This window comes from Kitasatospora sp. NPDC004289, from assembly GCF_053602875.1.
The window spans coordinates 225,248-329,093 of sequence record NZ_JBSGEL010000001.1 but is presented as its reverse complement, the minus strand read 5'-3'; the positions used below and the strand labels follow the sequence as shown (position 1 = coordinate 329,093).

Genomic DNA, 103,846 nt, shown 5'->3' with positions numbered 1-103,846 from the left:
AAGACCCGCTCCGGCAAGATCATGCGCCGCCTGCTCCGCGACATCGCCGAAGGCCGCGAGGTCGGCGACACCACCACCCTCGCCGACGCCTCCGTGATGAACACCATCCAGTCGCAGCTCCCGGCCAACGACCAGGGCTGATCGCCGCGACAACGGGCTGACGCTCCGCCAGGCCCGCACCCCCGACGGAGGGGACGGTCCTGGTGGTGCCCGTGGCACCGGGCACCACCAGGACCACCCACACCACCAGGACCACCCACACCACCAGGACCGCCCGCAGTACCAGGACCGCCCGGACGACCAGGCCCCGGCCGACCAAGGCGGCCAGGGCGGCCGCACGACCAGGACCGGCCCTCGGTCCCGACGGAGCCCCCGCTACCCCGCCGCCAGACGGCGCAGCGTCCCGTAGGCGGTCTGGGTGAAGCGCCGCCGCAACCCCGGGAGGGTGCTGGCCATCGCCACCAGCCCCACCTGGGCCACCGGGTTGAAGCCCGCGAAGACCGCCGAGGGCGCCCCGCTCCCGGCGCTGTCGCCGCGCCCGACCCGGCCGCGGGCAGAGCCGGTCGAGCCCGAGTGGTACAGCAACTCGCCGTCCTCCACCGGCCGCTGGTTCCACGTCAGGGCGATCCGCACCCCGCCCCTCCCCCCGCTGCCCCTACGCCGCTCCACCCGCGGCAGCCGGACGTCCCGCAGGGCCGAGCGCAGCGCCGCCGCCGCACCGCCCCGCTCCGGGATCGGCACCGCGTCCACCGCCAGGTGGGCCTGGAGGTAGCGCAGCATGTCGTCCGCCGTCGAGCTGAGGGCGGCGGCCCCGGGCAGGGCGGGCAGTCGGAAGGAGGAGACCCGACGCCCGCGCCGGTAGCCGGAGGACGGCTCGCGGTCCTCCGCGCAGGAGGTGTCGACCAGACCGAGCGGGCCGCAGACCCGGCCCGCCAGCAGCTCCTCGTAGCGCAGGCCGGCCGCGTTCTCCAGGGCCAGGCCGAGCAGCCCGCAGCCGAGGCTGGAGTAGCGGTATTGCGCACCCGGCATGCCGCGCACGGGCGTTCGGGGCAGCGCACGGAGCAGGTGCGGGCGGCTGAAGCTCGCGTACGGGTCGGTGAACCAGCGCGGCACGGCCGCCGGGGTCAGGCCGACCGGCAGTCGGGGCAGCCCGGAGGTGTGGGTGGCCAGGTGGAGCAGGGTGATCGGGCGCTCCTGCGGGTAGCCAGGGAGCGCGTCGGCCGGGAGGTAGCGGTCGATCGGGTCCTCGTAGCGGACCTCGCCCCGGGCCACCATCTCGGCGAGGAGCAGTCCGGTGAAGGTCTTGGTGACGGAGCCGAGGGCAAAGCGGGTGTCGGCGCGGACGGGACGGGAGCCGGAGCGGTCGGCGTAACCCCGGCAGACCACCGTCCGTTCGCCGCCCCGGATGACGGCGACGGCGATTCCGCCGCCCGGCGCCGCACCGCTGAAGAGCGGTCGGAGCAGCTGGGCGAGTTCGGGGGAGAGCGGCGAGGTGGGCGGCGGCGCGGACGGGGCGGGTATGGGAGAGGGTTGCTGACTGACCATCACGTGCTCCCGGAGGGACGAGCTGGCGCCCCTGCTGGGCGGCACACTGCCCTGACCATAGGAACGCCCCGGGAGCGTCGCACGACGCTGCGGCCATTCGAGCGAGCGCACGTCCAGCGCACGGCGAGCGCGCCCCGAGTGGTGCCCTTGCGTTGCCCCGGCGGTGCCCGGGAACGGTGCCACGGCAGTCGGAGCGCACTCCGAGTGCACGAGCGGAAGGCGGTGGCGTTCATAAAATAGGCAAACCGGACGCCGCCTCTGGGTTCCCGAACCGAGCCCGATAAGCTGTCAAAAACACAACAAGAACTCCGAGGCGCGCCGGGAAGTCTGGTCGGCACCACACCACCCGTGTGTCCACGCCCGTGGCCACACCCCGCCGCCCCGCCCTGGAGGTCCGCCACCGTGGCCACGCCGCCGCCCACCCCGACCCGCCGTCAGCTCCTCGGCAGGCTCTCGCTCCCCGAGCGGACGTACATCGCCGACGCCCTGCGCACCGAGACCGTGGGCGGAGTCCTCCTCCTGTTGGCCGCGACCGCCGCGCTCATCTGGGCCAACGTCTGGCCGGACGCCTACGAGAGCGTCAAGGAGTTCACGGTCGGGCCGTCCGCGCCGCTCCACCTCGACCTCTCCCTCGACGCCTGGGCCAAGGACGGCCTGCTGACGATCTTCTTCTTCGTGGCCGGGATCGAGTTGAAGCGCGAGTTCGTGGCCGGTGAGCTGCGCAATCCCGCGGCCGCCGCACTGCCGGTGGTGGCGGCCGCCTGCGGCGTCGCGCTGCCCGCGGTCGTCTACACGCTGGCCAACGCGGGGCCCGGCGGTCACCCGGCCGGCTGGGCGATCCCGACCGCGACCGACATCGCCTTCGCGCTCGGCGTGCTGGCGGTGGTGGGCAGTCACCTCCCGTCCGCGCTGCGGGCGTTCCTGCTCACCCTGGCCGTGGTGGACGACCTGATCGCCATCCTGATCATCGCGGTGTTCTACAGCTCGGGCATCAAGTTCTGGGCGCTCGGGCTCTCCTTCGCCGGGCTGGTGCTGTTCTGGTTCCTGCACCGCCGCGGAGTCCACGGCTGGTACCTGTTCGTGCCGCTGGGCGTGGCGATCTGGGCACTGATGCACGAGAGCGGGGTGCACGCCACGGTGGCCGGTGTGGCGATGGGCCTGATCCTGCGCTGCCACCGGGAGGAGGGCGAGAAGGTCTCCCCCGGCGAGCACATCGAGCACCTGGTGCGGCCGCTGTCGGCCGGTTTCGCGGTGCCGGTGTTCGCCCTCTTCGCCGCCGGTGTGACGGTGTCCGGCAGTGCACTCGAGGAAGTGTTCACCCAGGCAACGCCGCTCGGCATCGTGCTCGGGCTGCTGATCGGCAAGACCGTCGGCATCTTCGGCGGCACCTGGCTGGCCGCCCGCTTCACCCGGGCCGAACTGAACCCGCAACTCAAGTGGGCCGACCTGTTCGCGGTCTCGGTGCTGGCCGGGATCGGCTTCACCGTCTCGCTGCTGATCAGCGAGCTGGCCTTCCCCGGCGACCCGGAGCTGGCCGACCGGGCCAAGGCCGCCGTGCTGATGGGTTCGCTGCTCTGCGCGCTGATCGCCACCGTACTGCTGAAGCTCCGCAACCGGCACTACCGCGCGCTCTGCGAGGAGGAGGACCGGGACTCCGACGGCGACGGCATCCCGGACGTCTACCAGCAGCAGGCGACCTGACGCCGAGCCACCTGACGACCCGTCGAACCCTCACGAGTGACACGCCGTCGCCCCCGGGGTGCCCCGGAGTGGTGCCGGACTGGCCGGTAGAGGCATGATTCAGAGCTGTCGGTACCGAACGCCGAGGACCGCAGCCCAAGCCGAAGGAGACCCGCTGATGCCCGCAGGAACCGCAGACCCCATCGGCGACGGACGGGCGCCCTACGAGGGCGAGCGTTCGGTGGGCCAGCTCTTCGCCGCGGCCACCGCCGACCTCTCCGCCCTGGTGCACGACGAGATCGCGCTCGCCAAGGCCGAGATCCGCCAGGACGTGAAGCGCGGTGTCTCCGGCGGCGTCTCGCTGATCGTCGCGGGCGTGGTGGCGCTGGCCGCCGTGCCGATGCTGAGCGCCGCCGCCGCGTACGGCCTGCACGCGCTGGGGCTCTCGCTCGGCTGGTCCTTCCTGATCGTGGCCGGCGCCTACCTGCTGCTGGCCGTGCTGCTCGGCCTGCTGGCGCTGCGCTCGTTCAAGCGGATCGAGAAGCCGCGCCGCACCATCGAGGGCGCGCAGAAGACCGCCGACGTGCTGAAGAACGCCCGGCCGCGCCCGGCCACCCAGGAGGAGATCGACCGGGGCCTCGGCCGCATCCGCTGAGCCTCCGTCAGAGGGCCCGAGCGGCGGGCGGACGGCCTGAGCGGACGACCCGAGCACGGGACCCGGGCCGAGGCCGCGAGCCGAGGCCGCGAACTGACGACCGCGAGCAGGGGCACCCGCCAGCCACCCGCCGTCCGCTACCCGGAAGCCGGCCGGACCGAGTGCCGGGCGGCCGATCCGCCGTCGGGTGTGACAGGCTCTCGGTATGTCGCTGACCGCCAACAGGCCGACCCCCGGAACGAGAGCCGTCGAGATCGCCGAGACCCCCTGGGAGCTGCGTTCGGCCGGGCCGTGGTCCCACCGCGACCTGGCGGCGAACGGCGCCCGGTTCCACATCGCCGAGGTCGGCGAGGGCCCACTGGTGCTGCTGGTGCACGGCTGGCCCGAGTACTGGTGGGCCTGGCGGCACCAGTTGACCGCGCTGGCCGAGGCCGGGTTCCGGGCGGTGGCGCTGGACCTGCGCGGGGTCGGCGGCAGCGACCGCACCCCGCGCGGCTACGACCCCGGCAACCTGGCGCTCGACATCACCGGCGTGATCCGCTCCCTGGGCGAGCGTCAGGCCCACCTGGTCGGCCACGCGATGGGCGGTTCGCTGGCCTGGGTGGCGGCCGTGATGCGGCCCTCGGTGATCCGCAGCCTGACCGTGGTCTCCGCCGCGCACCCGCGCCACCTGCGCCGTGCGCTGCTGACGGACCGTCGGCAGATGGCCGCCTTCGACCACGTCCTGAGCTTCCAGCGCCCCTGGGTGCCCGAGCGCAAGCTGGTGGCGGACGACGGCGCCCTGGTGGGCGAGTACCTGAACGCCTGGACAGGCCCCAACCAGCTGGGCCCCGACGCCCTGCACGCCTACCGGCAAGCCATCCAGATCCCCAGCACGGCGCACTGCTCGATCGAGCCGTACCGCTGGCTGCTGCGCTCGATGGCCCGCCCGGACGGCATCCAGTTCGCCCGCCGGATGAAGCGTCCGATCACCGCGCCGACCCTGCACGTCCAGGGCGCGGCCGACCCGGTGCTGCTCTCCCACACCGCGCTGGGCGCCGGGGAGTACGTCGAGGCGCCGTACCGGTGGCGGCTGCTGCCGGGGGTCGGGCACTACCCGCACGAGGAGGTGCCGGAGCAGTTCTCGGCGGAGCTGGTCTCCTGGGTGCGCGAGCACCAGCCCTGACGGGCCCTGCCCTCCGGCCCTGACGGCCCCGAGGTCCAGCCTCGAGATCCCGCCCCGACGCCCCGACCTGACAACGGTCCTGACGGAGCAGCGGGCCTCCGTCCGGAGGTCGACGGAGCCCGCAGACCGTCCTGACGGAGTCTCATATCGGCAGACTCATATGACAATCGCATAGGCCAGGCGACCATCCGGTAGCGATTAGCCCGCCCGGAGCGCGGGCATCCATCCGGTATGACCTGGATGCCCGATCGCGAAGCTGTCACGCGCCGACGCCGCCGTGCCGACAGCCCGCAGTACCCCTACCCCGAGACCCAAGCCGTCGACTGGCCGCGCGAGTACGACGACCACAGCCGGATCGGCCGTCAGCGCCAGGCCGGCGACGAGCACCCGTTGGGCATCCCGCGCATCCTCGGGCGGCGCGCCCGCTGGGTCGGGGCGCGCCTGCGCCGCGAGGGCTAGTTCGGAGGAGGCGCTAGCTGAGGACCGTCGGCGAGACGGCGGTGAACCAGAGCAGCACGAAGGTGGCCACCGACATGATCGGCACCAGCACCTTGGTCTCCACGGCGTTGCCGCTGCGCTTGATCAGCACCGTCTCGTAGCGCTCCTTGTGCGGCCAGAGCAGCGGCGCGCCCTTCTTGGTGAGGCAGTCGCCCAGCAGGTGGGCCAGCGTGCCGAGGGCCACCGCGTACGGGAGCCAGCCGGGGGCGCTGGGCAGCCAGGTGTCCATGCCGGCGGTGCCGAGCACGGAGAGACCGACGATGGTGATCCACATCGTCGGACCGTCGCCGGGCGGGTGCAGCCGCAGGGCCCGGATGGCCAGGGCGAGCAGGAAGAACGTCGTGCCCAGGGTGAAGTTGCGGCCCAGGTAGGTGATGCCCGCCCAGGTGCCCCCGCCCATCAGGGCGACGAAGAGCAGCGAGTGGGTGGCGTGCCGGTGTCCGCCGGAGGCCCAGGCCACGAAGCGGCAGAGCAGCCGGGAGACCGGGCCGAGGAAGTTGGCGATGGTGCCGTCGTGGTGGTCGAGGTCCGGCAGCAGCGCCGCTCCGGCCGCCAGGACGGTGCCCATCAGGACGTCGGCGGGCGCCAGGTGGACGTCGAACAGCACCGGCGCCAGGAACGGTGCGGTGCCCGCGTACAGCATCGCCCCGCTGACCGCGTGCGAGTGACCCATCATGGCCGGTCGTCCTCCGTCGTCCCAGCTCGCTGACTCGTCGTCGGCTCGTCCGCCCCGCACGGCAGTTGAGCCGAACGGGTGAGCTCGGGGCGACGCTACCAGCCACGGCCCACAGAACGGCGGAGGTCGGGAACGCGATCGGACGCGCCCCGACCGACCCGGGCCCCAGGAAGCCGAGGGACCGGAGGGGCCAGAGGGAACAGAGGGAACAGAGGGGCCGTCAGAGCGCGCAGCCCTCGGTGTCCACCCGCCCGGTCGCGGAGGCGCCCGCCACCGCCTCGCCCTGCACCTCGGCGGCGGTGAGCACGTACCCGGTGTCCGAACTGTCCAGCGACTTGGCGAACACCACGCCGAAGACCTTGCCCTCCGGGCTCAACAGCGGTCCACCGCTGTTGCCCTGACGGACCAGCGAGCGGATCGAGTAGATGTCCCGGACCACCTGACCGCGGTGGTAGATGTCCGAGCCGGTGGCCTTGATCCGGCCGCGGATGCGGGCGGGCTGGACGTTGAAGGCACCGTTCTCCGGGAAGCCGGCCACGATCGCGCTGTCGTTGCTCTTCGCCTCGTCGGCGAACTCCAGCGCCGGTGCGTCCAGCTTGGGGACGTCCAGCACCGCGATGTCGCGCTGCCAGTCGTAGCGGACCACGGTGGCGTCGTAGAGCTTGCCGGTGCCGCCGACCTGCACGGTCGGCTCGTCGACGCCGCCGACCACGTGGGCGTTGGTCATCACCCGGTGCGGGGCGAAGACGAAACCGGTGCCCTCCAGGGTCTTGCCGCAGGCGGTGGCGGTGCCGACCACCTTCACCAGGCTCTGCCGCGCCCGGGTCACCACCGGGCTGGCCGCGAGCGCCGGATCGGGCGGGCTGACCTCGGTGATCTGCTCCCGCTCGAAGGGGTTGAAGACCTGGGGGAAGCCGTTCCTGGCCAGTGCGTGGGTGAAGTCGCGGAACCAGTTCGGCGCGGAGGCGGGCAGCGTCGCCTGTACCCCGCCGAGCACCTGCGAACTGCGGACCTGCTTGGAGACCGTCGGCATCGAGGTGCCCGCCAGGGCCGATCCGATCAGCCAGGCCACCAGCAGCATCGAGATCACGTTGACCACGGAGCCGCCGATCGCGTCCAGGGTGCGGGCCGGGCGGCGGCCGATGTGGCCGCGCAGCTTCCACCCGAAGTGCGTGGTGACCGCCTGGCCGACCGCCGCGAAGACGATCACCACCAGCACCGCCACCACCGAGGCCACCGTGCCGGGGTCCAGGTGGCGCAGCAGCAGCGGCAGCAACTGGACGGCGATCAGACCGCCGCCCAGGAAACCGAGCACCGACAGCACGCCGACCACGAAGCCCTGCCGGTAGCCGGTGACGGCGAAACCCAGCGCGGCGACGATCAGCAGAAGATCCAGGACGTTCACCCGGCTACCCTCCCACGGGTCGCCGCTCGAATGGCCGAAGGCCCGGACAAAGCCGGACCCCGACGCCGCAGAACCACCGATCCCGATCGGGATCCCGGCCGAGCACCAGGCTGGGCCCCCGGCCGAGCAGCAGGCCGAGCCGCTGGCCGAACCCCCGGACACGGCCCCGGCCGGCCGTGACCCGCCGTCAGAGGCTCAGCGTGCGGGAGGCGTCCCACTCCCGCTCCAGACCGCTGTAGTGCAGCACCCGGTCGATCACCCCGGCCGTGAACCCCCAGACCAGCCGCCCCGCCACCTCGAAGGCCGGGCCGACGTGCCCGGAGGGGTGGCGCAGCCTGGCCCGGTTGGCCGGGTCGGTCAGTTCGGTGATCGGCACCCGGAACACCGCACCGGTCTCGGCCAGGTCCACCGGGGCGACCGGCGTCTCGCGCCGCCACCACCCCAGCACCGGCGTCACCACGAAGCCGCTCACCGGGATGTAGAGCGCGGGCAGGGTGGCGAAGACCTGCACCCCGCTCGGGTCCAGCCCGGTCTCCTCCTCCGCCTCGCGCAGCGCGGCCGCCACCGGGCCGTCGCCCTGCGGATCGCCGTCCTCCGGGTCCAGCGCGCCGCCAGGGAAGGAGGGCTGGCCGGCGTGCGAGCGCAGTGCCCGGGCCCGCTCGATCAGCAGCAGGTCGGGACCGGACGGACCGTCACCGAACAGCACCAGCACCGCCGACGCGCGACCGCCCTCGGCCGGCGGCAGGAAGCGGCTCAGCTGCTCCGGCCGGACGGTCTCCGCCGCCTCGCGCACGGGCACCAGCCACTCCGGCAGCCCGTCCCGCTCCACCCGCACCATCTGACGACCGGTCACTCCGCCTCAGCCTCCCCCACGGACACCCACCCCGCCGGACGGGCGGGTTCGCCAGGGTAGTCGGCCGGGGGCCTCAGCCGCTGTCCCGGCTGGCCGCCCTTCTCGTACTTCAGCAACTTCGCGGCCTTCTCCGGATCGATCTCGCCGACCCCGTACGAGGGGCAGAGCGCGGTGATCGGGCAGGCCCCGCAGGCCGGGCGGCGGGCGTGGCAGATCCGGCGGCCGTGGAAGACCACCCGGTGCGAGAGCATCGTCCACTCCGACTTGGGGAAGATCTCCGCCACGGTGGCCTCGACCTTCACCGGGTCCTCGTCCTCGGTCCAGCCGAACCGCCGGGCCAGCCGCCCGAAGTGGGTGTCCACGGTGATGCCGGGGACGCCGAAGACGTTGCCCAGCACCACGTTGGCGGTCTTGCGGCCGACGCCCGGCAACGTCACCAGGTCCTCCAGCCGGCCCGGCACCTCGCCGCCGAAGTCGTCCCGCAGCGCGATCGACAGCCCGATCAGGGACTTGGCCTTGGACCGGAAGAAGCCCGTCGGCCGGATGACCTCCTCCAGCTCCTCCGGCACCGCCGCCGCCATGTCCTCCGGCGTCGGGTACTTCGCGAACAGCGCCGGAGTGGTCTGATTCACCCTCAGGTCGGTGGTCTGCGCCGACAGCACCGTCGCCACCAACAGCTCGAAGGGGTTCTCGAAGTCCAGCTCCGGGTGCGCGTACGGGTACACCTCCGCCAACGCCCGGTTGATCCTCCGCGCCCGCCGCACCATCCCCAGGTGCGTCTCCGGCTTCCCCGGCTTCGCGGCCGCCCGCTTCACAGCCGCCCGCTTCACGGCCGGCTTCGGCTCCGCCGTCTTCCCGGCCTTGCTCTCAGTCATGCTCCGCAGGCTACGCCGGGCGGGCCGCCTCGGGGGCCGGCTCGGGCTCGACCGACCCCTACGGGGCCGGCAACCACCCGCGAGCACGGCGCCGGGGGTCAGCCTGCCCGGCACCATGTACTCCGTCACCACGTGGGCCGCGCACGCCCTGGCCGAGAACGTCCGGCTCCTGGTGGCCGGGGACGGCAGCGGCATCGGCGTCGGCGTCACCCTCGTCGCCCCGGGCGTGGTGGACACCCCCTTCCGGAACGAGCACGGCGGCATCCCCGTGCTGGCACCCGTGCTGACGGCAGCCCGCCGAGGAGCGCCGGGCCCGCACCGGCAAGTACGTCCCATCGGCACCGGCGCGGCGCTAGCCTCGGCCGGGGGGAGAGTCCGGCGCCGAGGGGGACACCGTGGGGGCAGCTCAGGAACGGGCCGCGCTGTACGAGCGCGAGGCGGAGACGAGGGCCGCGGAGGAGGCGGTCCGGGCGCTCTGCGACCCCACCGGGGCGGCCGGGATCGGCGGGCTGCTGCTCTACGGCGGGCCGGCCGGGGTCGGCAAGACGGCGCTGGTCACCGAGGTCCGCCGGCTGGCGAAGCGGGCGGGCTGCACGGTGCTGTTCGCCCGGGGCGGCGAGCGCCGTCGCAACGAACCCTTCCACGTGGTGCGGCAGTTGCTGCAGCCCGCGCTGTCCGGGCTGGGCGAGGGCGGGCAGCGGCAGGTCACCGGCCACTGGCACGAGGTGGTCGGCCCCGCCGTCGGCCTGCTGCCGCCCGTCGGGGCGCCCGACCCGCAGGGCGTCCGCGACGGCCTGGACTTCGTCCTGGTCCAACTCGCCCGGCTGCTGGAGCCGTTGGTGGTGGTCGTGGACGACCTGCACTGGGCCGATCCGGAGTCGCTCGGCTGGCTGGCCGCCTTCGCGGGGCGGGCCCGGGAGCTCCCGGTGCTGCTGGTGGCCGCCTGCCGCGACCGGTCCGAGGAACTGCCCGACCGGACCCCGGACCTGCTGCGGGGCATCCGGGAGAGCGCCGACCGGCTGCACGAACTGCGCCCGTTGCGGCCGGACTCGGTGGCCGGCCTGGTCCGCGACTCGCTCGGGGAGCAGGCGGACGAGGCCTTCTGCCGTCAGGTCTGGGCGGTCACCGGTGGCAACCCGTTCGCGACCGAGGCGCTGCTGCGCGAGGTGCACGAGCAGGGGCTGGCCCCGGTCGCCGGCAGCGCCGGGCAGCTGCGCGAACTCGCCTCGGACACCCTGGGCCTGACGCCGGACCACTGGCTGTCCAGGCTCGGGCCGAGCACCCTCCGGTTCGCCTGGGCGGCCGCGCTGCTCGGCACCGGGATCCGCCCGGACCTCGCGGCGGCCATCTCCGCCCAGGGGCCGGACACCGCCGCCGACTCGGTCCGTGAGCTGCGCCGGCAGCGCGTGCTGACCAGCACGGCCGACGGGCGGCTGGAGTTCGTCCACCCGCTGATCGCCACCTCGGTCTACCGGTCCATTCCGCCCGCCGTCCGCACCGGCATGCACGGCGTCGCCGCCACCGCGATCGAGAACGCGGGCCTGGGCCTGCTCGCCGCCTCCCGTCACCTGCTGGAGACGCAGCCCGACGGCGACCCGGAGACGGTGCACCGCCTGCGCCGGGCCGCCGCCGAACACCTGGCCACCGGCGCCCCCGAGGCGGCGCAGCGCTGCCTCCGACGGGCGATGAGCGAGCCGCCGGACGGGACGGAGCGCGCCGCGGTGCTGTACGAGCTCGGCTGTTCGGCGCTGCTGACCGACCCGGCCACCACCGTGAACCAGCTCCGGCTGGCCCTGGACGAGGAGCCGGGGCTCACCGCCGCGCTCCGGGTGGACGCGACCTTCCGGCTGGCCCAGGCACTGGCCCACAGCAACCGGCTGCGCGAGGCCGCCGCGGCCTGCGCCGAGGAGGCCGACCGGACCGCCCCCGGACCGGGGCGCGGGCGGCTGGAGGTGGCGGCGCTGATGTTCGCGGCGTTCCAGGCCGAGGAGGTGGACGGGCCCGACCGCTTCCGGCGCTTGGAGGAGTACGCCCGGAGCCACGCCCGGGCCGACGGGACGGACCCGGCCGTCTCGGTGCTGCGCTGCTGGGAGCTGGTCCTCCGGGGCGGCGACGCCACCCGGGCGGTCGCGCTCGCGGAGTGGGTCCTGGAGGACGGCCGGCTCCCCTCCGAACTCGGCTGGACCAACACCACCTGGGGCTTCGAACTCCCCGGTGTGCTCGGCATCGCCTACCTCTACGCGGACCGGGCGGACCGGGCCCGGGCCCTGTTCGACGAGGCGGTGCTGGCCTACCAGGTGGCCGGCTGGAGCGGTGGGCACCTGGGGTTCGCGCTGTTCCTGACCGGCCTGCTGCACTTCCGCTGCGGCGACCTCGCCGAGGCCGAGCAGCTGCTGCGGCGCTCGCTGCGGATCGCCGAGCGGATCGCGCCGGGCATCCCGCTGCAGTGGTTCGCCGTCGGGGTGCTGGCCGACACGCTGCTCGCCCGGGGCCGGCCCGAGGAGGCCTGGAACCTCGCGCGGCGGTACGCCTTCGAGCCGCCGTTCCCCACGGTGATGGTGCTGCCCGACGCCCCGACCCTGTACGGCCGGCTGCTGCTCGCCCGGGGCGACGCCGCCGCGGCCGCCGAAGCGCTGACCCGGGCCGGGGCGGCCCTGGACGCCCGTGGCTGGCGCAATCCGGTCTGGGCTCCCTGGACCGGCCACCTGGCCCTCGCCCTGCTTCCCCAGGACCCGGACCGGGCAAGGGAGTTGGCCGCGGAGTCGGTGCGCCGCGCCGAGGAGTTCGGCCCCGGCGCGGCGGTGGGCAGCGCCCTGCGGCTGGCCGCCGCGGTGCACGACGCGCCGCGCGCGCTGCCCCTCCTGGAGGAGGCGGTCCGGCGGCTGGAGCACTCCCCCGCCCGCTACGAGCACGCCCTCGCCCTGGTCGACCTCGGCACGGCGCTGGCCCGGGCCGGCCGCCCGGCCGAGGCCCGGCCCCGCTTCGAGGAGGGGCTGGCGCTGGCCCGGCGCTGCGGGGCCGACGGCCTGGCCGACCGGGCACACGCCGCACTGTCGGACCCGGCCCGCTGATCCGGCCCGCTGGCCTCGCCCGCTGACCGGGCCCGCTGACCTCGCCCGCTGACCAGGGCCGCGGCCCGTCGGAGCGCTCGGGTAGCGTCGGCGGTCGACCGATCAGCAGGTAGACAGCGGCGACGGGGGGACCGGATGGCGGTCATGGCGGAGGTCGAGCAGGAGCTCGAAGGGTACCGGCGGGAGCTCACGGGCTACTGCTACCGGATGCTGGGGTCGGCCTTCGAGGCCGAGGACGCCGTGCAGGAGACGATGATCCGCGCCTGGCGCGGCCACCGGGGCTTCGAGGGCCGGGCCGCGCTGCGCACCTGGCTGTACCGGATCGCCACCAACGTCTGCCTGGACGCCCTGAAGGGCCGTCAGAAGCGGGCCCGGCCGATGGACCTCACCGGCCCGGTGCCGGTCTCCGAGGCCTACGGGACCCAGCTGCCCGAGGTCACCTGGATCGGTCCGGTGCCGGACGCCTGGGTGCTGGCCGGGGACCCGGCCGAACTGGCCGCCCAGCGCGAGTCGGTCCGGCTGGCGTTCGTCGCGGCGCTCCAGCGGCTGGCCCCCCGGCAGCGCGCGGTGCTGATCCTGCGCGAGGTGGTGGGCTGGTCGGCGGCCGAGGTGGCGGAGCTGCTGGAGACCACCGTGGCCTCGGTCAACAGCGCGATGCAGCGCGCCCGTTCGGCCCTGGCCGCGCAGCCGGGGGCGGACGCCGAGCCGGCCAGGCCGCTCGACCCCGGCCAGAGCGAGCTGCTGGAGAAGTTCGTCTCCGCCTTCGAGAGCTTCGACCTGGACCGGCTGGCCGCCCTGCTGCACGAGGACGTGGTCCTCTCCATGCCGCCGTTCGAGATGTGGCTCCGCGGCCTGGACCAGTACCTGCTCTGGCTGCACGGCCCGGGCGGCGGCTGCCGCGGCTCCCGCCTGCTCCCGGTCTCCGCCAACGGCGCCCCGGCCTTCGCCCAGTACCGCCCCGACCCGGCCGGTGGCTTCCTGCCCTGGGCGCTCCAGGTGCTGGACGTCCGGGACGGCCGGATCACCGGGCTGAACAACTTCCTGGACACCGACGCGCTGTTCCCGCTCTTCGGCCTGCCGCCCCGCCTGGACGACTGACCGGCCGTCACACTTCCGCGCTCCCGTCCGTCGGTGTGGTGAGAGACCCCGACAGAGACGAGGAACCCGTCATGACCGCACAGTCGATCTCCCGGATGCCCGACCCCGGCCGGTTCGTCCCCGAGCTGGCCGAGGTCAGCGCCGCCCTCTTCAAGGCCACGGGCAACCGCTCGGTGCCCCGGACCACGATCAACCTGGTGCACCTGAGGGCCGGTCAGATCGTCCACAACACCTACCTGACCACCCTCAACACCGGCTTCCTCCGCAAGGCCGGCGAGACCGAGGAGCGCATCACCGCCGTCTCCTCCTGGCAGGACGCGCGCTGCTTCACCCCGGCCGAGCGCGCCGCCCTGGCCCTGGTGGAGGCGACCCTGCAGCCCGCCCCGCCCGGGCGCGAGCGGGTCACCGACGAGCTGTACGCCGAGGTGGCCGCGCACCACGACGAGAAGGCGATGGCCACCCTGACCATCGCGATCGGCCAGATCAACTTCTTCGTCGCGCTGGCCGTCATCGGCAAGCCGCAGCCGGTCACCTCGCTGGCCGGGCAGCAGTGGGACTGAACCCGGGAAAGAACCTCCCCCGGGACCGATGAGTCCGGCCGGGGTCGGCGGTCCACCCCTACGAGAGGCTCACCCGGAGCCCCACGGAGCAGGGAGTACGACATGACCGACCTCGGCGAGCTCACCATCGACCGCGTCTTCCGGGCCGACCGCGCGGACGTCTTCCACGCCTACGTCACCCCGGAGCGGTTCGTGGACTTCTGGGGCCCGGAGGGCACCCACGTCCCGCTGGAGAGCGTCACCATCGAGCCGTTCGCGGGCGGGCGGTTCGAGAGCACCATGGTGGTCGACGGGACGGACCGGAGCTTCCCGCTCGACGCCGTCTTCGAGACCGTCACCGAGCCGGAGCTGCTGGTCTTCCGGGTCCGGGGGACCACGATGCGCAGCGCGATCCACCTCACCGACCTGGGCGACGGCCGCACGGCCGTCCGGCTGCACCAGACCGAGGTGCCGCCGCAGTACCTCGGCCCGCAGGCCGAGGCCGGCCTGAACTCCTCGCTCGACCGCCTGGCCGCCCACCTGGCGGGCTGAAGGGTCCGGCGCCACCGCTGCGGCGTACGGGTGAACGAACCCTCACGGCGGTAGCCGACCGGCCGTGATGAGTACAAATGGCCCCGTACCGTACCCCCGGCCAGCACCCCTCCTCATATGATCGGAGCGACATGCGTCATCCTTGGTGATGCAAGTCATGACCGGATGCACCATCCACCACCAGCAGGAGGAAGCACGTGGACGACGTTCTGCGGCGTGCCGCGCTGTTCGCGGCTCTCGATGACGAGCAGGCCGGCGAGCTGCGTGCCTCCATGACCGAGGTGACGCTGGCCCGCGGCGAGTCGCTCTTCCACGAGGGCGACCCGGGCGACCGCCTCTACGTCGTCGCCGAGGGCAAGGTGAAGCTGCACCGCGCCTCGCCGGACGGCCGGGAGAACATGCTGGCCGTGCTCGGCCCCAGCGAGATGATCGGCGAGCTGTCGCTCTTCGACCCGGGCCCGCGCACCGCCACCGCCAGCGCGCTGACCGAGGTGAAGCTGCTCGGCCTCGGCCACGGCGACCTCCAGCCCTGGCTGCACGCCCGTCCCGAGGTCTCCATCGCGCTGCTGCGGGCCATCGCCCGCCGCCTGCGCCGGACCAACGACGTGATGTCCGACCTGGTCTTCTCCGACGTGCCCGGCCGGGTGGCCAAGGCGCTGCTGGACCTGTCGCGCCGCTTCGGCGTGCAGTCCGAGGAGGGCATCCACGTCGCCCACGACCTCACCCAGGAGGAGCTGGCCCAGCTGGTCGGCGCCTCCCGCGAGACGGTCAACAAGGCGCTGGCCGACTTCGCCGGCCGCGGCTGGCTGAAGCTGGAGGCCCGCGCGGTGGTGCTGCTGGACGTCGAGCGCCTCTCCCGCCGCTCGCGCTGACGCGACATCAGGAAGGCCCCCGGGACCTCTTCGGTCCGCGGGGGCCTTTCCGCTGTCCGGCGGCCCGTCAGATCAGGCCGTGGTCCTCCAGGTAGGCGAGCTGGGCGCGCACCGAGAGCTCGGCGGCCGGCCAGAGCGTGCGGTCCACGTCCGCGTACACCTTGGCCACCACCTGCTCGGCGGTCCGGTACCCCGCCTCGACGGCGGTCTCCACCTGGGCCAGCCGGGCGGCCCGGTGGGCCAGGTAGTAGTCGACGGCGCCGAGCGCGTCCGCCAGCACCGGCCCGTGGCCCGGCAGCACGGTGCGCACGCCGCGCTCGGCGGCCATGGTGTGCAGGCGGCGCAGCGAGTCCAGGTAGTCGCCGAGCCGGCCGTCCGGGTGGGCGACCATCGTGGTGCCCCGGCCCAGCACGGTGTCGCCGGTGAGGATCGCGCCGTCGGCGGGGAGGTGGAAGGTGAGGGAGTCCGCGGTGTGCCCGGGGGTGCCGACCACCCGGACCTCCAGGCCGCCGACCTCGATCACCTGGCCGCCGCGCAGCCCCTCGGAGCCCAGCCGGTGGGCCGGGTCGAGCGCGCGGACGTCGGTGCCGGTCAGCTCGGCGAAGCGGGCCGCGCCCTCGGCGTGGTCGTGGTGCCCGTGGGTGAGCAGGGTCAGCGCGATCCGCTTGCCCTGCCGCTCGGCGGTGTCGACGACCCGGCGCAGGTGGCCCTCGTCCAGCGGTCCCGGGTCCACCACGACCGCGAGGTCGGAGCCGGGCTCGGAGAGCAGCCAGGTGTTGGTGCCGTCCAGGGTCATCGGGGAGGGGTTCGGCGCGAGCACGCAGAACGCCCGGGGGGTGGCCCCGCCGCCGATCCCGTCGGCGGGGTCACCCGGGAGGAGACCGGTCACCGGCCGCCCTCGCTGACCCGGTACAGGCTGCGCAGGGGCAGCTGCCGCTCCAGGCGCCGCAGGGTCGGCTCCTCCGGCACGCGGTCGGCCGCCCGGCCGGCCAGCGAACGGAGCGTCAGCGGACGCGCGGTGAGGGTGTTGTCGGTGAGCGCCGACCGGCGAGCCACGTCGTTGTGGGTCATCGGATCGTCCTTCCTGGGTGTGAGCTGGTGCTTCTCGGGGTTTCGGGCGAGCGGCGTCCGGCCTCCCACGGTCCCTTCGGGAGATCGTGACGGCTACTCGGGAGGAAAAATACCTTCGATGGTCAGCTCTTCATACCCCGGCCAGCGAACTGTCAGCCGATCCCCCGAAGTCTCCGCGCGTCCCAGCACGGGTACCACCTTCCGGTCGGCCCCGGCGGCCACCGCCCCGGCCGCCGAACGGACCGTCAGCAGCTCGCGCTGGACGGTCACGGTGGGCGGCATCATCCGGTAGCGGCCCTCGCCGTAGCCCTCGACCACCTCGGCCGGGGAGAGCCAGGCGACCCGGTCGGCCTCGCCGACCGTCTCGGCCGCCAGCTGCCCGGGCGGCATCGCGGCCACGAAGAACCAGGTGTCGAAGCGGCGCTCCTCGAACTCCGGCGTCACCCAGCGGGCCCAGGGCACCAGCAGGTCCGAGCGGAGCACCAGGCCGTTGGCGGAGAGGAAGTCGGCGAAGGCCAGTTCGTGCCGCTCGATCGCGGCGCGCTCCTTCGACCAGTCGCGCGGATCGGCGGTCCGTTCCGCGTCCGGACCGGCGAGCAGCACCCCGGCCTCCTCGAAGGTCTCCCGCACCGCCGCGCAGACCACGGCCCGGGCGGTCGGCTCGTCCGTGCCGAGCCGCTCCGCCCACTCGGCGGGGGACGGGCCGGCCCAGCCGTAGCCGCCCTCGGCGTCGCGCGGGTCCACCCCGCCGCCCGGGTAGGCGTACTGCCCGGCGGCGAAGGCCATCGAGGTCCGGCGGCGCAGCAGGTAGGCCTCCGGGCCGTCCTCGCCGTCCCGCAGCAGGACCACGGTGGCGGAGGGCTTGGGCACCGGCGGGGTGAGTTCACCCGCGGCGAGGGCCCGGATCCGTGCTGGCCACGACGGCGGCATCGACATCATGGCCGGATGCTACCGGCCGTCCGGCCCGGCCCGGCAGGGCAAGTGGTCACACCGGGGGCGCGGGGAACTGCGCGAACCGGAAGGCGGCCCACCGGCACCTGACCCACCATCAGCCAGTTGCAGATGCTGCCGTTCCCCTGCGCGCAGTTCCCCGCGCCCCTGAGGCCGCTGCCCTGCCGTCCGTTCGAGGACGACGACCGGTACGTCAGTCCCGGACCCGGACCTGGAACTCGATCTCGACCGGCGCGTCCAGCGGCAGCACCGCGACGCCCACGGCCGACCGGGCGTGCACGCCCGCCGCGCCGAGCACCTCGCCGAGGAACTCGCTGGCGCCGTTGATCACACCCGGCTGGCCGGTGAAGTCGGGGGCGGAGGCGACGAAGCCGACCACCTTGACGACCTGCTCCAGCTTGTCCAGGTCACCGATCACGGACTTGATCGCCGCCAGGCCGTTGAGCGCGCAGACCTGCGCCAGCTCCTTGGCCTCCTCGGCGGTGACCTCGGCGCCGACCTTGCCGGTGCTGGGCAGCTTGCCCGCCACCATCGGCAGCTGACCGGCCGTCAGCACGTACTCGCCGGAGCGGATCGCCGGGACGTACGCGGCGACCGGCGGCACCACCTCGGGGAGGGTCAGGCCGAGCTCGGCCAGCTTCTCCTCGACCTTGCCCATCAGATCTTCTCCCGCTTCAGGTAGGCCACCAGCTGCTCCGGGTTCGGGCCCGGAACGACCTGGACGAGCTCCCAGCCGTCCTGGCCCCAGGTGTCCAGGATCTGCTTGGTGGCGTGGACGAGCAGCGGCACGGTGACGTATTCCCACTTGGTCATGGCCCCGACTCTAGTGCCATTTCACCCACGGACCGTCGCCCGCCGTCGGTTCTCCGTCAGGGGTCACCCGTCCGTCGCGCGTCCGTCGCGCGTCCGTCGCGCGTCCGCCGGAGGTCCGCCGGACGTCGGCCGTACCTCCGTCGCCCCTCCGGGAATCCCGGCATCCGCGGCGGCGGCTGGTTACCCTCGCGGGAGAGCACCTTCGGCGGCACGTCTTCGGCGGCCCGTCGGCAACGGCAGCTCCTGACGTCGGCTGACGCCGGCACCCGAGAGGCACGGAGGCGGAGCGTGGAGCAGCAGGACCGGCACGGCCCGGACTGGGAGGGGGTCCGACTCCACGTGGTGAGCGGCAAGGGCGGCACCGGCAAGACCACCGTCGCCGCCGCGCTCGCGCTGGCGCTGGCCGCCGAGGGGGGCCGGACGCTGCTGATCGAGGTGGAGGGCCGGCAGGGCATCGCCGAGCTGTTCGGGATAGCCGCTCTGCCGTACGAGGAGCGGAAGGTGGCCACCGTCTCCCCCGCCAAGCTCGGGCTGCCGGGCCGCGGGCCGGCCGGTGAGCTGTACGCGCTGGCGATCGACACCGAGCTGGCGCTGCTCGAGTACCTCGACATGTTCTACAAGCTGGGCCGGGCCGGGAAGGCGCTGCAGAAGGTCGGCTTCGTCGACTTCGCCACCACCATCGCACCCGGGGTCCGGGACGTGCTGCTCACCGGCAAGGCCTGCGAGGCCGCCCGCCGGAAGGGGCCGGACGGCCGGCGGGCCTACGACGCGATCGTGATGGACGCGCCGCCGACCGGACGGGTCACCAGGTTCCTCAACGTCAACTCCGAGGTGGCCGGGCTGGCCAGGTTCGGGCCGATCCACGGGCAGGCCCAGGCGGTGATGCGGGTGCTGCGCTCGCCCGAGACGGCCGTGCACCTGGTGACCCTGCTGGAGGAGATGCCGGTGCAGGAGACGGTGGACGGCATCGGCGAACTGCGCGAGGCCAAGCTGCCGGTCGGCGGGGTGCTGGTGAACATGGTGCGCCCGCCGGTGCTGGACGCGGCGGCGGTGGCCGCGGTGGACGGCGACCACCGCGAGGAGGTCGCGACGGCCCTCGGCGAGGCCGGGCTGGGCGGCCGCTCCAAGTCGGCCGCCACCGTGCGGGCCGCGGTGGAGCCGCTGATCGACCCGCTGCTGGAGCAGGCCCGGGAGCACGCCGAGCGGGTCGAGCTGGAGCGCGAACAGCGGACCGCGGTGCAGCAGTTGAAGCTGCCCACCTACGAACTCCCGCTGCTCGGCGGCGGGGTGGACCTGGGCGGGCTGTACCGCCTGGCCGGCGAGCTCAAGCGGCAGGGGGCGGCATGACCGGGCTGGACATCGACGCGCTGATCGGCGACCGGGCGACCCGGATCGTGGTCTGCTGCGGCTCCGGCGGGGTCGGCAAGACCACCACCGCCGCGGCGATCGGCCTGCGCGCGGCGGAGCAGGGCCGCAAGGTCGTGGTGCTGACCATCGACCCGGCCCGGCGGCTGGCCCAGTCGATGGGCCTGACCGAGCTGGACAACACCCCGCGGGTGGTCAAGGGCGCCAAGGGGGACGGCGAACTCCAGGCCATGATGCTGGACATGAAGCGGACCTTCGACGAGGTCGTGATCGCCCACGCCGACCCGGAGCGGGCCCGGACCATCCTGGAGAACCCCTTCTACCAGTCGCTCTCGGCCGGCTTCGCCGGGACCCAGGAGTACATGGCGATGGAGAAGCTCGGCCAGCTGCGGGCGGCCGAGGAGTGGGACCTGATCGTGGTGGACACCCCGCCGTCCCGCTCCGCGCTGGACTTCCTGGACGCGCCGAACCGGCTGGGCTCGTTCCTGGACGGCAAGCTGATCCGGATACTGACCGCCCCCGCCAAGGTCGGCGGCCGGAGCGCGATGAAGTTCCTGAACGTCGGGATGGGCCTGGTCACCAGCACCCTCGGGAAGGTCTTCGGCGCCCAGCTGCTGACGGACGTGCAGACCTTCGTCTCGGCGATGGACTCGATGTTCGGCGGCTTCCGCGAGCGGGCCGACCGCACCTACCAGCTGCTCAAGGCGCCCGGCACGGCGTTCCTGGTGGTCGCCGCCCCCGAGCGGGACGCCCTGCGCGAGGCCGCGTACTTCGTGGACCGGCTGGCCGCCGACGAGATGCCGCTGGCCGGACTGGTGCTCAACCGGGTGCACGGCACCGGCGCGCCGCAGCTCACCGCCGAACGGGCCCTGGCCGCCGCCGAGACGCTCGAGGAGAACGGCTCCGGCGAGGCGCGCGCGGAGCACGACGTGGCGGCCGAGACGCTGGCCGCCGGACTGCTCCGGCTGCACGCCGAGCGGATGCAGGTGATGGACCGCGAGCGGCTCACCCGGGACCGCTTCGTCTCGGTCTACCCGGACGTGCCGATCGTCGAGGTGCCGGCCCTGCCCGGTGACGTGCACGACCTCGACGGCCTCCGGGCCATCGGCGCGCGACTGGGCGGCGAGCCGACCGGTTGACCGCGACCGACTGACCGTCAGCCCGCCCCTACGACACGCCCGTTGGGCGCCGCACGTGCGACACGCCCGTTGAGCACCCACGCCGCCGAACGGCGGCACCGCGGCACTCAGCGGGCGTACCCCCACACAGCCGTACGGGCCGATCACCGCCCGGGCTCCCCCACCCGGACACCGATCCGCCCGACGGATCGTCCTGAACCGCGACTAGCCCGCCTGGGCGTAGTCGGTGAGGATGACGCCCGTGGCGAGCGACTCCTCGTACTCCGTCCTGGCCGTCTCCAACAGCCTGCGCCAGGACATCACCGTCGGCCGGCGGCGGAGCAGCGCCCGCCGCTCCCGCTCGGTCATACCTCCCCAGACACCGAATTCCACCCGGTTGTCCAGGGCGTCGGCCAGGCACTCCGTCCTGACCGGGCAGCCACTGCAGACCGCCTTGGCGCGGTTCTGCGCCGCCCCCTGTACGAACAACTCGTCCGGATCACTCGTGCGGCAGGAAGCCTGCGCACTCCAGTCGTCCACCCAGCCCATCCCGGCGCCGTCCTCTCCCGAATCGGGGCTCCCCCACGGCGGCAACGGCATATTCACCGCTGCCAGTTGAGGACGTTACGGAAGAACGCCAGGACGCAACAGCCCCTTCGGGCCCAATCTCAAATGACCCGATCGGACTATGGGTATCCATCCACTCACCCGTTGGAGTGATCGCAGGTCGGAGGCCTTGTCAGAACCCGTCCGACCACTCTCGTCACCCTCTGCCACACCGTCGCCGGCGGACCCGCCAGTAGACCACCTGAAAGCGGGTCAATTCGGGCAAAGCTCATCACTCACAAGAGTGATGACCATGAACAGAGCGAAGCTGTCGCAGTGTTGTGACAAGCGTAGGCGAACACCTGCCCCCTTGTACGGGAATCAGCGACGTAGTGTTCTCCCCATGGCACCTCAGCGACCCGCGGGTTCCCCGCTTGACAAGGCCGGGCTCGGACTCAAGTTCCTGGGCATCAGCGTGCTGGCCGGAGTGCTGGTCGCCGGGATGGCGCTGCCCGCGATCGGCGCGCTCGGCCTGACCGCGAAGGACACCGCCGAGAGCTTCGACAACGTCCCCACGGACTTCAAGACGCCGACCCTCTCCCAGGCCTCGTACATCTACGACGCCGGCGGCGGCCTGATCGCCAAGGTCTTCGACCGCGACCGGACCATCCTCACCAAGGAGCAGATGGCCCCGATCATGCGGCAGGCCCAGGTCGACATCGAGGACGCCCGCTTCTACGAGCACGGCGCCGTCGACCTCAAGGGCGTGGCCCGCGCGATCGGCAAGAACGCGGAGTCCGGCGAGGCGACCCAGGGCGCGTCCACGCTGACCCAGCAGTACGTGAAGAACGTCTTCGTCGAGCAGGCCGGCGACGACAAGGAGGCCTTCCTCCTTGCCACCCAGAAGAGCCTCGGCCGCAAGATCAAGGAACTGAAGATCGCGGTCAAGCTGGAGGAGGAGCTGAGCAAGGAGCAGATCCTCACCAACTACCTGAACATCACCTTCTACGGCCACCAGGCCTACGGGATCGAGTCGGCGGCCCAGCGCTACTTCTCCAAGAGCGCCAAGGACCTCACCGTCCCCGAGGCCGCGATGCTGGCCGGCCTGGTGCAGAATCCCTCGGCGTACGACCCGGTGCTGCACCCGAAGGCGGCCCAGATCCGCCGCGACACGGTGATCAGCAAGCTGCTGGAGAACAAGCACATCACCGCCGAGGAGGCCAAGGCGGCCACCGCCGCCCCGCTGGGCCTCAAGTACAAGGAGCCGTTGAACGGCTGCATCACCGCGCAGAACGGCATGGGCTTCTTCTGCGACTACGTCCGCCACGTGGTGAAGCAGGACCCGGCCTTCGGCAAGACCGCGACGGACCGTCAGAAGCTCTGGTCCCAGGGCGGCCTGAAGATCTACACCACCATCGACCCGCAGAAGCAGGCCGCCGCCCACAAGGCGGTGACCACCAAGGTCTACCCGACCGACGACGTCTCGGCCGCGATGACCATGGTCAAGCCCGGCACCGGCGAGATCCTGGCGATGGCCCAGACCCGCCCGTACGGCCTCGACGGCAACCAGAAGCAGACCGTGCTCAACCTCAACGTCGACGCGGCGATGGGCGGCGGCAACGGCTTCTCCCCCGGCTCGACCTTCAAGCCGATCATGGCCGCCGCGGCCATCGAGAACGGCACCCCGGTGACCCAGCAGTACCCGTCGGACTACAAGATCCCGTACCCGTCGATGACCACCTGCAACGGCACCTGGAAGAACACCGACAAGTCGACCATCGAGAACGAGAGCAAGAGCGAGGTCGGCCCCTACCAGCTCAAGGAGGCCATGGCGAAGTCGGTCAACACCTACTTCATCCAGATGGCCCAGGAGACCGGGCTCTGCGCCTTCAAGCAGATGGCCAACAAGCTCGGCATCAAGGCGCTGGCCAGCGGCGCGGCCTTCCCCGAGGTGCCGTCCATGGTGCTCGGCGCCCGCGAGGTCAGCCCGCTCTCGATGGCCGGCGTCTACGCCGCCTTCGCCGCCCGCGGCAAGTTCTGCACCCCGATCGCGGTCAAGTCGGTGGTCAACAACGCCGGCACCCAGCTCCCGGTCCCGCAGCCGAACTGCACCCAGGCGATGAGCGAGACCACCGCCGACGCCATCAACACCCTGCTGCTCGGCGTGACCGAGAAGGGCACCGGCTCCTCCCTCGGCCTCGACGACGGCCGCCAGATCGCCGGCAAGACCGGTACCACCGACAACCGGTACGCGGCCTGGTTCAACGGCTACACCCCCGAACTGGCCACCGCGGTCTGGCTCGGCGGCCCGACCACCTACGTCTCGATGAAGAACATCAAGATCGGTGGCAAGCGCTTCGACTCGGTCTACGGCGCCACCGGCCCCGGCCCGATCTGGCAGATGGCCATGAACGAGGTGCTGATGGGCACCCCGCGCGGCTCCTTCCAGACCGTGAACATCCCCGACCCGCAGCCCAAGACCGACCCGAACGCCTCCCCCGGCGCCACCCCGCCGTCCAACGACGGCAGCCAGGCCGCCGGCGGCCTGATCGGCGGCAACTTCACCCTCCCGCCCGGCATCATCGGCGGCGGCAACGGTGGGAACGGCGGCAACGGGAACGGCAGCGGCTGGGGCAACGGCGGCCACCGCTGACCCGCCCCGCCTGACCCCACGTCAGAGGGCCACCCCCGCATCGGGGGTGGCCCTCTCTCACGTTCTCCGGCTTCCGCACGGGCCGTCGGGGGCTCCGTCACGACTGGCGTGCCGACCGGCGTGCCGACCGACGTGCCGACTGTCGAACCGACTCCCGCTCCCTGCTACTGCAGCGCGGCCTTCACCGCAGCGGCCACCCGGCCACCCTCCGCCAGACCGTCCACCTTCGGCTTCACCAGCTTCATCACCGCGCCCATGCCCTGCGGCCCGGTCGCCCCGCTGGCGGCCACCGCCTCCGCGACGATCGCGGTCAGCTCCTCGTCGCTCAGCTGCTTCGGCAGGTACTGCGCCAGCACCTCACCCTCGGCCCGCTCCTGCACGGCCGACTCCACACGGCCGGCCTGGTCGAACGCCTCGGCCGCCTCCCGGCGCTTCTTCGCCTCGCGGGCGATCACCTTCAGCACCTCGGCGTCGTCGAGCTCGCGCTCGGTCTTGCCCGCCTTCTCCTCGGCCGTGACGGCGGAGAGGGTGAGCCGGATGGTGGACGTGCGGAGCTCGTCCCGGGCCTTGATCGCAGCCGTGAGGTCCTCCTGCAGCTGCTGCTTGAGCGTAGTCATGCAGCATTCCTACGCCGCCGCCCGCCACCGGGCAAACCCATTCTTCCCACCCGGCCGTCCGACCCGGCCCTCTCCACCACCCCCGCCGCCCCCGCCGCCGGCCCGTCCCCCACCCCGTCCAGCACCACCGTGGCCGCCGACCACCTCGCCGAAACCGCCCTGCCCGCACCCGGCGGCGGGCTGCTCCTGACCCTCCGTCGCCTCAGCTCCTCCCCCGGCCCCCACGACGTCCCCGGCCCGCCCTCCTGACGGACGATCAGCCCGGGGACGTTCTCGGTGCGATCAGCAGTCTGAGAGCATGGACCGATGCGACCGCTGTACTCCGTCCCGCTCGGAATCGCCGCCACCGGCGCCGCCTGCCTCGCCTACTCCGCCGGCTACGAGGTCCGCTCCTTCCGGCTCCGCCGGGTCGAGGTGCCGGTCCTGCCCGCAGGGGCCCGGCCGATCCGGGTGCTCCAGGTGTCCGACATCCACATGGTCGACGGTCAGCGGAAGAAGCAGCGCTGGCTCCAGAGCCTCGCCGGCCTGCGCCCCGACCTGGTGGTCAACACCGGCGACAACCTCTCCGACCCGCTCGGCGTCCCCGCCACCCTCGACGCCCTCGGCCCCCTGCTCGACTTCCCCGGCGTCTACGTCTTCGGCTCCAACGACTACTACGGCCCCGCCCGGAAGAGCCCCACCCGCTACCTCAAGGCCCTCCGCACCGGCGTCCACGGCCTCAACAACCCCGACGGCACCGGCCGCCGCGGCATCACCGGCGCCGTCCACAACCCGTGGACCGACCTCCGCGACGGCTTCGACGCCGCCGGCTGGCTCGACCTCACCAACACCCGCGGCCGCCTCAAGCTGGCCGGCCTCGACGTCGAGTTCACCGGCCTCGACGACCCCCACATCCGCCGCGACCGCTACAACGCCGTGGCCGGCGGCCCCTCCCCCGACGCCGACCTCTCCCTCGCCGTCGTCCACGCCCCCTACCTCCGCGTCCTCGACGCCTTCACCGCCGACCGCTACCCCCTGATCCTCGCGGGCCACACCCACGGCGGCCAGCTCTGCGTCCCCTTCTACGGCGCCCTCGTCACCAACTGCGACATCGACGCCCGCCGCGTCAAGGGCCTCTCCGCCCACCGCGCCGGCGGCCACCAGTCCTACCTCCACGTCTCCGCCGGCTGCGGCACCAACCGCTACACCCCCGTCCGCTTCGCCTGCCCCCCGGAAGCCACCCTCCTCACCCTCACCACCCGCCGCTGACACCCCAGCTCACAGCCCCGAGAAACCGGATTTCGCTTCTCGGCGCCCGTCCGATAGAGTTCTACTCGTTGCACCGGAGACGGAGAGCAACGAAGCAGGACCGGGGTGTGGCGCAGCTTGGTAGCGCGCTTCGTTCGGGACGAAGAGGCCGTGGGTTCAAATCCCGCCACCCCGACCCAGTGCAGAGGCCCTGCCGGAGAAATCCGGCAGGGCCTCTGTCGTTGCTGAGTGACTATCTGAGTGACTAAGCCTCAGAAGAGCTCGTCCATCACGGTCGCGCCGGTCTGGATCACCGGGCGGATCTGCTTCCGGTACACCTCCTCCGTGACCGCCGTGCTGGAGTGCCCGACTAGCCGTGAGATCTCCTCCAGCGGCACGCCCTTGTCCGAGAGCAGCGACACGAAGCTGTGCCGCATCTCGCGCGGCGTCCACTCCGCCGGGTCGATCCCTTCGGCGCCGGCCAGGGCTGAGCGGAAGGCCCGGCGGACGTGGGACGGGTCGAGCTCGGTGCCGACCGCGGAGTGGAAGACGAGGTTGTTCTCCTGCCAATTCTCGTCGGCGGCGTAGCGGTCCCAGCCCTGGTCCACCCAGTGGTCGAGCAGCGCCTCGACGCAGCGGGCGGGGAGCGCGATGGTGCGGCGGGAGCGCCGGGTCTTGGTGTCCCCGCCGGCGCGCACCGACCGCCAGACGGCCATGTACGGCGGCACGGGCGGATCGGCCTCCGGGTGGCCCTTGAGAAAGACGTGATCCCACGTCAGGGGCCGCAGTTCCTCGGTCCGGGCTCCGGTCAGCAGCGAGACGACGATGTAGGCGTAGCTGGAGGACGTCTCCGCTGCCTTGAGCACCGCTTCCGCCTGAGCAAACGTCAGCGCCTTGGACGGCCGGCCGGGCTGTCCGGTCGGGACGGAGCACAGCTCCACCACGTTGCGCTTCACCTTGTCCCGGGCCATGGCCCGCTTCACCGCCCGGTTCAGGCACGAGTGGATGGCCTGGAGGGTGCGGGTGCTGAGCGTCTCGGCCTTCTTGGCCAGCCAGCGGTCAACCTCCTCGGCGCCCAGGTCCCGGAGCTTGCGGGCGCCCAGCGAGGGGATCACGTGGTTCTGGCAGAGGTTGGTGCAGGTCTCGACGGTGCCTTCGTCCCGGCCGGTCAGTCCGTAGGTCAGCCAGTCCAGGACCGCGTCCTTGACGGTGTAGTTGGTCGGCGCGACGGCCAAGCCGTCGTCGTAGTCCCGGAGGATCTCCTTGAGCTTGTTCTTGGCCTCCGTCTTGGTCCGGCCGCTGCCCTTCTTGACGATCCGCTTGCCGCTCGGGTCGTAGCCCAGGCTGGCGGAGGCGATCCAGCGCTGACGCTTCTCGTCCCAGTGCAATCCGCCGTCCCCGCGGCTTCGACGGGCCGTCACGCGGCCTCCCTGGCTTCGCGCTCCAGGAGGGCGACGTACTCCGCGATGGCGGAGGCAGGGACGCGGCGGGCACGGCCCTCCTTGACCGTCCGGAGGCGCCCGGCCCGGATCAGGTCGTAGATCACCGTCCGGCTCATCCTGAGCGTCAGCATCGCGTCGGAGATGCGGTAGAGCGCCGGAGCTGGCACAGCGTCAGCCACGGGTGGGTTCTCCTTCCGTTCCGGGGGCGGCTTGGACGGCGGCGGCGAGCCAGGACTCGCCGGGGGCGAGGCCGGTGCCGGCGAACACCCAGTGGGCGAGGACGAGGGTGCTCTCGTCGTCGGCCTGGTCGAGGCCGAGGTGTTCAAGCGTCTGGGCGCGGCGCCAAGCAGCGCGGGCGGCGCGGAGGGCGCCGAGGGTGGTGGAGTAGCGGCGGGTCTTGGTGGAGAAGTGTCCGCGGAAGCCGAGCATGTGGGCCCAGGCCCGGAGGCGGAGTTCGGCGAGTTCCGGCCGGGCGCCGAGGGTCCAGGCGGTGCGGATGAGGCGGCGGGCGTGCTCGGGGACGTCGAGGGTGGCGATCTCGGCGAGGAGCTTGAGCGGCCGGTCGAGGGTGCCGGTGGCGGTCTCGGCGCCCTTGGTGGCGTACTTGGCGATGTAGGCGGCCACGGCCCGGTCGGTCAGCTGGGCGGTGCCGGTGAAGTCCGCGCTGCGGATGGTCCGGATGTCGAGCTGCCGGCCGAAGGCGAAGCGGTGGTCGCGGCCGTCGAGGTGCGGGCCGGGGATGTCGGTGCGGCGGGCAGCGTCGCGGATCGCGTCGGTGAGCAGCTCGGCGGTGGCCCAGGCCGGTGGAAGCTGGGAGCCGCCCTCGGGGCCGTCGAGGCGGATGACGGCGTGGAAGTGGATCGCGCCGCGCTTCTGGTACTCGGCGACCTTCCCGAAGGAGATCCGGGCGTGCTCGCGGAACTCACGCTGCGTCAGCCCGGCCCGCTTGGCTACGGCACGGCGCAGCAGGATCGAGAAGCGAGCCCAGAGCTTGCCGGCGTGGGCGTTCCAGAGCACCGCGGCTTCGTAGTCGTAGCGCTCGGGGTCGAGCGGGGAGCCCAACGCGGGGTCGTCGGCGGGGTGGGCGGTGCCGCAGCGGCAGCGGCCGGCGGAGGGCCGGTTGTGGACCGGGCCGAAGCTGGGGGCGGTGAAGGTGGCGAACACTCTGGGGTGTGCGGCGACGGTCTCCGGAGTGCCCTTGCCGCCGGTGAGACCAGCGGTGATCAGGTGGTAGGTGTCGCGGCGGTAGGTCTCGGCGCAGGACGGGCAGCGGGTGGTGCGGCGGTTGCCGCAGCGCACGAGGAGGTTCCCGGCGGGGAGTTCGGCGGACTCCAGGTGGTGCAGGACCTGACCGGTGTGCTGGTTGATCTCGGTGCGCCAGCCGTGGAGGCGGATGGGCGTGGTGCATCCGGCGAGGCCGGAGAGCTGGCGCATGAGGGCGGGCATGGTGCCGAGCCGGGCGAGGCCGAGGAGGTCGGCGATCGGCGGGGCGGTGGTGGTGCTCACGGGTTCACCTCCGGCGAGGTAGGGCCCCGGCGCCGGTTGGGTTCCGGTGCCGGGGCTGGGGCGGGAGGTGTCAGGTGCGGGCGGTGGCGAGGCGAAGGGCGACGGTGCCCAGGCCGTTGCAGGAGCGGCAGTTGACCGGCGTGGTGTCGCGGGAGCCGTCGCGGCGGATGAGGCCGGTGGCGATGTGGGCACGGCCGAAGCCGTGGCAGTCGCGGCAGATCCGGGCGGGGGACGTGGTGGGCTGGGGCATCATGGGCGTGTCTCCTTCATCGGGCTTCGGTCCGGGCAGGGGTGCGGCCTCGGGGCGGTCGGATGCTTGGCGGCTTTTGCCGCCCCGAGGCCGGTCGAACAGGTCAGATGCCGAGTGCGAGGGCACGGGCGGCAGTGCGGTCGAGCAGGTGGTGAACGTCGGCCTGACGGGTCGTCGGGGCGTCGTTGTAGACGTCCGGGGAGCTGACGGGCCGCCCCGTGGCGTGGAGGAGCTGCATCACCTGGTTGCGGGCCCGGCCGACGGTGGCGGGGGTGCCGTAGCCGTGGGCGAGGACGGCGGCCTGGGCGCCGAGGAGGCAGACCCGGCCGGCGTCGTCCCACAGGGCGCCCTGCAGCCAGCCCGCGTGCTGGATGTAGCGGGAGGTCAGCCGCAGGTGGTCCGCGATGGTGACCGGGACCGGGCGGGCCGGGCGGTGGGCGATCCGGTCCAGCAGGGTGGGCCGGGGTGCCGGGAAGCCCGCGTTCCAGGACTGCACGGTGCTGCCGTACGTGCAGATCAGCGGGACGGCCACGCGGGCGTTCTGCGGCAGGGAGGCGAGGTACGCCTCGATCTCGGCGACCAGGAGCGCGCCGTCCGGGCCGAGGCCGAGCGTCTGCGGGAGGAGCAGGGTGGCGGGCATCGCGGTTCCTCCGGTTCTACTTGGGCGTGACGGCGCTGACGCCGGTGCGGGTGGTCTGGTCGATGAGCGGGGCCACGAAGGTGTCGGCGACGTAGAAGCCGAAGAGGGCGATCAGGACGACGACCCACAGGCGCAGGCCGAGCATCTTCACGGCGGCCCAGGTGGCGGCGCCGAGGACGAGGACCAGGGGCAGGGTGACGTTCATGGCGGGTCTCCTGTCAGCGGATGGAGCAGCGGTGGGTTCGGGCGGCGATCTCGGCGGCGGCACGCGAGTCGTAGTCGGCGGAGAAGCCGCAGCGCGGGGCGGTGCACACCGCGGTGTGCCTCTCGCGACCCCGGCCGTCGTAGTAGGTGGCGACCTGCACGGGGCCGATGCGGATCACGTTGCGCGGGCGGATGGGCCGGACCATGGGGGTACCTCCGTCAGGTGAGTTGGGCGGCGATGGCGGCGGCGAGCTGGGGCGGGACGCCGAGGCGGATGCGCAGGGTGTCGGTGTCCATCGGGGTGCCGGTGCGGGCGCGGTGGTCGTCGACGACCTTGCGGGCGTGGTCGATCAGCGCGGCCGGTACGGCGATCGGCGCCGGAGCGGCGGCCGGCAGGGCGGGCACCGGCTCAGGGGCGGAAACGGCTTCCGGCACCTGGTGGTGCTCCCCGATCTGCTCTGACTCGGCTTCGTAGAGCGGGAGTTGAGCCTCATCGGCGTCGACGCCCCAGGCCGATTCGGGCTCGGCGGGAGTATCGTGCGGTGCCGGCCGGGAGTGGGCGAGCAGGGTGCCGCCGAAGAAGGCCAGTGCGGGCCAACCGGCGACGAGGATACGGAGCCAGGCCGGGACGTTGCCCAGGTCGAGCAGTCCGGCGGTGGCGACGTTGGCGCCGAGGGAGGCCGCCAGCGCGATCAGGAACCAGGTCCAGGCCGCGCGGGCAGTGGCACCGGAAGCGCGCAGGGTCCGCATGCGGTGCCAGGCGGCGACCAGCAGCAGGTCCACCGAGATCGGGTAGGCCCATGCCTTCCAGCCCAACTGCCCTGCAGCTTCGGCCAGATCGTGCAGGTGGGCGAAGGAGAGGGCCCCGGCGATGGCGGCTTGGACGAGGACGGGGTCCGGTCGGGGCAGGCGCATCGGTGGACCTCCTTCCGTGAACGGCGCCCTGGTCGAGGGCGTGACGGGGTAGGGGCTTGGCGCGATGCGGTCGCGCCGGCCGATGCGGTGAATGGGTCAGTCGGTCAGCAGCCGCGGCTTCGCCAGCGACGGGCCGTGGCCCTGGGCGGGCACCACCGGGCGGGCCGGGCGGAACGCGGCGAGGATGGGCAGGTCCGGGGCGAGGTGCGCGTTCTCCCGGCAGATGCGGGCCGCATCCGCGATGGACAGGTACGGGGCCCGGATGCGGGACCAGCCTCCGGAGGAGTCACCCGCGACCGCGACGCCGGGGGTCTCCGGGGCGATCTGGGTCGCGGCGAAGGCGGCTTCCGGCGAGATGTCGCCGAGGCCCATCTCGGCGGTCGGCTTGTCGTTCACGCGGTGGACCACCCGGCCGGTGAGCTGGGCACGGAGCATCGTGGCACCCTTGCCCAGCTCAGAGCCGAAACGCTGGCCGCAGACCTCCAGGAACACCCCCGCCGCACGGCCGAGTTGGGCGAGCCGGATCAGCTGGGTGACCATGTGGTCCCGGCGTTCCTCCTCCTTGCGGGTGGCGACGAGGAACAGCTCGGCCACCTCGTCCACGAGCAGGACGATCGGCACCGGCCGCAGCTCGGCGGGCAGCCCCCACACGTCCGAGGTGATCTCGCCGTCGGCCACGCTGCCGGGGATCCCCTGGTATCGGCGGATGAGCTCGTACCGCTGCTCCATCTCGTCCACCAGGGCGTCGAGCACCGAGCGTGCTTCGTCCGGGTCGGTGGCCAGTGCGGACAGCCGAGGGGCGAACGGGGCGTGCTCGACCCCGCGCTTGCAGTCGATCCCGACCAACGCGACGTTCCGCTTGGCGAGTTCGGCGATCAGGTTGCGCAGGTACACCGACTTGCCGGAGAGCGTCGCGCCGAGGGTGAGGCAGTGGGGCACCGCCCGGTAGTCCCGGACGAAGGCCGTCCCGTCACCCCGCAGCGCCACCGGCACCAGCAGCTCACCGGCCGCTAGGCGGCGCGGCATCCGCACCTTGCGGAGCACGTCGTAGCCGGTCATCCGCAACTCGACCAGGCCGGGGCCGAGCACGACCACGTTGACGGAGTGGACTCCCCAGGCGTGCCGCAGGCGTTCGGCCGAGGCCACCACGTCGGCGGGCTCCTGCCCCGGGGCGAGCCGGAGCCGGACGCGCAGTCCGGTCATGGTCGGCCGCACCCTGCGGATCTTCGGCGGCACCGGCCGGATCTCCCGGCGGGTGGTCGCCCGCAGGAGGAAAACCCGGAGCCGGGAGGGCTCCACCGTCAGGCCGCAGGCGTCCATGGTGCTGCCGTAGGTCGCGGTGAACCGAGCCGCAGTGGCCGGGAGTCCGACCGTGGTCCAGTACGCGGCCGGCGCCTTGGCCCGGGCGTACGCCGCACCACCGAGCAGAGCGGCGGCCGGGGCACCGACCTCAGCGAGCGTCAGCAGATCCGACATCGCCGTCAGCCGTTCACAGCGGCCGGGACGAGGGACGTGATGGCCGCCGCGCGGAACGAAATCCCGTGCCGCTTCTGGCCGTTGAACTCGTTCTCCCAGGATCGCGCCCGCAGCCCGATCAGCGTGACCGGCATCCCGATGCCCAGCCCCTCGGACACGCCGGTCTCCGGCACCACGACGGTGTAGAGGTTCGCCTCCCCCTCATCCGCGATGGTCAGGCCGACGGTCAGCATCCGAGCCCCGGTCTCACGGTCGATGGCGACCTCACCGGTCTGCTTGCTCACCAGCTTGGGCGCGGGCGGGACGACCACGAAGACGAAGGCGGTCGAAGTGTCGATCTTGAAGGTGGCCATGGCCGATCTTCTCCCCTAGAAGAGGGAAGCTCATGCACTCATGTACATGAGCGAGTGATAGAAGAGTGCCCGACTCCTGTATATGAGTCAACCCACTGCGGGAAGAATCCGGCAGTGGGTTGCGGAAGTTGAGGTTCCGTCAGTCCTTCGCGGCGAACCGGTAGTCGAGAACGAACTGGTCAGCGGCCATCACCGTGTCGCAGACCTCGACCACGCGGCCGGCCGAAGTCGTGGCGTTGCGGACGAGATGGATCACCGGCGACCCCGGGCTCAGCGCGAGGGAGGACGACTCCGCCTTGCTGGCGAGCCGGGCCCGCACCGTCTCGGTGAACTCCGCCAGGCCGTAGCCGTGCTCTTCGAGCCGGGCGTAGATCCCACCTCCGCCGGGGTTCTCGGCGAACATCTCCGGGATGTCCTTCACCACGTCCCACGGCAGGTAGGAGGTCGCCTCCTCCGTGGGAGTCCCGTCACGGAAGTACCGCCGCTTGCGGGCCAACACCTGGGCGCCGGCCGGAACTTCGAGCCGCTCAGCGATCTCGGGCGGGGCCGGAGTCGGGCCCACGAAGAGCACGTTCACGGAGGGAACACCGCCGGACTGCTCAGCCTCAGCCAGGTACGCAGCCTTGCCCGCGAGCCGATGGGCGCGGCGGAATCGGTCCGAGGACTTGCGCTGCACCGGGGGACGGGAGCGGACGAAGGAGCCGCGGCCGTGGTGGGTCTCGATCAGCTGAGTCGTCCTCAGCTCCGCGACTGCCTTCCGGACGGTGCCGGACGCCACGCCGTAACGCTCCATCAACTCTGACTCGCTCGGAACCGCCGCTCCAGGAGCCAGGACCCCCGAACGGATCTGCGCGGCAAGGTCATCCGCGATCTGCTGGTACTTCGCCTTGGCCGTCGAGGCCGCTTCACCGCTCGCCATAGTCCTTCTCAGACTCCTATTCTCCTGTACATGAGTATCAACCCCCCGCATCAACATCTTCAACCGTCGACGCCCCTCCACTCTGTGTCCGTGGCCGGCGTCGTGGTGCGCGAAGACGGGCGGGTCCTGGCTATCCGCCGAGCCGACAACGGCACCTGGGAGCCCCCGGGCGGCGTGCTCGAACTGGGCGAGACCCTGGAGGACGGCGTCCGCCGCGAGGTCTTCGAGGAGACAGGCATCAACGTCCAGGTGGACCGCCTCACCGGCGTGTACAAGAACATGGTCCGGGGCGTCGTCGCGCTGGTCTTCCGCTGCACCCCCGAGGGCGGGCACGAGCAGCTGTCCGACGAGTCGACGGCCGTCTCCTGGCTCACCCCTGACGAGGTCACGGCCACCATGGGCGAGGTCTACGCGATCAGGATCACTGACGCGCTCCAGGACGAGGCGCCGCACGTCCGCGCCCACGACGGGAAGACGTTGGCCCTGGTAGGTGAGTGAGTAAAAACTTTCTTTACGGGTTCAAGGGCGCGCAAGCGCGCCGCGCGCGGCCCCAGCCGCTCGCCGCCGCTCCTGTCTTCGCCCCGCTTCGGCGGCGGCCGGCCGCGCCAGGCGACGGACGATCCGAGGTGGGCCAACCCCGCCGTGGCTGGGGGCGGGCGGCTCCGCGGTTTTACCCACCTGTCGAGCCCGGGGCCCGCACCGAGCAAGACCGGGGGGCCACTCGGCCAGATTGCGGGCAGGCGAGGAGCCTGCCCGATTCGCGGGTCAGCTTACGGCCCCCCGATCATGCTCGGACCCAACCCCGACAGGACACCGGCCAAAACCGCTCCACCACCCACGTGATCAAGGCTCAACCAGGCGATAGGACTTAGGGGTTGCGCGCCGCTAGGCTCTAGCGACCAGTGCCGAACGGCCCGGCTGTCAGAGCGGGAGCATAACGTCGGCTCAGACAGTGGGGAGGAACTGTGGCTGCCGCTAGTCCATACCGTCGAGTCAACACACTGACATACCTGGGCATTGCAGGTGGAGTGCTCGTGGCTGGACTCGCCCTTCTCTATGTAGCAGGGCTGAAGGACGTTGCAGCCCATCCCGGCATCGCCGCCTTCCTGAACCAGCTAGCCGGGCTGGTGATCGCTGGCGTAGCCCTCGCCTTGATCTGGGAATTCATGGGAAGGCGTTCGTTTCTCAACGAGACCCTTGAGATCCTGCGCCTGAAGAACGACATCGTTTCAGCTGGCCTTGAATTCATTGGGACCGATTACACCAAGGCGATCGACTGGGATGACCATCTAAAGTCAGCGAAGCATCTCGATATCTTTGCGGCTTGGGCGGCCACTTGGAGAAACACGCACCAGGCGAAGCTGACGGCGATGGCCGGGCGCACGGGCGCCAAGATCCGCGTCTGCCTCCCAGACCCCACAGACAACACCTGCGTCAAGCTGCTGGCCAATCGCTTCCACATGAGTGCAGCACAGGTCCGCGCGAAGCTTAACGAGGCCATCGACGGGTACAAGGCTCTAGACGCATACGCCGGCACAGGCCGAGTGGAGATCTACACGTCCACTGTGCTTCGAGCCTTCACTGCCTATCGGGTGGACGATCACTTCGTTGTCACTCTCTACCACCACAAGGACAGCCGAAGCGGCACAGTCCCAGCGTTCACCTGCCACAAGGGCGGTTCGCTGTTCGACTTCTTCGAAGACGACCTAGAGGGGGTTTTGAATGCAAGCACGAAACTCTACCCCTGAGCCCGGCAGGGTAGGGCCTGTCCAGATTCTCTCGGGAGACCTGTCTCAGGTCGCGTTCGAGGGCCTGCTGGGGGCCGGTTGCGTCGCATGGGACATCGAAACCAACGGGCTCGACCCAGAGACATCAGAGATCGGCACGTGTCAGCTACACGCGCCGAGCGTAGGCACCTTCGTGGTGAAGGATCTCGCCGGCCGGTCCCCGGCCCTTTTGGCCAGGCTCCTGGCAGACGCCTCAGTGGTGAAGGTCTTCCACCACGCGCCATTCGACCTTTCATTTATGGCATACGCATGGAAGGTGGAGCCGAGCAATATTCGGTGCACCAAGATTGCAGCCAAGATCGTCGAACCTCGCGTAGCGCCAGGGAACCACTCTCTCAAGTACCTGATGCGACGCCATTTCGGCGTTGAGCTAGACAAGTCCGTCCGATTTACCGACTGGACCGCCGATGCGCTGACCAGTCGCCAAGTGGCCTACGCGGTCGGAGATGTCGAACTCCTCTTGGAGCTCTACGGGATTCTCTACGAAGAGCTGTCAGAGAAGAACCTATCTGACCTCTACATGGAAACCTGCAAGTTCCTTCCAACCCAGACCAGGCTCCGGCTTCTAGGCTGCCCCAACCCCTTCGACTACTAGGTCGAAGCGCGAGCTCCAGCTGACCTCCGGGTTCAGCAGGCTGCTCACTGAGTGTCTAACTGAGCTACAACAACCTCGCACCCTGGCGAACGACCACGGACGTTCGGGGATCATGTGTGCAGGTCAGCGATGGTTCGCTCGCAGGTGGTGGTGCTCCTCGGGTTGCTTCGGGACGAAGAGGCCGTGGGTTCAAATCCCGCCACCCCGACCCAGTGCAGAGGCCCTGCCGGAGAAATCCGGCAGGGCCTCTGTCGTTTTTGGTGGCCGGGCCTCGGGTGGGGTCCGGCGGGGGCGTACGTGGCTGGCCTGGGGGCGTGGCCGTGTGACGGTTGGTCAGGTGCCGGTGGGGCGGGCGGGTCGTGGCGGGTGGGTGTGCGGAGGGGCCCTGCCTGGGGTGTCGGGCAGGGCCCCTGCTGTTGGGTGACCGTTCGTCAGGAGCGGGTCAGGGGGTCAGACCTTGTTCCAGGTGTCGGTGGACCAGAGCGCGCCGCCCTTGCCGGGGCCGCCGTCGGACTTGTAGATGACGAAGTTGCCGTCGTCCTGGAGGAGGGCGTAGGCGCCGGGGTTGTTGTAGGTGCCGGCCGCCCAGGTGACCTGTGCGGGGTGCATCCAGTCGCGCAGCAGGAGGTTGCCGTCGGCCTGCATCACCAGCTCGATGATCGGGTACGGGACGTTGTACGTGCCGCTGGACCAGATGGCCTTGCCGTCGCTCTTGCGGTAGATGACGACGTTGTGGTCGGCCTGCACGATCATCCACACCGTGGCGGTCTGGGCCCAGTCACCGTCGAACCAGTAGTTGTAGGAGTTGTCGCCCTGGACCGCGCACAGGCGCGTGCCGCGCTCGCGGGTGCCGTTCCAGAAGTCGGTCTGCCAGTTGTAGTTCTTGCGCCCCAGGACCATGAGGGCGCCGTCCCAGCGCAGGTAGGCCTTGGGCGTGCGGTCGGTCTTGGTGCCGTAGGAGTTGGAGCTCCAGAGGGCGCCGCCGGACTCGGGGCCGCCGCCCGCGCGGTAGACGACGAAGTTGCCGTCCTGCTGCATGGTGACGTAGGCGCCGGGGTTGTTGTAGGTGCCGGTGCTCCAGAGCGGGAGGCGCGGGCCGCCGGGGTTGCCGAGGGCGTAGGTCACCAGGTTGCCGTCGGGCTGCATGACCAGCTCGGTGGAGCCGCTGGGGCTGGTGATCTTCTGGCCCGAGGTGAGCTTCTCGCCGATGTTGATGACGGTCTGCCGGTCGGAGTAGGCAAGGTCACAGGCTGCCGGGTCGACTGCGGCCGGGGCGGCGGCGAACGACCTGGCGGCGGGCGCGGCGGAGGCCTTCTCCGCAGCTGCCGCGGCGGCTGCGGCGGCTGCGGCGCCGGAGGCCGCGGCGGCCCGCGCGTCGGCGGGGCCGGACTTGCCCGCAGCGGCCGGAGCGCCGGGAGTGCCCGGGGCGCCCGGCGTGCCCGGGGCGGCGTGCGCCGCGATCGGTGCCGTGCCGGCCAGGGCGGAGGCGGCGAGCAGGGATATGAACGCGCTGCGGAGCAGGCGGTGGCGCATGGGTGCTTTCCCCCGTGGTCGATCTGTCCGGGGCGTCGGTGCGACGACCCCTGAGCACGCGCGTATCCCGCCGGCACGGCGGCCGTCGGGATACGGACGAATCTCGTCAATGGTCACTGTAATCGTGTGGGACCGGTGTGACATACGGGGTTTTGGTGGCGGTGCGCCGACCCGTCAGCCCTCCGGCGGGCGGTGGGCCGGGAGGAGGAGGGCGGGGAGGAGGGCGAGGGTGAGGAGGAGGGCGGCGGCGGTGTAGGCGGTGGGGAAGCCGGTGGTGGTGAGGAGGGTGGAGATCAGGGCGGTGCCGGAGGCGGCCCAGAGTTGGGAGTTGATGCTGAGGGCGGTGCCGGCGGCGGCGAGGCGGTCCGTGGGGAGGGCCCTGGTGGCGGTGGTCATGGTGGGCATCAGGACGGTGCCGGCTCCGGCACCCATGAGCATGGCGGAGGCGACCAGCCGCCAGGCGGGGACGGTGGGGTCGGCGATCTGGGCGGCGGTCAGGGCCATGCCGAGGGCGCCGAGGGCGACGCCGGCCGGGATCAGGCGGCGGGGTGGGGTGCGGTCGATCCGGCGGGCGGCGAGCTGCATGGCGAGGCCGACGGTGAGGCCGACGGGGGCGCCGAGCAGGCCAGCGGTGGTGGTGGAGAGGCCGCGGACCTGCTGCCAGTAGACCGGGCCGAGCAGCATCGAGCCGAAGTAGCCGCTGACGAAGAGGGCCAGGGTGATGACGGACACCGTGAAGGTGCGGTCGCGGAGCAGCCGGAGGTCGAGGAGGGGCTGACGGGCGGTCAGGGCGTGGCGGACGAAGGCGGCGATCAGGACGGCTCCGGCGAGGGCCGGGAGGGCGGCGCCGGGGGTGGTGAGGTCGCCGCGTTCGCCGCCGAGGGTGAGGCCGTAGAGGAGGAGGGCCAGGCCGGGCGGGAGGGTGAGCAGGCCGGGGAGGTCGAGGCGGGGCGCGACGTCCGAGGAAGCGGCGGAGGCGGGTGCGTCGGGGCGGAGGAGGAGGGCGGCGAGGGTCAGTGCCAGGGCGCCGACCGGCAGGTTGACCAGGAAGATCCAGCGCCAGTCCGCGACGTCCAGCAGCCAGCCGCCGAGGACCGGGCCGAGCACCGGGCCGATCAGGACGGGCAACCCGGAGAGGGCCATGGCCCGGCCGAGCCGGTTGCGGTCGGCGGCCCGCATCACCATCGTCATGCCGACCGGCATCAGCAGACCTCCGCCGAGGCCCTGGACGGCGCGGAAGGCGATCAGGCTGCCCGCGCTCCAGGCGCAGGCGGCGAGCAGCGAGCCGAGGGTGAAGAGGGCGAGGGCGGTCAGGTAGCTGCGCTTGGCGCCGATCCGGCCCATCGCCCAGGCGGCGGTGGGAACGACGGCGGCGAGCGCCAGGGTGTAGGCGGTGGCGGTCCACTGGACGGTCTCCAGCGGGGCGGCGAATGCGGTGGTGAGGCTGCGCAGGGCGACGTTGACGATGGTGATGTCGAGCACCGACATCACCGAGCCGGTGATGACCACCAGGAGGGTGCGGTTGAGCACCGAGGAGGAGGGAGGGGAGGAGGCGGGAGCGGAGGGAGGAGAGGCGGGGGTGGTGCGTGCGGTGGACACGGCGGCGCCTCAGCCCTGGTATGGGTGGGCGGCCCGGGCGGCCCGCAAGGCGCGCCCCCACCAGGCCAGTTGGCCGAGCATGCCCTTGGCCGCTCCCTCGGCGACGGCAGGGTCGCGCGGGGCGCCGTCGGGGCCGAGACCGGACCAGGGGCCGTGCAGGCTGACCGTGTCGCGGACCGTGGTGGCGTGCAACTCGGCGAAGACCAGCCGGAGTTGTTCGACGGCGCGCAGTCCGCCGCCGAGGCCGCCGTAGGAGACGAAGCCGACCGGCTTGGCGTGCCAGGGGCCCATGTGCCAGTCGAGCAGGTTCTTCAGGGCGGCTGGGAAGCTGTGGTTGTACTCGGGCGTGACGATCACGAAGGCGTCGGCGGCGGTCAGGCGGGGCGTGACGTCGGCCAGCGCGGCGGCGACCTCGGCGGACGGCTCGCTCCCCCACTTCGGCATCGCCAGGGGGAGGTCGACCTCGGCGAGGTCGATCACGTCGTACACCGCGCCGCCCTGACGCGCGGCCACGCCCAGGAACCAGTCGGCGACGGCGGGCCCGTGGCGGCCCTCGCGGACGCTGGCCACGATCACGGCGACGCGCAGCGGCAGCTCCGCGGGGGAAGTGACGGCGGCCGACGGGTGAACGGCGTTGACGGACATGGGTGTTCCCCTCCCTGACGGACCGCCCGGTGCGGCCCGACGTCGAGTAAAGTACAACGAGCGTTGTCACAACGATAACGGTCGTTGTACCTAGGTCGGCGGTAGGAGAGGCAGGAGGAGGGACGGGCATGACGGGCATGACGGGCAGCAGCAACGACGCCTGGGTGGCGCAGGCACGGGAGACGGTGCCGCCGCGCCGGCTGGAGAAGCAGATGGCGATGGCGAGCGCGGCCTGCGGCGTGTTCGGCCGCGAGGGCTACGCGCGGGCCTCGGTGGACACGCTCGCGGCCGCCGCAGCGGTCTCCACCCGGACGCTCTACAACCACTTCCCCGGCGGCAAGGCCCAGCTCTTCGAGGCCGTCATCCGGTGGACCGCGGGCCAGGTCAAGGACGCCCAACTGGGGCTCCTGGCAGCGATGTTGGACCCTGCAAGGCCGCCCCACCCCGAGGACCTGGAGCGCGACCTGACGGCCGTGGCCCGGGCCTTCGTCGAGCTGATGGCCGCCTACCCGGACCACTTCGCCCTGGTGCGGCACATCCACGCCGAGGCCGGCCACGTGCCGGCGGAGGTGCTGGCCACCTGGCAGGAGGCCGGACCGGCGCCGGTCGCCCGCGCACTGGCCGAGGCCCTCGGCGGGCTGGCCTCGGCGGGCCTGCTCGACCTGCACGGCGACCCGGAGTTGGCCGCCACCCACTTCATGGCGCTCGGCTCGCAGCCGATCGTCCACCTCTCCCACTACGGCGTCCTGCCCCTGCCGCCCGAGCGGATCGACCGCCTGGTCACCGGCGGTGTCGCCGCCTTCCTCCGGGCCTACCGGGCCGGGAGTTAGGCGGCGGGCCTAGGCTGGCGCCGGCACCCGCCGAGGCGCCGGACTCAGGGCCGGGGCGGGGCGGGCCGCGGCGGGGCAAGGACGAGCGCGAGAAGAAGAGGAAGAGGGGTACGGGCATGGCGGAGGCACTGATCACCGGGGTCGGCGGGCTCGAACCGCAGGTGGACCCGGGGGCGTACGTGGCGCCGAACGCGGTGGTGGTCGGCGCCGTGACGGTGGGGGCCGGGGCGAGCGTCTGGTACGGGGCGGTGCTGCGCGGGGACGCGGAGACCATCACCGTCGGCCCCGACACCAACATCCAGGACAACTGCACGGTGCACGCCGATCCGGGCTTCCCGGCGGTGCTCGGGGCGCGGATCTCGGTCGGCCACAACGCGGTGCTGCACGGCTGCGTGGTGGAGGACGACGTCCTGGTCGGGATGAACTCCACCGTCCTCAACGGGGCCCGCATCGGCACCGGTTCGCTGATCGCCGCCGGGGCCGTGGTGCCGCAGGGCATGCAGGTACCGCCCGGCTCGCTGGTGGCCGGGGTGCCCGCCAAGGTGAAGCGCGCGCTGACGGAGGAGGAGAAGGCCGGCATCAAGGCCAACGGCGAGGGCTACCTGCTGCTCGCCCGCGCCCATGCGGAGATCCCCGGGAACTGACCCGACGTCACCCGAGCCGACCGACCGGCGGAGCCGACCACCCGAGCCGACCGGCGGAGCCGGCCGCTCAGCGGAGCTCGCCCGCGGGGAGGGACATCGACCCCTCGGCCGCGGGACCCTCGCCCCGGAGCGCGTCGGCCAGCAGGGCGTGCAGGCGGGCCGGGACGAGGGGGCCGGTGGCGAGGGTGGCAGCGAGGGCGGGGAGGAGGTTGGGGGGCAGGGTGCGCGGATCGCCGATGAGGACGGACTCGTCGGGGAAGGTGAGCAGGACGAGGGGAGCGCCGTCGTCGAGCTCGGCGTGGTACCAGCTGACCCTGTTCATCTGACCCCCTTCCCGGTGGCGGTGGACGCGTTCGACCGAGATGGAATCGAACGTACACCCGATTATGGGGGCTGGCGAGAAGCGCGCGGAACCGCAATACCGCACGGGTCTGACAGACGGGGCCGCGGCGAGGGCGGGGACAGCACCGGAGATCCGCCCGGATCAGCCTCCGGCGGGGCCTTCCGGGTTCGAACGGCGGGCCACGAAGTCCTCCACCACCGCGCGGACCTTGGGCAGGTCGGCGGGGTCGAGCTCGACGAGGTGGGCCACGATGGCGCGGGCGTCGGCGGGCAGGCCGGTGAGCTCGGTGGTGACGTAGTCGAGGTACTGGGCGGCGGCGGCGCGCTGGACCCGGGCCAGCGGCAGGCCGAGGCCGGTGGCGAGGGCGCGCAGGACCTGGGGCTCGGGGGCGCGGACCACCTCGTTGCGCACCAGTTTGTGCAGCCAGGTGGTGCCGGGGCGGTAGCCGGTGGCCGGGTCGACGGTGGCCTCGGTGAGCCGGCGGAAGGTCATCCCCGGGCGGTCGAGCGCCTCGCGGACCAGCACCGAGAGCGCATCGTCGGCGCCGCCGGCCGTCGTCCCAGGCATCTCGTGCTCTCTCCCTCGCGGCCACCGGCCCCGCTCTGGGGCGCGGACATCGACCCGGACCGTCGCCCCCGGTCGGTCGGCGCGCGAACAGCCGCGTTCGCGACCGAGGCTAACAGCGCCAACCGGCCGATGCTGCCACTTCCCCCACCCCTCCCACCAGCCCGTTTCGCTCCGGGCGGCGCCGTTCGAAATAATTCGAATACGTGTTCGCGTTCGCGAACGCATCTAGGTAAGGTCCTGTCCGCAGCCCAGCGGTACCGCGACCCCCTCAGTACAGCGAGCCCAGCGGCAGAGAGCCCAGCAGCACAGAGCAGCAGCAGGAGGCACCGTGTCCACGCCGACCCAGTTCTTCGGAGTCCCGATCCACCGCAGCCGCCGCCCCGTCGCCACCCGGGTGCCCCAACGGCCGCTCTCGGCGCTGCGGCCGCTGTTCGAAGCGGTGCAGCGGGACCCGGTGATCGCGGCGTTCGGCTGGTCGCAGTCCGGTCCGGTGCCGGACGAGCACGGGCGGACCGCCGGGCTGCGGATCGGGCCGCCGTGGTTCCGCACCACCACCGACCACGCCGAACAGGATCTCTACGCGCTCTCCCTCGACCTCCCCCACCCCAGCCTCGGCGGCCACCGCTACGGGCCCGGCGCCACCTCGCTGCGGTGGCGCCGGCTGCCGTACCAGGGGCCGGACGAGGAGCGGTTCGGCCGCGCCAAACGGCTGGCCGACGCCCTGGAGTCCGGCGCCTTCGACCGCGCCCTGGCCGAGTCCTTCGGCGGCGGCCGGGGCGCCACCGACGTCACCGTCTGGCGCGACCGCATCCGCGTCGTGGAGACCACCCTGGACTGAGCCCCCGAACGGAGCGGGAACCGCCCCGGGCCGGAGGCCGGAACGGAGCCCGGAACGGAGCCCGGAACGGAGCCACGGCCGGAACGGGGCCGGCGCCGCTGACGGCCGGAACGGGACTCGCGCCGCTGACGGCCGGTCAGGTCGGCCAACCCCTGCTGGAGCACCCCCCGGGCGTGACACCCTGGGAAGATGACTGACGAGACGAGTGCCGTACCGGCGTGGGAGCAGCGGTTCCGAGCAGCGCGGGTCTCCCTGCCGGACTGGGCCGAGGAGGCACCCGACCGGGCGCTGTACGTGTCGAACTCCACCGGCACCTACGAGGTCTACGCCTGGGACCGCACCGCCGACACCCACCGCCGGGTGACCGACCGCCCCAACGGCACCACCGACGCCGAGCTCAGCCCGGACGGCGAATGGATCTGGTGGTTCGACGACACCGACGGCGACGAACTGGGCGTCTGGCGGCGCCAGCCCTTCGCGGGCGGCCCGGACGAGCTCGCCGTCCCCGGCATCGAGGCCGCGTACGGCGCGGGCCTGGCGCTGGGCCGGGACGGCACCGTGCTGGTCGGCACCTCGGAGGACGACGAGGGCACCACCATCCACCTGCGCCGCCCGGGTTCGGCCGACCTCGAGACGGTCTACCACCACCAGGAGTACGGCGGGATCGGCGACCTGAGCCACGACTCCTCCCTGCTCGCCGTCGACCACACCGAGCACGGCGACGCGATGCACTCCGCGATCCGGGTGCTCCGCCTCTCCGACGGCGCCGCGGTGGCCGAGCTGGACGAGGTGACCGGCCGTCAGGACCCGCGCGGGCTGGCCTGCCTGGGCTTCGCCCCGGCCGAGGGCGACACCCGGCTGCTGGTCGCGCACCAGCGCCGGGGCCGCTGGGAGCCGATGATCTGGGACGTGGCGACCGGCACCGAGACCGAGCTGGTGCTCCGCGACGAGCAGGGCCGGGAGTTCCCCGGCGACCTCTCCGCGCAGTGGCGCCCCGGGGCCGCCGCCCTGCTGGTGGAGCACGAGTACGAGGCCCGCAGCGAGCTCTTCTCCTACGAGCTGACGAGCGGTGAGCTGACCAGGCTGACCACCCCGCGCGGCACCGTCTCGGGCGCGACCGCCCGTCCGGACGGCACGGTGGAGTTCCTCTGGTCCTCCGCCGCCGAGCCGGCCGCGGTCCGCTCCACCGCCGGGCACGTGGTGCTGCGGGCGCCCGGCCCGGTGCCACCGGGCTCGGTGGCGGTGCAGGACGTCTGGGTCGAGGGCCCCGGCGGCCGGGTGCACGCGCTGGTCCAGCGGCCGGACGGGGCGGGGCCGTTCCCCACCGTCTTCGAGGTGCACGGCGGCCCGACTCACCACGACAGCGACTCCTTCGCGGCCGGCCCGGCCGCCTGGCTGGACCACGGCTTCGCCGTCGTCCGGGTCAACTACCGCGGCTCGACCGGCTACGGGCAGGCCTGGACCGACGCCCTCCAGGAGCGGATCGGCCTGATCGAGCTGGAGGACATCGGCGCCGTCCGCGACTGGGCGGTCTCCTCCGGCCTGGCCGACCCGGCGCAGCTGGTGCTCTCCGGCGGCTCCTGGGGCGGCTACCTCACCCTGCTCGGCCTCGGCACCCAGCCGGAGAGCTGGTCGCTCGGCCTGGCCGCCGTACCGGTGGCCGACTACCTCGCCTCGTACGAGGACGAGATGGAGGCGCTCAAGTCGCTGGACCGCACGCTCTTCGGCGGCTCGCCGGAGGAGGTGCCCGAGCGGTACCGGGCCTCCTCGCCGATCACCTACGTCGAGCGGCTGAAGGCCCCGGTCTACATCAGCGCCGGGTTGAACGACCCGCGCTGCCCGATCCGGCAGATCGACAACTACGTGGCGCGGCTGGAGGAGCTCGGCAAGGAGCACGAGGTCTACCGCTACGACGCCGGGCACGGGTCGCTGGTGGTCGAGGAGCGGATCAAGCAGCTGCGGCTGGAGATCGGCTTCGCACTGCGGCACCTGGGGCGGTCGCAGTGACCTCCCGGGCGGCACGGTGACCCCGCGGGACGGGCGCACCGCCCGGAGCTGACGGAGCGCGACTGACGGGGCGCGACTGACGGGGGGTCAGTCCAGGACCGGGTCCAGCCCGAGGGCCCGGTCCCTGGCCCGCTCCGCCTCGCGGCGGGCCAGCCGGAACCACATGAAGACCACGAAGCCGCCGAAGACGAACCACTCCAGGGTGTAGCCCAGGTTCTGGAAGGCGCGCAGGCTCAGGCCGTTGCCGCCCTGCGGCTGCACCGTCGGCACGGCGGTGAAGCCGTCCGGCACGGCGTCGGCGGCCAGCCAGCCGTCGGTGGTCGGGTACGGCAGCACGTTGACCAGCGCGGCCGGGCTGATGGTGCCCAGCTGGCCGGCGGGCAGACCGCCCGTCACGGCGCCGTCGCTGCCGCTGTTCTCCGGAGCCTGGAGGCGGCCGGCCACCGTCACCGTGCCGTCCGGCACGTCCGGTACGGCCCGGGCGTCCGCCGAGGGGCTGCCGGGGGCCCAGCCGCGGACCACCGGGACACAGGGGGCGGCGCCGGTCTCCGGGCAGAGCGGGGTGAGCACGTAGTGGCCCTGGCGGCCGTCCACCGTCCGGTTGGGGACCAGCAGTTGGTGCTCTCGGTCGTACCGGCCGGAGACGGTCACGGAGCGGCCGACGGTGTCCGTGGTCACCTTCGCGCCCGGGCCGGTCAGCAGCTCGGCGAGCGGCACGGCCGGGCCGGTCGAGCCGGCGGTGGCGGTGCGTTCGGCGTCCTGGTGCCGGTCGACCTGGTCCTCGAAGCGGCTGAGCTGCCAACTGCCCATGAGGACGCAGACCACGATCGCGAGGAGGGCGACCACGGTGCCGCCGAGCCAGCGCGAAGTCAGGAGGAACCGGTACACACGCACCACGGTAACCGGCCCTACACCGGCCCCCGGCACCAGGTCCGCTCGGGCTGCCCCGGGGCCCGCGCCCCCGGGCTCACGGAGCCGGCGAGGCGGTCGGCTGGGGGTCGGGTTCGGGGGCGGTGCGGTAGACCGTGCCGGTGCAGGCGTTCGGGACGGTGGCCTGGACGGGCTGGCCGCCCGGGTCGGGGACGTGGGTGAGCAGCAGGGTGGTCTCCGGACCGGGGGTGGGCGAGGCGGTCGGGGTCGGGGTGGGCGAGGTTTCGGGGCCGGGCGCCTCGGAGGGGGCGCCCGAGCCGGAGGGGGCGGGGACGGCGGCCCGGGCCTGGGCGGCCTCGCCCTTCTCGGGGACGCCGGCCGAGGTCGGCCCCGGTGCCGGGGTCGGTGCGGGGCACGCGGTCTCCGGGACCCAGCCGAAGCGGACCAGGTAGGCCGCGGCGGGCGCGAGCAGCAGCGGCCCGTTCGCGGTGGGTGCGGGCAGGGCGGTGGCCGGACCCCCGGCGGTGTGGACGGCCACCCGGATCCGGGCCTGGTCGGAGGTGACCGCCCCGCCGCCGGTCAGCTGGCAGGTCCGCGCGGAGACGTTCTGGACCCGGAACCACCCGTACACGTTCCCGGCCGCGTCGGGCCGCCCGACCGAGACGGAGGCCCGCCCGAGGTCGGCCGCGGTGCAGGCCGGGGCCGTGGCCGTGGGTGTCGGCGAGCCGCCGGGCATCCCGGCCACCGGCCCGCCGGCGGTGGCCTGCGGCAGCGGTGGGGTGGTGGCGGACGGCGATCCGGTGGCCGCGCTCGGGGTGCCGGAGCCCGCCGGCGCCTGCGGCACCGGGCGGGTGGTGCCGCTGGGGCTGGGCCGCAGGACGCCCGTCGCCTTGGGCGCGGCGCCGACGGTCGGGCTCTCCACCGGGCCGCCGGAGAGGTCGAGGCCCTGGACGCCCTGAATGGTGGGCCAGGCCGCGGCGCTGAGCAGCACCGCCGCGGCGGCCGTGGTCCAGAGCGTGCGGTGCCGGGCCCGGCGCCTGGGGACTTCCTGCCGCAGCCGCGGCAGGGCCGCCGCATCGGGTTCGAGCCGGGACACCGCCTGATGCAGGCGGCTCCGCAGTTCGTTCTCCAACTGGTCCTCCCCCGAAGGCAGTTGGTGGTCAGTCATCGTCCGTCCCCGCGCCCTGGTCCATCCGTACCCGGAGCGTGGCCAGCCCGCGCGAGCCGTACGCCTTGACCGAACCGATCGAGATCCCCAGCAGGTCGGCGACCTGGGCCTCCGTCAGGTCCGCGTAGTAGCGCAGCACCAGCACCTCCCGCTGACGGCGTTGCAACCCCCGGAGCGCGGCCTTCAACTCGTCGCGCTCCAGCGCATCGTAGGCGCCTTCTTCTGCACTGGCCATGTCAGGCATCGGCTTGGGCAGCAGGCGCAGACCCATGATCCTGCGGCGCAGGGTGGAACGGGAGAGGTTCACCACGGTCTGGCGTAGGTACGCCAGTGTCTTCTCGGGCTCGCGGACCCGGCGGCGGGCGGCGTGCACCCGGATGAAGGCCTCCTGCACCACGTCCTCGCAGGAGGAGATGTCGTCCAGCAGCAGGGCGGCCAGCCGGAGCAGGGAGCGGTAGTGCGCCCGGTAGGTCTCGGTCAGGTGGTCGACGCTGGCCCCCAGCGCCTCCGGGGCGGTGCCCACCGGGTTATCGACGGGACGCGCCGCCACGCGCACCGTACCCAGGCGCACGGGACCCACGTGCACCGACCCGATGTGCGCTGTGCCCACGCGTACTGCCCCCACCACGTTCGCCACGCCTGTTGGACACTCGACCCCCTGCCATGGTTGCCCCGGACTGCGGGCCATTCTCGCGTACCGGACCGAGGCCCTCCAGTGCTCCGGGGAGGGAATCTGACGGAACGTCCGGGATCGAGCGGCCCAACTCCGGACGCCCGCGGGGCCACGGGGCAGGTCCGGGCCCGCCGCGGCCGGGGTCGGTTCAGCCCAGGGCGGCGAACTCCGCGGCGACCAGTTCGGCGGTCTGCGCCAGGTTGAGCGCCGCGCCCTTGCGCAGGTTGTCGCCGCAGAGGAAGAGGTCGAGCGCGTTGGGGTCGTCCAGGGCCCGCCGGACGCGCCCTGCCCAGACCGGATCGGTGCCGACCGCGTCGTTCGGGGTGGGGAACTCACCCGCCGCCGGATCGTCGTAGAGCACCACGCCGGGCGCCCCCTGCAGGATCTCCTGCGCCGCCTCGCGGGTGACCTCGCGTTCGAAGACCGCGTGCACGGCCAGCGAGTGGGTGGTGAGCACCGGGATCCGCACGCAGGTGGCGGAGACCTTGAGGCCGGGCAGGCCGAGCACCTTGCGGGGCTCGTCCCGCAGGCGGACCTCCTCGGAGGACCAGCCGTCCTCGGCCGGCACGCCGACCCAGGGCACCGCGTTCATCGCCAGCGGGGCGGGGAAGGGACCGTGGTCGCTGACCACGGCCCGCAGGTCGCCGGTCAGCTCGCCCACGCCGGTGCCGGCGATCTCGCCCAACTGCCCGCGCAGGGTGGCCATCCCGGCCCGGCCGGCGTCGGAGGCGGCCTGGTACGAGGCCACCACCAGCTCGCGCAGCGCGTACTCGGAGTGCAGCGCGGCCAGCGCGCCGATCATGGTGAGGGTGGCGCAGCCGGGGGTGGCCAGGATGCCGCGCGGACGGATCAGCGCGGACGGGGCGTTCACCTCGGGAACCACCAGCGGGACGTCCGGGTCCTGCCGGAAGACCGGCGAGCCGTCGACCACCACGACGCCCTTGGCGGCGGCGATCGGGGCCCAGCGGGCGGCCACCGCGTCCGGCGCGGCGAACACCGCCACGTCGACGCCGGCCAGGGACTCCTCGGTGAGCTCGCCCACCTCGGTCTCCACCCCACGGACCGTCAGTTTCCGGCCCGCGGAGCGGGAGGAGGCCAGCAGCCTGACCTCGCCCCAGACGTCCTGACGGACGGAGAGGAGGCCGAGCAGCACCCCGCCGACGACGCCGGTGGCGCCGATCACCGCGAGGTTCGGCCTCCTCCCCGCGGAGGTCATCGGCCGGTGCCGCCGTAGACGACCGCCTCGTCGGTGTCGCTGTCCAGGCCGAAGGCGCTGTGCACGGCGCGGACGGCCTCGTTGACGTCGTCGGCACGGGTGACCACCGAGATGCGGATCTCCGAGGTGGAGATCAGCTCGATGTTCACGCCGGCCTCGGAGAGCGCCTCGAAGAAGGTCGCGGTGACGCCGGGGTTGGAGCGCATGCCCGCGCCGACCAGCGAGATCTTGCCGATCGCGTCGTCGTAGCGGAGCGACTCGAAGCCGATGCCCTCCTTGACCCGGCCCAGCGCGTCGATGGCCTTCTGGCCCTCGGTCTTCGGGCAGGTGAAGGAGATGTCGGTGAGGCCGGTGGACGCGGCGGAGACGTTCTGCACCACCATGTCGATGTTGACCTCGGCATCCGCGATGGCGCGGAAGATCCGGGCGGCCTCGCCCGGCTTGTCGGGCACGCCGACGACCGTGACCTTGGCCTCGGACGTGTCGTGGGCGACTCCGGAGATGATCGCCTGCTCCATCTCGCCCCCTTCGGGCTTGGTCGGGTTGGTGCTGCTGACAATGGTCCCCGGCAGACCGGAGAAGGACGAGCGTACGTGAATCGGGATGTTGTAGCGCCGCGCGTACTCCACACAGCGGTCAAGGAGCACCTTGGAGCCGGACGAGGCCAGCTCCAGCATGTCCTCGAAACCGATCCAGTCGATCTTGCGGGCCTTCTTCACCACGCGCGGGTCGGCGGTGAAGACGCCGTCCACGTCGGTGTAGATCTCGCAGACCTCGGCGCTCAGCGCGGCGGCCAGCGCCACCGCGGTGGTGTCCGAGCCGCCGCGGCCGAGCGTGGTGATGTCCTTGCTGGCCTGGGAGACGCCCTGGAAGCCGGCGACGATGACGATGTTGCCCTCGTCCAGCGCGCTGCGGATCCGGCCCGGCGTCACGTCGATGATGCGCGCCTTGTTGTGCACGGAGTCCGTGATGATGCCGGCCTGACTGCCCGTGAAGGACTGGGCCTCGTGGCCCAGGGACCGGATCGCCATGGCCAGCAGGGCCATCGAGATCCGCTCGCCGGCGGTCAGCAGCATGTCGAACTCGCGCCCGGAGGGGATCGGGGAGACCTGCTCCGCGAGTTCGATGAGCTCGTCCGTCGTGTCACCCATGGCGGACACCACGACGACGACCTCATGGCCGGCCTTCTTGGCGTCTACGATCCGGCGGGCGACGCGCTTGATGCCCTCGGCATCCGCAACGGATGAGCCGCCGTACTTCTGCACGACAAGGCCCACGTGCGCTCCTCGACTAGTGTCGTTTTCGGGGGGTGGTGGCCCCCGCACCCCCGGTGAGCGGGGGTTCTGCGGTCGGGCGCCAGTCTAGCGAGCGAGGCGGCCCCCACCTGCGGTTTCCATATGATGAGACGGTGATCTCGTTCCCCGGTCAGAGCGCACCGGCGAGTCTGCGGGCGCGGCCGGTCCGCCCCGGAGAATTGCCGGGACGGGGCCCGCGCGGCCCCGGTTTTCCCGCCCGGACGGCGCGGATGACTGGTGCGTCACACTCGCCGCCCGGGCGGGTCACCGATCGTCTACAGACCGAGCTCGGCGGCCATCAGGTCGCCCGCCTGCTGCTCCAACTGCTCGTCCGTCAGGCCGTCGTCGTCGGTGTCCGCACCGTCCGGCACCGCGCCGATCGGGCTGTCCAGCCGGACGTGCGCGATCAGCGACTGGAGCGCCCGCAGCACCGCGCTGCAGGTCGAGCCCCAGCTCGACAGGTAGGAGAACTGCCACCACCAGAGCGCCTCGCTGATCCGGCCCTCCTGGTAGTGCGTCAGCCCGTGCCGCAGCTCGCTGACCACGCCCGCCAGGTCGTCCGAGATCCGGAACGCGTTCGGCTTCTCCGGCGGCCCGTACGGGTCGAAGACCTCGTGGTAGACGTCGATCGGGGCCAGCAGCTCGGCCAGCTTCTCCCGCAGCTCGATGCCGTCCGGCTCCGGCCCGGCGTCCGGCTCGAACCGGTCCTCCGGCAGCACGTCCTCGATCGCGCCGAGGCGCCCGCCGGCCAGCAGCAGCTGCGAGACCTCCAGCAGGAGCAGCGAGACCGCGCTGCCCGGTTCGTCGCCGCGGGCGACCTCGGTCACGGCCAGCACGAAGCTCTCGACCGAGTCCGCGATCTGCACCGCGAAGTCGTCCGGCTCGTCCGCGCCGTGGCTGATCTGGGTGCCGCTGGTCTGGTCAGACATCGAGAAGTCGTCTCCCTTCGAAGGCCCGTCCGAGGGTGACCTCGTCGGCGTACTCCAAGTCCCCACCGACCGGCAGGCCGCTGGCCAGCCGGGTCACCTTCAGGCCCATCGGCTTGCAGAGCCGGGCCAGGTAGGTGGCGGTCGCCTCCCCCTCCAGGTTGGGGTCGGTGGCCAGGATCAGCTCGGTGACGGTGCCGTCCGCGAGCCGGGTCATCAGCTCCCGGATCCGCAGGTCCTCCGGGCCGACCCCCTCGATCGGGCTGATCGCTCCGCCCAGCACGTGGTACCGGCCCCGGAACTCGCGGGTGCGCTCGATCGCCACCACGTCCTTGGGCTCCTCCACCACGCAGATCACCGCGAGGTCGCGCCGCGGGTCCAGACAGACCCGGCACTGCTCGGCCTCGGCGACGTTCCCGCAGGTCACGCAGAACCGGACCCGCTCCTTGACCTCCAGCAGCGCGTGCGCCAGCCGCCGGACGTCCACCGGGTCGGCCTGGAGCACGTGGAAGGCGATCCGCTGCGCGCTCTTGGGCCCGACGCCGGGCAGCCTGCCCAGTTCGTCGATCAGGTCCTGAACAACGCCCTCGTACAACGTCGCGCCTCTCTTCGGCCCGGGCCGGTGGTCACGCCGCCGGCTCCGGTGCCATCATCCAACGAATCGGGCGCCGGACACACCGTCCGACGCCCGACTCACGATAAATCCCCGCAGCGCGTTCGAACCGGCGCGCCGGGTGCTCGGGACCTCAGAAACCGAGGCCGGGCAGACCGCCGCCGAGACCCTGGGCCAGCGGGCCCATCCGCTCGGCCTGCATCTTCTGCGCGGTCGCGTTGGCGTCCCGGACGGCGGCCAGCACCAGGTCGGCCAGCGTCTCCGTGTCGTCCGGGTCCACCGCGGCCGGGGCGATGGTCAGCGCCACCAGCTCACCGGCGCCCGTCACCGTCGCCTCGACCAGACCGCCGCCCGCCGAACCCGAGACGTGCGTCTCGGCCAGCTCGCGCTGCGCCTTGCCCAGCTCCTCCTGCATCTTCTGCGCCTGCTTGAGCAGCTGCTGCATGTTGGGCTGGCCACCACCAGGGAACACGGGTCACTCCTGTGAGATCTCGAGTCGTTCTTGCTCGGTCCAACGCTTCGGGCCGAGCCTACGTGCCCGGGTGCCGCCGCCGGGCGTCCTCAGCGGTTGTGCCGGATCTCCTCCAGCACCGTCGCCCCGAGCTCACGGACGATCAGCTCCGTCGGGTCCACGCCCGGCTGCTGCGCGTGCGTGGGCGGGCCCGTGTAGACCGCGTCGCCCTCGATGTCGTAGTCGTCCGGCGGGTACTCCTCCAGCGGGGGCTCGGGCACCGGCGCGGGCGCCGGGGCGGCCGCCTGGGGCGCCGGAGGTGCCTGAGCCGGCTGGGGCGCGGAGTGCACGGGGGGCGCCTGCACGGCTGCGGGCGCCGGGGGCTGCTGCTGGACGGGCGGGGCCGTCTGCGCCGGGGCCTGCTGGGCCTGCGGCTGCGGGGCCGGCGGAGCCGCCTGCTGGAAGGACTGCGGCGGGCGGGCCTGCTGCTGGAACGCCTGCGGCTGCTGCTGCGGCGCCCCCCAACCACCTCCGGCCGGCGCCGCCGGAGCGGCCGGGGCCTGCTGCGCGGCGCCCGCACCGCCCGACGGGTCGACGATGCACTCCACCCGCCAGTCGACGCCGAGCGCGTCGGCCAGCGCCTGCTTCAGCACGTCGTCGCTGTTGCTGCTGACGAAGCTGTCGCGGGCGCCCGCGTTGATGAACGAGACCTGGAGCGTGCTGCCGTCGAACCCGGCCACCTGCCCGTTCTGGCTCAGCAGGATCCAGGTGAACCGGCGGCGGTTCTTCACCGCCTCCAGGATCTGCGGCCAGAGCTGCCGCACCTGACCCGCCCCCTGCTGCGCGGCCGCCGACGGCTGGCCGGCCGCGGGCGGCTGCTGCACCACGGGCGGGGCCGGCGGCTGCACGGGCTGCGGGGCCGCGGGCTGGACGGCCTGCGGGACGGGTGCGGGCGCGGGGGCCGCCGCACCGCCACCGGCCGGGAAGCTGCGCGGGATCGGCCAAGCGCCGGGCGCGGGCTGAGCCGGCGTCACCCCGCCCTGCGGGGCGGGCTGCTGAGGCGCCGTCGACTGCTCCGGCACGGGGGCGGCCGGCACCGGCGGCATCTCCACCGGAGCGGCCTGCACCTGCGGCACCTGCTGCACCTGCGGCACCTGCTGCACCTGGGGCATCTGCGGCATCGCCTGGGCGGCCTGCACCGGAGCGGCGAAGCCGCCCGCCGTCGCCCGCCGCTCGAGCTTGTCCAGCCGGGCCTGGAGCGACAGCTCGTCCCCGTACGCGCCGGGCAGCATCACCCGGGCGCAGATCAGCTCCAGCTGCAGCCGGGGCGCCGAGTTCCCGCGCATCTCCGTCAGGCCGGTGTTGACGATGTCCGCCGCCCGGCTGAGGTCGGACGGGCCGAAGCGGTCCGCCTGGGCCTGCATGATCGCGATCCGATCGGCCGGCGCGTCGATCAGGCCCTTCTCCCCGGCGTCCGGCACGGTCCCCAGGATGACCAGGTCGCGCAGCCGCTCCAGCAGGTCGGTGACGAAGCGGCGCGGGTCGTTCCCGCCCTCGACCACGCGGTCGATCACCTGGAACACCGTCGCCCCGTCGTGCGCGGCGAAGGCGTCCACCACCTCGTCCAGCAGCGCCGAGTCGGTGTACCCGAGCAGCGCGGTGGCCATCTGGTACGTCACGCCGCCCTCGGCCGCGCCCGCCAGCAGCTGGTCCATCACCGACATCGAGTCACGGACCGAACCCGCGCCCGCCCGCACCACCAGCGGGAACACCGGGTCCTCGACCTGGATGCCCTCCCGGCCGCAGACCTCCGCCAGGTAGTCCCGCAGCGTGCCGGGCGGCACCAGACGGAACGGGTAGTGGTGCGTCCGGGACCGGATCGTCCCGATCACCTTCTCCGGCTCGGTGGTGGCGAAGATGAACTTGAGGTGCTCCGGCGGCTCCTCCACCACCTTGAGCAGCGCGTTGAACCCGGCCGAGGTCACCATGTGCGCCTCGTCCAGGATGAAGATCTTGTACCGGCTGTGCACCGGCGCGAAGAACGCCCGCTCGCGCAGCTCGCGCGCGTCGTCCACACCACCGTGCGAGGCGGCGTCGATCTCGATCACGTCGATCGAGCCCGGCCCGCCGGTCGCCAGGTCACGGCAGGACTGGCACTCGCCGCAGGGCGTCGGGGTCGGGCCCTGCTCGCAGTTGAGGCAGCGGGCCAGGATGCGGGCGCTCGTCGTCTTGCCACAGCCGCGCGGCCCGCTGAACAGGTACGCGTGGTTGACCCGGTTGTTGCGCAGGGCCTGCTGGAGCGGAGCGGTCACGTGCTCCTGCCCGATGACCTCGGCGAAAGTCTCGGGGCGGTAGCGGCGGTACAGGGCTAGGGACACACCCCGACGATATCGGGCCAGACGGACAGCCGGGCCGCTCCCGGGAACGCAAGGACCCCTCGTGCACCCGCCAGAGCCCTCCTACCCTTGCTGCCTTCCGGCCCTGGGGGGGTTCAGAGAGATGACGCCACACGAGGGGCTGGTCCCCACAGTAGCGGATCCCGGACCCAAGCCGCACCACCCCACCCGCCCACCCATCCCCAGGCACCCACCCCCGACCACCTGCAGATGGTTGGTCGCGAGCACCCCCGAACATGTACTAAGCTCTCCCACGGAGGATTCGCCTAGAGGCCTAGGGCGCACGCTTGGAAAGCGTGTTGGGATAAAACCCTCACGAGTTCGAATCTCGTATCCTCCGCCTTCTCGAAGGCCCGGACCGCTCAGCGGTCCGGGCCTTCGTCGTTGCCGGGCCGTCCCCGCACCCGCCTCGCCGAGCTCCGCCCCTGCCCGGCCGACGGCCGGGCAGGGGCGGAGCTCGGCGAGGCCGGAGTCCTAGCCGGCGGCTCCCCAGGTGCCGGTGGACCAGAGCGGCCGGCCGTCCTGGCGGTAGACGACGAAGTTGCCGTCGTCCTGGAGCACGGCGCGGGCGCCCGGGTTGCCCCAGGTGCCGGTGGACCAGACCGGGGCGTCGATCTGGTAGCGCATCACCAGGTTGCCGTCGGCCTGCATGTTGAGCACCCAGGGGTACATGTGCCAGGTGCCGCTGGACCAGATCGGAGCGTCGTCCCGCTTGCGGTAGATGACCAGGTTGCCGTCCGGCTGCATGATCAGCCAGACGCTGGCCGACTGGGCCCAGCTGCCGGCGTACAGCTCGCCCTGGTGGTCCGGCCGGCTCGCGTCCGCGTCGCAGAAGGAGGCCGCCCGCCGGGTGGTGTGGCTCTCCCACAGGGCCTTCGAGCTGACGTTGGCGACGAGCACGTACAGGTTGCCAGCCTGGTTGAAGTAGGCCTTGGCCCCCGGGGAGCCCCAGGTCCGGGTGGACCACAGCGCGGTGCCGTCCTGGCGGTAGACCACCAGGTTCCCGTCGGCCTGCATCTCCGCGTAGGCGCCGGGGTTGCCCCACGTCCCGCTCGACCACATCGCGTGGTCGGGCCCGCCGGTCGAGTTCACCAGCGACAGCACCAGGTTGCCGTCCGGCTGCATCCGCAGCGCGGTCGAGCCGGTGTGGTCCGTGCGGGTCTGGCCGGCCGTCAGCCGCGCGCCCGAGTCCAGCGCGACCCTGATGTCGTCGGTGTACATCGGGTCCTGACGGCAGATCGGCGTGCTCTCGGCGCTGGCCTGCGGCGCCGGGACGATGCCCGCCAGGGCGGCTGCGGCCAGCAGCGAGACGGCGGATCTGCGGATGTGACGACGCGTCATGCGTGGGTCCCCCTTGTGTGGTGCGGTCGGGGATCTTCCTACACCCCGGGGGCGCGGCGACGACGACCGGGGGTGGGTCGAAGATCGTTGCCGCACGACCCCCTCGCCCGGGGGGCGGTACCGGACCCACGCGCTCGCCGGCGTCCGCGCACCCGGGCGGCGGTCCCGTCCTCACGTGGGCCCCGGACCGCCGGGGAGCAGACGGTCCAGCCACCTCGGCAGCCACCAGTTGGCCCGGCCGAGGAGCGTCATGGTCGCCGGCACCAGCACCATGCGCACGACCGTGGCGTCGATGAGGATCGCGGTGGCCAGGCCGAGTCCGAACATCTTGGTGGAGGGGTCCTCGGCGACGGCGAAGGACACGAAGACCGCCACCATGATGAGGGCCGCCGAGGTGATGATCCGGGCGGTGCCCGCGACGCCCTCGACGATCGCCGTGCCGTTGTCGCCGGTGCGCAGGTACTCCTCCCGCACGCGGGAGAGGAGGAACACCTCGTAGTCCATCGACAGGCCGAACAGGATGGCGAACAGGAACATCGGGATGAACGACACGATCGGGACCGTCGCCTCCAGCCCGATGAGTGCGCCTCCCCAGCCCCACTGGAAGACCGCGACCAGGACGCCGTAGGCCGCGCCGATGCTCAGCAGGTTCAGCAGGACGGCCTTGAGCGGGACCAGGACCGAACGGAAGACCGGCATCAGCAGCAGGAAGGACGTCGCCAGCACGGTGGCGACGAGCAGCGGCAGGCGTTCGCTGGTGCGCCGGCCCACGTCGGAGAGGCTCGCGGCGGCTCCGCCGACGTGGGCCCGTGCCGGGCCGGGGCCGGTCGCCGCGGGCAGCACGTCGGTGCGCAGCCGGGCGATGGTGTCGGCGGTGGCCTCGTCCTGGGGGCCGGTGGTCGGGAACACCAGGAGGGTCGCGATGCCTCCGGCCCGGTCGACGTGGGTCGGTGCGACGGACGCGATGCCCCGGTCCGCCGCGACCGCCGCGACGAGCCGGTCCAGCGCTCCCGGGTCGCCGGCGGTGTCCGCGGCGATGACGAGCGGTCCGTTGGTGCCCGGGCCGAACCCCTCGGCGACGAGGTCGTAGGCCCGGCGCTCGGTACGGCCGACCGGCATCGAGCCGTCGTCGGGCAGGCCGACGCGCAGGCCGAGCACGGGGAGCGCGGCGGTCAGCAGCAGCCCGGCCGCGCCGACCGCGTACGGCACCGGGTGCCGGTTGACGTGCCCGATCCAGCGGCGCCACCCGGCGGCACGGTCGGCGCCCGCCGCCGGGACCGACCGCCTCTTCAGGGCGCGGCCGATCCGGCCCGCCCCGGCCAGGCGCGGGCCGGCCGCGCCGAGGAAGGCCGGCAGCAGCGTCACCGACGCGGCCACCATGATCAGGACGACGATCGAGACGGCCAGCCCGCCGACCGTCATGAACGGGACGTCCGCGACCGCCAGGCCGAGGATCGACACGACCACGGTGCCGCCGGCGAAGACCACGGGCCTCCCCGCCGTGGCCACCGCCCGCCCCGCCGCCTGGCGCGGGTCGAGCCCGTCCGCGAGGTGCTCCCGGTGCCTGGCGAGCACGAAGAGCGCGTAGTCGATGCCCACGCCGAGCCCGACCATGCTGCCCAGGACCGGGGCGAAGGTCGGGACGTCCGTCACCCCCGCCAGTACCGTCATCGTGGCGACCCCGACGGTCAGTCCGAAGACCGCCATGCCGATCGGCAGCGCGGCGGCGACGAGCGACCCGAAGGCCAGGAACAGGATCGCGGCCGCGGCGAGGAGGCCGATCAACTCGCCGGCGCCGCCGTCGGGTTCGGAGAAGGCGTAGAAGAGGCTCCCGCCCATCTCGATGCGCAGCGGCAGTTCGGCGCGCAGCCGGTCGCCGAGGCCGACCAGGGCGTCGAGGTCCTCGGACGACAGCCGGCTCTGGTCGGGGTACTGCACCCGGACGACCGCGATCCGCCCGTCGGCCGAGACGAGGCCGCCGCGCACGGCGGTGTCCCCGCCCGCGTCGAGTGCCGCCACCGGGTCGCTCGTGCCGAGCACGTGCGGCAGCCGCTGCACCTCGGCCCGCAGCCGCGTGAGGGCGGTGCGCGCACCGTCGTGGTCGACGAAGGTCGCGGCGCCGTCGAGGGGGGTGACGACCACTTGGGCGGTCATCCCCTCCTGGCCGGTGCCGGCCCGCTCGATCAGCTGCGCGGCCCGCTGGGAGTCCAGCCCCGGAGCGGTCATCGCGTCCGCGTTCCGCCCGCCGAAGGCGACGGCCGCGAGGACGGCGAGCGTGGCGGCGGCCAGCCAGGCCGCGATCACCCGCCAGGGACGGCGGGCTGCGCCTGTGCCCAGGCGCAGCAGGGCTCTTGAGAGCATCGGGTCCTCCAACCACCGCGTCGGCCGTCCTTGCGCGGCCGCCCGATGCCGAGGTTCGTCGTCACGGGGCGCGGCGGCATCGACCCACGGGCCGCGGATGAGTCGGCCCCGGGGCCGGGTGCGGACCCGTCCTTTCGGCCGATGCGCGCAGCCGCGCGGTCCCCGAGGCTGAGGACCGTGCTGCGAGACGAGCTGCGAACCCTGTGGACCGAGCCCAGGCCGCCCGACCCGCCCGCCCGGGTGCGGCGGGACTGGGCACTGGTCGCCGCGGGCCTGGCTGCCGTGGCGCTGGAGGGCGCCCTGCGCGAGGACCTCGTGTGGCGGCCGGTGGCAGTGGTGTCCGCCGCGGGGCTGTGCCTGCTGGCCCTGTGGCGCCGGACCCACCCGCTGGCGACGGTCCTGCTGGCGTTCGGCTCGGTGATCGTGCTCCAGCTGGTCTCGCTGATCGCCGCACCGCGCGAGCCGGTCGGCCTGGACAGCAGCGTGGTCGTGCTGGCGCTGGTGTACGCGCTGCTCCGGTGGGGGTCGGGACGGGAGATCGTGCTGGGCGGCACGGTGATCCTCACGGCCTTCGCGCTGGCGGCCTCCGTGGACGGGACCCCGGCCGCCGAACAGGTCGGGGGCTTCGTCTTCCTGTGGCTGCCCGGCCTGCTCGGGGCTGCGGTGCGCTTCCAAGTGACCGCTCGTGCAAGGCAGTTGGAGCAGCTGCGGTCGCGCGAGCGCGAGCAGCTCGCCCGGGAACTGCACGACACGGTGGCCCACCACGTCTCGGCCATGGTGATCCTCGCCCAGGCGGGCCGGGTGCTCGCCGGCACCGACCCGTCCGCCGCCGTCGAGGCGCTGGAGGGGGTCGAGGAGGAAGGGGCGCGCACGCTGGAGGAGATGCGGGCCATGGTCGCCGCGCTGCGCGACCGCGGGGCCGGAGCCGAACTCACGCCGCCCGCCGGGGTCGCGGACCTGGAGCGCCTGGTGCGCACCCCGGGCGGCCGCCTCCGGGTCGACCTGGGGCTCGACGGCGAACTGGGCACGCTGCCCCCGGCCGTGGACGCCGCCGTCTACCGGATCGTGCAGGAGTCGGTGACCAACGCGCTGCGCCACGCGTCCGACGCGACCGAGGTGGTCGTCCGGGTCGTCGCGGAACGGCACGCGGTACGGGTGAGCGTGCGCGACGACGGCCGGCGCACCGGCCGGGGCCGCGACGGGTACGGCCTCACCGGGCTGCGCGAGCGCGCCGCCCTGCTCGGTGGCACACTACGAGCCGGCCCCGGCGCCGACCGGGGCTGGCAGGTCGAAGCCGAGCTGCCGAGAGGGAGGACCGACGGCGGTGTCCATCCGCGTCCTCGTCGCTGACGACCAGACCATCATCCGCACCGGGCTGCGGATCCTGCTGAACGCCCAGCCCGGCATCGAGGTGGTGGGCGAGGCCGCCGACGGACGGGAAGCGGTCCGCCTGGCCCGCGAACTGCGCCCCGACGTCTGCCTGTTCGACATCCGCATGCCCGTGGTCGACGGGCTGGAGGCGACCCGGCTGGTCGCCGGCCCGGGCGTCGCCGACCCGCTGGCCGTGGTCGTCATCACCACCTTCGACCTCGACGAGTACGTCTACGGCGCACTGCGGGCCGGCGCCCGCGGGTTCCTCCTCAAGGACACCGGGCCGGACCTGCTGGCCCAGGCCGTGCTGTCGGCGTCCGGCGGTGAGGCGCTGATCGCGCCCAGCGTCACCATCCGTCTGCTCCGGGCCTTCGCGGACCTGCCCGCCGGCCGGCCCGCGGTCCAGCCGGTCTCCCCCGTCACCGCCCGCGAGGAACAGGTCCTCCTCGCCGTCGCCCGCGGCCTGACCAACACCGAGATCGCCGATGCCCTGCACATCAGCCTCAGCACGGTGAAGACGCACCTGGCCAGCCTGATGGCCAAGCTCGGCGCCCGCAATCGGGTCGAGATCGCGATGTGGGCCTACGAGACGCGCCGCATCCTCCCGGGCACCTGAGCCGGCTGCCGGACCGTCAGCACGCGCCGCCCCGGTCAGACCGTCGTGGCGGCCGTGCAGCGGGCGCGGACGGTGAACTCCAGGCGGGCGACGGCCGCGCGGGCGGCGGCGACGGCCTCGTCGGGGGTGGGGGCGAGGGCGCGGGCGTAGGCGACGCGGGATTCGGAGTGCTGGAGGCCGCCGACGGTCGCGCCCGGCTTGGCCAGCGCGGCGGCCTCGGTCACGCCGGGGAGGGCGCGGGCCTCGTCCAGGCCGGACACGGTCTCCAGGACGCCGGTGGTGTCGAGCGCGCCGAACCAGATGGCCGAGCTGGGCCGCCCGGCGGCGGAGGCGAGGGCGGCGCGGATGGCCAGCAGGACCGGCTCGCCGAGGGTCTGGCGCACGGCGCAGTCGTCGATGTCGACGCCGGTCGCCTCCAGGGTGATCAGCGGGATCTGGTCGCCGCCCATCCGCACGTGGGTCTCGATCAGCCGCGGGCCCTTCGCGGTCAGCACGACCTCGCTGTGGGTGGGGCCGGCGGCGATGCCGAGGGCGTCGAGCACCCGGCCGACGTAGGCGTGGACCTCCTCGGCCTGACCGTCCGTCAGCGGGGCGGGTGAGACGTGCCCGAGCTCGACGAAGCCCACCGGGTCGGAGTACTTGAGGGTGATCCCGACCACCTGGTGCTCGCCGTCCTCGGAGAAGGCCTCGACGCTGTACTGGGTGCCCTCCAGGTACTCCTCGACCAGCACGCCGCTGTGGCCGAGCCCGAGGTAGCTGCCGTCGGCCCGCTCGAAGGCCCCGGCGAGCCCGTCCTCCGTCGTGACCTTGGTGACGCCGGCGCTGCCGGAGCTGGCGACCGGCTTCACCACGCAGGGCAGGCCGTGCTCGCGGACGAAGGCGAGCAGGCCGTCGACGTCGGTGGCCCGGGCGCTGGCGGTGGAGTCGATCCCGGCCGCGCGCAGCCGCTCGCGCATCCGGCCCTTGTCGTGCACCAGCTCGACGGTCTCGGGGGTGTGCGCGGCCAGGCCCAGGGCCTGGCCGATGGCGGCGTAGTGGTCCTGGTCGCGCTCGCCGAAGGTGGCGATCCGGGTGAAGGGGTGCCGCGCGTGGGCGGCGGCGGCCAGGGCCACCCACTCCGCGGGGTCGTCGCCGCGGGCGCCGAGCACCCGGGCGTTGGCGCCGGGCTCACGGACCTTGGCGAGGTACTCGACCTGGCAGATGACGGTGGTCTCGGTGCCGGGCCCGGCCGCGCGCAGGCGGGCCGGGAAGTCACGGCCGGGGCCGACGATCAGGACGTGCTCGGACATCAGGTGCTCCTCAGCAGCTGGAAGGGAAGGGCAGGAGGGAGGTCAGTGCCAGGCGGCGTGCGCGTGCCACCACTCGATGGCCGCGGCGAGCCGCTCGCGGACCAGGTCGGCGGTCCCGGCACGGACGAAGAGCTGGGCGGCGGCGTCGGAGACGTGCTCCACGCCGCGCCGTTCGGCGCCGGGTTCGATCAGCAGGGTCAGCTCGGCCCCGGGCACCGGGCACGGCCCGGCGGGCGGCGCGAAGCTGCCGTGCCCCGGCGGGAGCAGGACCCAGCCGACGGCGACCGCCGGCCGCGCGGGCTGCTCGTCCAGCACGAGTGCGGCACCGCACTGGGCCCGCAGTCCCTCCCGGGCCAGCTGCACGCCGAAGGCCGTCTCGTACGCCTCGGCGATCAGCGCACCGCCCGCCCGGCTGGCGATCTCGCACAGCACGGGGGTGCCGCTCGCGTCGATCCAGAGCTCCAGGTGGAAGGCGAGCGGCAGCGGTGCGGCGGGCAGGGCCGCGACCACCGCGTCGGCCGCCGCGAGCAGCACCGCCGTGCGCTCGTCCTCGGGCCCCAACAGCACGCTGCCGACGTGCAGTTGGTCGCGGATGCGCTCGGCCAGGCCGCCGCTGTACTGGCCGGGCCAGGCGTGCACCACGCGGCCGTCCCGCATGATGCCGTCCACGTGGAAGAACTCGCCGGCCACGAAGGACTCCGCCATCCACTGCCCGGGCAGGTACGGCACCTCGGACTCGCGCTCGCGGGCGAGGAAGGCGGTCACGTCCGCCGCCTCGCGCAGGATGGCGACGCCCTCGGCGCCGGCGCCCAGGCGCGGCTTGACCACGGCCGGCAGGCCGTGCTGCTCGACGAAGGCCCAGAGGTCCTGCGGGCTGTCGACGGGGGCGTGGGCGGGAACGGCGATCCCGGCCCCGGCGGCCAGCCGCTTCATCACCAGCTTGTCCCGGTAGGCCGTGGCGGAGGCCACGCCCTGGCCGGGCAGCCCGAGCCGCTCGCGCAGCCGGGCGGCCCGCAGCACGTCGCTCTCGCTGGTGCTGGCGATCAGCTCGGCCCCGAAGGCGCGGGCGGCCTCCTCGGCGTACTGCTCGGTGGACCAGCCGTGGTAGTCGGGCACCAGGCGGTGCAGCGGGAAGTGCTCGGCGAGCCCGGCCTCGGTACCGGCGACCGCCTTGGCGGTGGTGACCAGTACGACGCCTTCGGCGGTGTCGTCCAGCCAGTCCTGGAGCGGGCGGGAGGCGAGCGGCTGGCGGGAGAGGACCAGGGTCCTGGGCATGGGTCAGATCCTCGAAGGGGTGGCGGTCAGGACGGGACGCAGGGCGCCGTGCACGTGCACCAGGCTCTCGCCCGGGAGGCCGTGCTCGACCTGCTCGACGGCGCCCGCGAGCAGGTGGTGGTCGCCCAACTTGACCTGGTGGTACGGGGAGCAGACCAGCCAGGCGAGGCAGTCGTCGAGCAGTGGCACCCCGTGCGGGCCGCGCCGCCAGGCGGTGGGCGCGGCGAACCGGTCGGCCCCGGGGGTGGCGAAGCGCATCGCCAGCTCGGCCTGGTGGGCGCCGAGCAGCTGGATGCCGAACCAGTCGCAGTCCTTGATCAGCTGCCAGGTGCTGGAGGTCTCGGCGAGCGAGACGGACACCAGTGCCGGGCTGGCGCTGAGCGAGCTGAACGAGGTCACCGTGACCCCGGCCGGGCGGCCGTCCGGCCCGGCGGCGGTGAGCACCGCGACACCGGCCGCGTGCGAACGCAGCACCGAGCGCAGGGCGGTGGAGTCGACGCCGGTCACGCCGTCACCACCGAGGAGGAGAAGTCGGGCCGGGGCAGGCCGAGGTGGTCGCGCAGGGTGCGGCCCTCGTACTCGCGGCGGACCAGGCCGCGCCGCTGGAGCTCGGGGACGAGCAGGTCGACGATCGCGTCCAGGCCGTCCGGCAGGTAGTCCGGCATGATGTTGAAGCCGTCGGCGGCCTCGTTCAGGAACCACTCCTCCAGCTGGTCGGCGATCACCTCCGGGGTCCCGAGCAGGAAGCGGTGGCCGCGCCCGGCGGCGACGGACAGGTAGAGCTCACGGATCGTCAGGCCCTGTCGACGAGCCTGCTCGTAGAGCACCGCCTGCTTGCCCGCGCTCCCCTCCACCGCGGGCAGTTCGGGCAGCGGACCGTCCAGCGGGTAGCCGGAGAGGTCGACCATGCCGAGCTGGTACGAGAGCATCCCGAGGCCCACCACCGGGTCGACCAGGGCCTGGAGGGTGGCGTACTTGTCCTCGGCCTCGGCCTGGGTGCGGCCGACCACGATGAAGGCACCGGGCATGATCTTCACGTGCTCGGGGTCGCGGCCGTGCGCGGCGACCTGCGCCTTGAGGCCGCGGTAGTGGGTCTGGGCCTGCTCCAGGGTCTGCTGCACGGTGAAGACCACCTCGGCCCACCGGGCGGCGAAGTCCTGGCCGTCGGCGGAGGACCCGGCCTGGACGATCACCGGGTGGCCCTGCGGCGGCCGGGCCACGTTGAGCGGGCCGCGCACGGAGAAGTGCTCGCCCCGGTGGCCGAGGATGTGCAGCTTCTCCGGGTCGAAGAAGCGGCCGGACTCCTTGTCGTAGAGGAAGGCGTCGTCCTCCCAGCTGTCCCAGAGGCCGGTGACCACCTCCATGAACTCCCGGGCGCGGTGGTAGCGGGCGGCGTGCTCGGGCTGCCGGTCCAGGTTGAAGTTGCGGGCCTCGGCGTCGGTGGCGGAGGTGACGACGTTCCAGCCGGAGCGGCCGGCGCTCAGGTGGTCCAGCGAGGCGAACTGACGGGCCACCGTGAACGGCGCGTTGTACGTGGTGGAGGCGGTGGCGGTGAGTCCGATGTGCTCGGTGTGCACGGCCAGCGCGGAGAGCAGGGTGAGCGGCTCGAAGTGGACCATCCGGCCCTGGCGGCTGAGCTCGTCGGCGTCCTTGTACTTGGTGCGCACGCCCGCGCCGTCGGAGAGGAAGATCATGTCGAACTTGCCGCGCTCGGCCGCCTTGGCCAGCGAGCAGTAGTAGTCGAAGTCCAGGCCGCCGTCCGGCCGGGCGTTCGGGTGGCGCCAGGCGGCGACGTGGTGGCCGGGGGCGGGGAGGAAGGCGCCGAGCTTCATCATGCGGCGGTTCTGGCTCACCGGTGGGTACTCCAATGCGGAAGTCTGGGAGGGTGGCGCCGAGCGGGACGGCGCAGGTGGTTCGGCGGGGGTGGTTCAGCCGAGGAGGCGGACGGGGGCACCGTCCAGCCAGGCCTCGATGTCCGCGACGGCCTCGCCGTAGTAGGTGCGGTAGTTGAGCTCGGAGACGTAGCCGAGGTGCGGGGTGGCCAGCAGGCGCGGCGCGGTGCGCAGCGGGTGGCCGGTCGGCAGCGGCTCGACGTCGTACACGTCCACGCCCGCGCCCGCGATGCTGCCCGCGTGCAGGGCGGCGAGCAGCGCGTCCTGGTCGATCAGACCGGCGCGCGAGGTGTTCACCAGGTACGCGGTCGGCTTGAGCAGGGCCAGCTCGGCGGCGCCGAGCAGGCCGCGGGTGCGCTCGCCGAGCACCAGGTGGAGCGAGACGAAGTCGCTGGTGGCCAGCAACTCCTCCTTGGAGGAGGCCAGCTGGACGCCGACCTCGGCGGCCCGCTCGGCCGTCAGGTTCTGGCTCCAGGCGACCACCTCCATGCCGAAGGCCAGTGCCACCTGCGCGACCTTGGAGCCGATCTTGCCGAGGCCCAGCAGCCCGAGGCGCTTGCCGTGCAGGTCGGCCCCGACGGTCTGCTGCCAGGGCCCGCCCTCGCGCAGCCCGGTCGCCTCGGTCACGATGCCCCGGGCCAGGCCGAGCAGCAGCGCCCAGGTCAGCTCGACCGGCGGGGTCGAGGAGCTGGCCGTGCCGCAGACCGTGACGCCGTTGCGCTCGGCCGCGGCGTAGTCGATCACCGAGTTGCGCATCCCGGAGGCGATCAGCAGCCGCAGCCGCGGCAGCCGGTCGAGCAGCGGGGCGGGGAACGGAACCCGCTCGCGCAGGGTCACGACGATGTCGAAGTCGGCCAGCGCGTCGGCGAGTTCGTCCTCGCTGCCGAAGTGCTCGGTGAAGCTGGTGACCTCCACCCGGCCGGCCAGCGGGCTCCAGTCGGCGACGGTGGTGGCGACCGCCTGGAAGTCGTCCAGTACGGCGCAGCGCAGCGTGGTGTCAGCCATGTCGGTCTTCTCCGTCTTCTCGGTGGAACATCGGGTCGGGGGCGACGCCGAGGCCGGGCGCCCCGGGGATGGTGAGCGTGCCGCGGTCGATGCCGAGGCCGTCGAACGGGTCGGCCGCCAGGCCGACCGGTCCGTCGAGGTCCAGGTGGTCGGCCAGCGGTGCCAGCTGGGCCATCGCGGTGACACCGAGGCTGCTCTCGACCTTGCAGCCGAGCATCACCTGGAGACCGCAGGCCCGGGCCAGGACGATCGCCTCGCGGGCGCGCTCCAGACCGCCGCACTTGACCAGCTTGAGGTTGACCCCGCGCACCCGGCCGCGCAGCGCCGGCACGGACTCGGGCCCGGTGCAGTCCTCGTCGGCGAAGACCGGCACCGGCGAGCGCTCGTGCACCCACCCCAGATCGTCCAACCGGCCGGGGGCGACCGGTTGTTCGAGCAGCTCGACGCCGTGCCGGTGCAGCTCGCGGGCGACCCGCAGGGCCTGGTCGGGCTCCCAGGAGCCGTTCCCGTCCACCCGGATGCGCCCGGCGTAGACCGATCGCAGCAGCCCGGCCCGGCTGCCGTCGTCCTCCGGGGTGAACTTCAGCTTGAGGACCGGCCAGTCGGCCAACTCCCTGCCCTTGGCGAGCAGTTCCTCGTCCGGGCAGGCCCCGATGGAGAGCGCGGTGGGCGGCACGGGCAGCCCGTCGAGCCCGAGGATCCGGTGCAGCGGCTGGCCGCAGGCCTTGCCGAGCAGGTCGTGCAGGGCCAGGTCGACGGCGGAGGCCGCCGCCGGGCCGATGCCCGCCGAGGCGAGCCGCCCGAGCAGCTGCCGCAGTCCGTACGGCGAGGCGTCCTCGAGCAGCGGCGCGCAGGCCGCCAGTTCGTCCGGGTCCGCCCCGCGCGCGGTGCCGTACCCGGTCAGCCCCTGCCAGCTCAGCTCGACCACGCTCTGGCGGACCTCGGTGATGACACCGGTGTTGCTGGCGAAGGCCTCCTTGAGCGGGACGACGATCCCGTACTGACGGAACCTCACCCCCACACCTCCTCGAACGCGGCGACGGCGCCGCAGGCCTGGCGGAACGTCAGCTCGTGGAAGCCCTCCGGCTCGACCGGTACGGCGGGCTCGCGGTGCGCGCCGTCGGCCGGCACCCCGCTGCCGCCGCGGAAGCGGCCGCGCAGGTAGTCCGACAGCCGCTCGCCGTGCCCGTCCAGCCAGCCCAGCGTCGTCCCGTAGGCGTCGTCCGGTCCGGCCGCCCGCACCCGGTGGAACAGGCCGGCCAGCAGCTCGGCGTCGCCCGGCGAGGTGCTGGGCGGGCAGAGCATGAACGCCTGGGCGGGCAGCAGGACGAAGGCCAGCGGGGAGGCCTGCTCGAAGTGGCGCACCAGCGGGTCGGTGATGGCCCGCAGCGAGCGCACGGTGGAGCGGCGCGAGAAGTAGCCGCCGCGGCGCGGCGGGCAGCCGGCCATCGCCCGGGCCCCCCAGTGCAGGTGGGTGATGAACGGGCGCTCCGGCGCTCCGGCCGGCGCGTCCGGGTGGTGCATGTCCAGCATCCCGAACAGCACGTTGGTCAGTTGGAGCGACATCACCGGGAGGACCGACGGCAGTTCGCCGATCCGCGCGAAGAACTCCCGCGGCTCGACCAGCGCGCGGACGGTCAGCAGCACCGCCTCGGCCAGCGCACGGGCGGAGCCGAAGCGGTGGCCGTCGAGCAGGTAGCCGGTGCCGTCGGGGACCAGGTCGCAGCGGGCCACCTCGCCGTCCAGCCGGACGGCCTGGCTGATCAGCTCGGCGAAGGCCTGGTTCCGGCCCTGGGCCGCCGCCTGCTCCAGGAGCAGGGTGAGCATGTCGACCACCAGCGGCGCGTTCTCCACCAGGGCGGCGGCCCACTGCTTGAAGCGGTAGCCGGGCAGTTCCAGCATCCGCCGCCAGTGCACCTCGACCAGCGGCACCAGCTCACCGTCCACCTCGGCCTGCACAAGCGGGCAGAACAGCGGGCGGGAGCGGTCGCGCCGGGCGAAGCCGGTGCCGTCCCAGGTGTACAGGGCGAGGGTCTCCCGCTCGCCCCGCTCGATCACCGAGCCGGGCTGGTAGGCCTCGTCGCCGCCCTCGGTCTCGGCCTCGGTGCGGGTGAAGCCGTAGATCAGCGGATAGCCGTAACCGGCGCCGCAGATCGCGGTGTTGAAGTCCATCGGACCGGAGCGGCCGGCCGCGATGTCGGCCCAGTTGCCCAGGTGGCCGGTGCGCGGCGGCAGCAGGGACGGGTCCTCCCGCAGGGCGGCCAGCACGGTGCCGATCGGCACGTCGTGGGTGCCGACGTGCACCGGCTGGAAGGTCTTGGCCCCGGCCGCGAGCGCGTCGGCGGCAGCCGCCGCCCGCAGGCCGAGCCGGTCGAGCACGTGCGCGTTCACCGGGCCTCCTCCGCCCGCAGCCGCTCCAGCAGGTGGGGCAGGGTGCCGCCCGCGAGCAGCACCTCCCACTCCCCGGCCGACCGCACGTCGGCCCGCAGGGTGACGCTCCGTCCGGCGGCGGTCAGCCGCGCCTCGCCGCTCTCCCGTACCCCGTCCAGCTCCAACTCGTACTCCTCCCGCCCGGTCAGGCCGAGTGCGGCCCAGCCCTCGGGCAGCAGCAGCGGCAGGATGCCCATCGCGCACAGGTTGGCGCGGTGGATCCGCTCGAAGCCCTCGGCCAGCACGGCCCGCACGCCCAGCATCCAGGGGCCCTTGGCCGCCCAGTCGCGGGAGGAGCCCATGCCGTAGTTGCGCCCGGCGAGCACGATCAGCGGGGTGCCCTCGGCGCGGTAGCGCTCGGCCGCCTCGTAGACCGGCAGCCGCTCGCCGCCGGGCAGGTGCAGCGTGGTGCCGCCGCTGTCGCCCTCGCCGACCAGGTGGTTGCGCAGCCTGGGGTTGCCGAACGCGCCCCGGGCCATCACCTCGTGGTTGCCGCGCCGCGCGCCGAAGGAGTTGAACTCCCGCTCGCCCAGGCCGCTCAGGTAGCGGCCGGCCGGGGAGTCGGGCGCGATCGCGCCGACCGGCGAGATGTGGTCGGTCGAGACGTCGTCGCCGAGCGCCAGCAGCGCGCGGGCGCCGCGCAGCGTTCCGAGCGGGGCCGCCGGGTCGACGTAGGCGGGCAGCCGCAGGTAGCCGGAGCGCTCGTCCCAGGCGAAGACCTCGCCCTCCGGGGCGGCGATCGCCTGCCAGGCGGCACCGGCCGGCTCCGGCTCGGTGAACAGCTCGACGGTGGCGAACTCCTCCTCCAGGGACCGCAGTTCCTCGTCATCGGGCCAGAGGTCCCGCAGGTGCACCGGCGCGCCCTCGCGGTCGGTGCCCAGCGGCTCGGACTCCAGGTCCACCCGTACGCTCCCGGCCAGGGCCAGCGCGACCACCAGGGCCGGGGAGGCCAGGTAGCCCGCGCGCACCTGCCCGTGCACCCGGCCCTCGAAGTTGCGGTTGCCGCTCAGCACGGCGGCCACGGTCAGGGCCGCCTCGTCGACCGCCGTGCCCACGCCCTCGTTGAGCGGGCCGCTGCCGCCGTTGCAGGTCATGCAGCCGTAGCCGGCGACGTGGAAGCCCAGGCGCTCCAGATCGGCCAGCAGGCCGCTGGCGCGCAGGTAGCGGGTGACGGCCCGGGAGCCGGGCGAGAGGCTGGTCTTGACGTGCCCGGGCACGGTCAGGCCGCGCTCCACGGCGCGGCGGGCCAGCAGCCCGGCGGCCAGCATCGCCCGCGGGTTGGAGGTCGAGGTGCAGGAGGTGATCGCGGCGATCACCACGTCCCCGTCGGTGACCCCGCCCGAGGTCCGGTACGGCCCCTGGTGCAGGGCCGCGAACGAACCGGGCAGACCGCCCAGCGCGATCCGCTGGTCCGGGCGGCTCGGCCCGGCCAGCGCGGGACCGACCTCGCCGAGGTCGAACTCGACCACCCGGCCGAACCGCGGCTCGGCCTCCTCGCGGAACAGCCGCTGTGCGCGGCAGTACCGCTCGACCCGCTCGACGTGCTCCGCGCCGCGGCCGGTGCGCCGCAGGTAGTCCAGCGTCTCCCGGTCGACCGGGAAGTACGCGGTCATCGCGCCGTACTCGGGCGCCATGTTGGCGATGGTGCAGCGGTCGGGGGCGCTCAGCGCGGCCACCGACGGGCCGGTGAACTCCAGCATCAGGCCGGTCACGCCCTCGCGGCGCAGCCGCTCGGTCAGCGCCAGCACCACGTCGGTGGCCGAAGTCCCCGGCCGCACCTGCCCGGTGAGCCGGACGCCGACCACGGCGGGGATCCGGATCGGCTGGGCCAGGCCCAGCATCAGCGCCTCGGCCTCCAGGCCGCCGACGCCCCAGCCGAGCACCCCGAGGCCGTTCACCATGGTGGTGTGGCTGTCGGTGCCGATCACGGTGTCGGGGTACAGCTGCCCGTCCGGGCCCTCGGCGACCACGGTGGCCAGCCGCTCCAGGTTGACCTGGTGCACGATGCCCCGGCCGGGCTCGGTCACCCGCAGCCCGTCGAAGGCCTGCTCTGCCCACTTGAGGAAGGCGAACCGCTCCTGGTTGCGGCTCAGTTCCAGTGCCTCGTTGCGGGCCAGCGCGTCCGGGCCGCCCGCCCGGTCGGCCTGCACCGAGTGGTCCACCACCACGTCGACCGGCAGCGCGGGATTGACCCGGCCGGGCCGGTCGACCCGGCTGCGCAGCGCGGCCAGGTCGGTGAGCAGCGGGATGCCGGTGTAGTCCTGCACCAGGATCCGGGCCGGGCGGAAGGGCAGCTCCAGGCCGGGCTCCTCGCCCCGGGCGAGCCGCTCGCCGAGCAGCGCGGCCAGGTCCGACTCCCCTGCCCTGAGCAGCTGTTCGAGCAGCACCCGGCCGGTGTAGGGCACGGCGCCGAGCTCGAACCCGGCACGCCGCGCGAAGTCCGGAAGGTCGACGGTCATCGGGCCGCCCCCGGATACGCCCGGCCCTGCGGGCCGACGTAGTCGAGCAGCGGGCGGATCAGCACGTTGTTGGCCTGCTGCTCCAGCGCCTGGGCCACCCAGCCGGCGGTGCGGCCGACCACGAAGAGCGGCACGGCCAGGTCGTCCGGCAGGCCCATCAGGCGGTAGGCGAGCCCGGCGTACAGGTCGACGTTGGCGGCCACGCCGTGGCGGCCGCGCGGGCCCATCGCGGCGGCCACCGCGTCCAGGATCTCCAGACCCCGGCTGTCGCCGCGCTCCTCGCTCAACTCGACCACGGTGGAGCGCAGATGACGCACCCTCGGGTCCTCGGTGCGGTACACCCGGTGGCCGAAGCCCATCACCGGCTCGCCCCGGTCGTGCAGGTCGGCCACGTACGCCTCGGCGTTCTCCGGGCTGCCGACCTGGTCGATCAGGCCGACCACCCGCTCGGCCGCGCCGCCGTGCACCGAGCCCGCGAAGACCGCGACGGCGGCGGTGAGCGCGGCCGTCATGCCGGAGCGGCTGCCGATCGCGACCCGGGCGGTGAACGCCGAGGCGTTGGAGCTGTGGTCGGCGTGGACGATGAAGCCCTTGTTGACGAAGCGGACGGCGGCCGGGCTCGGCCGCTCGCCGAGCAGCGCGGTCAGGAAGGCCTCCGGGTACGACAACTCCCCGTCCGGCAGCAGGGGTTCGCGGCCCGAGCGGTAGGCGTGGTGGGCCGCGACGATCATCGGGATGCGGGCGATCAGCTCGATCCCGGCCGCGCGGGCCTCCGCCAGGCTCTCGTCCGTGCCGGCCGGCCGCCGCGGGCCGAAGGCGCCGAGCGCCGAGACACAGGTGCGCAGCGCCTCCATCGGATGCGCGTGGGCCAGCGTGCGGGCCAGCTCCAGCACCGGCCCGGGCAGCTGCCGGGCGGCCGCCAACTCCTTGGCGAACAGCTCCAGTTCGGCGGCCTCGGGCAGCTCGCCGTGCACCAGCAGGTAGGCCACCTCCTCGTACGAGGCGCGCTCGGCCAGGTCGTGGATGCCGTAGCCGCGGTACTCGAGCACCCCGGCCGCGCCGTCGATGCGGGTGACGGCGGTCCGGTCGAAGCTCACGCCCTCCAGGCCGCGGTGCACGGTGTGCCGCTCTCCCGTCGCGGCGTCCTCGGCGGCGGGCTCCGGCTCGCCGCCGGCCACGAAGGCGCGGATCGAGCCGACGCTGCGCAGGGCCAGCGTCCAGTCGTCGTCCACCGTGACGCCGTACTCCTGCTCCAGCGCCACCATCAGCGTGACGTGGCCCAGGGAGTCCCACTCCCGGATCGACTGGTACTCCAGCTCGTCGGTGACGAGCTCCTCGGCGATGCCGAGGGTGCGCGCGACGAAGTGCTCGACGCTGCTCATGAATTCCCCTCCTGGATGTGCTCGTTGTGGCCTGTCGCGGCCGGGGTCAGACCCGGGCCCGGCCGACGGCGTCCTGCCGCTCGTCGAGCCAGTGGCGCAGCGCCGCCCGGTCGACCTTGCCGTTGCCGTTCACCGGCATCTGCTCGATGGCCCGCACCGAGCGCGGCACCATGTACCCGGGCAGCCGGTCCGCGCACTCCGCGGCCAGCGCGTCGGTGTCCCCGGCGCCGCTGTCCCCTGCTCCGGAGACGACGGCGGTGATGGTCTCCTCGTCCGGCCAGAGCAGGGCCACCGCCTCGACGGCGCCCGCCCGGCGCAGCACCGCCTCGATCTCGCCGAGCTCGATCCGGTAGCCGCCGACCTTGACCTGCTGGTCGTTGCGTCCCAGGCAGACGTAGTCCTCGCCCTGGAGCCGGACCAGGTCACCGGTGCGGTAGTAGGTCCGCCCCGCCCGCTCGAACCAGCGCTCGGCGGTCAGGTCCGGAGCCTGCCAGTAGCCCGGCGTGGTCTGCGGGCCCGCCACGCACAGCTCGCCGGCCTCGCCCTCGGGCACCGGGGCCAGCGCCTCGTCCACCACCAGCGCGTGCAGGCCGGGGTACGGGCGGCCGATCGGCACGTTCTCGTGCACGCACTCGGCTGGGCTGCGCTCCGGGTCCCAGCGGTAGGCGGTGCAGGCGATGGTGAGCTCGGTCGGGCCGTAGAGGTTCTCCACCACCGAGTGCGGAGCGGCGGCCTGCCAGGCCTCGGCCGTCGCGCGCGGCAGCGCCTCGCCGCAGAACAGGCTCCAGCGCAGCGTCGGCATGGAGCCCGGCTTGAGCGAGCCGCGCTTGCGCAGCATCGCCCCCACCGAGGGCACCGAGAACCAGACCGAGATCTCGTTGCGCTCCAGGTACTTGTACGGGGCCAGCAGCTCGATCGGGTCCATCCCGCAGAGCCGGGCGCCGTGCTCCCAGGCCATGAACAGGTCGAAGACCGAGAGGTCGAAGGTCTGGTCGAAGGTCTGGGTCAGCCGGTCCGCGGGGGTGAGGCGGTAGCGGGCCTGGTTGGCGTCGAGGAAGGCCCGTACGTTCCCGTGGGTGACCGGCACGCCCTTGGGGGTGCCGGTGCTGCCCGAGGTGAAGAGCAGGTAGGCGACGTCCTCCGGGCCGACCTCCGGCAGGTCCTCCAGCGGCGCGGCCGCCGCGAGGTCCGCCGCGTCGAGCACCCGGGCACCGCCCAGGTCGCCGGCGGCGCCGCGCAGCACGTCGGGCAGCAGCACGACCGGCCGGTACGGCAGGCCGCGCAGCAGCTCGCCGAGCATCGGCAGCGAGCCGGCGTCCACGATCAGCGCGTCCACCCGGGCGCGCTCCAGCATGGCGCGGGTGCGCTCCAGCGGGAACCGCCGGTTCAGCGGCACGAAGGCGGCCCCGGCGCACAGCGCGGCGGCCACCCCCAGGTAGGAGGCCTCGCTGCGGTGGGCGAACACCCCGACCCGGGCCGGACGGCCACCGGCCGTCTCGACCAGCAGCGCGGCCCAGCGGCGGGCGGTCTCGGCCGCCTCCCGGTACGTGTGGTCCCGGCGCCCGACGGTCAGGGCGATGTGGTCCGGGCGGATGCGCGCGTGCTCAAGCAGGCCTGCGCCCAGAGGTGCTTTCAGTGCAGTGGTCATCTCGATCCGAACATCCGAACATCGGCAACTGGACGGGTACGACATTAGTCGCGCCAAAGCCCCCGGGCACGGTTGAGCCCATTTATCCCACGACAATTCACGCGCCCCGGAAAACGCCGGACACCCCGGGGGGAAAATCTCCCCGGGGTGTCCGGAAAAACATCCGTCAGCCCTCGAAGCCGGTGTCCTTCAGGGCCTTCTCGATCTTCGCGCGGTGCGCCGCCTCCCAGTCGTCCAGGGTCTCGGCGGCCTCCTTCGCGAGCTTGGCCAGGGCTGCGGCCCGCACCTCCTCACGGCGGGCGGCGGGCACCACGACGACACCCTCCTCGTCGGCCACCACGATGTCCCCGGGACCGACCAGAACGCCGCCGCAGCGCACCTCGGTGCCGTGCTCGCCCAGTCCCTCCTTGGTCCCGGGGATCGGGATGACGCCCCGGGCGTACACCGGGAAGCCCGCCTCGCGCGCCTCGGCCACGTCGCGGATCAGCCCGTCCAGGACGAAGCCGGCCACGCCCCGGCGCTGCGCGACGGCGCAGACGTTGCCCCCGGCCAGCGCGTAGTCCAGATCGCCGGACTCGGCCACGATCACCGCGCCGGGCTCGGCCCGGTAAATGGCGGCGTGCAGCATCAGGTTGTCGCCGGGCGGGCACTTCACGGTGAATGCCGGACCGGCCGTCCGCTCCATTCCGGACCAGAGCGGGCGGACACCGATGTCCATGACCTGGGCGCGGCCGAGGACATCGGCCAGCGTGGTCGTCGGAATGTCCTGGAATTCATTGTGCTGAACCATCAGATTGCATCCTTTTCCGGGCTGTAGAGGTGTTGGTCCCAGGTGGTGCCACCGTCGGCGGTCGACAGGACGGTGCCCTCGTCGCCGACGATCCACGACTCCCGCGCGGAGACCACGCGGACGTTCCAGAGCGACACGCCCGAACCGGTGGTGCCGGCCTGCCAGCTGGCGCCGCCGTCGAGCGTGGTCGCGACGGTGTCGCTGCGGCCGACGGCGCGGCCGGTGGTGCCGTCGGGCGAGAAGTGCACGGCGGTGAAGTTCTGCCGGGTGCCCGCGTCCCGGCGCTGCCAGCTGCGGCCGCCGTCCCGGGTGTGCAGCACGGTGCCGCGGTGGCCCACCGCCCAGCAGGTCAGCGGGTCGACGGCGTGCACGTCGATCAGGTCGTCCTCGACGCCGCCGGGCTGGAGCTCCCAGCTCGCGCCGCCGTCCCGGGTGCCGAAGACCTTCCCACCGGTGCCCACGGCCCAGCCGGTCCGGTCGTCGGCGAAGTCGACCGCCCACAGGGCGCCGTCGGGCTCGGGGAGGGCCTGGTGGACCCAGGTGGCGCCGCCGTCGGTGGTGGCGAGCACGGTGGGGCCGTCGCCGACCGCCCAGCCGGTGCGGCCGTCCGGGCGCGCGTGCACCTCCAGCAGGTCCTTGAGGCTGCCGCTGGGCTGCCGCTGCCAGCTCGCACCGCCGTCCCGGGTGACCAGGACGGTGCCGGCCCGGCCCACCGCCCAGGCGGCGTCCCGGCCGGCGGGCGAGACGGAGTACAGGTTGGCGGGGGTGCCGCTCGGCCGGGGCGCCCACCGGGCACCGCGCGAGCCGAGCAGGGTGCCGCCGTCCCCGGCCACCCAGCCGCCGGCGCCCCGGCCGTCCTCGGCGAAGACGTGCAGGCCGTAGAGGTTGCGGCCGGTGGAGGCGACGCCGCTGCGCCAACCGGCGCCCAGGTCCTCGCTGGTGAGCACGGACGAGCCGTCACCCACCACGTGGACCCACGAGCCGTCGGGCGCGGCCCGGACGGCCTTGAGGTTGCCGGCCACCCCGCTCTCCTGCCGGGCCCAGGTGGCACCGCCGTCCGCCGTGGCCAGCACGGTGCCGCCGTCGCCGACCGCCCAGCCGTGCTCGCCGGAGGCGGTGAACGAGACGCCCCACAGGGCGAGTCCGGTACCGCTCTCGCGCCGCTCCCAGTGCGCGCCGCCGTCGACGGTGCGCAGCAGGGCGCCGTCGCGGCCGACCGCCCACACCGTGTCGCCGTCCAGGACGTGAAGGTCCGTCAGGCTGCCCGCCACCGGGGTGCTCTGGTGCTGCCAGCTCGCGCCGCCGTCCTCGGTGGCCAGCACCGTCCCGGCCGCACCGACCACCCAGCCGCGCTTCTCGTCCGCGAAGTCCACCGCGTACAGCGACTCGTCCCCCGGCAGCTGCCGGTGCTGCCAGCTCGCGCCGCCGTCCTCGGTGGCCAGCACCGTCCCGGCCGCACCGACCACCCAGCCGCGCTCCCGGTCGGTGAAGTGCACCGCGTACAGCGTCCGGTCGGTGCCGCCGTCCTGGCGCTGCCAGCTCGCGCCGCCGTCCCCGGTGGCCAGCACCGTCCCGGCCGCACCGACCACCCAGCCGTGCCGCCGGTCCGTCAGGACGTGGGCGCCCCACAGCAGTTCGTCCGTCCCGGTGGCCGGGGCCTGCCAGGTGGCGCCGCCGTCGGCGGTGACGGCGAGCAGGCCGTCCTGCCCCACCGCCCAGGCGGAGGCGCCGGTGCCGTGCACGCCGACCAGGTCCTTGTGGATGCCGCTCAGCTGCGGGGTCCAACCGGACCCGGAGTCGCGGGTGTTGAGGATCGTGCCGCTGTCGCCGACGGCCCAGCCGCGGTCGCCCTCGGGGGCGAAGACCAGCGCGACGAGGTCCTTGGCCGTGCCGGTCGGCAGCACCGCCCAGCTCAGCCCGCCGTCCTCGGAGGCCAGCAGGACTCCGTCGTCGCCCGAGGTGTAGACCCGGCGGCCGTCCGGAGCGGCCCACAGGCCGTACAGGTCGAGGTGGGTCCCGGTCTCGGCCGCGGCCCAGCTCGCTCCGCCGTCGGTGGAGCGCAGCACGGTGCCGCCCCGCCCCGCCGCCCAGACCGCCCCGCCGGGGACGGCGTGGATGCCGCGCAGGTCGACCGTGGTGGTGCTCGGCCGGGCCGCCCAGGTGGCGCCGCCGTCGGTGGTGGTGCGGATGCTGCCGTGCTTGCCGATCACCCAGGCGGTCCGCTCGTCCAGGGCGAAGCACCGGGTGTAGTGGGTCTCCTCGAAGGACTGCGGACTCCAGGTCCGGCCGCCGTCGACGGAGACCAGGATGACGCCGCTGTCGCCGACGGCCCAGCCGACCCGGCCGGAGGGGGCGAAGGAGACTCCGTAGAGGTTGCGGTCGGTGCCGGTCTCCCGCCGCTCCCAGTGCGCACCGCCGTCGACGGTGTGCAGCAGGGTGCCGTCGCGCCCCGCGATCCAGCCGGTCCGGGTGTCCGCGAAGCAGACCGCCCGCAGGTCCTTGTCCGTCTCCCCCTGGGCGTGCCAGCTGCGGCCGCCGTCGGCGGTCGCCAGGATCATGCCGCCGTCCCCGGCGGCCCAGGCGTGCGCGTCGTCCACCCGGCAGACGCCCTGGAGGTTCACGCTCCGCGGAGCGATGTTGCAGATCATCATCTTCACCTTGTCGAACGGGAATCGTGGGGAACGGCGGTCAGCCGGCGGCAATCGGCTCGGAAGCCGGCTCGGCGGCGGGCCGGCGCCGGGCCCCGACCGCGACGACCAGCGGCATGGCGGCCCCGAGCACGGCGAACGCGGCGCCCAGCACGAGCCACCCGTCCGCGCCGTGCTCCAGCACCAGCCAGGCGAACAGCGCCGGGGCGAAGGTCTTGCCGATGTCGGCGCCCATCTTGTAGGTGCCCTGGTACTGCCCCTGGGCGTGGTCGGGCGCGAGGTCGAAGGCGATGGTCCAACTGCCCGCGGCCTGCCGGATCTCGCCCCAGGCGTGCAGCAGCGCACCGGCCAGCAGCAGCGTCACCGCGAGCGGCCAGCCGCTCCCGCCACTCAGCGCGAACAGCAGGCAGGCGGCCGCCACCGAGAGGGCGCCCTGCCGGCTGGCCCGGGCCGCCGAGCGCAGGTCGTCGGTGCCCCGGGCCACCTTGGTCTGGAAGGCCACCACGAAGCAGGTGTTGGTCAGCAGGATCACCGCGCTCATCCAGCCCGGCGCACCGGTGTGCTTCAACACCCAGAGCGGGAGCACCACTTCGAGCAGCAGGGTGTGCATGGTGAGCAGTCCGTCCAGCACCGTGAAGGCGAGGAACGGGACGTCGCGCAGCACCGCGAAGGCCGAGCCGGCCGAGGCGGGCACCGGCGGCACCGGCGCCTCCCGCAGGGTGAGCAGACCGGTGGCCAGGAAGCAGACCGCGGTGAACAGCACGGCGGCGTGGTAGCCCGTCGGGGAACCCCAGGCGATCACCAGGCCGGAGAGGCAGGCTCCGATCGAGATGCTGACGTTGAGCCCGGCCCGGATGGCGGCCATCACCATGACCCGTTCGCCCTTCGGCACCACCGCCGCGATCATCGCCTTCCGGGCGTTGTTGCCCGAGCGGTAGGCGATCGCCTGCACCACGGAGACCGCCAGGTACGCCCAGAAGCCGTCCACCAGGAGCAGCGCGGCGGTCAGCGGGGCCAGCGCCAGGAAGGACCAGAGCTGCACGGTGCGCGGCCCGATCCGGTCGGCCATCGCACCCAGCGGGATGCTGAGCAGCAGCACGACGGCGGCCGAGGCCCCGACGCTGATGCCGAGCTGAGCAGGTGTCAGGTGCACCTGGGTCACGGCGTAGATGGCACTGATCGCCATCCACAGCCCCTGCCCCAGGCTCATCACCATGGTGACGTAGGCGAGCAGCCGGGCGGGGCCGGCCGGCGGGAGGATTCGGGTCAACACGGGTAGGTCTCCTGTCGGGTCAAGCCGCCCCGCCAGGGCCCGCGCACCTCAGCGGCACGGGGGCGGGGTACTGCGAGGGGTGTCGTCACGTGGGCGGCGGCCCGGGCGTGGGCCGGGGCGGGAGCAGGGGCGTGGGCCGGGGCGGCCGCCGGCGCCGGGGTCCGGTCGGGCAGGTCGTGCCGCCCCGCCAGCCACTCCTGGGCCCGGACCTTGGCGGTCATCGCCGGGGCCCGCAGGGTGCGTTCGCGCCGCTCGGCCCGGATCCGCTTGTCCGGACGGGCCCGGTAGCACCGGCGGGCCCAGGGCGCGCCCGGCCGGCTCAGCCGGGCCGCCCCGAGGAGCAGCAGCGGCGGGCAGAACACCCCGGCCAGGCCGGTCCAGTACTTGCCCTTGAGCACGGTGACCACGGCGAGCGGCAACCAGCCGAGCAGGTAGGGGAGTTGACCACCCACCAGGCCCGGCCCGAGCAGCGGCCGGGCGGCCAGCGCCAGCGCCACGCAGACCGCGTCCAGCGAGACCCGCCCGCGCGCGGTCCAGTACACGTCCTCCAGGTGCAGGATGAGCGCGAACTCGTCCAGCACCAGCCCGGTGCCGGCCCCGAACGCCGCCGCGAGGGCCACCCGCCCGGCACCGTCCGGCACGACCAGGCCGGCGACTCCGGCAGCCACCATCAGCACCACGCCGAACACCACGTGGTGCACGTGCAGCCCGCCGAGGCGGACGTTGCCCGGCCACCAGCGCACCCCGGCCCGGATCAGCCGGGTACTCACCCGGATCCCGGCGAACCCGACGGACAGCCCCGCCACGAACGCGGCCAGCGCCGCCCGGCCCGCCTCAGACACCGGAGTACAGGTGCTCGGGGCGGCCGCTGCTGCCGTACCGCAGCGTCAGGCTCACCGTGCGGGTGTGCTCCAGGAACTTGAGGTACCGCTGCGCCGTGGACCGGCTGATCCCCGCCCGCTCCGACACCTCCTGGGCGGAGACCGGCCGGTCCGTCTGGGTGACGATCCGTCGGATCAGCTCGACGGTGCGCTCGGTGACGCCCTTGGGCAGCACGGACGGCGCGGACGGCACGGCGGCCGCCGGAGCTCGGAGCGCGCCGAGCGCGCGGTCCAGCCCGGCCTGGTCCAGCAGCGGACCGGCCAGCAGCTGCCGCAGCCGGGCGTACGCCGCCAACTTCTCGGCCAGCTCCGGCAGTTCGAGCGGCTTCAGCAGGTAGTGCAGCACCCCGGCCCGCAGCGCCTCCCGCACCGAGGCCGGCCTCCGGTCCGCCGACAGCACGATCAGGTCCAGGTCCCGCCCCTGCTCCCGCAGCCGCCGGGTCAGCGCGCAGCCGCTCCCGTCGGGCAGGTGCTGGTCCAGCAGGACCAGGTCGATCCCGCCGCGCTCCACCGCGGCCAGCGCCCCCGCCGCGCTGTGCGCGACGGCCGCGACCCGGAATCCCGGCACCTGCGCCACGTGACGGGCGTTGATCCGCGCCGCGCAGGGGTCGTCGTCCACCACGAGTACGTCGATCACGCCGCCCACCCCTCGAACCGGCTGCCGGGCCGGCCTGTCCCCTCCGACAGGCCGGCCCGGCCGTCGCACCGCCCGTGGTCCCGGACGCGCGGCTGAGCGGCGGTCGCGCGGCGACGGGACGAGGGGCGGGGCGAGGTCCGTGGAGAAAGCGGTTGCCGGGTCACGTGCAACGACCTTTCTGAGCGTGCTTCAGGGCCCGGCGGCTCCGGTCGGGAGCACGGCGGCGGGTCCGGTGGTGCGGGAAGGCCTCCGGCGAGGCGGGGCGCGGCGCCTCCGGCGAGGCACGGCGCGGCGCCACGCGGCGCCAGGTGGCGCTAGGCGGGCGGCAGGTAGCGGCTGCGGATCAGCGGCGAGGCGCGGTGGCAGCGCTGGAGCAGCCGGCCGACCCGCCCCTCGGGGCTGCCGCCGAACCGGTCGGCCCGCCGCAGGAAGAACAGGATGACCACCCGTTCCAGCAGCACGCGGACGCTCGCGTGCTCGATGCCGTCCTCGGGGAGGGCATGGGCCCAGAGCGCCCCGACGAGCTCCGAGGCCTCACCGACGGAGGTCGGCTCCCCGGACTCCTGGCGCACCAGGCTGGCGTAGACGATGTCCACCCGGGTCCTAGCCCCACTGGGCGTTGTCGAGGGACAGGACGACCGTCTGCGGCGCGGACGCCTCGGCGGCGAGCTGCGCCGACGCGGCCGTCGGCGCGGGGGCGGCCGCTTCGGCACCCACGACGCCGACGGAGAGCGCGAGGGCGGAGGCGGCGACGAGGGCGGCGGCGGCACGGGCGAGGCGGATGCGGTTCATGGGTCGGTGTCTTCCTGGTCCTGTGATCTCGACCGCGTGGTCCTCGACCTCGCGGTCTCCGGTGTCACGGTCCTTCCGGCGGGGCCGCCCGGGCTGTCCCCCGGTCGGCAGGCCCTCAGCTTCACCCGGGGAGCACGGCCACCGGAACCGCTTTCGGCGGCACGAAGCGGCCGCGCAACTTGCTGCCATGTAGTCATGCTCACTTCAAACACCTTCGGCCATTCCCCCCACCCGTACACTCACCCCGGTGGCAATGCACTTCATACGAACCAATTCCGATCCCACCGCCTCCCACCTGCGGCGGAGGCCACACCCGTCAGACCTTGAGGCAGCGCCGAGGAGATGTAACGATGTGGCCGGATCAGGTGCTGCGGGGGGCCGCACCACGTACGGGGGAACCATGCTCGAAGCGCTCGGCCTGACCGCGACCGCGGTCGCCGTCTACCAAGCCATGCTCGACCGGCCGGACCACGGGGTCGAGGAACTGGCCGCCGACTGCTCGCTGAGCCCGGGCCAGGTGCACGACTGCCTGGACGAGCTGGCCGGCCTGATGCTGGTCCGGGCCTCCAACGAACGGCCGGGCACCCTCTGCGCGGTCATCCCCGAGATCGGCCTGGCCGACGTGCTCGCCCGCCAGGAGGCCGAGCTGGCGGCCCGTCAGGCCCAGCTCGCCGCCTCCCGGGCCGCGCTCACCCAGATGGTCGCCGAGCGCGCGGGCTCCCGGCCCGCCATGGGCGAGCGGCTCTGGGGCATGGACGCCATCCAGCACCGCATCGAACTGCTCGCCCGCCGGATGACCTTCGAGTGCCTGGGCGTCCACCCCGGAGCCAGCCACCGCCCCGAGGACCTCGCCGCCGCCCGGGTGGCCGACACCGAGCCGCTGTCCCGCGGCGTCAGCATGCGGACGCTCTACCAGGACACCACCCGGAACGACCCGCACACCACCGCGCACGCGCACTGGCTGCTCAGCCGGGGCAGCGAGGTGAGGACCGCCCCGGTGCTCCCGCACCGTCTGGTGATCTTCGACCGGGCCGCGGCCATCGTCCCGATCGACCCGGCCGACAGCCGGGTCGGCGCCCTGCACGTCACCGAGCCCGGCATCGTCACCGCCCTGGTCGACCTCTTCGAACAGGCCTGGTCCACCGCCGTCCCGCTCGGCGCCACCCTCACCCAGGACCCGGCCACCGGCCTGACCACCATCGAGCGCGAACTGCTCCGCCTGCTCGGCGGCGGCCTGACCGACGAGGCCGCCGGCACCCGCCTCGGCATCTCCGTCCGCACCGTCCGCCGCCACATGGCCTCGATCATGGAGCGCCTCAACGCCAGCAGCCGCTTCGAGGCCGGCATCAAGGCCGGCCAGAAGGGCTGGCTCTGAACCGGCCCGCCAAGACGGTGGCATCCGACTCCGACGGCACGGTGAGACACTCCTGACCGGCCATCAGGCCGCGCTCCGCAGGCCGTAGTCCCCTCACGACGCCCGTCGCCGCGGCCGCGTGAAGAGGAATCCGGCCCGGGGCGTAGTAAGGGTGTGACGACACTCTTGAGACGGCTGCAGGGGCAGCGCGTGGCTGCGGCGCCCGACCGTGCCGACGGTGCTCCGCGCGCCCACGAACCGCCCGACGCCGGGCCGTCGGCCCACCCGTTGGCCGACCCCGAGGACTTCGCGCTGGCCTACGACAGGTTCCTCCCGGACGTCCACCGGTACGTGGCGGCCAGGATCGGACCCGATGCCGCGGACGACGTGACGGCCGAGGTGTTCCTGACCGCGTTCCGCGAGCGGCTGCGGTTCGACCCCGCGCGCGGGGAGGTCCGTCCCTGGTTGTTCGGCATCGCGACCAACCACCTGGCCCGGCACGGCCGTGCCGAGAGCCGACGCTACGCCCGGATGCGCCGTGGCGACGGGGCCGCCCTGCCGCGGGCCGAGGACGGCGACGCCCGCTTCGAGGACGCGGCCCTCGCCAAGGTCGCCGCGCAACGTCTGCGGCCGGAGCTTGCCGGAGCCCTGGCCAGCCTGAAGCGGGCCGACCGCGACGTCCTGCTGCTGGTGGCGGTCGCGGGGCTCAGCTACGCCGAGGTCGCCCAGGCCCTCGGTGTCCCGGCGGGCACCGTCGGCTCCCGGCTCAACCGTGCCCGCGCCGCGGTCCGCCGGACCCTCGGAGCGGTCCTCGGCCCGGCCCTCGACCCGAAGGAGTAGGCACGCATGGACCAGACGAACGCCCCCCTCGACCCGCTCGACGCCCCCGCGCTGAACGCGATCCTCAGGGAGGCCCTCGCCGAACGCGGACCGGACCCGCACACCGCCGCCCGCACCAGGGCCGCCCTGCTGCGGCAGCCCGCCACGGGCCCCGGGCCCCGTCGCGCACCACGCCGGATCCGGTTCGGCGCCCTGCCCACCCGCCTGTCCACCGGCCTGGCCGTCGGCCTGGTCGCGGCCGCCGCGTTCGCCGTCCTGCCCGGCACCACCGGTGACCGCGGCGGCGAGATCGGCGGTACGGCCTCGGCCCCGGACGGCCGGGACGTCCTGCTGGCCGCCGCGACCGTCGCCGCCCACGACTCCGCACCCGGAGGCCGGTTCTGGCAGACCAGCACCATCCAGTACTCGCCGCCGTTGCAGGTCGTCGGCGGCTACCGGGTCACCGACCGCACCCTGAACTCCCTCTGGGTCTCCGCCGACGGGGCCGAGCGCTACTCGGGCCGCACCCCGCTCGGCGCCGGGCCCGCGGGTCCGGCCGACGAGGTGGCCTGGCGCGCCGCCGGATCACCCGACACCTTCACGGTCCCGGCCGACGGCGAGGGGGGCGAGGCCCGACTCGGCACCCGGGCCGGGCCGCTGACCGTCCATCAGGTGCCGAGCACGGTGCCGCCCCTGCTGCCGCTGGGGGGCTGCGTCCTCACCCCGGGCCAGGCGGCCGAACTCCCCCAGGACGAACGGGGCCTGGAGGCGAGGCTGAGCTCCTGCGCGGGCACGGTCACGCCCGGCCCGACGCTCCGCAGCAGCCTGGTGGACCTGCTGACCGTCTGGCCGACCTCACCCGGCACCCGGGCGGCCGGACTCCGTCTGCTGGCCGGGCAGGGCGGCGTCACCGACCTCGGCCCGACCACCGACCCGCTCGGACGCCCCGGCGAGAAGCTGTCGCTGGCCAACGACCCCGGCACCCCACCGACCGTCCTGGTCCTCGACACCACCACCGGTCAGGTCCTCTCCTCCCAGCACAAGGCGGTCGCCACCGGCTGGGCCGGAGCGGTCGTGCTCGGCGGCCGGTGGACCGACGCACCGACCCCCGGGACGAACGGCTGACCCCGGGCACCGCTCCACCCCGCCACCCCCCCACTCCTTCGCCCCTGCACCCCTTCACGACAGAGGAGAAGCATGAACACCCGCGTACGCCACGCCCTGACGGCACTCCTGACCGCTGCGGCCATCGCCGCCTCCGGCGCCTGGACCGCGACTCCGGCCCACGCCGGCACCGCCGCCGGCCTCCGTACCTCCGAGCTCCGGGCGGTGGCCTCGGTGCCGGACCTGGTCTGGCCGCCGACCGGTGCGGTCCGGCCGTCCCTGTCCGCCGACGCGCTGCGCCGGTCCGGCGCGAGGATGAGCGCCCACCTCGACCGGTTCTTCCCGCTCCTCGTCCCGACGGCCCGGGCGGTCAGCTGGGCGCCCTGGGGCGGGGAGATCGGCGGTGTCGTCGAGGACGGCCAGGACTACCTGATCACGCAGTCCCGCCACACCGACCCCCTCGGCCGCACCGGCGTCGCCGTCGAGGTCTTCGCCCCCGCCGCGTTCGGCTGGGGACCGCGCGAGCTCTGCGCCCTGCCCGACACCGCCTGCAGCGCCTACACCCTGCCCGACCGGTCGACCCTGGTGGTCCAGGACAGCTGGTTCACCTCCGGCGCGGGCGTCAACCGGCTCCGGGCCGCCGTGCACTACCGCAACGACGGTTCGCTGACCCGGGTGACGGGATACAACTACGACCCGAACTTCGACGCCCACTGGGACCCCACCGTCCGCCCCGACATCAACCTCACCACTTGGCAGCTCGCCGCCCTGGCCGTCGACCCGGCCCTCACCGTCTGAGCAACGGACCTCTGCCCCCGGGTGCACCCCGCGGGGCGCCGGTCGTCGTGGGGCCCGCGCCGCCGCTGCGGTGCGGGCCCCACGACGGTTCAGAGGTCGAGCGGTGCCAGGCCGGCCGTCCGCTGCTCGCGCAGCGGGCGGACGGCGAGGCGGAGCAGGGGCAGCGGGTTGTCGTCACCCGCCGTCCGGTTGGCGCTCAACTCGCCGCAGGACAGGCACTGGTGGATGATCAGCCACTCCCCGTCCGGGCGGACGGAGAGGCCGAGGGGCTCCATCCGGCCCCGGCAGTCCGAGGCGCGGTCGCCGGGGATCCGGCGGTCGACGTGGAGACTGGCGAGGCAGTTGGGGCAGTGGTTGCGGTGGGCGGTGCCGGGGGCGTCCAGGGAGACGTCCAGGCGGCAGGAGACGCACCGGAAGTCGTGCGCCCGGTGCCCGCTGCCGAGGCCGTGCAGGACGTCCTTGTGGCGCTGCGGGCGGTGCTGCTGCCGGCGGTCGGCGTTGCTGCGTCGTGGCATGACCGTCCCCTCCTCAGAGCGCGCCGAACGCTTCGAGCGGGAACGGGGGTTGGGCCAACGGCCGGACCGCCGTCCGCATCAGGATCAGCTGGTTGTCGTCCGGACGGACCGGATTGGACGTCAGCTCGTCGCAGCGCACGCAGCGGTGGACGACCATCCAGTCGCCGGTGCGCAGGACGGCGATGGCGATCGGCGTCATCCGGCCGTGGCACTCGCTCGGGCCGCCCTCGACCTGGTCGAGGACGTGCCGGGACTGCAGGCAGGACGGGCAGTGGTTCCGCCGCGCGCCGTCGGGCGCGAAGGTGGTGACGGTGAGACCGCACCAGGCGCAGTCGAAGGTGGCGGTCTTCATGGTGGTGGAGACGGTGTGGCTGGACACCCGGGGTGCTCCTTGCTGAGAAGGCTTCACTGACAGCAAGAGCAGGCCGAGCGGCCTCGACAGGGGAACCCCGTCCGGCGATCGCCGCCCTCAGGAGGGCGACGGAGAACGGGAGTTACGCGTTACCGCGAGGCGCACTCGGCGCGGTCCGGGTCATACACTTCCCTGCCTTCCGGCCACCGTGGCCACTGGACGTCCCTGACGGAGCGGTCACGCTAACAACCGCCGCCTCCGCGTCGCCACCGATTTACCCCGGACGTGATGTCCGGATCTGACGGGGAATCGTCATTGCCGCCATCGGCGGCCCGCCCCAGGATGGAGGCATGTCCACTCCGCACGCTCCCCGGCCGCCGCACCGCGTCGTCATCGCGGTCTTCCCGGACGTCGACCTGCTCGACGTGACCGGCCCGGCCGAGGTGTTCGCGCTGGCGAACCGGGAGACCGCCGGGCGGGCCGGGTACCGGGTCGAGCTGGCCGGGCCCGAGCCGGGCGAGGTACGGACCTCCGCGGGGGTGAGGCTGGCCACCGACCTGGCGTTCGCCGAGGTCGGTGGCCGGGTGGACACGCTGCTGGTGCCGGGGGCGGTCGAGATGACCGCCGACGGGCCGGTGGCGCTGAACGATCCCCGGGTGGTGGCCTGGGTGCGGGAGACCGCGCCGCGGGCCGGGCGGGTGGCCTCGGTCTGCGTCGGCGCGCACGTGCTGGCCGAGGCCGGGCTGCTGGACGGGCTGACGGCGACCACGCACTGGTCCACCGCCGCCCAGCTGGCCGCCGACCACCCGGAGGTGACGGTCGATCCGGACCCGATCTTCGTCCGGACCGACCGGGGGAGGATCTGGACCGGCGCCGGGATCAGCGCCTGCCTGGACCTCACCCTGGCCCTGGTGGCCGAGGACCAGGGCGAGGAGGTCGCGCTCGCGGTGGCCCGGCAGCTGGTGATGTACCTGAAGCGGCAGGGCGGCCAGAGCCAGTTCTCGGTGCCGCTCTCCCGGCCGGCCTCGGCCCGCCGGGACATCGACGAGCTGCGCCTGTGGATCGCCGACCACCTGGACGGGGACCTGTCCGCCGCCGCGCTGGCGGGCCGGATGTGCCTGAGCGAGCGTCACTTCGCCCGGGTCTTCCGGCAGCAGACCGGCACCAGCCCGGCCGACTACGTGCAGGCCGCCCGGGTGGAGGCCGCCCGCCGGCTGCTGGAGGGCACCGACGAACCGCTGGAACGGGTCTCCTCGGCCGCCGGCTTCGGTTCGGCCGAGAGCCTGCACCGGGCGTTCCGCCGCCAGCTGGCCACCACCCCGGCCGCCTACCGCCGCCGCTTCCGCACCGACTAGACCGCCCCACCGGCCGACCGACCCACCGGGACCGCTGCGTCCCCGGCATGCCCCTTTTCTCACGGAAAGTCAGGAATCACCCATGACCACCACCACTGCCTCCGCCACCCTCCGCGACGTCAGCGGCCTGGACAGCACCCCGCCCCGCCTGAGCGAGTCCGTCCTGGTCCTGATCGACTACCAGAACACCTACCGCACCGGCGTGATGGCGCTCGACGGCGCCGAGGAGGCCGTCGCGGCCGGCGCCCGCCTGCTGGCCCGGGCCCGGGAGCTGGGCACGCCCGTGGTCCACGTCGTGAACGACGGCGGCGAGGGCACCCCGTACGACATCCGCGCCGAGATCGGTGCGATCAGCCCGGAGCTCGCCCCGGTGGCGGGCGAGGCGGTGGTGGTCAAGCAGGTGCCGAACGCCTTCCACGGCACCGGGCTGGAGCAGGTGCTGCGCGGGCTCGGGGTCGCCCCCGAGGACGGCAGGGACCTGGTGCTGGCCGGGTTCATGACCCACATGTGCGTCAGCTTCACCGCCCAGGGCGCGTTCAACCTCGGCTACCGCCCCACCGTGGTCGCCGAGGCCAGTGCGACCCGGGCGCTGCCGGGCCCGGACGGCCGGGTGGTCCCGGCCGCCGTGCTGCACACCGCCGCCCTGACCACCGTCGCCGACCTGTTCGGCACCGTGGTCCCGACCGTCGACGCGCTCCCCGCCTGAGGCGGCGTGCCGGTCTACCGTGCGGCCGTGGCAGCCGCGCGGTAGACCGGGTCCTCGGCCAGATCGGCCAGCAGGGCGTCCAGCTTGGCCCGGTCCACCGAGGGCATCAGGAAGACGTGCACGTAGTCCCGCCGGGAGGACGGATCGCCGGGAGTGGTGAGCAGGCTCTCGCAGGAGAGCGACCACTTGGCCACCGCCTCCGGCCCGGGCCGGCGGAACCGCACCGTCACCGCGCCGGGCGTCCGCGCCGTCCACAGCTCGGCACCCAGCTCCCGCTCCAGCTCGCCGAGCCGGCCCTCCAGGTAGCCCGCCAGCTCCTGGGACCGGCGGATCCGGTCCACCTGGTCCTGGTGGGAGTGCCGGGAGAGGTGGTCCCAGAGCACCAGCGGGGAGAAGCCGTTGCGCGAGCCGGCGAAGGTGGAGTCGGGCGCGCCGATGTACTCGGGCCGGGTGGGCGGCTCCAGCTGGTACTTGGTCCGGGTCATGAAGACCCCGCAGGGCCACGGCACCCCGGCCCACTTGTGGCCGCTCAACGCGATCGAGGAGACGAAGTCCAGCTCGCCGTGGCCGGCGGTGGGCAGCCGCAGCCCGAAGTCGAACTCCGGCAGGTCCTGCTCGGGCCGCCAGCCGTACGTCTCCGGGTCGGCCGCCGCCATCCGCAGGAAGGGGGCGTACCCGCCGCCGAGCGCGCCGTCCACGTGGATCCAGAAGCCCCGGCGGACGGAGCCGTCCGGCAGGTGACGCTCCATCAGGCCGTACCGCTCGAACACCGGCAGCAGGAGCTCACCGGCGGCGCGGACGTCGTCGTGCGCGCCCTTGAAGGTGCTGCCCAGGTTGAAGTTGACGAAGACCGGGTGCCCCTTGGCGGCGAAGAACTCGACCAGCACGGCGAGCGCCCGCGGGTCCATCGCGCCGGGCCCGTCCCAGGAGTGGCCGGAGGGGCCGGCCAGCGAGGGCACCTCGGCGGGCCAGGCGCCGCCGAGCGGGCACTCGTCCGGGTAGAGCTCGGCACCGACGGCGGCGAAGGTGGCGACGCCGAGCACCCGGACGGCCTTGGCGAAGGAGTAGTGGGTGTCCTCGGAGTAGAACGCGACGGGCTGCGGCGCGCCGGGGACGGTGAGGTAGTCCCGGGCGTTCCACAGGGCGTACATGTTCCCCTCGGTGGAGCCCATCGAGAGCATGTAGCCCCAGTACGAGTCCGGGTCCTCCCGGTCGTACGGGCGGCCCGCACGCCAGAGCTTGGCGTAGTAGTCGAGCACCGCGCGCTCGACCACCTTGGTGTTGGGCTTGTAGCCGCCGCTCTGGAACGGATCGCCGAGGTTGTTGATGTTGCTCAGCATGAACCGGGCCAGGTCGAGCGCGCTGCCCGCCATCGACTGCGTCGCCTGGTAGCCCACCAGGTGCTGCCGCTTGCGGGTCAGGTAGTCGTCCATCGCGTCGAGCGCCCGCAGGCGCTCCGCGTCGGGCAGCCCGGCGGCCGGGATCTCGAAGTCGCGGAGCTCCGGCTCGGGGTCGGGACCGGTCGAGGGGTGCCGGGTGACGGCGGGGCTGCTCATGGAGCCAGGATGAGTTTTCCGATGATCCAACGAAAGCGATCCGAACAATATTCGGAATCCGGCCGTGGGAGCTTGCGGATCGACCGTCCGGGCCGGGAGCCTGGGGGGCGTGCCGAATTATCGTCAGCCCGCCCGGGGCCCCGTGGACGAGCTCGACCAGGCGATCCTGCGGGTCCTGGTGGAGAACGCCCGCACCCCCAACAACGCCCTCGCCGAGGCCGTCGGGATCGCCCCCTCGACCTGCCTGGCCCGGGTCCGCTCGCTCCGCGAGCGCGGCATCATCAAGGGGTTCCGGACCGAGGTCGACCCGGCCGCGATCGGCCTGCCGCTGCAGGCGATGATCTCCGTCCGGCTGCGGGCGCACACCCGCGAGCAGAACGAGAGCTTCCGCACCACCGCCCCCGAACTCCCCGGCGTGCTGGCCGTCTTCCACATGGCCGGCTCCGACGACTACCTGCTGCACGTCGGCGTCGCGGGCCCCGAGGGCCTGCGCGACTTCGTGGTCGACCACCTCACCACCCACCCGGCGGTGGCCCAGACCCGCACCAACCTGATCTTCGAACAGATACCGGGCCGCCACTACCTCACCCCGGAGGGCTGACCGCGCCGGAGGACCGACCGTCCGTCAGCCCTCCGGCCCGGCGTGGGTCAGGCGACCCAGAACGAGTAGTAGTACGAGTCGAGTTGCAGGCCGTCCGCGAGCACGGGGGTGACGTTCAGCCCCTGCAGGTCGCTGTACTCCGGCGCCCAGTCCAGCCGGGCGGTGCCGTCCGCGGCGGCCGGGACGGTCACCGGCGGGCGGCCGTCGAAGGTGCACAGGTAGCTCGTCACGCCCGGCACCTTCGGGGCGAGGAAGAAGGTGCCGGTCACACCCACGCCACCGCCGAAGTCGTTCTCGGGGTAGACCTGCGAGGTCACCGTGGGGGTGGTGTCCGTGGCCGGGCTGGTCCACTGGTTCTGGTTGCTCACCCAGCCGTTGGCGCTGGTGCTGGAGACCGAGAGGCGGGTGATGAGCTGACCGTTCAGCGGGAGGTGCACGATCGCGTTGCCGGTGGCGGAGGGCTTGACGGTCTGCTTGCGGGTGCCGCGGCCGTCGTAGATCTCCACCGAGTACTCCGTCACCCGCGCCTCCGGCGGCAGGTCGGGGTTGGCCGTGATCTTGAACGGCACCGTCTCGCCCCACTGCGGATCGGCCACCAGCTGCCGGATCTGCGGCGCGGTCGAGTTGACGTAGAAGCTGTACTCGGAGGTGGCGGCCGAACGGGTCCAGGTGCGGTCGAGGCTGGCCACCGTGAGGCGCATCGGCCCCGAGCCGTGCGGCGGGAGCAGCCGCACCGTGGTCGGCCGGCCGGGCCCGGCCGCGCGGACCAGGTAGCTCGTGGAGGTCTCGTAGGAGTCGATCGGGGTCGGGATCCCGCGCTCGCCGATCCGGAAGCCCCCCACGACGGGCAGCGACCCGACCCAGCTGAACTGGTACCCGGCCACGTCGTCCACCCCGGCGGGGTCGAGCGTGATCTCGACCGGGAGGCCGCCCGGGGACCAGGTGTCCGCCGGGTAGTTCGAGGAGCTGATCACCGGCGGCGCGGCCGGCCGGGTGTTGTCCACCACGAAGTGGCAGGGCGCCGTCCAGGCGGAGGACTCCCCGCCCGCCACCGTGCGCGACCGCCAGGCGTAGGTCTGACCCTCCGTCAGCGCCTCGGGCTGCACCACGACAGAGCCCTCGCGACCGTTCGGCACCGTACCGCTGACCAGGGTGGTGGTCCGGGCCGGGTCGGCGACCGGCCAGTACTCGAACTCCTCACCGAGGTACCGCAGCTCGGCCGTGTCGGGATGGCTCGGGATGCCCATCAGGGAGACCCCGCTCCGGGCGTTGAGCCAGGTGGCCGCGGCCGGGTCGGCGGCACAGGCCCGGTTGCCGGAGTACAGGTCGGTGGGTACGGCGGGCGCACCGGTGGCCGCGCCGGCCGGACCGGCGGTGGTCAGCCCGAGGACGAGCGCGCCCAGCGCGGCGAGCGTGGAGCGGACCCGCGGGCCCGGAGTGGATCGCATCTGTTCCCCCATCGTTCGGTGCCGCCCGGCGGTGCACCTGTGTGCCCCCGCATACGAACGGCGAGCGGCAGGCTAGCGGAGATCACCGACGGCGTCGTGCGATTTCGCTCCGTCATATGTCCCGTTATGGTCGGTTTCTGGTGGACCGTGACCGAAAGGGAGAGCAATGGCGCTGCACGAGGTGCGGGAGCACGGGGCGTACGACGGGGCCACGGACGTGTTCGCCTCGGCACTGAGCGAGCACGTGCTGCCCAAGCACCACATGCCCGCCGAGCACTCCCGGCCCGAGGTGGTCTACGCCCTGCTCCACAACGAGCTGCTGCTGGACGGCAACGCCGCGCAGAACCTGGCCACCTTCTGCACCACCTGGACCGACGACGAGGTGCGGCGGCTGATGGCCGAGTGCCTCGACAAGAACATGATCGACAAGGACGAGTACCCGCAGACCGCCGAGATCGAGTCGCGCTGCGTCAACATCCTGGGCGATCTCTGGCACGCCCCGGCCGGCGCCGACGGCACCGCCGTCGGCTGCTCCACCACCGGTTCCAGCGAGGCCGCCATGCTGGGCGGGCTGGCGCTGAAGTGGCGCTGGCGGGAGCGCCGCCGCCGGGAGGGCAAGCCCACCGACCGGCCGAACCTGGTGGCCGGACCGGTGCAGGTCTGCTGGGAGAAGTTCGCCCGGTACTTCGACGTGGAGCTGCGCCAGGTGCCGCTGGAGCCCGGTGCCACCGGTCTGCGGCCGCACCAGCTGCGCGAGTACGTCGACGAGAACACCATCGGCGTGGTGGCGATCATGGGCGTCACGTACACCTGCGACTACGAGCCGGTGGCCGAGATCGCCGCCGAGCTGGACCGGATCCAGGCCGAGACCGGCCTCGACGTGCCGGTCCACGTGGACGCGGCGAGCGGCGGCTTCGTCGCGCCGTTCCTCCACCCGGACCTGGTCTGGGACTTCCGGCTGCCCCGGGTCGCCTCGATCAACGCCTCCGGGCACAAGTACGGCCTGGCCCCGCTCGGCGTCGGCTGGGCCGTCTGGCGGACCGCCGACCTCCTCCCGGAGGAGCTCGTCTTCCGGGTCTCCTACCTGGGCGGCGACATGCCGACCTTCGCGCTCAACTTCTCCCGCCCGGGCGGCGGGGTGGTCGCGCAGTACTACACCTTCCTGCGGCTGGGCCGGGGCGGCTACCGCCGGGTCCAGCGGGCCTGCGCCGAGACCGCCCGCCACCTGGCCGGGGAGATCACCGCCATGGGCCCGTTCACCCTGCTGTACGACGGCACCGGGGCGCTGCCGGCCGTCTCGTACACGCTCACCGACCCCGAGGGCGCCGGCTTCACCCTCTACGACCTCTCCGACCAACTGCGGATGCGCGGCTGGCAGGTGCCCTCCTACCCGCTGCCGGCGGACCGTCAGGAGACGGTGATCCAGCGGGTGCTGGTCCGCCACGGCATCGGACGGGACGAGATCGAACTGCTCGCCCGGGACATCCGTGCCGCCGTGGCCCGGCTCACCGAGGGCGCCCCGGCCGAGACCGACCGCAGCGGCTTCCGCCACTGACACCGCCGCACGGCCGAGCGCGAACGGCCGTCGACGCACGGCCACCGACGAACGGCCACCGGCGAACGGCCACCGGCGAACGCACGCCGACGGACGGGCGCGGTCAGCGCCGCAGCGCCGGCCAGCGGCGCCCGACCGCCTCGGCGAAGCGCCGCCGCCTCCCCCAGGGGGCGGTCGGGAGGCCCGCGGCGGTGACCAGGGAGCGCAGGTGGGCCTCCGTCAGGGCCCGGTCGAAGGAGACGTACCCGCCCGGTGCCGGGTCCGGCCGGCAGCTCTCCCGCAGCGCGGGCGGGACCAGCCGCGACCCGGTGACGGCGGCGTGGCTCGCCCGGTAGCGGAGCCGGTCGCCCGCCGCCCCCACCACCGTCAGGTCGCTGCCGACCGGGTCCTGGTACCAGCGGCCGCCGAGCCGGGCGAGGAAGAGCAGCACGTGGTCACCGGGCTCCGGCGCGTGCTGCGCCCAACCGGCCGAGCGCCCGACGAACTCGAAGGACTCCCCCGGGCGCAGCCCGAACTCCCGCGTGGAGTACACCTCCTGGACCACCGCCCGGAGCCGCTGCGGCCCCGTCCGCCCGAGCACCCGGACCCGCACCAGGTCGTGCTGCCGCAGCCGCTCCGCCAGGAACGCCGTCTCCGTCATGCCGTCACCGTAGACCCTGGTCCCGGTGCGGACGGAAGACGATGACCAGCACCCGGAGGGCGAGCGCCGAGGCGACCACCAGCAGGCAGTAGCCGAGGAACTGGTGGACGGTGATCCGGCCGTCCAGGGTGGGCCCGCCCTCGACGCCGACCAGCAGGGCGGCCATCACTCCCGAGGTGGCGGCGAGCACGGTGAGCAGGACCTGGTGGAGCAGGCCGGTGACCGTGCGCCGGTCCCGTTCGTCGGCGAGCAGGCGGACGTTGACGCCGAAGCGGCCGCCCTCCATCGCTCCGGCTATCCGGTCCAGCCGCCGCGGCAGCCGCCGCAGCATCGGCAGCAGCGCGAGCAGTTCGTCGCCCGCGGCCTCCCTGAGCGAGGCCGGGCGGAGCGCCTCGGCGAGGTGCCGCTCCCCGAACGAGCGGGTCTCGGCGACCAGGTCGAAGCCCGGGGCGAGCTGGCCGAGGCCACCCTCCAGGGTGCCCAGGGCACGGAAGACGGCGGCGAACTCCGGTGGGACGGTGAGCCGGTGGCGGGCGACCAGCCGGAACAGCGCGGCGAAGAGCTGGACGTCGGGGGCGGCGCCGGGGCCCAGGTGCCGGGCCATGAAGGCGCCGAGGTCGCGCTCCAGCGCCGCCTCGTCCAGCCCGTCGGGGCGGGTGGTCACCTCCAGCAGCGCGTCGGTCATCCCGACCGGGTCGGCCTGGTTCAGCGCGACCGTCAACCGCCCCAGCGCGGCGCGCAGTTCGCGGTCCAGGCGGCCGACCGAGCCGAAGTCCAGCAGGCCGAGGGAGCCGTCGGTGAGCAGCAGCACGTTGCCCGGATGCGGGTCGGCGTGGAAGACCCCGTCCAGGGTGATCTGCCGCAGCACCGCCTCCAGCAGCTGCCGGGCCAGCACCCGGCGGTCCAGGCCCGCCTGCTCGATCAGCGGCCCGGCCTTGGCCAGCGGAGTCCCGGTCAGCCGCTCCATCACCAACACCCGCTCGCCGCACAGGTCCTGGTACGGACGCGGCACCCGCACCGGCCCGGGCTCCCCGCCGTCGCGGGCGTCGGCAGCGGCGGCCACCGCGGTCATGTTCCGCGCCTCCACACGGAAGTCCAGCTCCTCGCGCAGTGCCGTGGCGAAGCCCTCGGCCAGCGCGGCCACCCCGATCGACCGCCCCCAGCCGCCGCGGCGGTCGACGGTCCTGGCCAGCCGCCCGACGATCTCCAGATCGCGCTCGACGGTCGCGGCCGTCCCCGGACGCCGGACCTTGACCACCACCTCCTCCCCGGTGCGCAGCCGGGCGGTGTGCGCCTGGGCCACCGAGGCGGAGGCGAGCGGCTCGCGGTCGAACGCGGCGAACACCTCCTCCACGGGGGCGCCCAGTTCGGCCCGCAGCACCGGCTCCAGCTCCGCCCACGGGACGGGCGCGGCACCGTCCTGGAGCCGGGCCAGCTCCTCGACGAAGGCCGGCGGCAGCAGGTCACGGCGGGTGGAGAGCACCTGGCCGAGCTTCACGAAGGTCACGCCGCCCTGCTCCAGCGCGCTGCTCAGCGCCCGGGCCAGCCGGGCCTGGTCGGCCGGCCCCGAGGCCCGGCCCCGGCCGCGCAGCTCGGGGCCGAGGCCGTTGCGCACCAGGATGCGGGTGAACTGCCAGTACCGGCGGGTGCGTTGGACCCGGGACCGCAGGCCGCGGAGCAGGCCGAGCGGCGTGGTGCCGCCGGCCGGCACGAAGGCCTCCCAGAGCACCAGCACGATCATCGCGATCAGCAGCGCCACGGCCCAGCCGAGCCCGACGTAGAGCACCGCCAGGCCCGGCCTGCGCTCCGGGTCGACCCGGCCCAGCAGCCCGTTGATCACGGGGCCGGCCGCGAACTGGCCGACCGTACCGGCGATCACCGTCCGCAGCAGCGAGAACCGGGTGTCGAGCAGCCGCCTGGCCCCGGAGGCCAGCAGGGCCGTGTTGACCGCGACGCCCACGACGACGGCGGCCAGGAAGGTGAAGGTCATGGGGCCACTTCACCACCGACGATCTGAGAGATCATCAGATTTTGCGAGGAGCGTACGACCGACGGCCGCCGCCGGGCTCAGGCCTCGGCGCCGGCCGCGTCCAGGGCCGCCGTGACCCTGGCCAACTGGGCGTGCAGGGTCGCGAGTTCGGAGACCGGGAGGCCGGTGGCGGCCAGGATCCGGCGCGGCACCCCGGCGGCCTCGGCGCGCAGCTCCGCACCGGCCTCGGTGAGGCTGACGACGACCGAGCGCTCGTCCTCCGGGCTGCGCTCGCGACGGATCAGGCCGGCCGCCTCCAGGCGCTTGAGCAGCGGGGAGAGGGTGCCCGAGTCGAGGCGCAGGTGCTCGCCGATCCGCTTGACCGGCAGCGCGCCCTGCTCCCAGAGCACCAGCATCACCAGGTACTGGGGGTAGGTGATCCCGAGGTCCTTGAGGATCACCCGGTAGACGCCGTTGAAGGCGCGCGAGGCGGCGTGCAGCGAGAAGCAGATCTGGCTGTCGAGCCGGAGGAAGTCCTCGTCCGGCAGCTCGGTGGGCGGCGTGGTCATGGGTCCAGGGTAGCGCCACCCCACGCTATTCAGTTGCGCACAATTTAATTGCGTGCTCTACTTGAGCCCGTCAGGAGGACCGCCGGACCCCACCGGCGGCACAGACCGAAGGGAACGTCGACATGAGCGCGCTCTACACCGCCGTGGCCACCGCGAACGGCCGGGAGGGCCGGGCCGTCAGCTCCGACGGTCAGCTGGACCTCGCCCTGGCCATGCCGCCGGCCCTCGGCGGCTCCGGTGAGGGCACCAACCCCGAGCAGCTGTTCGCCGCCGGTTACGCCGCCTGCTTCGCCAGCGCCCTCGGCCTGGTCGGCCGCCAGGCCAAGGTCGACACCGGCGACGTCTCGGTGACCGCCGAGGTCGGCATCGGCAAGGACGACTCCGGCTTCGGCCTCTCCGTCGTCCTGCGCGTCGAGCTGCCCGAGGCCCTCGACAACGAGACCGGCCACCTGCTGGTCAAGCAGGCCCACGAGGTCTGCCCCTACTCCAAGGCCACCCGCGGCAACATCCCGGTCGAGCTCGTCGTCGAGTGACCGACCCGCAGCCGCCGCAGGCCCGGACCGCCCCCGCGGTCCGGGCCTGCGGCGTGCCGCTCACTCCCCCGCCCGCAGCTCCTCCACCGCCCGGGAGAGGCTGGCCGCGGCGTGGCCGGCGTCCAGCTGACGGAGGAACAGCTCCTGCAGCGGGGCGAGCAGGCCGGCCGGCACGCCCTGCCGCTCGGTGGCACGGAGGATGTTGCCGAGGCCGGTGGCGTTGATCGCGATGTTGGAGGTCTCGGTGGTGTAGTCCCGGGAGTCCATCTCGGCCGCGAAGTGCGGCAGGGCCGGCAGCAGCGCCGTCAGCCAGCGCACCAGCTGCGTGGTCACCTCGACCGCCGACAGGCCCGCCGACCAGCCCAGCGCCACCGCCTGGAAGTGCCCGGCGAACATCCCGTACATCCCGCTGAGCAGGGCGACGTCCTGGAGCAGCGCCAGCCCCGGGTCCTCGCCCAGGTGCCTCGGCTCGCCGAGCAGGGCCAGCAGCTCGTGGTGCTCCCGGTACGCCTCCGGGGAGCCGCTGAAGAACAGGAAGGCCTCGGGGGTGCCGACCGTCTGCGGCACCGCCATCACCGCACCGTCCAGGTAGCGGACCCCGCTCCGCTCGGCCCAGGCCGCGAAGGCACGGGCCTGCTCGGGGGTGCCGCTGGTCAGGTTGGCCACGGTCCGCCCGGCGAGCTCCTCGGCCAGCGGTTCGAGCACGCCGTGCACCGTCGGGTAGTCCAGCAGCGCGACCACCACCAGCTCGGCGGCGGCGACCGCCTCCGCGGCGGACCCGGCCCGGACGGCGCCCTGCTCGACGAGCTTCGCCGCCTTCTCCGGCGAACGGTTCCAGACGGTGACGGAGTGACCCGCCGTCAGCAGGGTGGCGGCCAGGGCCTGGCCGAGGTTGCCGAGGCCGAGCACGGTGACGTTGGTCATGGGAGTACCTCCGGTACGGGCGAGCGGCCGTTCCGTTCGCTGCCCCCACCGTCGCCGCCCGCACTGCCGGTCCACTGTCGGTCCGCTGTTGCTGCAGGCCCGGACGGTGTGGCCGGGGGCGCGAGGAACTGCGCGAGTCCGGAAGGCGGACCAGCGTGAGATCGGCGCAGGCAAGCCAGTTGCACGTGCTGCCGTCCCCCCGCGGTTAGGCTGACGATCATGAGATTCGGGGTGCTCGGACCGGTCGCCGCGTGGGCCGACGACGGCGCGCCGGTACGGGTGCCCGAGGCCAAGGTCCGTGCCCTGCTGGCCGCGCTGCTCACCGAGCCCGGCCGTCCGGTGCCGCCGCACCGCCTGGTCGACCACCTCTGGCCCGATCGCCTCCCCGCCCACCCGCTCAACGCCCTCCAGGGCAAGCTCTCCCACCTCCGCCGCGTCCTCGACGCCGCCGAGCCCGGAGCCCGTGCCCTGGTGCACTCCGGCCCCGCCGGCTACCGGGTCGACGTCGAGGGCGCCGCCCTCGACGCGGCCCGCTTCACCGCCCTCACCACCGAGGCCCGGGCCACCGACCGCCCCGCCGAGCGGGCACGACTGCTGACCGAGGCCCTGGAGCTCTGGCGCGGCCCGGCCTTCGCCGACTTCGCCGACCGGCCCTTCGCCCTCGCGGCGGCCGCGGGGCTGGACGAGGCCCGCCTCACCGCCGAGGAGGAGTTGGCCGAGGCGCGGATCGACCTCGGGCAGCACCGCGAACTCCTGCCCCGGCTGGCCGATCTGACCACCCGCCATCCGCTGCGCCAGCGCCTGTGCGCCGCCCGGCTCCGCGCCCTGTACCGCTCCGGCCGCCAGGACGAGGCCCTGGAGGCCTACGCCGAACTGCGCCGCGCCCTCGCCGACCAGCTCGGCCTGGACCCGGAACCGTCCCTGGCCTCGCTCCACCGGCAGATCCTCCGCCGCGACCCCACGCTGCTCCCACCCGCGGACACCGGCAACCTCCCCGCGCCGGTCTCCGAACTCGTGGGCCGGGACGGACCGTTGGCACAGGTACGGGAGCTGCTGGCGGCCGGCCGCCTGGTCACCCTGACCGGCCCCGGCGGCATCGGCAAGACCCGGCTGGCGCTGGCCGCCGCCCGGGAGGCCGCCCGGAGCCACCGGGACGGCGCCCGGCTGGTCGAGCTCGCCGCCCTCGCCCCCGGCAGCGACAGCGCCAAGGTCGCCGAGGCCGTCCTCACCGCCGTCGGAGCCGAGGCCGAACGGACCGACCGCGGCCGCCCCACCCCCTCACCCACCACCCACCTGCACGACGCCCTGCGCGGACGCGACCTGCTGCTCCTGCTCGACAACTGCGAACACCTGACCCGGGCCGTGGCCGAGCTGCTCGGCCCCCTGCTGGCCGCCACCCCCGGCTTGAGCGCGCTCCTCACCAGTCAGGAGCTCCTCGACCTGGAGGGCGAACTCCCGTACCACGTACCGCCACTGCCCCTCCCGGTCGATGACGGCCTGGCCCAGGTCGGCGGTGCGGCCGCCGCCCGGCTCTTCCTCCGGCGCTCCGGCGCCGCCCTCGACGAGGAGAACGCCCCGGCCGTCGCCCAGCTCTGCCGCCGACTGGACGGCAACCCGCTGGCCCTCGAACTGGCCGCCGCCCGGGCCCGCACCCTCGGGGTGCACGGCCTGCTGGCCCGGCTGGACCACCGTCTCGACCAGCGCCTGGAGCTCCTCACCGGCGGCCATCGCGGCGCTCCGGCCCGGCAGCAGACCCTCCGGGCGGTGATCGACTGGAGCTGGAGCCTGCTCACCCCGCCCGAGCAGTCCGTGCTGCGCCGCCTCGCGGTCACCGCCGAGAGCTGCACCCCGCGGACCGCCGCCGCCCTGTGCGCCGGCCCCGACGTACCGGCCGGGGACGTCCCCGGCCTGCTGGCCCGGCTGGTGGACCGTTCGCTGCTCACCCTCGCCGACCGGGCCGACGGCCCCCGGTACGGACTTCTCGAATCCGTCCGCGCCTACGCCCTGGAACAGCTGACCGAGCACGGCGAGCTCGCCGCCACCCGCGACCGCCACCTCCGGCACTTCACCGAACTCGCCCTGACCACCGGACCGTTGCTGAAGGGCCACACCCAGGCGCGGGCCCTGGCCTCGCTCGACGCCGAGTCGCCCGAGCTCCGCCGCGCGGTCGAGCACGCCACCACGGGCCGGTCCGCGGCGGCCGCCCACACCCTGGTCGGCGCCCTCGCCTGGTACTGGGTGCTCCGCTGCCGCTACGCCGAGGCCCGCCGGGCCCTCACCGCCGCCCTCGCCCTCGGCGACCACCCGACCACCGCCGTCTGGCTGGCCGGGATCGCCCTGCTGGAGGGCGGCGCCGAGGCGGACGGCCCGCACCTGCGCGAACTGCTCGCCCGCCACCCGGACACGTCCGAACTCCCTTTCCTCACCTGGCTCCTCGGCTGGGCCCAGCTCGGCAGCGGCGACGCCGCCGAGAGCGAGCACCTCGTCGCGGCCGCCCTCGCCTCCACCGGGGCCGACCGCTGGACCACCGCGGCCGCGCTCAGCGTCCGGGCCCGGCACGCCCTCGGCCGCGGCGAGCTGCCGGCGGCCCGCTCCGACGGCGAGCGGAGCTCCCGGATCTTCGGCGAACTCGGCGACGGCTGGGGCGAGTTGCAGAACGTCTTCCCGCTCGCCGCACTGGCCGAGATCGCCGGCGACTACCGCACCGCCACCCGCCTGCACCGCACCGGTCTGGCCACCGCCGAACGGCTCGGCCTGCGCACCGAACAGGCCAAGCGGCTCTCCAGCCTCGGCCGGACCGCCCTGCTCACCGGCGACCTCGCCGAGGCCCGTGCGCTGCACGAGCGGTCCCGCCTCCTCGCGGTCGAACAGGGCCACCGCGCGGGCGCGTTGAACGCCGAGCTCGGCCTGGCCCTCGGCGAGCGCCGCGCCGGCGACCCGCAGGCCGCCACCAGCCGCCTGCACCGACTCCTCGACGCCTACGGCGGCCGGGCCGGCTACGGCCCCGTCACCACCCTGCTGCTCGCCGAACTCGGCTTCGCCGCCGAGCAGTCGGGCGACCAGGCCACCGCCCGGCGCCACCACCTCGACGGCCTCGCCATCGCCCGTGCCCTCGGCGACCCCCGGGCCGTCGCCCTGGCCCTCGAAGGTCTGGCCGGCACCGCCGCGGCCACCGGCGACCACCCCGCCGCCGCCCGCCTGCTCGGCTGCGCCGCCGCCACCCGCGCCGCCGTGGGCGCCCCGCTCCCCACGGCCGAACGCACCGACGTCGACCGCATCGGCGCCCTGGCCCGGGCCGCCCTCGGCGCGGCGGCATTCACCACCCACCACGCCGAGGGCACCCTGCTCCCCCACTCCGCCCTGGTCCCCTGACCCCGGAGCGGTCAGTACCGGGCCGCCTCCCACCGGAGGTCGTCCGTGTCCTCGGTCACCCGGGCCTGGCGGCGGAACTTGGCGGCCAACTCCTCGATCGCGGCGTCCACTTCGGCCTCCTCCATGGCCTGCTTGTCCATGTCCGCCTGGTCCAGCGCGGCCATCCGCTGCCGCTCGTGGTAGCGCAGCTGGGAGAGCCGGATCCGGGCGTCGGACATGCCGAGCTGCTCCTCCAGGTCCTTGCGCGCGTCGTGCAGCACCTCGTCGGCCGCCAACTGCCGCTCCAGCCGCCGGTCGTAGGCGGTGGTGCCGCTCATCAGCTTCACCAGGACCGGCAGGCAGTCGAGCACGATCAGCACCAGCCGGGCCAGCCACTCGGTCATCCGCACCACCCAGTTGCGCTCGCCCAACCGGTCCAGCGCGGCCACCTCGTCCAGCAGGTCGATCCGGCCCTGGGTGGCCTTCTTCTCCTCGACCGCCTTGGTGATCTCCCGGTTCAGCGCCTCGGTGTACGTCCGGACGGCGGCACCCGTCTCACCGGAGTGGCCCGTCAGCTCCTGCTCCGCCTGGTCGAGCAGCCCCTGCTGCCGGGCGTGCAGCGCGGTGGTCTCCTCCAACTCCTTGCGGTCCTGGAGGCAGTTGAGGCCGATCCCGGCCCGGCCGGTGGTGCCCTGCCGGGAGGTGCCGGTGCACTCGTCGTGGGCCAGGTTCTGCTGGGTCTGCATCAGCTGCTTCAGCCGGTCCACCTCGGTGGCCAGGCGGTTGCGGGCCTCCTGGGCGTCGGCCTGCCGCTGCTTCGCGGCGACCCGGGTGTCCGGCACCGAGACCGGGTTGTCCCGGCAGTCCCCGGAGGTGGAGCGCTCGCGGTCCACCGGGTTGCAGCGGTGGAGCAGCTCCTCGTAGCCGCCGACGGTGGAGATCCGGTACTCCTTCACCTCCTGGTGGATGGCCGGCTCGAAGACCCGCAGGATCAGCGGCTCGGCGATGAAGAGTCCGAGCAGCACCGAGAGCGCCAGCCGGGGCAGCAGCGCCCGCCAGCGGCCGACGCCGGTCTTCCCGTGCGAGCCGGCGATCATCATGCCGTCCAGGCAGACGATCACCCAGGCCCAGAGCAGCGCCGGGGGCAGCAGCACCCACCAGGAGGCTCCGAGGAACCGGTTCATCGCACTCAGCAGCGAAAGCCCGGCGAACAGACCGGTGTTGAGGATGACCAGACCCATCCAGGTGTACTTCCGGCGCTCCTCCGGCACCCAGTCGAGGACGTCCTCGTCCACCCCCGCGACCTTGCGGATCCGGCGGCCGACGGCACCGCCCGGCCCGGCCGGCCTGACCACCAGCACCGGCCCCGCGACGGGCACCGGCTCGAAGGGCTCCGCAGTGGGCACCCCTTCCCCGGGCACCCCCTGCACGGGCGCCCCGTCCGCAGGCACCTCCTCGGACACCTCCCCCGCAGACGTCCCCTCCGCAGGCGTCCCCTGCGCGAGCGGCTCCTGCGGGACGTCCCCCGGCACCTGCTCCGGCCCGTCCCCGGGCACGGTCCGGTCAGTCGTCATCGTCGTCCTCGCCCACCGCGTCGTACTTGGTGCCGCGGCCGCGGCCGCCCGTCTCCAGCTCGGCCGCCTCGGGCCCGTCCAGCGCCGGGGTGCCGGCCCCGAGCTTGGTGAGCATCCGCTCGAAGTCGACGAAGGTCTGGTCGCCGTGGCCCCGCTTGATCAGGTCCCGCACCACCTCCAGCGTGGCGTTGCGCTCCCAGGCCCGGTCGGCCCGCTCGTTGGCCTGCTGTTCGGCCGCCAGGGCGCGCTCCAGCGCCGCCTGCTCCTTCCGGTCGGCCCGGCTGCGGTCCTGCAGCTCCGCCTGGCGCTGCCGCTTCACCTCGATCCGTTCCCGCTGGACCTCCCAGTGGCGGTCCTGCCGCTGCAGCCGGTCCGCGCGCTCGATGGCCCGGCGCTCCCGCTCCGCCTCCTGCCGCCGCTCCTCCCTGGCCAGCAGCTGGTCGCGCACGTCGGTCACCGTGAGCTCGCCGGCGGCCTGGCCCCAGTAGACGGCCGCGTCCGGATCGTCGCCGAACGTCCGGGCGGCCAGCTCCGCCTCCCGGCGTTCGAACTCCCGCCGCTCCCGGGCGAGCATCTGCTCGTGGTCCTGGTCGACCACCTCGTTGCCGCGCTCGAAGTCGCGGCGGTGGTTCAGCATCAGCTGGTCCTGCTGCTGCCGGGCGAAGTCCAGCCGGTGGTTCTGGGTCAGCTTCTCGCTGGCCAGCACGTTGCTGCGGTCCTGGTCCCGGCGCTGCCGCTGGAAGCCGACCAGCTCGTCCGGGTCCGGCATCTCGATGCTGGCGTAGGCGACGGCCATGCCCGAGATCCGGGGCGGGGAGACCGCGGTGTACGCCATCACCTGGGCGTTGACGTCCCGTCGGAGCCGGGTGATGTCGGCGAGGCGGTGGTCCAGGCCGAGTTCGAAGAACCGCTTGTGCCGCCGCAGGTAGGCCAGCAGGACGCGCTCGGCGTCGTCCTGCCCCTCCTGCACCACCACGGCGGGGTCGGTGACCGTGCAGCTGAAGGTGACGTCCACCTTGAACTCGGCCGCCTCGGCCGAGGGGATCGACATCCGGACCGTCACCAGGACGTTCCGGCGCAGGTCGACCACGGAGACGTGGTTGGCGTTCACCAGCTGCGGGTCGTCCAGCCGCCGCCGGCCGGTGTCCAGGACGTACCGTCCGTCGACCCGGAAGACCAGCACCTCGTGGGCGGCCACCGAGGGCAGTTCGTCGGAGGTCCGTCGCCGGCTCGCCAGGCCGAACGGACCGCGCTTGGGTGGTTCGGCCAGCGGCTGCTGGTGGACCACCGGGTAGGGCTTGCTCATCGTGCTTCCTCTTCCCAGGCCGGGCGGCCGTGGCTCTCCTCCACCGCCGCGAGCAGGACTTCGATCAGTTCGTCGGGGGCCGGCCGCTGCCGCGTTCCGGCCACCAGGTTGGTCAGTTCTCGCCGCAGCGGCACCAGTTCGCGGTGCGGCAGGGCGGGGCCGAGCGCCGCTCCGAGCCGCG

Annotated in this window: 99 protein-coding genes, 2 tRNA genes and 1 other RNA gene (1 of these 102 only partly in view); 34 read left to right on the top strand and 68 right to left on the bottom strand. The window is 73.6% G+C overall.

Annotated features, from left to right (window positions below):
- Window positions 1-375 precede the first annotated feature (375 nt).
- Window positions 376-1,545 carry a serine hydrolase domain-containing protein gene (locus ACWEPF_RS01535; RefSeq protein ID WP_345286927.1) on the bottom strand — a complete coding sequence of 390 codons (1,170 nt, stop codon included), beginning with the start codon at window positions 1,543-1,545 and terminating at the stop codon, window positions 376-378.
- 402 nt (window positions 1,546-1,947) lie between these two features.
- Here ACWEPF_RS01535 and nhaA point away from each other — a divergent pair, with 402 nt between their 5' ends.
- From nhaA to ACWEPF_RS01515, 4 genes are all read left to right on the top strand, one after another.
- Window positions 1,948-3,246: a Na+/H+ antiporter NhaA gene (nhaA, locus tag ACWEPF_RS01530; protein WP_452170934.1), complete on the top strand. Its 1,299-nt coding sequence runs from the start codon at window positions 1,948-1,950 to the stop codon at window positions 3,244-3,246.
- A 157-nt stretch (window positions 3,247-3,403) separates the two neighbouring features.
- Complete coding sequence (locus ACWEPF_RS01525; protein WP_345286931.1) at window positions 3,404-3,880, top strand: phage holin family protein; 477 nt, start codon at window positions 3,404-3,406, stop codon at window positions 3,878-3,880.
- Between the two features lie 205 nt (window positions 3,881-4,085).
- Complete coding sequence (locus ACWEPF_RS01520) at window positions 4,086-5,045, top strand: alpha/beta fold hydrolase (protein WP_345286933.1); 960 nt, start codon at window positions 4,086-4,088, stop codon at window positions 5,043-5,045.
- A 240-nt stretch (window positions 5,046-5,285) separates the two neighbouring features.
- Window positions 5,286-5,504, top strand: coding sequence for a hypothetical protein (locus ACWEPF_RS01515; RefSeq protein WP_452170933.1), 219 nt, complete (start codon window positions 5,286-5,288; stop codon window positions 5,502-5,504).
- A 13-nt stretch (window positions 5,505-5,517) separates the two neighbouring features.
- On the opposite strand, the gene ACWEPF_RS01510 is transcribed toward ACWEPF_RS01515, so the two are convergent.
- From ACWEPF_RS01510 to nth, 4 genes are all read right to left on the bottom strand, one after another.
- Window positions 5,518-6,219, bottom strand: a complete 702-nt coding sequence (locus tag ACWEPF_RS01510) for a metal-dependent hydrolase (protein WP_449796070.1) — start codon at window positions 6,217-6,219, stop codon at window positions 5,518-5,520.
- A gap of 220 nt (window positions 6,220-6,439) precedes the next feature.
- Window positions 6,440-7,624, bottom strand: a complete 1,185-nt coding sequence (locus tag ACWEPF_RS01505) for a MarP family serine protease (protein ID WP_345286939.1) — start codon at window positions 7,622-7,624, stop codon at window positions 6,440-6,442.
- Between the two features lie 187 nt (window positions 7,625-7,811).
- Complete coding sequence (locus ACWEPF_RS01500; RefSeq protein ID WP_345287266.1) at window positions 7,812-8,462, bottom strand: NUDIX hydrolase; 651 nt, start codon at window positions 8,460-8,462, stop codon at window positions 7,812-7,814.
- Between the two features lie 11 nt (window positions 8,463-8,473).
- Window positions 8,474-9,352 (bottom strand): endonuclease III, encoded by an 879-nt coding sequence (gene nth, locus ACWEPF_RS01495; protein ID WP_449796071.1) that lies wholly within the window; start codon window positions 9,350-9,352, stop codon window positions 8,474-8,476.
- A gap of 395 nt (window positions 9,353-9,747) precedes the next feature.
- Here nth and ACWEPF_RS01490 point away from each other — a divergent pair, with 395 nt between their 5' ends.
- The 5 genes from ACWEPF_RS01490 to ACWEPF_RS01470 all read left to right on the top strand — a co-directional run bounded on the left by ACWEPF_RS01490 (window position 9,748) and on the right by ACWEPF_RS01470 (window position 15,484).
- On the top strand, window positions 9,748-12,423 hold the full coding sequence (locus ACWEPF_RS01490; RefSeq protein WP_452170932.1) for an ATP-binding protein: 2,676 nt from the start codon (window positions 9,748-9,750) through the stop codon (window positions 12,421-12,423).
- 144 nt (window positions 12,424-12,567) lie between these two features.
- Complete coding sequence (locus ACWEPF_RS01485) at window positions 12,568-13,521, top strand: sigma-70 family RNA polymerase sigma factor (protein WP_452170931.1); 954 nt, start codon at window positions 12,568-12,570, stop codon at window positions 13,519-13,521.
- 71 nt (window positions 13,522-13,592) lie between these two features.
- On the top strand, window positions 13,593-14,081 hold the full coding sequence (locus ACWEPF_RS01480) for a carboxymuconolactone decarboxylase family protein (RefSeq protein ID WP_452170930.1): 489 nt from the start codon (window positions 13,593-13,595) through the stop codon (window positions 14,079-14,081).
- Window positions 14,082-14,183: 102 nt separating this feature from the next.
- Window positions 14,184-14,612, top strand: a complete 429-nt coding sequence (locus ACWEPF_RS01475) for an SRPBCC family protein (protein ID WP_452170929.1) — start codon at window positions 14,184-14,186, stop codon at window positions 14,610-14,612.
- 197 nt (window positions 14,613-14,809) lie between these two features.
- On the top strand, window positions 14,810-15,484 hold the full coding sequence (locus tag ACWEPF_RS01470; RefSeq protein WP_030288117.1) for a Crp/Fnr family transcriptional regulator: 675 nt from the start codon (window positions 14,810-14,812) through the stop codon (window positions 15,482-15,484).
- A 67-nt stretch (window positions 15,485-15,551) separates the two neighbouring features.
- Here ACWEPF_RS01470 and ACWEPF_RS01465 read toward each other — a convergent pair whose 3' ends face one another.
- From ACWEPF_RS01465 to ACWEPF_RS01445, 5 genes are all read right to left on the bottom strand, one after another.
- Window positions 15,552-16,373, bottom strand: coding sequence for an MBL fold metallo-hydrolase (locus ACWEPF_RS01465; RefSeq protein ID WP_452170928.1), 822 nt, complete (start codon window positions 16,371-16,373; stop codon window positions 15,552-15,554).
- Entirely contained in the window at window positions 16,370-16,555 is a 186-nt protein-coding gene (locus ACWEPF_RS01460; RefSeq protein WP_345286955.1) for a hypothetical protein, read from the bottom strand. The genes ACWEPF_RS01465 and ACWEPF_RS01460 overlap by 4 nt, the downstream gene beginning before the upstream one ends.
- A gap of 93 nt (window positions 16,556-16,648) precedes the next feature.
- A complete protein-coding gene (locus ACWEPF_RS01455) occupies window positions 16,649-17,494 on the bottom strand; it encodes an NUDIX hydrolase (RefSeq protein WP_452170927.1) in 846 nt (281 codons plus the stop codon).
- A 205-nt stretch (window positions 17,495-17,699) separates the two neighbouring features.
- Window positions 17,700-18,164: a RidA family protein gene (locus tag ACWEPF_RS01450; protein ID WP_345286959.1), complete on the bottom strand. Its 465-nt coding sequence runs from the start codon at window positions 18,162-18,164 to the stop codon at window positions 17,700-17,702.
- Window positions 18,164-18,319, bottom strand: coding sequence for a DUF4177 domain-containing protein (locus tag ACWEPF_RS01445; RefSeq protein WP_345286961.1), 156 nt, complete (start codon window positions 18,317-18,319; stop codon window positions 18,164-18,166). Before ACWEPF_RS01445 ends, ACWEPF_RS01450 begins: the two co-directional genes overlap by 1 nt.
- Window positions 18,320-18,607: 288 nt before the next feature.
- Between ACWEPF_RS01445 and ACWEPF_RS01440 the strand changes: the two genes are divergently transcribed.
- Both ACWEPF_RS01440 and ACWEPF_RS01435 read left to right on the top strand, forming a co-directional pair.
- Window positions 18,608-19,666, top strand: coding sequence for an ArsA-related P-loop ATPase (locus ACWEPF_RS01440; protein WP_449796075.1), 1,059 nt, complete (start codon window positions 18,608-18,610; stop codon window positions 19,664-19,666).
- On the top strand, window positions 19,663-20,823 hold the full coding sequence (locus tag ACWEPF_RS01435) for an ArsA family ATPase (RefSeq protein WP_452170926.1): 1,161 nt from the start codon (window positions 19,663-19,665) through the stop codon (window positions 20,821-20,823). The genes ACWEPF_RS01440 and ACWEPF_RS01435 overlap by 4 nt, the downstream gene beginning before the upstream one ends.
- Before the next feature lie 204 nt (window positions 20,824-21,027).
- On the opposite strand, the gene ACWEPF_RS01430 is transcribed toward ACWEPF_RS01435, so the two are convergent.
- Entirely contained in the window at window positions 21,028-21,351 is a 324-nt protein-coding gene (locus ACWEPF_RS01430; RefSeq protein WP_345286967.1) for a WhiB family transcriptional regulator, read from the bottom strand.
- Between the two features lie 400 nt (window positions 21,352-21,751).
- Between ACWEPF_RS01430 and ACWEPF_RS01425 the strand changes: the two genes are divergently transcribed.
- Entirely contained in the window at window positions 21,752-24,001 is a 2,250-nt protein-coding gene (locus ACWEPF_RS01425; RefSeq protein ID WP_452170925.1) for a transglycosylase domain-containing protein, read from the top strand.
- Between the two features lie 164 nt (window positions 24,002-24,165).
- On the opposite strand, the gene ACWEPF_RS01420 is transcribed toward ACWEPF_RS01425, so the two are convergent.
- The gene (locus tag ACWEPF_RS01420) at window positions 24,166-24,618 is read right to left on the bottom strand and encodes a GatB/YqeY domain-containing protein (protein WP_345286971.1); all 453 of its coding nucleotides are present in this window, start codon (window positions 24,616-24,618) and stop codon (window positions 24,166-24,168) included.
- Window positions 24,619-24,924: 306 nt separating this feature from the next.
- Here ACWEPF_RS01420 and ACWEPF_RS01415 point away from each other — a divergent pair, with 306 nt between their 5' ends.
- Together ACWEPF_RS01415 and ACWEPF_RS01410 are read left to right on the top strand one after the other, a co-directional pair.
- A complete protein-coding gene (locus ACWEPF_RS01415; RefSeq protein WP_345286973.1) occupies window positions 24,925-25,866 on the top strand; it encodes a metallophosphoesterase in 942 nt (313 codons plus the stop codon).
- Between the two features lie 101 nt (window positions 25,867-25,967).
- Window positions 25,968-26,041, top strand: a tRNA-Pro gene (locus ACWEPF_RS01410).
- A gap of 76 nt (window positions 26,042-26,117) precedes the next feature.
- On the opposite strand, the gene ACWEPF_RS01405 is transcribed toward ACWEPF_RS01410, so the two are convergent.
- The 11 genes from ACWEPF_RS01405 to ACWEPF_RS01355 form a co-directional block, all read right to left on the bottom strand.
- Entirely contained in the window at window positions 26,118-27,266 is a 1,149-nt protein-coding gene (locus tag ACWEPF_RS01405) for a tyrosine-type recombinase/integrase (protein WP_452170924.1), read from the bottom strand.
- Window positions 27,263-27,466 (bottom strand): helix-turn-helix domain-containing protein, encoded by a 204-nt coding sequence (locus tag ACWEPF_RS01400; protein WP_449796079.1) that lies wholly within the window; start codon window positions 27,464-27,466, stop codon window positions 27,263-27,265. The genes ACWEPF_RS01405 and ACWEPF_RS01400 overlap by 4 nt, the downstream gene beginning before the upstream one ends.
- Window positions 27,459-28,733, bottom strand: a complete 1,275-nt coding sequence (locus ACWEPF_RS01395; RefSeq protein WP_452170945.1) for a replication initiator — start codon at window positions 28,731-28,733, stop codon at window positions 27,459-27,461. Before ACWEPF_RS01395 ends, ACWEPF_RS01400 begins: the two co-directional genes overlap by 8 nt.
- 130 nt (window positions 28,734-28,863) lie before the next feature.
- Complete coding sequence (locus ACWEPF_RS01390) at window positions 28,864-29,046, bottom strand: hypothetical protein (protein WP_452170923.1); 183 nt, start codon at window positions 29,044-29,046, stop codon at window positions 28,864-28,866.
- A gap of 100 nt (window positions 29,047-29,146) precedes the next feature.
- The gene (locus ACWEPF_RS01385; RefSeq protein ID WP_452170922.1) at window positions 29,147-29,683 is read right to left on the bottom strand and encodes a DUF6197 family protein; all 537 of its coding nucleotides are present in this window, start codon (window positions 29,681-29,683) and stop codon (window positions 29,147-29,149) included.
- 16 nt (window positions 29,684-29,699) lie between these two features.
- Entirely contained in the window at window positions 29,700-29,888 is a 189-nt protein-coding gene (locus tag ACWEPF_RS01380; protein ID WP_449796083.1) for a hypothetical protein, read from the bottom strand.
- Window positions 29,889-29,901: 13 nt separating this feature from the next.
- Window positions 29,902-30,093 carry a mobile element transfer protein gene (locus ACWEPF_RS01375; RefSeq protein ID WP_452170921.1) on the bottom strand — a complete coding sequence of 64 codons (192 nt, stop codon included), beginning with the start codon at window positions 30,091-30,093 and terminating at the stop codon, window positions 29,902-29,904.
- Between the two features lie 13 nt (window positions 30,094-30,106).
- A complete protein-coding gene (locus ACWEPF_RS01370) occupies window positions 30,107-30,802 on the bottom strand; it encodes a DUF2637 domain-containing protein (protein WP_452170920.1) in 696 nt (231 codons plus the stop codon).
- Between the two features lie 96 nt (window positions 30,803-30,898).
- The gene (locus tag ACWEPF_RS01365; protein WP_452170919.1) at window positions 30,899-32,278 is read right to left on the bottom strand and encodes an FtsK/SpoIIIE domain-containing protein; all 1,380 of its coding nucleotides are present in this window, start codon (window positions 32,276-32,278) and stop codon (window positions 30,899-30,901) included.
- 5 nt (window positions 32,279-32,283) lie between these two features.
- Complete coding sequence (locus ACWEPF_RS01360) at window positions 32,284-32,631, bottom strand: SCO3933 family regulatory protein (protein ID WP_452170918.1); 348 nt, start codon at window positions 32,629-32,631, stop codon at window positions 32,284-32,286.
- 139 nt (window positions 32,632-32,770) lie between these two features.
- On the bottom strand, window positions 32,771-33,550 hold the full coding sequence (locus tag ACWEPF_RS01355; protein WP_452170944.1) for a GntR family transcriptional regulator: 780 nt from the start codon (window positions 33,548-33,550) through the stop codon (window positions 32,771-32,773).
- Between the two features lie 18 nt (window positions 33,551-33,568).
- Here ACWEPF_RS01355 and ACWEPF_RS01350 point away from each other — a divergent pair, with 18 nt between their 5' ends.
- The 3 genes from ACWEPF_RS01350 to ACWEPF_RS01340 all read left to right on the top strand — a co-directional run bounded on the left by ACWEPF_RS01350 (window position 33,569) and on the right by ACWEPF_RS01340 (window position 35,932).
- Window positions 33,569-34,048, top strand: a complete 480-nt coding sequence (locus tag ACWEPF_RS01350; RefSeq protein WP_452170943.1) for an NUDIX hydrolase — start codon at window positions 33,569-33,571, stop codon at window positions 34,046-34,048.
- Between the two features lie 536 nt (window positions 34,049-34,584).
- Window positions 34,585-35,298: a hypothetical protein gene (locus tag ACWEPF_RS01345; RefSeq protein WP_452170917.1), complete on the top strand. Its 714-nt coding sequence runs from the start codon at window positions 34,585-34,587 to the stop codon at window positions 35,296-35,298.
- The gene (locus ACWEPF_RS01340; protein ID WP_452170916.1) at window positions 35,273-35,932 is read left to right on the top strand and encodes a ribonuclease D; all 660 of its coding nucleotides are present in this window, start codon (window positions 35,273-35,275) and stop codon (window positions 35,930-35,932) included. Before ACWEPF_RS01345 ends, ACWEPF_RS01340 begins: the two co-directional genes overlap by 26 nt.
- Window positions 35,933-36,382: 450 nt before the next feature.
- On the opposite strand, the gene ACWEPF_RS01335 is transcribed toward ACWEPF_RS01340, so the two are convergent.
- From ACWEPF_RS01335 to ACWEPF_RS01325, 3 genes are all read right to left on the bottom strand, one after another.
- Entirely contained in the window at window positions 36,383-37,465 is a 1,083-nt protein-coding gene (locus ACWEPF_RS01335; RefSeq protein ID WP_452170915.1) for a hypothetical protein, read from the bottom strand.
- Between the two features lie 174 nt (window positions 37,466-37,639).
- Window positions 37,640-39,064 carry a DHA2 family efflux MFS transporter permease subunit gene (locus ACWEPF_RS01330; RefSeq protein WP_452170914.1) on the bottom strand — a complete coding sequence of 475 codons (1,425 nt, stop codon included), beginning with the start codon at window positions 39,062-39,064 and terminating at the stop codon, window positions 37,640-37,642.
- A gap of 9 nt (window positions 39,065-39,073) precedes the next feature.
- Window positions 39,074-39,709, bottom strand: a complete 636-nt coding sequence (locus ACWEPF_RS01325) for an NADPH-dependent FMN reductase (protein ID WP_452170913.1) — start codon at window positions 39,707-39,709, stop codon at window positions 39,074-39,076.
- Window positions 39,710-39,837: 128 nt separating this feature from the next.
- Here ACWEPF_RS01325 and ACWEPF_RS01320 point away from each other — a divergent pair, with 128 nt between their 5' ends.
- Window positions 39,838-40,539, top strand: coding sequence for a TetR/AcrR family transcriptional regulator (locus ACWEPF_RS01320; protein WP_452170912.1), 702 nt, complete (start codon window positions 39,838-39,840; stop codon window positions 40,537-40,539).
- 116 nt (window positions 40,540-40,655) lie between these two features.
- The gene (locus ACWEPF_RS01315) at window positions 40,656-41,183 is read left to right on the top strand and encodes a gamma carbonic anhydrase family protein (RefSeq protein WP_345286982.1); all 528 of its coding nucleotides are present in this window, start codon (window positions 40,656-40,658) and stop codon (window positions 41,181-41,183) included.
- Window positions 41,184-41,250: 67 nt separating this feature from the next.
- Here the strand turns inward: ACWEPF_RS01315 and ACWEPF_RS01310 are convergent, their stop codons facing one another.
- Together ACWEPF_RS01310 and ACWEPF_RS01305 are read right to left on the bottom strand one after the other, a co-directional pair.
- Window positions 41,251-41,505 (bottom strand): hypothetical protein, encoded by a 255-nt coding sequence (locus tag ACWEPF_RS01310; RefSeq protein ID WP_345286984.1) that lies wholly within the window; start codon window positions 41,503-41,505, stop codon window positions 41,251-41,253.
- 162 nt (window positions 41,506-41,667) lie between these two features.
- Window positions 41,668-42,093: a hypothetical protein gene (locus tag ACWEPF_RS01305; RefSeq protein ID WP_345286986.1), complete on the bottom strand. Its 426-nt coding sequence runs from the start codon at window positions 42,091-42,093 to the stop codon at window positions 41,668-41,670.
- A gap of 328 nt (window positions 42,094-42,421) precedes the next feature.
- Here ACWEPF_RS01305 and ACWEPF_RS01300 point away from each other — a divergent pair, with 328 nt between their 5' ends.
- Window positions 42,422-42,931: a hypothetical protein gene (locus ACWEPF_RS01300; RefSeq protein ID WP_345286988.1), complete on the top strand. Its 510-nt coding sequence runs from the start codon at window positions 42,422-42,424 to the stop codon at window positions 42,929-42,931.
- 189 nt (window positions 42,932-43,120) lie between these two features.
- Window positions 43,121-44,938, top strand: coding sequence for a S9 family peptidase (locus tag ACWEPF_RS01295; RefSeq protein WP_452170911.1), 1,818 nt, complete (start codon window positions 43,121-43,123; stop codon window positions 44,936-44,938).
- A gap of 87 nt (window positions 44,939-45,025) precedes the next feature.
- On the opposite strand, the gene ACWEPF_RS01290 is transcribed toward ACWEPF_RS01295, so the two are convergent.
- The 10 genes from ACWEPF_RS01290 to ffs form a co-directional block, all read right to left on the bottom strand.
- Window positions 45,026-45,826 carry an SURF1 family protein gene (locus tag ACWEPF_RS01290; protein ID WP_452170910.1) on the bottom strand — a complete coding sequence of 267 codons (801 nt, stop codon included), beginning with the start codon at window positions 45,824-45,826 and terminating at the stop codon, window positions 45,026-45,028.
- A gap of 79 nt (window positions 45,827-45,905) precedes the next feature.
- The gene (locus ACWEPF_RS01285) at window positions 45,906-46,976 is read right to left on the bottom strand and encodes a hypothetical protein (RefSeq protein WP_449796095.1); all 1,071 of its coding nucleotides are present in this window, start codon (window positions 46,974-46,976) and stop codon (window positions 45,906-45,908) included.
- On the bottom strand, window positions 46,969-47,499 hold the full coding sequence (locus tag ACWEPF_RS01280; RefSeq protein WP_345286994.1) for a SigE family RNA polymerase sigma factor: 531 nt from the start codon (window positions 47,497-47,499) through the stop codon (window positions 46,969-46,971). The genes ACWEPF_RS01285 and ACWEPF_RS01280 overlap by 8 nt, the downstream gene beginning before the upstream one ends.
- A gap of 298 nt (window positions 47,500-47,797) precedes the next feature.
- Window positions 47,798-48,865 (bottom strand): aspartate-semialdehyde dehydrogenase, encoded by a 1,068-nt coding sequence (locus ACWEPF_RS01275; RefSeq protein ID WP_449796096.1) that lies wholly within the window; start codon window positions 48,863-48,865, stop codon window positions 47,798-47,800.
- Entirely contained in the window at window positions 48,862-50,142 is a 1,281-nt protein-coding gene (locus tag ACWEPF_RS01270) for an aspartate kinase (RefSeq protein WP_345286997.1), read from the bottom strand. Before ACWEPF_RS01270 ends, ACWEPF_RS01275 begins: the two co-directional genes overlap by 4 nt.
- Before the next feature lie 293 nt (window positions 50,143-50,435).
- The gene (locus ACWEPF_RS01265) at window positions 50,436-51,089 is read right to left on the bottom strand and encodes a DUF5063 domain-containing protein (RefSeq protein ID WP_345286999.1); all 654 of its coding nucleotides are present in this window, start codon (window positions 51,087-51,089) and stop codon (window positions 50,436-50,438) included.
- The gene (gene recR / locus ACWEPF_RS01260; RefSeq protein WP_345287001.1) at window positions 51,082-51,681 is read right to left on the bottom strand and encodes a recombination mediator RecR; all 600 of its coding nucleotides are present in this window, start codon (window positions 51,679-51,681) and stop codon (window positions 51,082-51,084) included. The genes ACWEPF_RS01265 and recR overlap by 8 nt, the downstream gene beginning before the upstream one ends.
- A 151-nt stretch (window positions 51,682-51,832) precedes the next feature.
- A complete protein-coding gene (locus ACWEPF_RS01255; RefSeq protein ID WP_345287003.1) occupies window positions 51,833-52,171 on the bottom strand; it encodes a YbaB/EbfC family nucleoid-associated protein in 339 nt (112 codons plus the stop codon).
- Window positions 52,172-52,260: 89 nt separating this feature from the next.
- Window positions 52,261-54,528: a DNA polymerase III subunit gamma and tau gene (locus ACWEPF_RS01250; RefSeq protein ID WP_452170909.1), complete on the bottom strand. Its 2,268-nt coding sequence runs from the start codon at window positions 54,526-54,528 to the stop codon at window positions 52,261-52,263.
- Window positions 54,529-54,578: 50 nt separating this feature from the next.
- Window positions 54,579-54,669, bottom strand: an RNA gene (gene ffs / locus ACWEPF_RS01245) — signal recognition particle sRNA small type.
- Window positions 54,670-54,801: 132 nt separating this feature from the next.
- On the opposite strand from ffs, the gene ACWEPF_RS01240 reads away from it, so the two are divergent.
- Window positions 54,802-54,886 (top strand) — tRNA-Ser (locus ACWEPF_RS01240).
- A 134-nt stretch (window positions 54,887-55,020) separates the two neighbouring features.
- Here ACWEPF_RS01240 and ACWEPF_RS01235 read toward each other — a convergent pair.
- Together ACWEPF_RS01235 and ACWEPF_RS01230 are read right to left on the bottom strand one after the other, a co-directional pair.
- The gene (locus ACWEPF_RS01235; protein ID WP_452170908.1) at window positions 55,021-55,887 is read right to left on the bottom strand and encodes a hypothetical protein; all 867 of its coding nucleotides are present in this window, start codon (window positions 55,885-55,887) and stop codon (window positions 55,021-55,023) included.
- Between the two features lie 171 nt (window positions 55,888-56,058).
- Window positions 56,059-58,248 carry an MMPL family transporter gene (locus ACWEPF_RS01230; protein WP_452170907.1) on the bottom strand — a complete coding sequence of 730 codons (2,190 nt, stop codon included), beginning with the start codon at window positions 58,246-58,248 and terminating at the stop codon, window positions 56,059-56,061.
- Between the two features lie 177 nt (window positions 58,249-58,425).
- Between ACWEPF_RS01230 and ACWEPF_RS01225 the strand changes: the two genes are divergently transcribed.
- Together ACWEPF_RS01225 and ACWEPF_RS01220 are read left to right on the top strand one after the other, a co-directional pair.
- Window positions 58,426-59,598, top strand: a complete 1,173-nt coding sequence (locus ACWEPF_RS01225) for a sensor histidine kinase (protein WP_452170906.1) — start codon at window positions 58,426-58,428, stop codon at window positions 59,596-59,598.
- On the top strand, window positions 59,573-60,235 hold the full coding sequence (locus tag ACWEPF_RS01220; protein ID WP_452170905.1) for a response regulator: 663 nt from the start codon (window positions 59,573-59,575) through the stop codon (window positions 60,233-60,235). The genes ACWEPF_RS01225 and ACWEPF_RS01220 overlap by 26 nt, the downstream gene beginning before the upstream one ends.
- A 35-nt stretch (window positions 60,236-60,270) precedes the next feature.
- On the opposite strand, the gene ACWEPF_RS01215 is transcribed toward ACWEPF_RS01220, so the two are convergent.
- The 17 genes from ACWEPF_RS01215 to ACWEPF_RS01135 form a co-directional block, all read right to left on the bottom strand.
- Window positions 60,271-61,524, bottom strand: a complete 1,254-nt coding sequence (locus ACWEPF_RS01215) for an ATP-grasp domain-containing protein (RefSeq protein WP_452170904.1) — start codon at window positions 61,522-61,524, stop codon at window positions 60,271-60,273.
- Window positions 61,525-61,566: 42 nt separating this feature from the next.
- Window positions 61,567-62,799 carry an ATP-grasp domain-containing protein gene (locus ACWEPF_RS01210; RefSeq protein ID WP_452170903.1) on the bottom strand — a complete coding sequence of 411 codons (1,233 nt, stop codon included), beginning with the start codon at window positions 62,797-62,799 and terminating at the stop codon, window positions 61,567-61,569.
- Window positions 62,800-62,802: 3 nt separating this feature from the next.
- Complete coding sequence (locus tag ACWEPF_RS01205; protein WP_452170902.1) at window positions 62,803-63,306, bottom strand: flavin reductase family protein; 504 nt, start codon at window positions 63,304-63,306, stop codon at window positions 62,803-62,805.
- Window positions 63,303-64,652, bottom strand: a complete 1,350-nt coding sequence (locus tag ACWEPF_RS01200; protein WP_449796106.1) for an LLM class flavin-dependent oxidoreductase — start codon at window positions 64,650-64,652, stop codon at window positions 63,303-63,305. Before ACWEPF_RS01200 ends, ACWEPF_RS01205 begins: the two co-directional genes overlap by 4 nt.
- A 75-nt stretch (window positions 64,653-64,727) precedes the next feature.
- Window positions 64,728-65,696, bottom strand: coding sequence for a D-2-hydroxyacid dehydrogenase family protein (locus ACWEPF_RS01195; RefSeq protein WP_452170901.1), 969 nt, complete (start codon window positions 65,694-65,696; stop codon window positions 64,728-64,730).
- Window positions 65,689-66,711 (bottom strand): mandelate racemase/muconate lactonizing enzyme family protein, encoded by a 1,023-nt coding sequence (locus ACWEPF_RS01190; RefSeq protein ID WP_452170900.1) that lies wholly within the window; start codon window positions 66,709-66,711, stop codon window positions 65,689-65,691. Before ACWEPF_RS01190 ends, ACWEPF_RS01195 begins: the two co-directional genes overlap by 8 nt.
- Entirely contained in the window at window positions 66,708-68,087 is a 1,380-nt protein-coding gene (locus ACWEPF_RS01185; RefSeq protein WP_452170899.1) for a DUF6025 family protein, read from the bottom strand. Before ACWEPF_RS01185 ends, ACWEPF_RS01190 begins: the two co-directional genes overlap by 4 nt.
- Window positions 68,084-70,585 (bottom strand): aconitate hydratase AcnA, encoded by a 2,502-nt coding sequence (gene acnA, locus ACWEPF_RS01180; protein ID WP_452170898.1) that lies wholly within the window; start codon window positions 70,583-70,585, stop codon window positions 68,084-68,086. Before acnA ends, ACWEPF_RS01185 begins: the two co-directional genes overlap by 4 nt.
- Entirely contained in the window at window positions 70,582-71,967 is a 1,386-nt protein-coding gene (locus ACWEPF_RS01175; RefSeq protein WP_452170897.1) for a citrate/2-methylcitrate synthase, read from the bottom strand. Before ACWEPF_RS01175 ends, acnA begins: the two co-directional genes overlap by 4 nt.
- A gap of 46 nt (window positions 71,968-72,013) precedes the next feature.
- Window positions 72,014-73,615 carry an amino acid adenylation domain-containing protein gene (locus ACWEPF_RS01170; protein ID WP_452170896.1) on the bottom strand — a complete coding sequence of 534 codons (1,602 nt, stop codon included), beginning with the start codon at window positions 73,613-73,615 and terminating at the stop codon, window positions 72,014-72,016.
- A 166-nt stretch (window positions 73,616-73,781) separates the two neighbouring features.
- Window positions 73,782-74,405: an RraA family protein gene (locus tag ACWEPF_RS01165; RefSeq protein WP_452170895.1), complete on the bottom strand. Its 624-nt coding sequence runs from the start codon at window positions 74,403-74,405 to the stop codon at window positions 73,782-73,784.
- Window positions 74,405-77,053 carry a YCF48-related protein gene (locus tag ACWEPF_RS01160; RefSeq protein WP_452170894.1) on the bottom strand — a complete coding sequence of 883 codons (2,649 nt, stop codon included), beginning with the start codon at window positions 77,051-77,053 and terminating at the stop codon, window positions 74,405-74,407. The genes ACWEPF_RS01165 and ACWEPF_RS01160 overlap by 1 nt, the downstream gene beginning before the upstream one ends.
- A 40-nt stretch (window positions 77,054-77,093) precedes the next feature.
- Window positions 77,094-78,326 carry an MFS transporter gene (locus ACWEPF_RS01155; RefSeq protein WP_452170893.1) on the bottom strand — a complete coding sequence of 411 codons (1,233 nt, stop codon included), beginning with the start codon at window positions 78,324-78,326 and terminating at the stop codon, window positions 77,094-77,096.
- On the bottom strand, window positions 78,320-79,168 hold the full coding sequence (locus ACWEPF_RS01150; protein WP_452170892.1) for a hypothetical protein: 849 nt from the start codon (window positions 79,166-79,168) through the stop codon (window positions 78,320-78,322). Before ACWEPF_RS01150 ends, ACWEPF_RS01155 begins: the two co-directional genes overlap by 7 nt.
- Window positions 79,161-79,844 (bottom strand): response regulator, encoded by a 684-nt coding sequence (locus ACWEPF_RS01145; protein WP_452170891.1) that lies wholly within the window; start codon window positions 79,842-79,844, stop codon window positions 79,161-79,163. The genes ACWEPF_RS01150 and ACWEPF_RS01145 overlap by 8 nt, the downstream gene beginning before the upstream one ends.
- A 314-nt stretch (window positions 79,845-80,158) precedes the next feature.
- The gene (locus ACWEPF_RS01140) at window positions 80,159-80,440 is read right to left on the bottom strand and encodes a hypothetical protein (RefSeq protein ID WP_345287061.1); all 282 of its coding nucleotides are present in this window, start codon (window positions 80,438-80,440) and stop codon (window positions 80,159-80,161) included.
- 7 nt (window positions 80,441-80,447) lie between these two features.
- The gene (locus ACWEPF_RS01135; RefSeq protein WP_345287063.1) at window positions 80,448-80,636 is read right to left on the bottom strand and encodes a hypothetical protein; all 189 of its coding nucleotides are present in this window, start codon (window positions 80,634-80,636) and stop codon (window positions 80,448-80,450) included.
- Window positions 80,637-81,036: 400 nt separating this feature from the next.
- On the opposite strand from ACWEPF_RS01135, the gene ACWEPF_RS01130 reads away from it, so the two are divergent.
- The 4 genes from ACWEPF_RS01130 (at window position 81,037) to ACWEPF_RS01115 (ending at window position 84,711) form a co-directional block, all read left to right on the top strand.
- The gene (locus ACWEPF_RS01130; RefSeq protein WP_345287065.1) at window positions 81,037-82,011 is read left to right on the top strand and encodes a helix-turn-helix transcriptional regulator; all 975 of its coding nucleotides are present in this window, start codon (window positions 81,037-81,039) and stop codon (window positions 82,009-82,011) included.
- A 189-nt stretch (window positions 82,012-82,200) separates the two neighbouring features.
- On the top strand, window positions 82,201-82,830 hold the full coding sequence (locus ACWEPF_RS01125; protein WP_452170890.1) for an RNA polymerase sigma factor: 630 nt from the start codon (window positions 82,201-82,203) through the stop codon (window positions 82,828-82,830).
- A 6-nt stretch (window positions 82,831-82,836) separates the two neighbouring features.
- A complete protein-coding gene (locus tag ACWEPF_RS01120) occupies window positions 82,837-83,934 on the top strand; it encodes a CU044_5270 family protein (RefSeq protein ID WP_452170889.1) in 1,098 nt (365 codons plus the stop codon).
- Between the two features lie 72 nt (window positions 83,935-84,006).
- Window positions 84,007-84,711 carry a hypothetical protein gene (locus tag ACWEPF_RS01115; RefSeq protein ID WP_452170888.1) on the top strand — a complete coding sequence of 235 codons (705 nt, stop codon included), beginning with the start codon at window positions 84,007-84,009 and terminating at the stop codon, window positions 84,709-84,711.
- An 89-nt stretch (window positions 84,712-84,800) separates the two neighbouring features.
- On the opposite strand, the gene ACWEPF_RS01110 is transcribed toward ACWEPF_RS01115, so the two are convergent.
- Both ACWEPF_RS01110 and ACWEPF_RS01105 read right to left on the bottom strand, forming a co-directional pair.
- A complete protein-coding gene (locus ACWEPF_RS01110; RefSeq protein ID WP_345287067.1) occupies window positions 84,801-85,226 on the bottom strand; it encodes an RNHCP domain-containing protein in 426 nt (141 codons plus the stop codon).
- A 13-nt stretch (window positions 85,227-85,239) separates the two neighbouring features.
- The gene (locus ACWEPF_RS01105; protein ID WP_345287269.1) at window positions 85,240-85,578 is read right to left on the bottom strand and encodes an RNHCP domain-containing protein; all 339 of its coding nucleotides are present in this window, start codon (window positions 85,576-85,578) and stop codon (window positions 85,240-85,242) included.
- A gap of 350 nt (window positions 85,579-85,928) precedes the next feature.
- Between ACWEPF_RS01105 and ACWEPF_RS01100 the strand changes: the two genes are divergently transcribed.
- Together ACWEPF_RS01100 and ACWEPF_RS01095 are read left to right on the top strand one after the other, a co-directional pair.
- Window positions 85,929-86,933: a GlxA family transcriptional regulator gene (locus ACWEPF_RS01100; RefSeq protein WP_345287069.1), complete on the top strand. Its 1,005-nt coding sequence runs from the start codon at window positions 85,929-85,931 to the stop codon at window positions 86,931-86,933.
- 82 nt (window positions 86,934-87,015) lie between these two features.
- Window positions 87,016-87,639, top strand: coding sequence for an isochorismatase family protein (locus tag ACWEPF_RS01095; RefSeq protein WP_452170887.1), 624 nt, complete (start codon window positions 87,016-87,018; stop codon window positions 87,637-87,639).
- A 14-nt stretch (window positions 87,640-87,653) separates the two neighbouring features.
- Here the strand turns inward: ACWEPF_RS01095 and ACWEPF_RS01090 are convergent, their stop codons facing one another.
- Entirely contained in the window at window positions 87,654-89,195 is a 1,542-nt protein-coding gene (locus ACWEPF_RS01090; protein WP_452170886.1) for a pyridoxal-dependent decarboxylase, read from the bottom strand.
- 109 nt (window positions 89,196-89,304) lie between these two features.
- Between ACWEPF_RS01090 and ACWEPF_RS01085 the strand changes: the two genes are divergently transcribed.
- Entirely contained in the window at window positions 89,305-89,796 is a 492-nt protein-coding gene (locus tag ACWEPF_RS01085) for an Lrp/AsnC family transcriptional regulator (RefSeq protein ID WP_345287075.1), read from the top strand.
- Window positions 89,797-89,843: 47 nt separating this feature from the next.
- Here the strand turns inward: ACWEPF_RS01085 and ACWEPF_RS01080 are convergent, their stop codons facing one another.
- The gene (locus ACWEPF_RS01080) at window positions 89,844-91,244 is read right to left on the bottom strand and encodes a hypothetical protein (protein WP_452170885.1); all 1,401 of its coding nucleotides are present in this window, start codon (window positions 91,242-91,244) and stop codon (window positions 89,844-89,846) included.
- Window positions 91,245-91,410: 166 nt separating this feature from the next.
- Here ACWEPF_RS01080 and ACWEPF_RS01075 point away from each other — a divergent pair, with 166 nt between their 5' ends.
- On the top strand, window positions 91,411-92,799 hold the full coding sequence (locus ACWEPF_RS01075; RefSeq protein ID WP_452170884.1) for a glutamate decarboxylase: 1,389 nt from the start codon (window positions 91,411-91,413) through the stop codon (window positions 92,797-92,799).
- A gap of 103 nt (window positions 92,800-92,902) precedes the next feature.
- Here ACWEPF_RS01075 and ACWEPF_RS01070 read toward each other — a convergent pair whose 3' ends face one another.
- From ACWEPF_RS01070 to ACWEPF_RS01060, 3 genes are all read right to left on the bottom strand, one after another.
- Window positions 92,903-93,439, bottom strand: coding sequence for a hypothetical protein (locus ACWEPF_RS01070; protein WP_452170883.1), 537 nt, complete (start codon window positions 93,437-93,439; stop codon window positions 92,903-92,905).
- A 4-nt stretch (window positions 93,440-93,443) separates the two neighbouring features.
- Window positions 93,444-95,429 carry an ABC1 kinase family protein gene (locus ACWEPF_RS01065; protein WP_452170882.1) on the bottom strand — a complete coding sequence of 662 codons (1,986 nt, stop codon included), beginning with the start codon at window positions 95,427-95,429 and terminating at the stop codon, window positions 93,444-93,446.
- A gap of 77 nt (window positions 95,430-95,506) precedes the next feature.
- Window positions 95,507-95,977 carry a MarR family winged helix-turn-helix transcriptional regulator gene (locus ACWEPF_RS01060; protein WP_345287083.1) on the bottom strand — a complete coding sequence of 157 codons (471 nt, stop codon included), beginning with the start codon at window positions 95,975-95,977 and terminating at the stop codon, window positions 95,507-95,509.
- A 122-nt stretch (window positions 95,978-96,099) separates the two neighbouring features.
- On the opposite strand from ACWEPF_RS01060, the gene ACWEPF_RS01055 reads away from it, so the two are divergent.
- Window positions 96,100-96,510 (top strand): organic hydroperoxide resistance protein, encoded by a 411-nt coding sequence (locus ACWEPF_RS01055; protein ID WP_345287085.1) that lies wholly within the window; start codon window positions 96,100-96,102, stop codon window positions 96,508-96,510.
- 60 nt (window positions 96,511-96,570) lie between these two features.
- Here ACWEPF_RS01055 and ACWEPF_RS01050 read toward each other — a convergent pair whose 3' ends face one another.
- Window positions 96,571-97,509 carry an NAD(P)-dependent oxidoreductase gene (locus ACWEPF_RS01050; protein WP_452170881.1) on the bottom strand — a complete coding sequence of 313 codons (939 nt, stop codon included), beginning with the start codon at window positions 97,507-97,509 and terminating at the stop codon, window positions 96,571-96,573.
- Between the two features lie 144 nt (window positions 97,510-97,653).
- On the opposite strand from ACWEPF_RS01050, the gene ACWEPF_RS01045 reads away from it, so the two are divergent.
- Window positions 97,654-100,806, top strand: a complete 3,153-nt coding sequence (locus ACWEPF_RS01045) for a BTAD domain-containing putative transcriptional regulator (protein ID WP_452170880.1) — start codon at window positions 97,654-97,656, stop codon at window positions 100,804-100,806.
- A gap of 11 nt (window positions 100,807-100,817) precedes the next feature.
- Here the strand turns inward: ACWEPF_RS01045 and ACWEPF_RS01040 are convergent, their stop codons facing one another.
- The 3 genes in view from ACWEPF_RS01040 to ACWEPF_RS01030 are tightly spaced (each overlapping or abutting the next) and all read right to left on the bottom strand, a layout consistent with a single transcriptional unit that may run on beyond the window.
- On the bottom strand, window positions 100,818-102,359 hold the full coding sequence (locus tag ACWEPF_RS01040; protein WP_452170879.1) for a DUF4407 domain-containing protein: 1,542 nt from the start codon (window positions 102,357-102,359) through the stop codon (window positions 100,818-100,820).
- Complete coding sequence (locus tag ACWEPF_RS01035; protein ID WP_452170878.1) at window positions 102,349-103,665, bottom strand: hypothetical protein; 1,317 nt, start codon at window positions 103,663-103,665, stop codon at window positions 102,349-102,351. Before ACWEPF_RS01035 ends, ACWEPF_RS01040 begins: the two co-directional genes overlap by 11 nt.
- Window positions 103,662-103,846: the final stretch of a hypothetical protein gene (locus tag ACWEPF_RS01030; RefSeq protein WP_452170877.1), read on the bottom strand. The gene runs 1,945 nt beyond the window's last position; 185 of the gene's 2,130 nt are visible here — the last part of the coding sequence; its start codon lies beyond the right edge, outside the window; the stop codon is at window positions 103,662-103,664. The genes ACWEPF_RS01035 and ACWEPF_RS01030 overlap by 4 nt, the downstream gene beginning before the upstream one ends.

Bases quoted from the DNA above. Each gene is read 5' to 3' on its own strand.
- ACWEPF_RS01535 (WP_345286927.1), bottom strand. From the start codon at position 1,545: ATGGTCAGTCAGCAACCCTCTCCCATACCCGCCCCGTCCGCGCCGCCG.
- ACWEPF_RS01525 (WP_345286931.1), top strand. From the start codon at position 3,404: ATGCCCGCAGGAACCGCAGACCCCATCGGCGACGGACGGGCGCCCTAC.
- ACWEPF_RS01520 (WP_345286933.1), top strand. From the start codon at position 4,086: ATGTCGCTGACCGCCAACAGGCCGACCCCCGGAACGAGAGCCGTCGAG.
- ACWEPF_RS01515 (WP_452170933.1), top strand. From the start codon at position 5,286: ATGCCCGATCGCGAAGCTGTCACGCGCCGACGCCGCCGTGCCGACAGC.
- ACWEPF_RS01510 (WP_449796070.1), bottom strand. From the start codon at position 6,219: ATGATGGGTCACTCGCACGCGGTCAGCGGGGCGATGCTGTACGCGGGC.
- ACWEPF_RS01500 (WP_345287266.1), bottom strand. From the start codon at position 8,462: ATGGTGCGGGTGGAGCGGGACGGGCTGCCGGAGTGGCTGGTGCCCGTG.
- nth (WP_449796071.1), bottom strand. From the start codon at position 9,352: ATGACTGAGAGCAAGGCCGGGAAGACGGCGGAGCCGAAGCCGGCCGTG.
- ACWEPF_RS01485 (WP_452170931.1), top strand. From the start codon at position 12,568: ATGGCGGAGGTCGAGCAGGAGCTCGAAGGGTACCGGCGGGAGCTCACG.
- ACWEPF_RS01480 (WP_452170930.1), top strand. From the start codon at position 13,593: ATGACCGCACAGTCGATCTCCCGGATGCCCGACCCCGGCCGGTTCGTC.
- ACWEPF_RS01475 (WP_452170929.1), top strand. From the start codon at position 14,184: ATGACCGACCTCGGCGAGCTCACCATCGACCGCGTCTTCCGGGCCGAC.
- ACWEPF_RS01460 (WP_345286955.1), bottom strand. From the start codon at position 16,555: ATGACCCACAACGACGTGGCTCGCCGGTCGGCGCTCACCGACAACACC.
- ACWEPF_RS01455 (WP_452170927.1), bottom strand. From the start codon at position 17,494: ATGATGTCGATGCCGCCGTCGTGGCCAGCACGGATCCGGGCCCTCGCC.
- ACWEPF_RS01450 (WP_345286959.1), bottom strand. From the start codon at position 18,164: ATGGGCAAGGTCGAGGAGAAGCTGGCCGAGCTCGGCCTGACCCTCCCC.
- ACWEPF_RS01445 (WP_345286961.1), bottom strand. From the start codon at position 18,319: ATGACCAAGTGGGAATACGTCACCGTGCCGCTGCTCGTCCACGCCACC.
- ACWEPF_RS01435 (WP_452170926.1), top strand. From the start codon at position 19,663: ATGACCGGGCTGGACATCGACGCGCTGATCGGCGACCGGGCGACCCGG.
- ACWEPF_RS01430 (WP_345286967.1), bottom strand. From the start codon at position 21,351: ATGGGCTGGGTGGACGACTGGAGTGCGCAGGCTTCCTGCCGCACGAGT.
- ACWEPF_RS01425 (WP_452170925.1), top strand. From the start codon at position 21,752: ATGGCACCTCAGCGACCCGCGGGTTCCCCGCTTGACAAGGCCGGGCTC.
- ACWEPF_RS01420 (WP_345286971.1), bottom strand. From the start codon at position 24,618: ATGACTACGCTCAAGCAGCAGCTGCAGGAGGACCTCACGGCTGCGATC.
- ACWEPF_RS01415 (WP_345286973.1), top strand. From the start codon at position 24,925: ATGCGACCGCTGTACTCCGTCCCGCTCGGAATCGCCGCCACCGGCGCC.
- ACWEPF_RS01395 (WP_452170945.1), bottom strand. From the start codon at position 28,733: ATGCCCGCCCTCATGCGCCAGCTCTCCGGCCTCGCCGGATGCACCACG.
- ACWEPF_RS01390 (WP_452170923.1), bottom strand. From the start codon at position 29,046: ATGATGCCCCAGCCCACCACGTCCCCCGCCCGGATCTGCCGCGACTGC.
- ACWEPF_RS01385 (WP_452170922.1), bottom strand. From the start codon at position 29,683: ATGCCCGCCACCCTGCTCCTCCCGCAGACGCTCGGCCTCGGCCCGGAC.
- ACWEPF_RS01380 (WP_449796083.1), bottom strand. From the start codon at position 29,888: ATGAACGTCACCCTGCCCCTGGTCCTCGTCCTCGGCGCCGCCACCTGG.
- ACWEPF_RS01375 (WP_452170921.1), bottom strand. From the start codon at position 30,093: ATGGTCCGGCCCATCCGCCCGCGCAACGTGATCCGCATCGGCCCCGTG.
- ACWEPF_RS01370 (WP_452170920.1), bottom strand. From the start codon at position 30,802: ATGCGCCTGCCCCGACCGGACCCCGTCCTCGTCCAAGCCGCCATCGCC.
- ACWEPF_RS01365 (WP_452170919.1), bottom strand. From the start codon at position 32,278: ATGTCGGATCTGCTGACGCTCGCTGAGGTCGGTGCCCCGGCCGCCGCT.
- ACWEPF_RS01360 (WP_452170918.1), bottom strand. From the start codon at position 32,631: ATGGCCACCTTCAAGATCGACACTTCGACCGCCTTCGTCTTCGTGGTC.
- ACWEPF_RS01355 (WP_452170944.1), bottom strand. From the start codon at position 33,550: ATGGCGAGCGGTGAAGCGGCCTCGACGGCCAAGGCGAAGTACCAGCAG.
- ACWEPF_RS01340 (WP_452170916.1), top strand. From the start codon at position 35,273: ATGCAAGCACGAAACTCTACCCCTGAGCCCGGCAGGGTAGGGCCTGTC.
- ACWEPF_RS01335 (WP_452170915.1), bottom strand. From the start codon at position 37,465: ATGCGCCACCGCCTGCTCCGCAGCGCGTTCATATCCCTGCTCGCCGCC.
- ACWEPF_RS01325 (WP_452170913.1), bottom strand. From the start codon at position 39,709: ATGTCCGTCAACGCCGTTCACCCGTCGGCCGCCGTCACTTCCCCCGCG.
- ACWEPF_RS01320 (WP_452170912.1), top strand. From the start codon at position 39,838: ATGACGGGCATGACGGGCAGCAGCAACGACGCCTGGGTGGCGCAGGCA.
- ACWEPF_RS01315 (WP_345286982.1), top strand. From the start codon at position 40,656: ATGGCGGAGGCACTGATCACCGGGGTCGGCGGGCTCGAACCGCAGGTG.
- ACWEPF_RS01310 (WP_345286984.1), bottom strand. From the start codon at position 41,505: ATGAACAGGGTCAGCTGGTACCACGCCGAGCTCGACGACGGCGCTCCC.
- ACWEPF_RS01305 (WP_345286986.1), bottom strand. From the start codon at position 42,093: ATGCCTGGGACGACGGCCGGCGGCGCCGACGATGCGCTCTCGGTGCTG.
- ACWEPF_RS01295 (WP_452170911.1), top strand. From the start codon at position 43,121: ATGACTGACGAGACGAGTGCCGTACCGGCGTGGGAGCAGCGGTTCCGA.
- ACWEPF_RS01285 (WP_449796095.1), bottom strand. From the start codon at position 46,976: ATGACTGACCACCAACTGCCTTCGGGGGAGGACCAGTTGGAGAACGAA.
- ACWEPF_RS01275 (WP_449796096.1), bottom strand. From the start codon at position 48,865: ATGACCTCCGCGGGGAGGAGGCCGAACCTCGCGGTGATCGGCGCCACC.
- ACWEPF_RS01265 (WP_345286999.1), bottom strand. From the start codon at position 51,089: ATGTCTGACCAGACCAGCGGCACCCAGATCAGCCACGGCGCGGACGAG.
- ACWEPF_RS01235 (WP_452170908.1), bottom strand. From the start codon at position 55,887: ATGACGCGTCGTCACATCCGCAGATCCGCCGTCTCGCTGCTGGCCGCA.
- ACWEPF_RS01230 (WP_452170907.1), bottom strand. From the start codon at position 58,248: ATGCTCTCAAGAGCCCTGCTGCGCCTGGGCACAGGCGCAGCCCGCCGT.
- ACWEPF_RS01215 (WP_452170904.1), bottom strand. From the start codon at position 61,524: ATGTCCGAGCACGTCCTGATCGTCGGCCCCGGCCGTGACTTCCCGGCC.
- ACWEPF_RS01210 (WP_452170903.1), bottom strand. From the start codon at position 62,799: ATGCCCAGGACCCTGGTCCTCTCCCGCCAGCCGCTCGCCTCCCGCCCG.
- ACWEPF_RS01195 (WP_452170901.1), bottom strand. From the start codon at position 65,696: ATGGCTGACACCACGCTGCGCTGCGCCGTACTGGACGACTTCCAGGCG.
- acnA (WP_452170898.1), bottom strand. From the start codon at position 70,585: ATGACCGTCGACCTTCCGGACTTCGCGCGGCGTGCCGGGTTCGAGCTC.
- ACWEPF_RS01175 (WP_452170897.1), bottom strand. From the start codon at position 71,967: ATGAGCAGCGTCGAGCACTTCGTCGCGCGCACCCTCGGCATCGCCGAG.
- ACWEPF_RS01170 (WP_452170896.1), bottom strand. From the start codon at position 73,615: ATGACCACTGCACTGAAAGCACCTCTGGGCGCAGGCCTGCTTGAGCAC.
- ACWEPF_RS01165 (WP_452170895.1), bottom strand. From the start codon at position 74,405: ATGGTTCAGCACAATGAATTCCAGGACATTCCGACGACCACGCTGGCC.
- ACWEPF_RS01160 (WP_452170894.1), bottom strand. From the start codon at position 77,053: ATGATCTGCAACATCGCTCCGCGGAGCGTGAACCTCCAGGGCGTCTGC.
- ACWEPF_RS01135 (WP_345287063.1), bottom strand. From the start codon at position 80,636: ATGAACCGCATCCGCCTCGCCCGTGCCGCCGCCGCCCTCGTCGCCGCC.
- ACWEPF_RS01130 (WP_345287065.1), top strand. From the start codon at position 81,037: ATGCTCGAAGCGCTCGGCCTGACCGCGACCGCGGTCGCCGTCTACCAA.
- ACWEPF_RS01120 (WP_452170889.1), top strand. From the start codon at position 82,837: ATGGACCAGACGAACGCCCCCCTCGACCCGCTCGACGCCCCCGCGCTG.
- ACWEPF_RS01115 (WP_452170888.1), top strand. From the start codon at position 84,007: ATGAACACCCGCGTACGCCACGCCCTGACGGCACTCCTGACCGCTGCG.
- ACWEPF_RS01110 (WP_345287067.1), bottom strand. From the start codon at position 85,226: ATGCCACGACGCAGCAACGCCGACCGCCGGCAGCAGCACCGCCCGCAG.
- ACWEPF_RS01105 (WP_345287269.1), bottom strand. From the start codon at position 85,578: ATGAAGACCGCCACCTTCGACTGCGCCTGGTGCGGTCTCACCGTCACC.
- ACWEPF_RS01100 (WP_345287069.1), top strand. From the start codon at position 85,929: ATGTCCACTCCGCACGCTCCCCGGCCGCCGCACCGCGTCGTCATCGCG.
- ACWEPF_RS01095 (WP_452170887.1), top strand. From the start codon at position 87,016: ATGACCACCACCACTGCCTCCGCCACCCTCCGCGACGTCAGCGGCCTG.
- ACWEPF_RS01090 (WP_452170886.1), bottom strand. From the start codon at position 89,195: ATGAGCAGCCCCGCCGTCACCCGGCACCCCTCGACCGGTCCCGACCCC.
- ACWEPF_RS01080 (WP_452170885.1), bottom strand. From the start codon at position 91,244: ATGCGATCCACTCCGGGCCCGCGGGTCCGCTCCACGCTCGCCGCGCTG.
- ACWEPF_RS01075 (WP_452170884.1), top strand. From the start codon at position 91,411: ATGGCGCTGCACGAGGTGCGGGAGCACGGGGCGTACGACGGGGCCACG.
- ACWEPF_RS01070 (WP_452170883.1), bottom strand. From the start codon at position 93,439: ATGACGGAGACGGCGTTCCTGGCGGAGCGGCTGCGGCAGCACGACCTG.
- ACWEPF_RS01065 (WP_452170882.1), bottom strand. From the start codon at position 95,429: ATGACCTTCACCTTCCTGGCCGCCGTCGTCGTGGGCGTCGCGGTCAAC.
- ACWEPF_RS01060 (WP_345287083.1), bottom strand. From the start codon at position 95,977: ATGACCACGCCGCCCACCGAGCTGCCGGACGAGGACTTCCTCCGGCTC.
- ACWEPF_RS01055 (WP_345287085.1), top strand. From the start codon at position 96,100: ATGAGCGCGCTCTACACCGCCGTGGCCACCGCGAACGGCCGGGAGGGC.
- ACWEPF_RS01045 (WP_452170880.1), top strand. From the start codon at position 97,654: ATGAGATTCGGGGTGCTCGGACCGGTCGCCGCGTGGGCCGACGACGGC.
- ACWEPF_RS01040 (WP_452170879.1), bottom strand. From the start codon at position 102,359: ATGACGACTGACCGGACCGTGCCCGGGGACGGGCCGGAGCAGGTGCCG.
- ACWEPF_RS01035 (WP_452170878.1), bottom strand. From the start codon at position 103,665: ATGAGCAAGCCCTACCCGGTGGTCCACCAGCAGCCGCTGGCCGAACCA.